Genomic DNA, 115343 nt, shown 5'->3' on the forward strand with positions numbered 1-115343 from the left:
GTGTTCACTCGTTGAGACTTGGTATTCATTTTTCGTCTTGCGACGTTAAGAATCCATGTCACTTTGAGTGCCCACACAGATTGTCTGATAAATTGTTAAAGAGCAGTTGCGACGCGCTTCAGCGCTCTGTCGCGAGGTGGCGTATATTACGCTTTCCTCTTTCAGAGTCAACCCTGATTTTCAGGATTTTTTCTCTTCAGCCGACCGGGTTGTCTGTGAAGTGATTCACATCCGCCGTGTCGATGGAGGCGCATTATAGGGAGCCGCCGAGGAATGACAAGCGGAAAAATGCATTTTTATTTCAACCGCTCACCTTTTCGCCAAAACGCCTATTTTTGGTGCTTTTTAATCTCTTTTGGCAGTTCTGCCAGACTATTTATCACCCAGTCGGCTGCATTCTCTGCTTCTGGGGTGACCGGTTTACCGGTACGCACTAATACTTTGGTACCTACACCTGCCGCCGCTGCTGCCTGCATATCTTCCAGTTTATCGCCCACCATATAAGATGCGGCCATATCAATGTGCAGGAATTCCTGTGCAGAGATAAACATGCCCGGGTGTGGCTTACGGCAGTCACAGGTCTGTCGATACGCTTCTACACTTCCCTGCGGGTGATGCGGACAATAATAGATGCCATCAAGATCGACGCCGCGATCGGCCAGAGACCAGTCCATCCATTCCGTCAGCGTCTCGAATTGCGCTTCGGTGAATTTACCCCGGGCGATACCGGACTGGTTAGTTACCACCACCAGCGCATAGCCCATCTCTTTCAACTGGCGCATGGCATCTATAACGCCCTCGATAAACTCGAACTCATCAATCTCATGGACGTAACCGTGATCCACATTAATAGTGCCGTCACGATCAAGAAAAATTGCGGGTACAGATTTTGCCACCGGTTTGCTCCTGAAAAAGTCTTGTTCAGCTAGTATCTCATGAATCGCAGCGCAATAAAGTGCTCATCGCACAGAGGTGGATTGATTTAGACGTCTGGATGCCTTAACATCCATTTTGTTTACGGTCATTCCCCGTATCTGGCAGAAGAAAATGCCACGGCTAACTTACTTACGATAAAAATAATCTAATGATTAAACTTTCCAATATCACCAAAGTGTTCCAGCAGGGGAACCGAACCATTCAGGCGCTGAACAACGTCAGCCTGCATGTGCCTGCTGGTCAGATTTATGGCGTCATTGGCGCATCGGGTGCGGGTAAAAGTACGCTGATCCGTTGTGTTAACCTGCTTGAGCGCCCAACCCAGGGCAGCGTAGAAGTTGGCGGCCAGGAGCTTACCGCTCTCTCAGAAAAAGAGCTCACCAAAGCGCGTCGCCAGATTGGCATGATTTTCCAGCACTTTAACCTGCTGGCCTCCCGCACCGTGTTCGGTAACGTTGCGTTACCCCTGGAGCTGGATAACACACCAAAAGAAGAAGTGACGCGTCGCGTCACCGAATTGCTGGATCTGGTTGGACTGGGTGATAAACATGACAGCTACCCGGCAAATCTGTCCGGCGGGCAAAAACAGCGTGTAGCAATCGCTCGCGCGCTGGCAAGCAACCCAAAAGTGCTGCTGTGCGATGAAGCCACCAGCGCATTAGATCCGGCAACTACGCGCTCTATTCTGGAACTGTTAAAAGACATTAACCGTCGTCTGGGCCTGACTATCCTCCTTATTACGCATGAAATGGATGTAGTGAAACGTATCTGCGACTGTGTGGCAGTTATCAGCAACGGTGAGCTGATTGAGCAGGACACGGTGAGTGAAGTCTTCTCGCACCCGAAAACGCCGCTGGCTCAGCAGTTTATTCAGTCCACACTGCATCTGGATATTCCGGAAGATTATCTGGAACGTTTAAAAACAGACGCAACGCCTGACAGCGTCCCGATGCTGCGCATGGAGTTCACGGGCCAGTCCGTTGACGCACCGCTGCTGTCCGAAACCGCGCGTCGCTTTAACGTGAATAACAACATTATTAGCGCGCAGATGGACTACGCCGGTGGCGTGAAGTTCGGCATTATGCTGACGGAAATGCACGGCACACAGGAAGAAACCCAGGCGGCAATTGCCTGGCTGCAAGAACATCACGTAAAAGTAGAGGTACTGGGTTATGTCTGAGCCGATGATGTGGCTACTGGTTCGCGGCGTTTGGGAAACGCTGGCAATGACCTTCGTATCGGGCTTCTTTGGTTTTGTGATTGGGCTGCCGGTCGGCGTGCTGCTGTACGTTACGCGCCCGGGTCAAATTATTGAAAACGCGAAGCTGTATCGCACGCTCTCTGCGCTGGTGAACATTTTCCGGTCTATTCCGTTCATTATTCTGCTGGTGTGGATGATTCCGTTTACACGCGTGATCGTCGGGACGTCGATTGGTTTGCAGGCAGCTATTGTCCCGCTGACCGTAGGCGCGGCACCGTTTATCGCCCGTATGGTGGAAAACGCCCTGCTGGAAATCCCAACTGGCCTGATTGAAGCTTCCCGCGCGATGGGCGCAACCCCAATGCAGATCGTTCGCAAAGTTCTGCTGCCTGAGGCGCTGCCTGGGCTGGTAAACGCAGCAACCATCACGCTTATCACCCTGGTCGGTTATTCCGCGATGGGCGGCGCCGTAGGTGCTGGCGGTTTAGGCCAGATTGGCTATCAGTACGGCTATATTGGCTATAACGCTACCGTAATGAATACCGTTCTGGTATTGCTGGTTGTGCTGGTTTACTTAATTCAATTCTCTGGCGATCGTATCGTCCGGGCTGTTACGCATAAATAACGTTACAAACAACACAAACTCGACGAGTTAAGGACATAACATGGCGTTTAAATTTAAGACCTTTGCAGCAGTAGGCGCACTGATTGGTTCGCTGGCACTGGTGGGTTGCGGTCAGGACGAAAAAGATCCAAACCACATCAAAGTAGGCGTTATCGTCGGTGCAGAACAGCAGGTTGCTGAGGCCGCGCAGAAAATCGCGAAAGAGAAATATGGCTTGGACGTTGAACTGGTGACCTTCAACGATTACGTTCTGCCGAACGAAGCGCTGAGCAAAGGCGACATTGACGCTAACGCCTTCCAGCATAAACCGTACCTGGATCAGCAGATCAAAGATCGTGGCTACAAACTGGTTGCTGTCGGTAACACCTTCGTTTACCCAATTGCCGGTTACTCCAAGAAAATTAAATCTCTGGATGAACTCCAGCCGGGTTCACAGGTTGCCGTCCCTAACGACCCAACCAACCTTGGCCGTTCCCTGCTTCTGCTACAGAAAGTGGGTCTGATTAAACTGAAAGAAGGCGTTGGCCTGTTACCGACCGTTCTGGACGTAACCGAAAACCCGAAAAATCTGAAAATTGTTGAACTGGAAGCACCACAGCTGCCACGTTCTCTGGACGATGCGCAGATCGCCCTGGCCGTGATCAACACCACTTACGCCAGCCAGATCGGCCTGACCCCAGCGAAAGATGGCATCTTCGTTGAAGACAAAGATTCCCCGTACGTCAACCTGATCGTGACTCGCGAAGACAACAAAGACGCGGAGAATGTGAAGAAATTCATACAGGCCTATCAGTCTGAAGAAGTGTACCAGGAAGCCAATAAGGTGTTTAACGGCGGCGCGGTTAAAGGCTGGTAATCTCCCGGCAGTGTAATATCATCAAGACGGGCGTTTGCCCGTCTTGTCATTTGTGCGGTCAACTGCTTCAATATCTGACGTTTTGATTATCCACTGAGGAATTATTATGCGTGCTTTACCGATCTGTCTTTTAGCACTGATGCTGAGCGGCTGTTCTATGCTAAGCAGATCTCCTGTTGAACCTGTTCAAAGCACTGCAACCCCGCCAAAAGCGGAGCCAGCAAAACCGAAAGCGCCTCGCGCTGCGCCGGTACGTATTATTACCAAAGCCGACGAGCTGGTCGGTAAGCCATTCCGTGAACTGGGCGAAGTGAGCGGCGAATCCTGCCAGGCAACGAATCAGGACTCCCCACCTAATATTCCGACAGCCCGCAAGCGTATGCAAATCAACGCGTCGAAAATGAAAGCCAACGCGGTGCTGCTGCACAGCTGCGAAGTCACCAGCGGCACACCAGGTTGCTATCGCCAGGCGGTATGTATCGGTTCTGCGCTTAACATTACGGCGAAATGAGTTCATTTCAGTTCGAGCAGATAGGCGTTATTCGCTCCCCTTATAAAGAAAAGTTCGCCGTGCCGCGTCAGCCGGGTCTGGTCATTAACGGCGGCGGCGAGCTTCATCTTGTCGCGCCGTATAATCAGGCCGATGCAGTGCGCGGGCTTGAGGCGTTCAGCCATTTATGGGTGGTCTTTGTATTTCACCAGACCATGGAAGGCGGCTGGCGTCCCACCGTGCGTCCGCCTCGTCTGGGCGGAAATGCCAGAATGGGTGTCTTTGCCACCCGCTCAACCTTTCGTCCCAACCCCATCGGGATGTCGCTGGTCGAGCTGAAAGGCATACGTTGTCAGAAAGATCAGGTGATCCTGGAGTTAGGTAGCCTTGACCTGGTTGATGGCACGCCGGTCATAGATATTAAGCCTTACCTGCCCTTCGCCGAAGCGCTGCCGGATGCCCGGGCAAGCTATGCACAGGACGCACCGCAGGCAGATATGCCGGTTCACTTCACGTCTGAAATTACAACGCAAATCAGCGAGCTGGAAAAGCGTTATCCTCGTCTGCGTGACTTTATCGTTGAAGTGCTGGCCCAGGACCCCCGTCCCGCCTACCGCAAAGAAGAGGAAGCCGGGAAAACGTACGCTGTCTGGCTGCTGGACTTTAACGTGCGCTGGCGCGTGACTGCGGCGGGTTTTGAAGTGTTTGCCCTGGAACCCAGGTAATTTTGTTCTCCTCTCTTTTGGCATCTTTGCCACACTGGTAAACTAAACCACTTTTTTTGTGTCAGGCTGGTGTTTCAGCCTGTTCCAATCGTCGAAATGGAACCGTAACAACATGCGTACTAGCCAATATCTGCTCTCCACTCTGAAGGAGACACCTGCCGACGCCGAGGTGATCAGCCACCAGCTGATGCTGCGCGCCGGGATGATCCGCAAGCTGGCCTCCGGGTTATACACCTGGCTGCCGACCGGCGTGCGCGTCCTGAAAAAAGTCGAAAACATCGTGCGTGAAGAGATGAACAACGCCGGTGCTATCGAGGTGTTAATGCCGGTCGTTCAGCCCTCTGAACTGTGGCAGGAGAGCGGTCGCTGGGAGCAGTACGGTCCTGAACTGCTGCGTATTGCCGATCGTGGCGATCGTCCATTCGTTCTCGGTCCAACGCATGAAGAAGTGATCACCGACCTGATCCGTAACGAGCTGAGCTCTTACAAACAGCTGCCGCTGAACTTCTTCCAGATCCAGACCAAGTTCCGTGACGAAGTGCGTCCACGCTTTGGCGTCATGCGTTCTCGCGAATTCCTGATGAAAGATGCTTACTCTTTCCATACTTCTCAGGAATCGCTGCAAGAGACCTACGACAAAATGTACGCGGCCTACAGCAAAATCTTCTCCCGCATGGGGCTGGATTTCCGTGCTGTACAGGCTGATACCGGTTCAATCGGCGGTAGCGCCTCTCATGAATTTCAGGTTCTGGCGCAGAGCGGCGAAGACGATGTGATCTTCTCTGACTCCTCTGATTACGCCGCGAACATCGAATTTGCAGAAGCGCTGGCACCGAAAGAACCACGCGGTGCGGCAACGCAAGAGATGACGCTGGTTGATACGCCAAACGCGAAAACTATCGCCGAGCTGGTTGAGCAGTTTACTCTGCCGATCGAAAAAACCGTGAAAACCCTGCTGGTGAAATCGGCTGAAGGTAGCGCTTATCCACTGATTGCCCTGCTGGTACGAGGCGATCACGAGCTGAACGAAGTGAAAGCCGAGAAGCTGCCGCAGGTTGCCAGCCCGCTGACCTTCGCAACGGAAGCGGAGATCCGCGCCGTGGTGAATGCAGGTCCTGGTTCTCTGGGTCCGGTGAACATGCCTGTTCCGGTGGTCATTGACCGCACCGTTGCGGCGATGAGCGACTTCGCTGCGGGCGCAAACATCGACGGTAAACACTACTTCGGCATCAACTGGGATCGGGACGTGGCGACGCCGGAAGTGGCTGACATCCGTAACGTGGTCGCAGGCGATCCAAGCCCGGACGGCAAGGGTACCCTGATGATCAAACGCGGTATCGAAGTAGGCCACATCTTCCAGCTGGGCGATAAGTACTCGCGCGCAATGAACGCTGCCGTTCAGGGCGAAGATGGTCGTAACCAGGTTCTGACCATGGGCTGCTACGGCATTGGCGTAACGCGCGTTGTTGCTGCCGCTATCGAGCAGAACTATGACGAACGCGGAATCGTCTGGCCGGATAACATCGCGCCGTTCCAGGTGGCGATCCTGCCAATGAACATGCACAAGTCTTACCGCGTGCAGGAGCTGGCTGAGAAACTCTACGCTGAGCTGAGCGCGAAAGGTATCGACGTGCTGATGGATGATCGTAAAGAGCGTCCTGGCGTGATGTTTGCTGACATGGAACTGATCGGTATTCCCCATACCATCGTCATCGGCGACCGTAACCTCGACAGCGACGAGATTGAATACAAATACCGTCGCAACGGCGAAAAACAGATGATCAAGACGGGCGATATTCTTGATTACCTGGTGAAAGCCATCAAAGGTTAAAAAACAAAAAACCCCGCCAGCGCGGGGTTTTTTAATGGCTATATCTTATTTGCTTTCGCAGTCTTTCCCCGCAGCAAACTTCGCGTCTTTATCTGCCACCAGCGTTTTCACCAGCTCGCCGCTATCCGGGTTTGGCTCCAGCGTAAAATGCCCTTCAACCGTCAGCAACACTGGCTTACTGTCGTTGCCGCGCGCGACGGCATAGTCTCGCTCCAGCTGGGCATTGTTCGCCACGCTGACTTTCTTCCCGGTTGCACAGTCAGTGAAGATCGCCGCATCCGCCATGTAGAAATACATCCCTCGCATTGCCATTGGGGTGGCTGGCAGGGTCGCTTTCACCGGGGCCAACGTGTAGTTGAACTGGGAATCAATCGGATTGCCTTCGCGATCGAGCATCTCCATCCCCTCGCCTTTGGCGCGGAAATAAGTTTTATCGCCCGTGGTATCCGTCAATACCAGCTTCTCAGCCGTACGCGCCCATGTTCCATAAGATGCAAAAGAAGACGGTTCTTTCGCCCCCTGGTAACGCTGGTTCATGACCCAGGTGCCATCTTTTTGCAGGAACAGAGAGGTTTCGATGCCCTCGCAATCTGCACATGGCAAAACGCCGCGCCAGCTCTGCTGCATCGGCTTTAATTCTTCATTTTGCGTGGGCTGTGGTACCTGGGTTTCCGAACGGTTGTTACAGCCAAAAAGCGCAAACAGGCTTGTCACGGCCAGCGCTGATAATAATGCTTTTTTCACAATTCTTTCCTTATGAAAAAGGGTGTCCCTTTCGTCACATTACGGGTGGCGGACTTTGCCACGCAGTGATTTTACGGTGGATTTCTGCGCCTTCGATGACAACCGACGTTCTTTCGATGCCCGCGTTGGACGTGTTGCCCGGCGACTTTTTTGCACAGCCGTCAGCTCTTTGATGACCGCGACCAGCCGGGCTATTGCCGCTTCCCGGTTAAGCTCCTGGCTGCGATACTCCTGCGCTTTAATCACCATCACACCCTCGCTGGTGATCAGGTGATGGCTGGCGGCAAGCAGACTTTCTTTATAATACTCTGGCAGGCTGGAGGCCCGAATGTCAAAGCGCAAATGGATAGCCGTTGAGGCCTTGTTAACGTGCTGTCCCCCTGCTCCCTGGGCCCGGATGGCGGTGATCTCAAGCTCGTTATCAGGAATGCTGACGTTTCGGGACAATACAATCATGATGCGGGCTGCCAGGCCGTGAGATGTATTTCCAGATTATTCTGAGAATCGGAAAGCCAGATGGCACCGTCCTGAATCGTCGCCTGTAGCGCCATCGTCCGGCTGGCGAACGCACTCAGCTGCGCCAGCTGTTCATCATCCAGATACCAGACAGTAAGATTTTTGAACTGCGCACATTTATTTTTATTTTGTTGCCACCAGATCTCCGCCGCGCGCTGGTTATAGGCAAACAACGCCACCTCAGCTGACTGGGTGCAGGCCTTTTTGATCCTGCGTTCATCCGGCAGGCCAAGCTCAATCCATAAATCGATACCCAGATGATCGTTGCGCAGCCAGGCTTCCGGTTCATCTTCCGCGCTTAAACCACGGGTAAATTGCAGACGCTCGTCGGCATACTTAATCCACGCCAGCAGGCGCAGCATCATGCGCTCCTGGGTTTCAGAAGGGTGACGCGCCAGCGTCAATGACGCATCCAGAAACTGGTTACGGTCAAGATCCGCCACATTGACCACAGCTTTATAAATAGTCGCTTTCAGCGCCATGAGAGAACTCCTTTCGAATCAGGCGTACATTGTAGCGAAAACCGCGGCAAAAGGCTGTTACGAGGTGGTGGCTCCCTCTTATCAAGGCGCTGATATTGCTTAAATGAGTATGGTATAGTCACCTTGCTAAACCGAGTTTAACTTCGTAGGCTTAATGATATCTCACAGTAAGTCAGTACGCTGGCAGGAGGTGATGTGAATAATTATTGTGAGTTGATTCGCAGACGGTATGCGGAGATCGCCAGCGGAGATCTGGGGTACATTCCGGATGCGTTGGGCTGTGTATTGAACGTGCTAAATGAAGTGGCCTCTGATGAGAGCCTTTCTGAATCGGTCAGGGAAAAAGCAGCGTATGCTGCGGCGAATTTACTGGTGAGCGATTATGTCGATGAATGATACCTATCAACCCATCAATTGTGATGACTATGACAACCTCGAACTCGCCTGCCAGCATCATTTAATACTGACGCTGGAGCTAAAAGATGGCGAAGTGCTAAAGGCAAAGGCCAGCGATCTGGTTTCCCGTAAAAATGTGGAATACCTGGTTGTGGAAGATACAGGTGCAACGCGTGAGCTACGCCTCGACAAAATTGCCAGTTTCAGCCATCCGGAAATCGGCACCGTCGTGGTGAGCGAATCCTGATAACCAACGGGCAGCCAGGCTGCCCGTTACGCTTTCCATTCAAAATTAACTCCGGCTTCAGCCCACCCCTCTTCAGTGATGAACACCCCTGCCGCCGCGATGAGCGTGTCGCCGTAAAACAGAAGCGGCGTGGTATCACGTCGCCAGGGCGGAACGTTCTGTTCCTGCCAGATTTTCTTCAGCTTACGCCCGCCGTTACGCCCGACGATATGCAGCATGCCGCTGGCCCTGAAGCGTATGGTGACGTTCTCGTCCGGCTCAGGTAGACGCACATTGCCTGAATGGCTTAACGCAACGACACCGGCATTCAACGGTAGCGTTAATGCATTCTTCGGCGACGGCCAGTCGAGCACAACGTCACCCAGCGACGGCACAGATTTCACCCACCAGAGTTGCCCTTTATAACGCCTGACGTCATAACCATTCAGGTGTATACACGGGGCGGCATCTTCCCTCGCCTGTGCAACTTCCTCCCAGATACGGTTGAGCATCGCCCGGGACGGCATAACCGCACGCTGGGAAGCCAGCCAGCGGCGAATCAGAGCAGACCGACGCACGGGGCTCATCACCTTCAACGGCGCAATGTTCAGGGCACCGTCAGCGGTAATCAGCGTATCCAGCTCCTCGCTCAGCAATTCATCCAGCAAGCTTTCCTGTTCAGCACACAGCATGGCGCTTCTGGCCGCCGCTTCGGAAAAATGCGCCCAGCGCTCGTTCAGAAGCGGCAGCACGCGCAGGCGCAGGAAGTTTCGGTCGTAGCTGTCGTCCTGATTGCTCTCGTCCTCAATCCAGCACAGATGATGCTGCTGCGCCCAGGCTTCCAGTGAAGCGCGCGTTTCACCCAGCAGCGGGCGGATGAGCTCTGTTTCAGCAAAATCAGCGCGTTCAGGCATGGCGGATAACCCCGCAGGCCCGCTGCCCCGCTTGAGCGCCAGTAAAAACGTCTCGCACTGGTCGTCCAGATGCTGCGCGGTGACCAACGCTTCTCCAGGTTGTAATGCGCCAGAAAACGCGGCGTAGCGGGCTTTCCGCGCCTGCGCCTCAATACCCAGCCCCTCATCCTCAAGCGTGACGCGTTCAACGATCAGCGGGATTGCCCACCCTGAGCACACCGCTTCGCAGTGCGCCACCCAGTCGTCGGCATGGGGGCTTAAGCCGTGATGGATATGCATCGCCCGCAGCTGGACGTCAGGCTCACGGTCGCGCCAGAGCTTAAGGCGGTGCAGCAAAACGGTGGAATCCAGGCCACCGCTGAACCCCACCAGCAGCTGGCGGTAGGGTGAAACGGCGTGCGCGATAGCAGGTAAGGTCATAGGAAATTACACATAAAATGCCCGAACTGAACGGGCATTATCACACATGACGGCGATTACTGCTGGTAAAGCTCCAGCGGCAGCCCGTCCGGATCGTTGAAAAAAGTGAAACGTTTATCGGTAAAGGGATCGACACGAATCGCTTCACAGGCCACGCCGTGGGCTTCCAGATGTTTTACCGCGCTGTCCAGGTCATCGACGCTGAAGGCCAGGTGGCGCAGGCCGCAGGCTTCCGGGCGCGAAGGTCGCGCTGGCGGGAAAGGAAAAGAGAACAGTTCAATCACATATTGTCCGTTTAACGCCAGATCGCCTTTCCAGGAGTCGCGCTCCTCTCGGTAGGCCTCGCTTAACAGCGTAAAGCCGAGAACGTCGCAGTAGAATGCCTTACTTTTCGCGTAATCGGTGGCAATGATCGCAATATGATGAACCGCTTTTAAACCCAGCATAGTTTCTCCTTTTTATGATGCCCTGAACGTTACAACCGACAACCCGCCCCTGGCAAGCAGACCCTTTTATTTTAGGACTCTCACCCAGTACACGCCGTTATCATCGCGTTTCGCGCCATGAATATCCGTTTCAAAGCCCGGATAGTGGCGCCCCACCGAACAGAGCATCAGCAGGAAATCGAGCACCGCCCGGCTCTCCTCGGTGATCATTTCACCCGGCATCAGCAGCGGCACGCCCGGCGGATAAGGCAGGATCATGTTGGCCGATACCCGCCCGACCAGGTTCTCCAGCTCAACGGTTTCAACCTCCCCTTTCACCTGGCGCTGCCACGCCCTGTGCGGCGTCAGCTTCATTTCAGGCAGAACATCAAATGCCTGCAACATCAGGCGCGGCAGATCGTGCTGGCGGATCAGCCTGTGGATCCCCTGAGCCAGATCCTGAATACGCATATTGCGGTAGAAGTCAGGATCTTCCGCGTAGAGATCCGGCAGCATATTCTTCACCCGCAGGTTCAGATCATATGCGCGCTTAAACTCCATCAGTCCGCGCAGCAGACCCATCGCGCGGGTTTTATCGATCCCGATGCTGAACAGGAACAGCAAATTATAGGGTCCGGTTTTCTCCACCACCACGCCGCGCTCATCAAGGAACTTCGCCACCAGCGCAGCCGGGATCCCTTCCTCACCCATCACGCCCTGCTCATCCATGCCCGGCGTCAGGATCGTCACCTTAACCGGATCGAGGAACATGTGGTCCGCATCGGCATCCCGAAAACCGTGCCAGTTCTCCCCCGGCGCGACGGGCCAGCATTCTGCCTCATCAATCTCTTCCGGCTGCCAGATATCAAAGAACCAGCCGTCCGCTTCATCTTTAAGTCGCTGAACCTCTTTTCGGAAATGCAGCGCCCGTTCCACCGAACGATTGATCAGGCGTTTACCCGGATTACCGCGCAGCATCGCCGCCGCCGTTTCGATGGACGCCACCAGCGGGTAGCTCGGCGACGTGGTCGTGTGCATCATAAAGGCTTCGTTGAAGGTGTCCTCGTCGTACTCGCCCTTGATATGAATGAGAGACGCCTGGGAAAACGCGGCCAGCATTTTGTGCGTCGACTGCGTTTCGAAGAACACCTTGCCAGGCACCCGCTCGCCACTCATCCCACTTTTACCCGAGTAAATCGGGTGGAAATTGGTGTAAGGCACCCACGCGGAGTCAAAGTGGATCGACGGCACGTCCAGCGTCTGCTTGATCCAGTTCGTATTGTAAAGCAGCCCGTCATAGGTGGAGTTGGTGATCACCGCGTGAACGGGCCAGCTTGCCTCGGGGATCGCCGCGATCTTATTTTCAATGGCTTCATGCGCGAATTCACGGCGAGGAATGCCGCCGAGAATACCCAGCGCATTACGCGTAGGCGAGAGCCAGAGCGGCACCACGTCGCTCATCATCAGCAAATGCGCCAGTGATTTATGGCAGTTGCGGTCAATCAGCAGCGTACTGCCGGCAGGCGCGGCGTACATCCCGACGATTTTGTTCGAGGTTGAGGTACCGTTGGTCACCATGTAGCTTTGCTCGGCGCCAAAGGTCCGGGCGATGTACTCTTCGGCTTCCAGATGCGGGCCGGTATGATCCAGCAGAGAGCCTAACTCGGTGACCGAAATCGACACGTCCGCCTTCAGCGTGTTACCGCCGAAGAAATCGTAGAACAGGCATCCCACCGGGCTTTTTTGATAGGCTGTTCCCGCCATGTGGCCTGGCGTACAGAAGGTGTACTTCCCTTCATTCACATAGGTGAACAGCGCGCGCGTGAACGGCGGTGTGATGTTATCGAGGTATTCACCGGTGTACTGCTGAATGCGGGTCGCAATGTCCTCGGCAACGCCGAGTGAGTATTCGAAGAACCATAGCGCCATACGCATATCGTGCGCGCTGACGTCCATGGTCGAGTGAGTGTTGATAAACGCGTACAGCGGAAGATATTCGTTGAGCTTATTGATATCGCTGCACAACTCCATGTCGTATTCGTCCCAGTCGAATATCACGCCACAGATGCGCGGATTGTGTTCGATAAATTTCAGCAGGTCGGCGCTGTTTTGCGGCCAGATCAGCTGGTATCCGCGTGCTTTAAGGGCTTGCTCCAGCTCCTTGATGGGTTCGTCTTTATAAAAGACGCCGTGTGGCCCCATGATGGCAATGATGTTCATGGTTTACCTCCTTGAAAAACATCAGATAAGCATAGTTAAGGTAAACGGCAGGTATAAAAAAAGCCGCAACAATGTGCGGCTTTTAGGATAATTGTGAGGCTTACGCGTAACCGTAGGTCATCAGACGCTGATAACGACGGTTGAGCAGATCTTCTTTGCTCAGCACGTCCAGGTCCGCCAGGTCTGCCAGCAGCTGCGCTTTCAGGGACGCAGCCATCACTTCCGGCTTACGGTGCGCGCCGCCCAGCGGTTCAGGGATAACGGTGTCGATCAGCTTCAGCTCTTTCAGACGTGGGGCAATGATGCCCATCGCTTCGGCAGCCAGCGGCGCTTTATCGGCACTTTTCCACAGAATGGAGGCACAGCCTTCCGGAGAGATAACGGAATAGGTACTGTACTGTAGCATATTCACTTTATCGCCCACGCCAATTGCCAGCGCACCGCCGGACCCACCTTCACCGATAACGGTACAGATGACCGGCACTTTCAGGCGAGACATCTCACGCAGGTTGCGTGCGATGGCTTCAGACTGGCCGCGCTCTTCAGCGCCAACACCCGGGTAAGCCCCCGGCGTGTCGATGAAGGTGATGATTGGCATATTGAAACGCTCAGCCATCTCCATCAGACGCAGGGCCTTACGGTAGCCTTCTGGTGCTGGCATACCGAAGTTACGACGGATTTTCTCTTTGGTTTCACGGCCTTTCTGATGACCAATGATCATCACCGGACGTCCATCCAGACGCGCGATACCGCCGACGATAGCTTTATCGTCAGCGTATGCGCGGTCGCCTGCCAGTTCGTCAAATTCGTCAAACGCCAGGCGGACATAATCCAGGGTGTACGGACGCTGTGGATGACGCGCCAGCTGGGCGATCTGCCATGCGCCGAGATCGGCAAAGATTTTGCGCGTCAGTTCTACGCTTTTTTCGCGCAGACGATGCACTTCTTCGTCGATGTTAATATCCAGTTTTTCATCCTGACGGCTCACGGCTGTCAGAGAATCGATTTTCGCTTCCAGCTCTGCAATCGGCTGTTCGAAATCAAGGAAATTCAGACTCATAGTATTCCTGTATTAGTCAAACTCCAGTTCCACCTGCTCCGAACCAATGAGGCCACGGAGATCGTTCAGTAAACGATCGCTCGGAGAGACACGCCACGTTGCACCAAAGCGCAACCGCGCACGTGCATCCGCCCTCTGATAGTAGAGATGTACTGGAATGGTCCCCGAGCGATGGGGTTCCAGAGACTGACGGAGTCGGTTTAAAAGCTGGTCATCAATTTGCCTGTCCGTCAGCGAGATAGCAAGCCCGCGAGCATATTTTTCCCGGGCTTCGTCAATGTCCATCACTTCGCGGGCGGTCATTTTAAGCCCCCCGCTGAAGTCATCAAAGCTGACCTGTCCGCTGACGATAAGTATGCGGTCTTTTTCCAGCAATTGCTGGTATTTATCCAGCGCGTCGGTGAACAACATCACCTCCAGACGCCCGGAACGGTCATCCAGGGTACAGATGCCGATACGATTGCCGCGCTTGGTGACCATTACCCTTGCAGCAATCACGAGCCCCGCAGCCGTGGTGATTTTACCACGTTCTGTCGGATGCATGTCTTTAAGCCTGTGGCCGCCGACATAGCGCTCAATTTCTTTCAGATACTGGTTGATCGGGTGCCCCGTCAGGTACAGGCCTAACGTCTCACGCTCCCCATCCAGCACCACCTGTTCTGGCCAGGGTTGGCAGTTGGAATAAGACTGCTCGATCTGCTCTGGCTCTTCCGCCAGCACGCCGAACATATCCGCCTGGCCAATGGCTTCCGCTTTCGCGTGCTGATCGGCCGCTTTCAGCGCATCGCCGAGCGAGTTCATCAGCGCGGCGCGGTGTGGCCCCAGTCGGTCAAACGCGCCGGACATGATCAGTTTTTCCAGCACGCGGCGGTTCAGTTTTTTGGTATCGGTTCGGGCGCACAGATCGAACAGCTCGCGGAAATAGCCGCCGTTGTTACGTGCTTCGATGATCGCCTCGATCGGCCCCTCACCCACGCCCTTGATCGCGCCGATCCCATAGACGATTTCCCCGTCATCGTTAACGTGGAAATGGTACAGGCCCGAGTTAATATCCGGCGGCAGGATCTTCAGCCCCATGCGCCAGCACTCGTCCACCAGGCCCACCACCTTCTCGGTGTTGTCCATATCGGCGGTCATTACCGCCGCCATAAACTCAGCGGGATAGTGAGCCTTCAGCCACAGCGTCTGATACGAAACCAAAGCATAGGCGGCGGAGTGGGATTTGTTAAATCCGTACCCGGCGAATTTTTCCACCAGGTCGAAGATTTTCATCGCCAGTTCGCCATCGATGCCGTTTTTCTTCGCTCCATCTTCAAAGATGGAACGCTGCTTGGCCATCTCTTCCGGCTTTTTCTTACCCATCGCACGACGCAGCATGTCTGCGCCGCCAAGGGTGTAACCCGAAAGTACCTGGGCGATCTGCATGACCTGTTCCTGATACAGGATGATGCCATAGGTCGGCTCCAGTACCGGTTTCAGGCTTTCATGCTGCCATTGCACGTCCGGATAGGAAATCTCTTCGCGCCCGTGCTTACGGTCGATAAAGTTATCCACCATCCCCGACTGCAACGGCCCCGGACGGAACAGGGCCACCAGCGCGATCATATCTTCGAAGCAGTCTGGTTGCAGACGCTTAATCAAATCTTTCATGCCGCGGGATTCAAGCTGGAAGACGGCTGTCGTCTCCGAGCGTTGCAGCATGTCGAAACTTTTCTTGTCATCAAGCGGGATAGCCGCGATATCCAGCGGCGGTTCGCCGTTCTTCTCGCGACGGGCGTTGATCATCTCCAGCGCCCAGTTGATGATGGTCAGCGTACGCAGGCCCAGGAAGTCGAACTTCACCAGCCCGGCGTATTCTACGTCGTTCTTGTCGAACTGGGTGACCGGATGCTGGCCCGCTTCGTCGCAGTACAGCGGCGCAAAGTCGGTGATTTTGGTCGGGGCGATAACCACGCCCCCCGCATGCTTACCGGCGTTACGCGTGACGCCTTCCAGCTTGCGCGCCATGTCGATCAGCGCTTTCACCTCTTCGTCGGCTTCGTAAATTTCCGGCAGCTGAGGTTCGGCTTCAAAGGCTTTCGCCAGGGTCATGCCCGGATCGGGCGGCACCAGCTTAGAGATACGATCGACAAAACCGTACGGGTGGCCCAGAACGCGGCCCACGTCGCGGATAACCGCTTTCGCCGCCATCGTACCGAAGGTAATGATCTGCGAAACCGCATCACGACCGTACATATCGGCCACGTGCTCAATCACCTGGTCGCGTTTTTCCATGCAGAAGTCGACGTCAAAGTCGGGCATGGAGACACGTTCCGGGTTGAGGAAACGTTCGAACAGCAGGTCGAATTCCAGCGGATCGAGGTCAGTGATTTTCAGGGCATACGCCACCAGCGAGCCGGCACCGGAACCACGGCCCGGGCCTACCGGCACGCCGTTATCCTTCGACCACTGGATGAACTCCATCACGATCAGGAAGTAGCCTGGGAACCCCATCTGGTTGATCACCTGGAGTTCAATATCCAGGCGCTCATCATATTCAGGACGCTTCTCTTTACGGACCGCTTCATCCGGGAAGAGGAATTCCAGACGCTCTTCCAGACCCTCTTTCGATTTCATGACCAGGAAATCTTCGGTGGTCATATCGCCCGTCGGGAACTGCGGCAGGAAGTATTCGCCGAGACGCACGGTGACGTTACAGCGCTTGGCAATCTCTACGCTGTTTTCCAGCGCTTCCGGGATGTCCGAGAAGAGCTCACACATCTCCTCTTCGCTGCGCATGTACTGCTGCGATGAGTAGTTGCGCGGACGTTTCGGATCGTCGAGGGTGAAGCCATCGTGGATAGCGACGCGAATTTCATGCGCGTCAAAATCGCCCGCCTCAAGGAAGCGCACATCGTTGGTGGCCACCACAGGCAGGCCACGCGCTTCCGCCAGGGCGACGGCCGCATGCAGGTAGCTCTCTTCATCCGCACGCCCGGTACGGATCAGCTCCAGGTAATAACGATCCGGGAAATACTCTTCGTAGAACGAGACGCACTGATCCACCAGCGCGTTGTTACCGCGCAGCAGACATTTGCCGACATCTCCCATACGGCCACCGGAGATCAGCAGCAAACCTTCGTTCAGCTCCGCCAGCCAGTCGCGGTCAATCCATGGACCCAGTGCGCCGTAGCCGCGCTGGTAGGCTTTTGAGATCAGCAGAGTGAGGTTCTGATAGCCCGTGTTATTCATGGCTAACACGGAAATTTGCGTCATCTCATCGCCGAGCAGGTCGCTCTGCACATGAAAATCCGCGCCGACGATGGGCTTTAATCCTGCGCCATGCGCCGTTCCGTAGAACTTCACCAGGCCACACAGGTTGGTAAAATCGGTGATCGCCAGCGCAGGCATGCCAAGCGAGGCCGCCTTTTTTACCAGCGGCCCGGTCTTTGCCAGCCCATCGATCATGGAGTAGTCGCTATGCACCCGCAGGTGTACGAAACGTGGTTCAGCCATCTTCAAATCCCGCGTTACTTAATTGCTTGCGTCTTGATTCAGGACACCAGTCCCAGCGCGCGTTTCACCGGGCCAAAGCTGCGCCGATGATGTTCAGTTGCGCCATGTTCAGCCAGCTTTTCCAGATGGAAAGCCGTTGGATATCCCTTGTGCTGGGCGAAACCATACGCGGGATAAGTGAGGTCCAGCGCGGCCATTTCGGCATCGCGCGTCACTTTAGCAATGATTGACGCCGCACTGATTTCTGCGACGCGGCTATCGCCTTTAACAACAGCCATGGAAGGCATCGGCAGCGCCGGGCAACGGTTACCGTCGATCAGCACATACTCAGGCACAATCTTCAGGCCAGCAACGGCACGCTGCATCGCCAGCATGGTGGCGTGCAGAATGTTCAGATCGTCGATCTCATGCGGCTCCGCGCGCCCGAGACTCCAGGCCAGCGCCTTTTCTTTAATTTCATCGAACAGCGCCAGGCGACGCTTTTCACTCAGTTTTTTCGAGTCGTTCAGGCCAACGATCGGGCGGGCTGGATCGAGGATCACCGCCGCGGTCACAACGGCACCCACTAACGGGCCACGACCGACTTCATCCACACCGGCAACGAGGTGGGTATGGGGATAAATAAATTCCATCATTGTGCTAACTCCAGCACCGCATCGGCCGCCTGCTCATCAGCATTACAGCGGATCAATTGATGCAGTTCACGGAAGATATCATGCATCTGGTGGCTGGTTTTACCGTTGGCCAGCAGCGGCAGTAATGCATCAGCCAGTGCCTGCGGCTGGCATTCATCCTGCAAGAGTTCTTTCACCAGCTCGCGACCCGCAAGCAGGTTTGGCAGGGATACGTAATCTGTTTTTACCAGACGTTTTGCCAGCCAGAAGGTAAACGGCTTCATGCGATAACCGACTACCATTGGACATTTTGCCAGCATACACTCCAGCGCAGCCGTGCCGGAAGCCAGCAGTGCGGCATCGCTCGCAAACATGGCTTGCCGCCCCTTTCCGTCCAGCAGGCGGACGTGAAGATCCGGGGCGACGTCGGCTTTGATACGCTCAAACTGCTCGCGGCGTTTGGCATTCACCAGCGGCACGACCACTTCAAGATCGGGGTAAGTCTTGCGAAGAATTTGCGCCGTTTTCAGGAAATCGGCACTGAGCATTTCAACTTCCGCACCCCGGCTTCCTGGCAGCAGCGCCAGACAGTGCACATCATGCGGGATGCCCAGTTCATCACGCGCCGCGTTTTTATCCGGATCCAGCGGCATGGCATCCGCCATGGTATGACCGATAAAACGGCACGGGACATTAAATCTGTCGTAAAACGCTTTTTCGAAAGGCAGAAAAGCCAGCACCAGATTGGTGGACCGTCCGATTTTGAAAACGCGTTTCTGTCGCCACGCCCACACGGACGGACTGACGTAATGGATCGTTTTGATCCCCTGCTTTTTCAGGTTCCCTTCAAGGGTAATATTGAAATCAGGCGCATCAATGCCGACAAATACATCGGGCTTGAGGTCGGTAAAGCGGCGGGTAAGGTCGGCGCGAATATGCAGCAGGCGACGCAAGCGGCCCAGCACCTCGACGATGCCCATCACAGCCAGCTCTTCCATTTCATACCAGGCTTCGCAGCCTTCGGCCTGCATCAGCGGCCCAGCCACGCCCACAAAGCGGGCATTGGGTACACGGGCTTTAAGCGCGCGGATCAGACCTGCACCAAGAATATCGCCGGAGGTTTCTCCGGCGACCAGGGCGATGGTAAGCGGACGACTGTCGACCATTAACGAATCAGACCACGGGTTGAACGTTCAAAGAATTCCATGAACGTTTTCACTTCAGGGTGCTTATTCGCCAGCTCGGCAATTTCCGGCTTAGCCTCTTCCAGCGTTTTACCGCTACGGTACAGCAGTTTGTACGCGTTGCGGATCGCGGTAATCGCTTCGCGGCTGAAGCCACGACGCTTGAGGCCTTCAATGTTCACGCCAAACGGCGTGGCATGGTTGCCCTGCGCAATCACAAACGGTGGGACGTCCTGCGCCACACCGGAGCATCCGCCGACCATCACGTGTGCACCAATGATGCAGAACTGATGGACTGCGGTCATGCCGCCAATAATTGCGAAATCATCGACCGATACGTGTCCCGCCAGCGTTGCGTTGTTGGCGAGAATACAGCGGTTACCCACGGTACAGTCGTGCGCAATGTGCGCATTAACCATAAACAGGTTGTCGCTGCCCACCTTCGTCAATCCACCGCCTTGCGTTGTACCACGATGAATGGTGACGCTTTCGCGAATGCGGTTACGATCGCCGATTTCCACGCGGGTCGGTTCGCCAGCATACTTAAGATCCTGGTTAACTTCGCCGATGGAGGCGAACTGATAGATCTCATTGTTGCAGCCAATGGTGGTATGACCATTCACGACAACGTGAGATTTCAGTACTGTACCCTCACCAATTTCGACATGGGGTCCAACAATACAAAACGGGCCAATGTGGACGTTTGCACCAATGATGGCACCCGTTTCCACAATGGCGGTAGGATGAATAAAGGCGGATTTATCAATCACGTATCAGGCCTCCCGGCTACGCGCACACATCATTGTCGCTTCGCAAACAACTTTGCCGTCAACCATAGCTACGCCTTTGAAGCGAGTCAGGCCGCGACGCGTTTTTTCAAAAGTGACTTCCATGATCATTTGATCACCAGGCACGACCGGACGCTTGAAGCGCGCTTCATCGATACCCGCGAAGTAATAGAGTTCACCCGGTTCCAGTTTACCTACGCTTTTAAACGCCAGAATACCGGTAGCCTGTGCCATCGCTTCCAGGATCAATACACCCGGGAAGATAGGCTTACCAGGGAAGTGCCCCTGGAAGAACGGCTCGTTAACGGAGACATTTTTCACTGCGCGCAGAAAACGACCTTCTTCAAAATCCAGCACACGGTCTACCAGTAAAAACGGATAGCGGTGCGGCAGAAGTTCTAAAATCTCTTCAATATGCAGAGTATGAGTGTCAGTAGTCAAAATACTCTTCCTGTCAAATGTACTAAGTAGCAATAATAACACGGCCTGCCGGTTTATAAACAAAGCCGACAGGCCGGGAAATTTAGCGTTAAACGGATGAACGCTTAGTCTTGTTGATCGATTTTGCGCTCAATCGCTTTGAGTCGCTTGCTCATATCATCAATATTCATCACCAGTGCAGCTGTTTTACGCCAGACCTTGTTCGGTTGCAGCGGAATACCTGAGGAATAAACGCCAGGCTCAGTGATTGGACGCATCACCATGCCCATCCCCGTTACCGTGACTTTGTCGCATATTTCCATATGGCCATTGATCACGCTGGCACCGCCAATCATGCAGTAACGGCCAATTTTCAGGCTGCCTGCCATGATAACACCACCCGCAACTGCGGTATTGTCGCCAATCACAACGTTATGTGCAATCTGGCACTGGTTGTCTATGATAACACCGTTACCAATAATGGTGTCGTCAAGCGCACCGCGGTCGATAGTTGTGCAAGCGCCGATCTCCACACGATCGCCGATAATCACGCGACCCAGTTGAGGGATCTTAACCCAGTTACCCCGATCGTTAGCGTAACCAAATCCGTCAGAACCAATCACCGTGCTGGACTGTACGAGACAATTCTCGCCAATCTCAACCTCATGGTAGACAGAGACATTGGCCCACAGACGAGTCCCTGCGCCAATTTTCGTATTTTTTCCAACAAAGCAGCCCGGGCCAATCACCACGTTATCACCCAGCACAACGCCGGATTCGATAACGGTGTTTGCGCCGACTGATACGTTGTTACCCAGCTGAGCCGTCGGATCAATCGCAGCACTGGCTGCAATGTTCTGTGCCGGCTGCGGCGTGGTATCAAGAATTTGGGCCATGCGCGCATAGGTCAGGTAGGGATTTTTCACTACCAGTGCAGCGCTAGTGGCAAACGGAAGATCGTCCTGCGTCAGAACAACGGCAGACGCCTGGCACTGGGCCAGGTGTTCACGGTACTTAGGGCTTACCATGAAGGTAATAGTGCCTGCTTTAGCAGATTGCATGGACGCAACAGCGGTGATGACGATATCGCCATCACCGTGTAATTCTGCATCCAACTGCTGAGCTAAATCAGCCAGTCGAATTGAAGGCATTACTTATTTAACCTGTTTCAGAACATCAGCGGTGATGTCTTTAACATCGCTGCTGTTGAATGCAACGGCGTTCGCATCAACAACCAGATCGATGCTCTGATCGGCTGCTACTGCTTTAACGGCAGACTGAATACGCGTCACCAGTTTGCCACGCTCTTCGTTAGAACGACGCTGACGATCCTGCTCGAAAGCCTGCGCTTTCTGAGAGAAGGTCTGGCGCTGAGACATGACGTCTTTTTCCAGTTTGCTGCGCTCGCTCGCTTTCATGGTAGAACCATCACGCTGAAGACGCTGCATCTTGGACTGAAGATCACCTTCCATACGTTGCAGTTCGCTCGCACGGCCTTTGAATTCGTTTTCCAGCGTTGCAGAAACACCGGTTTTCTGTGCAACCTGCTGGAACAAATTACCCATGTTGACGATTGCAATTTTATCCGCTGCCTGAGCAGAAGTTGCCATCGCTAAACCGAGACCTGCAGCTAATAACCACTTTTTCACAATTAACTCCTTACCATCCCATTGGCACCCGAGGGGTACCGTTCTTTGCGTGGCAAGGCGATCGTTTTACCGATCGCCGGTTGTCAGCGCTACACTGCCAACGCATTCCATTGCAGCGGATTATTACCAGGTTTTACCAATGTTAAACTGGAACTGCTCCGCTTTGTCTCCATCGTATTTCTTAAACGGCTGGGCGTAAGAGAAGACCAACGGCCCCAGCGGTGACATCCATTGTAATGCGATACCGGCGGACATGCGAATGTTGCTCGGATCGCTGTAGTCCGGAACCCCCGCCGCACGCATCTGGGCGGTGTTCTCCCAGTTGGTGTCCCACACCGTACCTGCATCCATAAAGAAGGAGGTACGCACGGAGTTCGCATACTTGTCGCTGATAAACGGCGTAGGCGTGATGAACTCGAGGCTCGCCACGGCCATAGCGTTACCACCTACTGCGTCATCAGAGCTACATACTTGCTTAGGATCACGGCTTGCGCAGTTATCTTCGTCATTACCGCCGTAATAAACCGCTTTCGGACCAATGTTATTGGACTGGAAGCCACGCACGGTGCTTGAACCACCGGCGTAGAAGTTTTCATAGAACGGCAGTTCTTTGCCACCTAAACCGTCACCATAGCCCCAACGGGTACGACCCAGAACAACCCACTTGTGATCTTCATCAATTGGGAAGTAGGACGCCGTATCCAGCGTGACCTTGTAGAACTCGTTATCCGAGCCCGGGATAGTCACTTTACCGTTCAGGTTGACGCGTGAACCTTCCGTCGGGAAGTAGCCACGGTCAAGACGGTTGTAGGTCCAACCGTAGTTGAAGGTGAAGTCATCCGCGGCGAAACCGTTGTCATCGCTGGACGTACTCGCCGACTGACCGATGGAGTCCAGATAACGCCACATCGCCACCTGCGGTTGCATGTTGGACAGGTCGTTATGCACGTACCCTAAACCTGCACGCAGGGTGTTGTATTCGTTGACCGGGAAGCCGAGCGTACCATCCAGACCGTAACTCTTGTTGGTATACGAGGAGAGGTCCGCGTCGTCCGCTTTAAAGTCGTTATAGAAGATACGACCGCCCAGGCTTACACCGTCAACGGTGAAGTATGGGTTGGTAACGGAGAACTCAGAGTAAGTCTGGTAGTCGTTTTTCGTCCCGTTGATACCGACAGAGTAGCCCGTACCCAGCCAGTTATCCTGCTGAACACCGACCTGGAAGCTCACGCCACTTTCAGTACCGTAACCAATACCGAAGTTGAAGCTACCGGTATTACGTTCTTTAACTTTATAAACAACATCAACCTGATCCGGACGACCCGGTACACGCTGCGTATCGGTATCGACCGTTTCGAAATAGCCCAGACGGTTCAGACGCTCTTTACCCTGGTCTACCAGATCGCTTCCCAGCCATGCCCCTTCCATCTGGCGCATTTCACGGCGCAGAACGGAGTCTTTAGAGGTATCGTTACCTTCGAAGCGGATCTTACGCACGTAGTAACGGTTGCCCGCATCAACGTTAACGTGCAGCTTAACGGTTTTATCCGTGTCGTTAATTTCCGGCTGCGTTTGCACACGCGGATACGCATAACCATAACGGCCGAGCAGCTTCTTAATGCTGTCTTCCATTTTGGTGACTTTAGATCCGCTGTACAGATCGCCCGGCTGAATTTTGGTCAGAGATTCAATTTCAGCAGAATGTCCTGCCAGGTTGCCGCTGACTTCAACACCCGAAAGCGTGTACTTATCGCCTTCTGTGATGTTAACGGTAATGTAGATACCTTTCTTGTCCGGAGTCAGACTCACCTGAGTTGAATCGATGTTGAAACGGGCGTAACCGCGATCCAGATAGTAGCTGCGCAGAGTTTCAAGGTCACCCGCCAGTTTCTGTTTCTGGTATTTACGATCGCCCACCACGTTCCACCACGGTACTTCGTCACGCAGCTGGAAGTTGGAGATCAGTTCGTCGGTGCTGAACGCGTGGTTACCCACGATGTTGATCTGCTGGATCTTCGCAGAAACACCTTCCTGGAAGACCAGTTTCAGGTCAACACGGTTACGTGGCAGCGGTGTAACAACCGCTTTAACGCTCGCGCTGTATTTACCGACGCTGTAGTAGAAATCTTCCAGACCTTTTTCAATGTCTGCAAGGGTTGTGCGGTCCAGAGATTCCCCCACACGAACACCCGATGCCTCAAGGTTCTGCTTGAGCATGTCGTCTTTCACCGACTTGTTGCCGGAGAAAGTGATGCTGGCAATCGTTGGACGTTCTTTTACCTGAACCACCAGCGTATCACCATCGCGCAGGACGCGGACGTCCTCAAAGTTGCCAGTGGCAAACAGAGCACGGATGGTGTTACTGATATCTTCATCATTAACCGTATCGCCGGGGCGCACAGGCATACTGAGGAGGGCCGCACCAACGGCGACACGCTGAAGGCCTTCGAAATGAATATCTTTCACTACGAACCCGTCAGCACCGTATACGGTCGCGCTGCTAAACAGCAGCGACGCTATGAGCAACTTTTTCATCGCCATCGTTATTATGCGTTCTTCCTAACTAACTCTCTTACAACCGAGAGAAATCATTGAAAAGTGCAAGCCCCATTAACAGCACCAGCAAAATCGAGCCAATGCGATAACTAAAGTCTTGAACTCGCTCGGATACCGGTCCGCCTTTTAGCTTTTCAATCGCTAAAAACAGCAGATGGCCCCCATCTAATACGGGAAGCGGGAACAGGTTGATTATCCCCAGGTTCACGCTAATCAGCGCAAGGAACATGAGATAGTAAATCACCCCGAACTCCGCTGACATCCCAGCCCCCTGAGCAATCGAAATTGGCCCACTGAGGTTGTTCAGTTTCACATCACCGGTTATCAATTTCCCCAACATGTTGACCGTAAGCTTCATCAGCTGCCATGTTTTATCCGTGGCCTCAACGATGGCGCTAAACGGCCCATACTGGCGTATTGTCTTGTACTCATCTGGCAGTGGGATCACTTTCGGCACAACGCCTGCAAACCCTTCCGCCTTACCGCCGCCCGATTTGGTATCCGGGGTGAGAGTCAGTGAGAGCGAACTCCCCTGCCTTTCCACTTCCAGCGCGAGCGGCTTGCCTGGATTATCGCGCACCAGAGTAACAAAGGTCATCCATTGTGTTAATGGCTGACCATCGACTTTAACGATCCTGTCACCCGCTTGTAAACCTGCTTTACTCGCTGCCGATTTGGCCTGTACTTCGGCTAATACCGGCTCGATCTGCGCGCTGCGCGGTCGAATCCCGAGTGCGGCGACAGGGTCCTCTTTGTCTGGCTCAAAGCGCCAGTGGCGTAAATCCAGCACTTTTTGCTGCCGCTGGTCGGAACCAAATGGCGATACGCTGACGGTTGTCTGCTCATCACCGATTTTGGCAACCAGTTGTAACCTCACGGCATCCCAATCAGGGGTTTCGATACCATCAATCGCTTTAAGTTCCATTCCCGGTGTAATTTGCGCCGTTGCCGCAATGGAACCCGTGGTGATTTCGCCCACGACCGGGCGCACGCCAGGCACGCCGATGATAAACACCAGCCAGTAGGCGAAGATAGCGAAGATGAAATTGGCTACCGGGCCGGCAGCGATGATGGCAGCACGTTGTCCAACAGTTTTATTGTTAAACGCGCGATGGCGAAGTTCCGGGGCGACAGGCTCAACGCGTTCGTCGAGCATTTTGACATAGCCGCCCAGGGGAATCAGAGCAATGACAAACTCGGTGCCATGCTTATCGGTGCGCTTCCAGAGCGATTTGCCAAAGCCAATCGAGAATCGCTCCACCCGCACACCACAGCGCCGGGCAACCCAGAAATGGCCAAATTCATGCACGGTAATCAGTACACCCAGTGCAACAATGAACGCCGCCAGATTCCAGAGAATGCTCAGCATAAAACCTTCCGTTATATCGTCCCAAACACCAGTAAAAGCAGGCAAGCAAATACGGGAACAGCCGCGGTAAGGCTGTCAATGCGATCCAGTATTCCGCCATGTCCTGGAATCAGGTGACCACTGTCCTTAATCCCTGCTTCACGCTTAAACATACTCTCGGTTAAATCACCCAGCACCGATGCCAGCGCCGCGAAAATCGAACATACCAGCAGCGTGGAGGGGGCAACCTCAAGATTCGCCCAGACGCCATAGCCCCAGGAGATAATCGCTGCCGTAAACAGGCCGCCGATGAAGCCTTGCCAGGTTTTGCCCGGAGAAACCTTTGGCGCCAGTTTATGTTTGCCGAACAGTTTACCAAACATATAGGCCCCGGAGTCAGCCCCCCAGACGAGAATCATCACATAAAGCAGCCATATCGCGCCGCTGTAGTGGTTTTCGTCATAGTGCCAGGCGCGCAGCGCAACCATCCCCCAGAAAAACGGAACAATCGTGAGCAGACCAAAAATAAGGCGCAACACTTTAGAGTTACGCCAGATCGCCGCAGAGCCCGGATAGAAAAGCACTAAAACAAGCGCAGCAATCCACCAGGCCAGCGATATCCATAAGGATCCGGCAACCAGCGGCTGGTGAACATCGTGATGATATTCAGGCAAGGTATACAGCATCAGGGCCAGTAAAAAACCACAGAGTACCGCCAGCCATACCCGCTGAGTGCGCGAGGTAAAGCCGCTAAGCTGCCCCCATTCCCACGCGGCGAGCATACACACCACCAGCGTAACAATAGCGAATCCCACCGGAGGCAGTAAAAACAGCGCTGCGATGACGACGGGTATTAATACAAAAGCGGAAATCAGGCGATACTTCAGCAAAAGCTACCCCCATCAGGCGTTATCGCCACCAGGCTCGGTGCCGCCGAAACGACGCTCTCGATTGGCAAAGGCATGCAGCGCACCTTCAAAGTCTTGTTCATCAAAATCTGGCCAAAGAACATCCGTAAAGTAAAGTTCGGCGTAGGCAATTTGCCACAGCAAAAAGTTACTTATGCGATGTTCCCCCCCTGTCCTTATAACCAAATCCACGGGTGCCAGTTCATTCATGCAGATTTGCTGACTCAGCGCCTCTTCATCAATCTGGTCGGGTCTTAACAGCCCTTCCTGAACCTGCTCAGCCAGATGCCGAACCCCCTGGATAATATCCCAGCGTCCGCCGTAATTCGCCGCGATATTGAGCGTCAGGCCGGTATTATTTTCCGTCAGCGCTTCTGCTTTGCGAATCCGTTCCTGCAAACGTGAGTTAAAACGACTGGTATCGCCAATAATACGCAAGCGGACGTTGTGGCGGTGCAGGCTTTTTACTTCGCTATCGAGCGCCCACACGAACAGTTCCATCAACGCAGTCACTTCCTGCGCAGGTCGATTCCAGTTCTCACTGCTAAAAGCATAGAGCGTTAACGCATCAATGCCGTTATTGGCGGCAAAAGAGACGGCGCGGCGAACAGATTTCGCCCCAGCTTTATGCCCAAAGGCTCGTATCTTCCCTTGTCTTTTCGCCCAGCGGCCATTGCCATCCATGATGATTGCAACATGGCGACAGCCATGTGCTGGCAAGTTTTCGCTTATTGGTTGATTCGCAGACAACATAACGCGTTTTTAGTCCCTGAAAGGATTTAACGGTACACAGGAATACTGAAGCCTATACATAAAAAAGCCGTGTCAAACCACGGCTTACCTGACCACTTAAAGCCAAATACCTGCGATCAGGTGGCGCAGACTATATCACTGAAGCCCAACGCTAACAAATAGCACGACGACTAGTGCTTGCTTTATCACCAGCTTGCGAGACGTGTCACCTGTTTACGCGCAACAATGCGTGCCTGTTCATCCACGGCCAGCACCTCTTCCACGCTCTGCGGCTCACGCAAATCCATCATCTCCAGCACGGATAAATTCAACGCGGCGATGTCAGTAAAGCGGATCTGCTGATTCAGGAATGCTTCAACGGTCACTTCATTGGCTGCATTAAGCGCCGTTGTCGCCGCCTGCCCCTGATCGAAGGCCGTCATCGCCAGTTTCAGACAGGGATAACGGTCGTAATCAGGCTCGCTAAACGTCAGTGAACTCAGCTTGCAAAAATCGAGAGGCTTAACGCCCGATTTTACGCGGTTTGGCCACGCCATTGTATGAGCAATTGGCGTACGCATATCCGGTTCGCCCAGCTGGGCCAGCACGCTGCCGTCCTGATAGCGCACCATCGAGTGAATCACCGACTGCGGGTGGATCAGCACTTCCATCTGTTTCGCCGACGCATTGAACAGCCAGCGAGCTTCAATGTATTCCAGACCTTTGTTCATCATGGTGGCCGAATCGACGGAGATCTTACGCCCCATTGACCAGTTCGGATGACGACATGCCTGATCCGGCGTCATTGCGCTCAATTCAGACAGTGGCGTTTCACGGAACGGGCCACCAGACCCGGTAAGCAGAATCGACACAACGCCATTCTGCTCCAGGTCAGCGTACCCCAGGTTTTGTTGAAAAGGTTGGGGTAAACTCTGAAAAATCGCGTTGTGCTCGCTATCGACCGGCAAAAGACGCGCCCCACGCTGTTTTACCGCCTCCATAAAGAGGCGTCCGCAGGTGACCAGCGACTCTTTGTTCGCAAGCAGGACATCTTTCCCCGCATCAATAGCGGCAAGCGTCGGCAGAAGACCCGCCGCCCCGACGATTGCCGCCATGACCTGATCAACTTCATTAAGCGCGGCCATATCGCACGCCGCCTGTTGCCCGCTGAGCACCTCGGTACGACTGCCCTTCTCCTGCAACAGCGCTTTCACCTGGCGGGCGCTCTCTTCATCATCCATCACCGCAAAACGGGGGGTAAACTCCAGGCACTGTTCGACCATTCGCTGCACGTTTTTTCCGGCCACAAGCGCGGCTACGGTGTAGCTGTCAGGATTATGACGTACAACGTCGAGAGTGCTGCAACCGATAGAGCCGGTCGAGCCGAGGAGAGTGAGATGCTTCATGAGATGCCCAAAAGTTAGACCAGATAAAAGCAAAACGCCGCCAGCAAGACCCAATGTCCTTCTGAACGGCGTTTATCAGTGTACAGCGAAAATCAGAACTGCATCAGTTCCGCTTCTTTTTCTGCCAGCGCCGCATCAATTTTCTTGATCGCCGCGTCGGTCATTTTCTGAATGTCGTCCTGAGAACGACGATCGTCATCTTCGCTGATCTCTTTTTCTTTCAGCAGAGCTTTCACTTTATCGTTCGCATCGCGACGCACGTTACGTACGGAAACGCGACCCTGCTCAGCTTCACCACGCACGACTTTGATCAGGTCCTTACGACGCTCTTCCGTCAGCGGAGGCAGTGGAACGCGAATATCCGCCCCCGCTGAGCTTGGGTTCAGACCCAGGTCAGATGCCATGATCGCTTTTTCAACGGCCGGGCTCATTGAGCGATCGAACACGTTGATTTTCAGGGTACGGGTATCTTCTACCGTCACGCTCGCCAGCTGACGCAGTGGCGTAGGCGTACCGTAGTATTCTACGATGATGCCATCCAGCAGGCTTGGGGAAGCTCGGCCAGTACGGATTTTGCTGATTTGGTTTTTGAACGCTTCTACGCATTTGTCCATGCGTACTTCAGCATCTTTTCTGATGTCGTTAATCACGTTACGAATCCTTGAAAACTTGTCTCAGGCAGACTATCCGCCAGCACAGCGCTACAGGTGTGCTAAGTATAGTCGCGTTTAATTCATGACAACGCCAAAGGCGCGCCCGGGTAAGATACCACGTCGAAATAAAGCGGAATCTTACCTGTATTTATCGCCGACGGAAATTATTCCGTGATCAAAGTGCCTTCTTTTTCGCCCATAACAACGCGACGCAGCGCGCCAGGCTTGTTCATATTGAAGACACGGATCGGCAGTTTGTGGTCACGAGCCAGCGTAAAGGCGGCAAGATCCATCACTTTCAGCTCTTTTTCCAGCACTTCGCTGTAGCTCAGCTGATCGTACATGGTCGCTGAAGGATCTTTTGCCGGGTCGGCAGTAAACACGCCATCTACTTTGGTCGCTTTCAGCACCACATCGGCTTCGATTTCGATACCGCGCAGGCAGGCTGCGGAATCGGTGGTAAAGAACGGGTTACCCGTACCGGCGGAGAGGATCACCACGCGGTTGTTGCGCAGCAGGCTGATGGCCTCTGCCCAGCTGTAGTTATCGCATACGCCATTCAAAGGAATAGCGGACATCAGGCGAGCGTTCACATAGGCGCGATGAAGCGCATCACGCATCGCCAGGCCATTCATCACGGTTGCCAGCATACCCATGTGGTCGCCCACTACGCGGTTCATCCCCGCTTTCGCCAGACCAGCACCACGGAAAAGGTTGCCACCGCCAATGACCACGCCAACCTGAATACCCAGTTCGACCAGTTCTTTGATTTCCTGTGCCATGCGATCAAGGATGCTTGCGTCAATACCGAAGCCTTCCGATCCTTGCAGCGCTTCGCCACTCAGCTTAAGCAGAATGCGTTTGTACACGGGTTTTGCATTGGTAGCCATGTTTCTTTCCTGAGACTGTCAACGATTAAGATGGGGTTAATTCTGGCGACATGATATGTCGCAAATCAGTACAGCGATACTGGAGCCTGTCTGATTTCGTGAGACGGGTGACAAAAAGAAGCCGCCCTCAGGCGGCTCCTTTTCAATCATTAAGACTGCTTGGACATTGCAGCAACTTCTGCTGCGAAGTCAGTCTCAACTTTCTCGATGCCTTCGCCCACTTCGAAGCGGATGAAGCCAGTTACATCAGCGTTGTGCTCTTTCAGCAGCTGAGCAACAGACTTGCTTGGATCCATTACGAAAGGCTGGCCAGTCAGAGAAACTTCGCCGGTGAATTTCTTCATGCGGCCTTCAACCATTTTCTCTGCGATTTCTTTTGGCTTACCAGACTGCATCGCGATGTCCAGCTGAACCTGGTACTCTTTCTCTACCACTTCAGCAGACACGTCTTCTGGCTTAACGAATTCTGGTTTGCTTGCAGCGATGTGCATTGCCAGCTGTTTAACCAGCTCTTCGTCAGCGCCTTTAGCCGCAACCAGAACACCGATACGCGCGCCGTGCTGGTAAGAGCCCAGAACGTCACCTTCCAGGGAAGCAACGCGACGGATGTTGATGTTCTCACCGATTTTAGCAACCAGCGCAACACGCTCTTCTTCGAACTGTGCTTTCAGAACTTCAACGTCAGTGATTTTGCCTGCAACCGCTGCGTCCAGAACTTTGTTAGCAAATGCCTGGAAACCAGCATCTTTAGCAACGAAGTCAGTCTGGCAGTTAACTTCCAGAATGATGCCGTAGTTGCCGTCGATTTTGGTGATGATCACGCCGTCAGCAGCAACGTTGCCTGCTTTCTTAGCTGCTTTGATCGCACCGGATTTACGCATGTTTTCGATTGCCAGCTCGATGTCGCCGTTCGCTTCGGTCAGCGCTTTTTTGCAATCCATCATGCCTGCGCCAGTACGCTCACGCAGCTCTTTTACCAGGGATGCGGTAATTTCAGCCATTCTTAAATCCTCGGGAGATGTGAACTGCCCGGCCGGGAGCCAAACAGTATAAATTGAAAAAAGGGGCCGATAATGGGCCCCTATTCATACACGGTACTAATAAGGGGTAAAACCTTATTATTCAGCTTCTACGAAGCTTTCTTCCGCCTGAGAAGCCAGATCCTGGGAACGGCCTTCACGAACGGTAGCAGCTACAGCGCTCAGGTACAGGCTAACAGCACGGATTGCGTCGTCGTTACCCGGGATAACGAAGTCAACACCGTCCGGATCGGAGTTGGTATCAACGATAGCGAATACCGGGATACCCAGGTTGTTAGCTTCTTTGATTGCGATGTGCTCGTGGTCTGCATCGATTACGAACAGCGCGTCTGGCAGGCCGCCCATATCTTTGATACCGCCCAGGCTGTTTTCCAGCTTGTCCAGTTCACGAGTGCGCATCAGCGCTTCTTTCTTAGTCAGCTTATCGAAAGTACCGTCCTGAGACTGGGTTTCCAGATCTTTCAGGCGCTTGATGGACTGACGAACAGTTTTCCAGTTGGTCAGCATGCCGCCCAACCAGCGATGGTTCACGAAGAACTGGTCGCAGCTGTTAGCAGCATCTTTCACAGCTTCGCTTGCAGCGCGCTTAGTACCAACGAACAGAATCTTACCTTTACGGGAAGAGATCTTGTTCAGCTCAGCCAGGGCTTCGTTGAACATTGGTACAGTCTTCTCAAGGTTGATGATGTGAACTTTGTTACGTGCGCCGAAGATGAAAGGCTTCATTTTCGGGTTCCAGTAACGGGTCTGGTGACCGAAGTGAACACCAGCCTTGAGCATGTCGCGCATGGAAACAGTTGCCATGTTTAAAACCTCTATATTGAAAGTTGGGGTTATGCCTCCACGTATCCCATATTACCGACCCCGAAGGGCACCCCGGAATATGTGCCGATACGTGTGTGTTGTTACACAAAGTGAGATTTGTCGCTCCCGTCCAGCCTGTGTATCTGAGATGGATCGGAAGTCCGGCGCGCTTTATATCACAAAACACGGCCAGAAACCAATAATTGTTGGCGGAGTGTGCTGTTAATGATTCTCAATTTGGCACGGGGTGCGCCTGACTGATACCATTGACAACACTTACACTAGTATTGTCGAAAAAATCGACACCGATGGACAGATTACATGGCTATCTCTATTAAGACACCTGAAGAAATTGAAAAGATGCGCGTCGCCGGTCGTCTGGCCGCGGACGTGCTGGAAATGATTGAGCCGTTTGTGAAACCGGGCGTCAGCACTGGCGAACTGGATCGCATCTGTAACGACTACATCGTCAACGAGCAGCATGCGGTCTCCGCCTGCCTTGGCTATCACGGTTTCCCGAAATCCGTCTGCATCTCTATTAATGAAGTGGTTTGCCACGGCATTCCTGATGACGAGAAGCTGCTGAAAGATGGCGACATCGTCAACATCGATGTGACCGTCATCAAAGACGACTACCACGGCGACACCTCTAAGATGTTCATCGTTGGCAAGCCAACGATTCTGGGCGAGCGTCTATGCAAAGTGACGCAAGAAAGCCTCTACCTGGCGCTGAAAATGGTGAAGCCGGGTATCCGCCTGCGCACCATCGGCGCCGCAATCCAGAAATTTGTGGAAGCGGAAGGTTTCTCCGTGGTGCGCGAATATTGCGGTCACGGTATTGGTCGTGTGTTCCATGAAGAACCGCAGGTTCTGCACTACGATGCAGACGACGGCGGCGTAGTGCTGCAAAAGGGCATGACCTTCACTATCGAACCAATGGTCAACGCGGGTGATTACCGTATCCGTACCATGAAAGATGGTTGGACGGTAAAAACCAAAGACAGAAGCTTGTCTGCCCAGTACGAGCATACTATTGTGGTTACAGACAACGGCTGCGAAATTATGACGTTGCGCAAGGATGACACCATCCCGGCGATACTGACGAACATTGAGTGATAAGAAGCCGGCGAATGCCGGCTTTTTTAATGGCGATAGCTTTTTCTTATGGGTGGCGCACGATGAGTAATCTCTTACCCGAACAGTATGCTAACACAGCACTTCCCACCCTCCCCGACCAGCCTGATAACCCGGGCGTCTGGCCACCGCATGAGCTGACCTGCGCGCATATCAAAGCCCACATGGAGGTTTTCCATCGCTGGCTGGGTAACGCATTTGACGCAGGCGTTTCGGCCGAGCAGCTCATTGAAGCGCGCACCGAATTTATCGACCAGCTCCTGCAACGTCTGTGGATCGACTACGGTTTCGGACAGGTGAGCGACGTCGCGCTGGTTGCGGTCGGCGGCTATGGCCGGGGTGAACTGCATCCGCTCTCTGATATCGACCTGCTGATCTTAAGCCGTAAAAAACTGCCGGACGATCGGGCGCAGAAAATCGGTGAACTGTTGACCCTGCTCTGGGACGTAAAGCTGGAAGTGGGCCACAGCGTACGCACGTTGGAAGAATGTCTGCTGGAAGGGTTATCTGACCTGACTGTCGCCACCAACCTGATTGAAACCCGCCTGCTGATTGGCGACGTGGCGCTGTTCCTCGAACTGCAAAAGCACATCTTTAGCGACGGCTTCTGGCCTTCGGAAAAATTCTTCGCCGCGAAAGTCGAAGAACAAAACCAGCGCCACCAGCGCTATCACGGTACCAGCTATAATCTCGAACCGGATATTAAAAGCAGCCCCGGTGGCCTGCGCGATATCCACACGCTGCAATGGGTCGCCCGTCGCCATTTTGGGGCAACATCGCTGGACGAAATGGTCGGGTTTGGTTTTCTGACCGAAGCCGAACGTAACGAACTCAATGAGTGTCTGCATCTGCTCTGGCGCATCCGTTTTGCCCTGCACCTGGAAGTCACCCGCTACGATAACCGCCTGCTGTTTGACCGACAGCTCAGCGTGGCGCAGCGCCTGAATTACCAGGGCGAGGGCAACGAGCCGGTCGAGCAAATGATGAAGGATTTCTTCCGCGTCACCCGCCGCGTCTCTGAACTGAACCAGATGCTGTTGCAGCTGTTCGATGAGGCGATCCTCGCGCTAACGGCAGACGAAAAACCGCGTCCGATTGATGACGAATTTCAGCTGCGCGGCACGCTGATCGATCTGCGCGACGAAACGCTGTTCATCCGCGAACCGGAAGCGATCCTGCGAATGTTCTACACCATGGTGCGCAACAGCACGATCACCGGGATCTACTCCACTACCCTGCGTCATCTGCGCCATGCACGGCGTCATCTGAAGCAGCCGCTGTGTTACATTCCGGAGGCGCGCTCGTTGTTCCTGAGCATGCTTCGTCATCCGGGCGCCGTCAGCCGCGGTCTGCTGCCGATGCACCGTCACAGCGTGCTGTGGGCCTATATGCCCCAGTGGTCGCATATTGTCGGGCAGATGCAGTTCGACCTGTTTCACGCCTATACGGTGGATGAGCACACGATCCGCGTCATGCTGAAGCTGGAAAGTTTCGCTAAAGAAGAGACGCGATCCCGCCATCCGCTGTGCGTTGATCTGTGGCCACGTCTGGCGCACCCGGAGCTGATCCTGATCGCCGCCCTGTTCCATGATATCGCCAAAGGTCGCGGCGGCGACCACTCCGTACTCGGTGCCCAGGACGTGCTGAAATTTGCCGAGCTGCACGGTCTGAACTCGCGTGAGACGCAGCTTATCGCCTGGCTGGTTCGCCATCATCTGCTGATGTCGGTTACCGCTCAGCGTCGTGATATTCAGGATCCGGAAGTGATCAAGCAGTTCGCCGAGGAAGTGCAAACGGAGAACCGCCTGCGCTATCTGGTCTGCCTGACGGTGGCCGATATCTGCGCCACCAACGAAACCCTGTGGAACAGCTGGAAGCAGAGCCTGCTGCGCGAGCTGTACTTCGCCACCGAAAAACAGCTGCGTCGCGGGATGCAGAACACCCCGGACATGCGTGAGCGCGTGCGCCACCATCAGTTGCAGGCGCTGGCCCTGCTGCGCATGGATAACATCAACGAAGAGGCGCTGCATCAGATTTGGGCGCGCTGTCGCGCCAACTACTTTGTACGCCACAGCCCAAACCAGCTTGCCTGGCACGCCCGGCATCTACTGAAGCACGACCTGACAAAACCGATGATTCTGCTCAGCCCGCAGGCCACGCGCGGCGGGACGGAGATCTTTATCTGGAGTCCGGACCGGCCTTATTTGTTTGCTGCGGTCTGTGCCGAGCTGGACAGGCGTAACCTGAGCGTTCACGACGCGCAGATTTTTACCACCCGCGACGGCATGGCGATGGACACCTTTATTGTGCTGGAGCCGGACGGCAGCCCGCTGTCGTCGGACAGGCATGAGGGGATACGCTTTGGCCTCGAGCAGGCCATTACCCAGCGCAGCTGGCAACCTCCGCAGCCGCGTCGTCAGGCGGCAAAACTGCGCCACTTTACCGTCGATACCGAGGTCAATTTCCTGCCGACCCATACCGACCGTAAATCGTTCCTTGAGCTCATTGCGCTCGACCAGCCAGGGCTGCTCGCCCGCGTCGGCCAGGTTTTTGCCGATCTGGGAATTTCGCTTCACGGCGCCCGAATTACAACCATTGGCGAACGAGTAGAAGATTTATTTATAATCGCGACGGCCGACCGGCGTGCCCTTAATAATGACCTGCAACTTGAAGTGCAACAACGGTTGACAGCAGCCCTCAATCCAAACGATAAAGGGTGACGTGTTTTTTAGTGAAATGGAAAGAGTAAACAATGCAGCAGTTACAGAACGTTATTGAGTCCGCTTTTGAGCGTCGCGCCGACATCACTCCGGCAAATGTGGATACCGTGACCCGTGAAGCGGTAAACCAGGTTATTTCCCTGCTGGATTCCGGCGCGCTGCGCGTGGCAGAAAAAATCGACGGTCAGTGGGTTACTCATCAATGGCTGAAGAAAGCTGTGCTGCTCTCTTTCCGCATCAACGATAACCAGGTTATCGACGGAGCAGAAAGCCGCTACTTCGATAAAGTGCCAATGAAATTTGCGGATTACGACGAAGCGCGCTTCCAGAAAGAGGGCTTCCGCGTAGTACCACCAGCGGCCGTTCGTCAGGGTGCCTTCATCGCACGCAACACCGTGCTGATGCCATCCTACGTGAACATCGGCGCCTACGTTGACGAAGGCACCATGGTGGACACCTGGGCTACCGTCGGGTCCTGCGCGCAGATCGGTAAAAACGTTCACCTGTCCGGCGGTGTGGGCATCGGTGGCGTTCTGGAGCCACTTCAGGCTAACCCAACCATCATCGAAGACAACTGCTTCATCGGCGCGCGTTCCGAAGTGGTTGAAGGCGTGATCGTCGAAGAAGGTTCTGTGATCTCCATGGGCGTTTATATTGGCCAGAGCACCCGTATTTACGATCGCGAAACCGGTGAAATTCACTACGGCCGCGTTCCAGCTGGTTCCGTTGTGGTTTCCGGCAACCTGCCGTCTAAAGATGGCAAATACAGCCTGTATTGCGCGGTCATCGTGAAAAAAGTGGACGCGAAAACGCGCGGTAAAGTGGGCATCAATGAACTGCTGCGCACCATCGATTAATCGGGTATAACAAAAAGCGGGGGCAACCCCGCTTTTTTTATATCCGAAGGTGGCGAAAATAGATTTTTTCGTTAATTATTCATAGGTTATGTTGAGATCAAGGGTACCGCTATGTACGATAATCTGAAAAGTCTGGGCATTACCAATCCTGATGAAATTGATCGTTATAGTCTTCGCCAGGAAGCCAATAACGATATTTTGAAAATCTATTTTCACAAGGACAAAGGAGAGTTCTTCGCCAAAAGCGTGAAGTTTAAATACCCTCGCCAGCGTAAGACCGTTGTCGCTGACGGGATCGGTCAGGGATATAAAGAAGTACAGGAAATCAGCCCTAACCTGCGCTACGTGATCGACGAACTCGATCAAATCTGCCAGCGCGATCGCAGCGAGGTCGATCTGAAACGTAAGATCCTTGACGACCTGCGTCACCTGGAAAGCGTAGTCACCAATAAGATCAGCGAGATTGAAGCGGATCTTGAGAAATTGACGCGGAAATAAAAGCAAAACGGCAATCCTTGATTGCCGTTTTTAATGTGTGCGCCCTCTCCCAGTGGGAGAGGGATGGGGTGAGGGCACCAGACCGCACTCAGTTATCTCTGTTCATCCAGCTGCAACGCCACATACAGCAGTAGCCGGTCGTCAAAATTCCCTAAATCCAGCCCCGTCAGTTCCGAGATCCGGTTAAGCCGATACTCCAGCGTATTACGGTGAATAAACAGCGCTTTTGACGTTGCCAGCGGCTGCACGTTATGCCGGAACCATGCCTGCAACGTGCGGCGCAGCAGCCCGTTGTTGTCCATCGCTTTCAGACGCACAAGCGGACGCGCCAGCTCGTTGGCCTGCCAGCCACCGCGCAGGCTGTCGAGCAGGACCGGCAGCATCAGATCCTGATAGAAATAACTGCGGCTCTCCGGCATGCGCTGTTTACCCACCATCATGGTGGTGCGCGCCGTTCGCCATGAACGGGCAATACTTCCCGGCCCGGTAAAATAATTTCCCAGCGCGACGCGAAAACGGAGCTGTCCGTTCTCCTTCATGCGCTCGATGAGCAGCTCAACGCGGCGACGATGATCTTCCGCGTCCCAGCGGCCAAACTGATTAAGCGCAGGCTTGAGCACCACCATTTCCGTCAAAGAGACAATCGCCACCAGGTTGTTACGCTCCGGCGTCGCCAGCATGTTTTGCAGCTGCTGTAGCTCCACCATGGCGCTGTCCACACCAAGCTGGCCGCTATCCACCTCAATAACGGCGACCACGCGCGGCTGATTCAGGTCGATACCCAGACGCTGCGCCCACTCGCTCAGGGCAGGCGTGTGCTCCTCCGCCTGAATTAAATTCATCACCAGCTCTTCGCGCAGGCGGCTGTCCTGGGCGAGCAGATGCATCAGACGCGACTGCTCCAGCATCATCTCCGCCGTCATGCAGACCAGTTCGCCATATTTACGCAGCGATTCAGGATCGCCAGTCAGACCGATAACGCCAACAATCTCTCCTTCCAGACGCAGCGGCAGGTTGATCCCCTGACGGACCCCGTGCAGATGTTTCGCCACGGCGTCATCGATGTCGACCACGCGCCCCTGAGAGAGCACCAGCAACGCCCCTTCGTGCAATTCCCCAATACGCTCACGATCGCCGCTGCCGATAATGCGCCCACGGGCATCCATTACGTTGATATTGGTATCAATGATGCGCATGGTTCGCGCCACGATATCCTGCGCCATTTTGGTATCAAGATGCCAGCCAGCCATATAACCCTCCCGTGAGCAGAGCTCAAGCATAGGGAAGTTCAGCTAAGGCTGCATTGTGCAGATGCCCAAAGGCAGAGAGAGATGTATGGAGTTGTGGGAAAGGTCACAGAAACGAGAAAGCCCCTGCGAACAGGGGCTTAAGAAGATTACTGCATCAGGAGATAAATAGAGGTATCACCACGCTGAATATTCAGTGCCAGCACGGACGGCTTGCTGTCGAGAATTTTGCGCAGTTCAGCGATGTTTTTCACCGGCTGCTGGTTAGCGCCCATGATCACATCACCTTTTTTCAGGCCGATACGGGCAGCAGGTGAGTTCGCTTTCACGTTGTTCACCACCACGCCTTTATCTGCCCCTTTGTTGCTCATCTCGGCACCTTCAATACCGCTGAAGATGGTGCTGGAATCGACCTGATTCTGACTGCTCTGTTGCAGTTCCAGGCTCACGTTAACCGGCTTACCTTCACGCAGCAGGCCGAGGGTCACTTTACTGCCGATTGGCATAGAACCCACTTCCGCACGCAGGGCGGCAAAGCTGCTGATCGGTTTACCGTTCAGCGAGGTGATGACGTCACCCGCTTTAATGCCGGCTTTCGCCGCCGAGGAGTTCGGCATGACCTGGCTTACGAATGCGCCGCGCTGAGCGTCCACTTTCATCGCTTTCGCCAGCTCAGAGTTCAGCTCGGTACCCATGATACCCAGCTCACCGCGTTTCACCTGTCCATATTGCACCATCTGCGCAGTCAGGTTTTTCACCATGTTGCTCGGGATAGCAAAGCCGATACCGATGTTGCCACCGTCCGGTGCCAGGATAGCGGTGTTGATACCGATCAGCTCACCGTTCAGGTTAACCAGCGCACCGCCGGAGTTACCACGGTTAATGGCCGCATCCGTCTGGATGAAGTTTTCATAGTTTTCCGCGTTCAGGCCGCTACGTCCCAGCGCAGAGACGATACCCGAGGTCACGGTTTCGCCCAGACCAAACGGGTTACCGATGGCGACGGTGTAGTCACCCACGCGCAACGCGTCAGAGTCGGCAAGCTTAATCGCCGTCAGGTTCTTCGGATCCTGGATTTGAATCAGCGCGATATCGGAGCGCGGGTCTTTACCCACCACTTTGGCATCGAATTTACGGCCATCGCTCATCTGCACCTTAATGGTGTTAGCATTATCTACCACGTGGTTATTGGTCACCACGTAGCCTTTCGCTGCATCAATAATCACGCCCGAGCCGAGCGCCATGAATTTCTGCTGCTGGCCGCCGCCCATGCCGTCATCCCCTGCACCGCCGCCCTGACAGAACGGAGAACTCTGGAATGGCGAACCGTCCTGGCAGAATGGCGAATTGTCGCCGAAGAACTGCTGGAAATTACGCGGCATACGCGGCGTATTGACGGTTGTGCTGCCCTCAACGTTAATACTCACCACCGATGGCATCACTTTTTCGAGCATCGGGGCCAGGCTTGGCATCTGCTGCGCAGTCGCTGCCGAGGAAGCTGTCTCGGCCGCCGTCGCCAGAGGGGACAGCGCTAAACCTAAACTCAGAGCCAGTGCACTCATTGCTAATGTGGTTTTTTTCATGTTTCTCAATCTCGATTTACCAGATAACGCAAAATTGCTGTGTAACTCAGATTCGTTTTATACCGCTTAGTTCCGGGATTAAGTTTATGGAAAAAGTAAAAATTTATTGGTCGTCTTTACAAAACTCATGGCTTATTCAACGGCCATAAGCTTGCGGTATTCATCCCAGGCATACAAATCTGTCATCCCGCTGATATAGTCCTGGATAAGACGACAGCGATAATAATATTCCATGACTGGCCATTGGGAAGAATGGCGATCTATTTTACTGACGGCCTCAATGTATGCCAGCCGGTGGCGGGTTGAAAGCTTCTGATAGAGACGAGATTCAATCGGCAGGCGACGAACACGTTCATTATCTGCCAGCTCACTGAACTCATCGACCGTCAACTGGAGCAGCGGGCCATAAATCTCCAGTAACCCGCTGATAACCCGGTATCCTTGCAGCTCCAGCTGCTCGACATCCGGGTGGCTGAAAACATGGCGAACAGCCACGTTTTTATATAATTCAAGCAGCTGACTAAAACTGCTCTCATCTTCCAGCAGGGCGTGATTAAATTCCCCGCTAAATATCATCGGCAAATTATCAATGAAACGGGCGGCCGCATACGGCACCAGTTTATTCAGCGTGTTCACCCGCAAATACATAAAGAACTGATCTTCGGTACTGCGGCTCAGCGAATTTGAACGCGATTTATCCCAGGCATTCTCGACGACCTGCGCAAACAGAGAACCTTTTTCATGCTCTCCCCAGGCATCATGAAGATGCTGATACAGCTCCTCGACGCTGAATATTCTTTTTTCCACCGCGTCTTCCAGATCGGCCACGCAATAAGAAATGTCATCAGCCGCTTCCATAATCCATGTCAATGGAAAACGGCCATTGGGGGTCAGAGACAGTTCTTTACGCAACCGCGCGATGTATGCTTCTTCCGATAGGTAATAGCCCGGTTTTTTCATCAGGTAACTATGCGTGGCGGGCGTTTCTCCGGTCCACCATGCGGGACGCGTGTATTTAAGAATACAGCCCACCTGGGCCCAGGTCAGATTCATCCGCATCAGGGAGTGCACCAGACGGATCCCCTGCGCGTTACCCTCGAAATGACACAGATCCTGGCGCACCTTACGGCGCAGATCGTTCAGGCTATCTTCGCCTTCACGCAGGCGTAAATCGCGTACCACACAGCGGTCATCGCTGAGCGGCTGGCTTATGGCGTCAGAGGGAAAAAGCCGCTGTTTAAACCAGTCATTGATGGCGGCCTCGCCGAAATGACCAAAGGGAGGATTGCCGATATCGTGCATCAGGCAGGCCATCTCAACGATACTTTCGAACGGCCCGGTCAGTTCATCCAGTCCGTAGGTTTCCAGCAGACGTTGCTCTTTAAGGCGACTGAGGATCTCTTTCGCAATGTAGCGCCCCACCTGCTGCACTTCCATGGAGTGCGTTAACCGCGTACGCACCGCAGCGTTACGCTCCAGCGGGAACACCTGGGTTTTTTGCTGTAACCGACGGATGGCGGGCGAGTTAATGATGCGTCCGCGATCGCTTTCGAAAATGCGCAGGATCTCATGTTCGCTCTTATCGCCCTGTGGCGAACGGAAACGTCGGTGCCAGTTAATTTTGGTGCGAAAATCGATTGGTGCCATGTGCTCCCCCGCGTGAGAATGCGTTTCCCCTTAACCGCATGATAGACTATGCATCTTAACAAGGCACATCGCGAGTAAATCTATGAAAATCGGCATTATTGGTGCAATGGAAGAAGAAGTTACGCTGCTGCGTGACAAAATTGAGAACCGTCAGACCCTCTCCCTCGGTGGCTGTGAGATCTACACCGGCCAGCTGAACGGTGTTGACGTGGCTCTGCTGAAATCAGGCATCGGTAAAGTTGCAGCGGCACTGGGCGCGACCCTGCTGCTTGAGCGCTGCAAGCCTGACGTTATCATTAATACGGGTTCTGCGGGCGGTCTGGCGCCGACGCTGAAAGTGGGCGATATCGTGGTTTCCGACGAAGCGCGTTACCACGATGCAGATGTCACCGCATTCGGCTACGAATATGGTCAGCTTCCAGGCTGCCCGGCCGGGTTTAAAGCGGATGATAAGCTGATTGCCGCCGCTGAAAGCTGCATTAACGAGCTGAACCTCAATGCGGTGCGTGGCCTGATCGTCAGCGGCGATGCCTTTATCAACGGCTCTGTCGGTCTGGCGAAAATCCGTCATAACTTCCCGCAGGCTGTGGCCGTTGAGATGGAAGCCACGGCCATCGCGCACGTATGCCATAACTTCAGCGTGCCGTTCGTGGTCGTTCGCGCGATCTCTGACGTGGCGGACCAGCAGTCCCACATCAGCTTCGACGAATTCCTGGCCGTTGCGGCCAAACAGTCCACCGTGATGGTGGAAACCCTGGTGCAGAAACTGGCGCGTGGGTAAGGTGTCATTCAGGGCGCTGGTCGCCCTGCTTCTGCTGCTCGCTCCGGCCTGGCTCATCGCCGCGCCGCGGGTGATCACTCTCTCCCCTGCCAATACGGAACTGGCGTTTGCCGCCGGGATCACGCCCGTTGCGGTGAGCAGCTTTTCCGATTATCCACCGCAGGCCGCCCATATCGAACAGGTTGCCACCTGGCAGGGAATGAACCTGGAACGCATCGTGGCGCTAAAGCCCGATCTGGTCCTCGCCTGGCGCGGCGGTAATGCCGAACGGCAGGTGAACCAGCTCTCTTCGCTGGGAATAACGGTGAAATGGGTGGACGCGGTGAGCATCGAACAGGTGGCGCAAACCCTCCGTGACCTCGCGCCCTTCAGCCCTACCCCACAACGCGCCGGGCAGGCTGCACAGCAGATGCTCAACGACTATGCCGCGCTAAAAGCCCGATACGGCACGCAACCGAAACAACGCGTTTTTCTGCAATTTGGCAGCCAGCCGCTGTTCACTACCGGGAGAGGTTCGATCCAGAACCAGGTGCTTGAGACCTGTGGAGGTGAAAATATCTTTGCCGAAAGCCGGGTTCCCTGGCCCCAGGTCAGTCGTGAGCAGGTTCTTGCCCGACAACCGCAGGCCATTGTGGTGGTCGGAAATGCGAGCGAGATTCCTAAAATAGAACAATTCTGGCATCGGCAGCTTAAAATTCCGGTCATCGCACTCAACAGCGACTGGTTTGAACGCGCCAGCCCGCGTATTATCCTCGCCGCAAAACAACTCTGCGCCGAACTTGCAGAGAGTCACTCAAACAGATAAATACCCCCTTCGAGGATTTAACGATGCTCGTGTATTGGCTGGATATTCTTGGCACAGCCGTTTTTGCTATCTCCGGCGTTTTGCTTGCCGGAAAACTACGCATGGACCCTTTTGGCGTACTGGTACTCGGCGTTGTTACGGCGGTGGGAGGCGGAACGATCCGCGATATGGCGCTGGCAAACGGCCCGGTATTCTGGGTAAAAGATCCCACGGACCTGGTGGTGGCGATGGTCACCTGCCTGTTAACCATCGTGCTGGTTCGTCAGCCTCGCAGACTGCCAAAATGGATATTGCCGGTGCTGGATGCCGTCGGTCTGGCGGTTTTTGTGGGGATAGGCGTGAATAAAGCCTTTATTGCCGGGACTGGCCCGCTGGTGGCGATCTGCATGGGCGTGTTAACCGGCGTGGGCGGAGGGATTATTCGCGACATACTGGCGCGAGAAGTCCCGATGATCCTGCGAACGGAAATCTACGCGACGGCCTGTATCATCGGGGGGATTGTTCACGCCACGGCGTATTACACCTTTGCTGTCCCGCTGGAGAATGCGGCGATGCTGGGGATGGTGGTCACGCTGGTGATCCGTTTAGCGGCGATACGCTGGCACCTGAAGCTGCCGACCTTTGCGCTGGATGAAAATTCAAGATAGATATCGTTTATAAGCCCGGTAGCGCTTCGCTTACCGGGCCTACAATCTGCATTCAGGCTTAAATACTGAACGACGAACCACACCCGCAGGTGCTGGTTGCATTCGGGTTAGTCACCACAAAGCGCGAACCTTCCAGACCTTCAGTGTAGTCCACTGAACCGCCCACCAGATATTGCAGGCTCATCGGGTCAACCACCAGCGCGACGCCCTGTTTCTCGATAGTCATATCACCATCGTTAACCTGATCGTCAAAGGTAAAACCATACTGGAAGCCACTACAGCCGCCGCCGGTAATATAAACACGCAGTTTCAGATCCGGATTGTCCTCGTCGGCAATCAGGGTTTTCACTTTTTTCGCTGCTGCTTCGGTAAATTCCAGCGGCAACGCTACGTCATCACTCATCTTATGCTCCCATGAATACTGCGACTGCTATTGGGCAAAAATCACCCAATTCTTTTTGTCATTATCTAATACCCTGGTAATTCATTCAAGTATTCTGCTTCAGGGCCTGTTCAGCTTCCTGTTTCGCCAGGGTACGGGCAAGAATGGTGGAGTATAGCGGTTTTCCACCCAGGAATTGGGCTAATAGTGTCGCGCCGAGACAGGTAATGATCATTGGCAAAATGAGCTGGTAATTGTCGGTCATTTCCAGCACCAGTACGATCCCGGTCAGCGGCGCGCGCAGGGAGGCCGCCAGCAGCGCCCCCATTCCCGCAACCGCAAACGTCCCCGCATCCAGATGGTAGGCCGGGAACCCTGCCGCCGCCGCCATCCCGAACGCCGTACCCAGCAGCGTCCCAAGTGCCAGCATCGGAGCGAAAATGCCGCCCGGTGCGCCGGAGGAGAAGCACAATACCGTGGTGATGACGCGTGAAATAAACATAAACAGCAGCAGGCCTACGCTGAAATTCCCCGCCGCGGCAATGGGAATCAGGCCGAAACCGCCGCCCGCCGCATTCGGTTCGATAAAGCCGAGGATCCCGCACACGCCGCCAAGCAGGCCTCCCACCAGCACCCATTTCGTGGTATTTCCGCCATGGATGCGCTGAAACATATCCTGCGCCCGTAAAATCAGGGTGTTAAAAAGCGGGCCGACGACGCCAAAAATCATCCCAAGAACCAGATACAGCCATAAAGTATTGACCGGCGCATTGGTCAGCTTGCCAACTTCAATCACCGCACCTTCGCCGTTAAAGACGCGAAAGACAATGCTCGACATAATCACGCCGGTAAACACCGCTTTAATGGAGATCAGGTTGTAGCGGAACTGGGCGCGCATCTCTTCAATAATAAACAGGATACCCGCCAGCGGCGCGTTAAACGCCGCAGACAGCCCCGCGGCGGCCCCCGTCGCCAGCAGCGTATGCCGTGCTTCGGCGCTGCGCATACGGAACAGATCGCCGACCATGCGCCCGACGTTACCGCCCAGCTGTACCGTTGGCCCTTCCCGACCGAGCACCATGCCCGCCCCGAGGGTTCCCATCCCGCCGATAAATTTCACAGGAAGCACCCGCCACCAGCGAACCGGGCGTAGCTCCTCCAGCGCCCCCTCAATTTCAGGGATCCCCGAGCCACCTGCTTCAGGTGCGAATTTACGCACCAGAAAATAGCCCACCATGGCAAACAGTGCTGAAAGGCCAAAGGCCCACACCCAGACCAGCCATTCCCGATCGGCAAAGCTGGCGACGGTACCTATGCGCCAGTTGAGCACCGCGTTGACCGCTTTCTCGAATGCGACCCCCACCAGACCGGCCAGCGTACCAACCACGGCGGCTGCCAGCAGAATGGCTAACGGGGTTTTGTCACGGTTGAGCAGCCGCCGGATACTGACCCGGTGCTTCGCGCGCGTAAACTGTTGTTGTTCAAAAGAAGGCGTGTTCTCGTTCATTACCTGTTCTGTTTCGTCATACAAAAGGCCGCAGGGATTCTACCAGAGACAATCCCATCGTCCCCTGAAAAATACTTAACAATTGTTAAGCCTTCTGAGGGGCAAAAATTTTATAACCTCTTCCGAATCACTTAGAATAGTTGCCTTAACTTATTTCTACGAACCAGGAACGACGCCATGAGCAAGTCTGAAAACCTCTACAGCGCAGCCCGCGAGCTTATCCCAGGCGGCGTGAATTCACCCGTGCGCGCCTTTACCGGCGTGGGTGGCACCCCGCTGTTTATCGAACGTGCGGATGGCGCATATCTGTATGATGTGGATGGTAAAGCCTATGTCGATTACGTCGGCTCCTGGGGCCCGATGGTACTGGGGCACAACCACCCGGCGATCCGCAACGCGGTGATTGAAGCCGCTCAGCGCGGCCTGAGTTTCGGCGCGCCAACCGAGATGGAAGTCAAAATGGCGGAGCTGGTCACCGAGCTGGTGCCAACGATGGACATGGTGCGTATGGTGAACTCCGGTACCGAAGCGACCATGAGCGCTATCCGTCTGGCGCGCGGTTTTACCGGTCGTGACAAGATCATCAAGTTCGAAGGTTGTTATCACGGCCATGCCGACTGCCTGCTGGTAAAAGCCGGTTCCGGCGCGCTGACCCTCGGCCAGCCAAACTCTCCGGGGGTGCCGGCTGATTTCGCGAAACACACGCTGACCTGCACCTATAACGATCTGAACACCGTTCGCGCCGCGTTCGAGCAGTATCCGCAGGAGATCGCCTGCATCATCGTTGAACCGGTGGCGGGCAACATGAACTGTATTCCACCGCAGCCGGATTTCCTGCCGGGCCTGCGCGCGCTGTGCGATGAGTTCGGCGCGCTGCTGATCATCGACGAAGTGATGACTGGTTTCCGCGTCGCGCTGGCGGGAGCGCAGTCATACTACGGCGTTGAGCCGGATCTGACCTGCCTCGGCAAAATCATTGGCGGCGGCATGCCCGTCGGCGCGTTTGGCGGCCGTAAGGACGTAATGGACGCGCTGGCGCCAACCGGTCCGGTTTACCAGGCGGGTACGCTCTCCGGTAACCCGATTGCGATGGCGGCGGGCTTTGCCTGTCTGACCGAAGTGGCGCAGCCGGGTATCCACGAAACCCTGACGGACCGGACGACGCAGCTGGCAAACGGCCTGCTGGAAGCCGCAGAAGACGCGGGTATCCCGCTGGTGGTAAACCACGTCGGCGGGATGTTCGGGATTTTCTTCACCGATGCGAAAACCGTGACCTGCTATCAGGACGTGGTGAAATGCGACGTGGAACGCTTCAAACGCTTCTTCCACCTGATGCTGGAAGAAGGCGTGTATCTTGCGCCGTCAGCGTTTGAAGCGGGCTTTATGTCCGTGGCGCACAGCGAAGAAGATATCAATAACACCATCGACGCAGCGCGTAAGGTGTTTGCGAAGCTGTAAAATGTGCGGCTTGATGCCCTCACCCCAACCCTCTCCCACAGGGAGAGGGAGCAAACACGAAAACGGCAATCTAAGGATTGCCGTTTACTTTTATTACCGACTCTGCTTTCTCAACAGATATATAAAGTACGGCGCGCCGATAAAGGTCGACAGCAGGCCCGCCGGGATCTGATACGGGAACAGCACCATCCTTCCGCACCAGTCAGCAAAGACCAGGATCGCCCCTCCCGTCAGCGCAGAGATCACGATATGCGGCAAAGTCCGGCGGAAGCCCATCATACGGGCGATATGCGGCGCCATTAATCCGACAAAACTGAGCGGGCCGATAGTCATGGTGGCCGTCGCCGTCAGGCACGCGGCCAGCAGCAACAGGGCGATACGCGTTGGCGTCAGCGCCACCCCGACCGCGCGGGCGGTATCCCCACCCAGCGGCAGAATGGTCATCCAGCGACGGCACAGCGGCACAATCGCCAGCAGCACAATCATCACAATCCCGGTATGCACCACCTGACTGCCGGTGGCGTTGTACGTTGAACCGGAAATCCAGGTCAGGATCTGCGCCATGCGCGGATCGCCGCTCGCCTGCAACATCATCAGCAGCATAGTAAACGCGGTGCTGAGCGCCATCCCGGCCAGCAGCATGCGGTGAGGTGAGAACCCCCCTCGCCCGGAGGCGATCAGGATAATCATCAGCGTGACTGCCGCGCCGATACTCCCGGCAGGCATCAGCCAGCCGAACGCATTTCCCGGCACGAGGAACAACATCAACACTACGCCAAACGCGGCCCCGGAGCTGATCCCTAATACTTCCGGGCTTGCCATCGGGTTGCCGGTGAGACGCTGGATAATACAGCCCGCCACCGCCAGCATGACGCCCGCAATCAGCGCGGAGAAGATCCGCGGCCAGCGCCACTGCATAAGTTCATGCAGCAAATCACCCGTCGCCCAGTGCCAGCCCGTGGCGTCGCGTCCCAGCGAGAGTGCGGCAAACGAGGCGATAACCAGCACCGCCAGCCCGGCAAGGCTGAACCACACCACCGACTGACGTTCGGCATGTACTTTATCGCCGGCATCCATTGCCGGGGCGCTAATGCTGCGCAGGCGCGGCAACAGCCACAGCAGCAGCGGCGCGCCGATCAGGGCCGTCACCGAGCCCGTGGAAACTTCCATCCAGACGCGCGCCAGCCAGAGAATGAGTTGATCGGAAAGCCAGAGGATCAGCGCGCCAATCAGCGGAGCCAGCATCAGCCGCGCCAGCAGACGGCGCGCGCCGAGCATTTTTGCCAGCAATGGCGCAAACAGGCCGATAAACCCGATGATGCCGACAGCGTTAACCAGTAACGCGCTCAGCACAATCGCCAGGGTCAGGGCCGCCAGACGCGCCAGCGACAGCGCCAGCCCCAGATTGCGCGCCACGCCGTCATCGAGGCCCATCAACGTCAGCGGACGCAGCAGCAGCAGCGTCAGCACCACGCCGCCGAACAGCTGCGGCCACAGGCGCTGGACGATACTCCAGTCGGTCTGGGTGAGCGTGCCGGTACTCCACATAAACATGCTTTGCAGCTGGTCGTGGTGAAACAGCACCAGCAGCTGGTTGATTGCCCCACAGTAGAGGCTGACGACCAGCCCCGCGAGGATCAGCGTGACCGGCGAGAGACGTTTTCCCCAGGCCACGCCAAAGACCAGCGCACCGACCACACATGCGCCTGCCAGCGCGGCAAACTGCGAGGTTAACGCTCCCGGCAGGGTCCAGAGAGTAGTGATGGTGATCCCCAGCTGAGCCCCCGTCGCCACGCCCAGCGTGGTCGGCTCTGCCAGCGGGTTACGCAGCACCTGCTGAAACAGTACGCCCACCAGTCCCAGTCCCGCCCCGACCAGCAGGGAGATAGCCAGACGCGGCAGCAGGCTGTAGTGGAACAGCATTTGCTGAATATTATCGATATCCGGTGCGGCAAACGCGGCTGCCCACTGATCGCGCGGTAACGCCGTGGTCAGGTTAAAGCCGGTTAACGCCAGGGCAGCCAGAAAAATGAGCGCTAACAGCAACATCGGGAAACGGGCCATCCGCGTGCTCATGCCTTGCCTCCCAGTGCATTGTCCAGCACGCGGGCAAAATGCATTGCCGACAGCGTCGCGCCGTAGAACCATACCGCTGGCGCGCGCAGGAAGCGCTGCTCGCGGACGAACGGCATTGCCTGCCAGAGCGGGGTCGCCATCAGGGTTTGCATTTCGCGCTCGTTCCCGTGATCGAAGCACAGCACGTCCACATCACGAAACGCCGCCAGACGGTCAATCCCCACGGCGGTACTGCCCCAGAATGTCATCTCGCCTTCCCAGGCATTGCGAATGCCAAAGCTGTCGAGCACTTCCTGGAACAGACAGTTATTTCCAAAGACCAGCATATGGCGGGCATCCAGCAGGGTTACCATCAGCAAAGGCCGATCGCCACGGTGGGCAAAGCGCGGCTTGAGGGAATCAATCAGCGCATCAAATTCATCGAGATGTTTTTTCGCCTGAGCCTCACGGTTGAGGAACTGCGCCATCTCGTGGATGGAATTTTTTGCCATGGTCAGCGGCTTTTTGCCGTCGCTGAAGGAAAAGCCCCGTCCGGGCGCAATCTTCGCCATGGTCTCTTCCGACGGGCCATACCCCGCAGACCAGAATAAATAAGACGGTTTCATCTGGGTGAGAAGCTCAAGGTTCGGCTCCGTACGCAGACCGATGTCGATGACGGAGTCCGGCAGTTTTGGCTCATTCACCCACAGGGTGTAGTTGGGAATATCGGCCACGCCGTAGGGCGTCACGCCCAGCGCCATCATCAGTTCGACGGGCAACCACTCCAGCGCCACGATGCGGTGCGGATCGATAGCGGCAGCGCGGGCCGGGCCCATCTTTAACAGCAGCGGTGAGAGCGCCATGGCTGTCAGCAGGCGACGGCGGCTAATGAATGTTGGATCCAGCATCAGTAGACAAAGCTCACGGGTGCAGCACCGGCCGGGTGAGGCAGGATGCCCATAGGAATACCGTAGATATGTTCCAGCGTTTCGCTGCGCATCAGTTCGGCAGGCGTACCCTGAGCGATCATTTCACCGCCGCGCAGCGCTACCAGGTAGTCGCAATAGCGTGCCGCCATGTTGATATCATGCAGAACGGCAATCACCGTCAGGCCGCGCTGCTGACTTAAGCGATGCACCAGCGCCAGGACGTCAACCTGATGAGCAATGTCCAGCGCCGACGTGGGTTCGTCGAGCAGCAGGCAGCGGCTGTCCTGCGCCACCAGCATCGCGATCCATGCGCGCTGACGCTCGCCACCGGACAGGCTATCCACCAGACGGTGCGCCAGCGGTTTTAACCCAACCAGCGCGATCGCCTCTTCCACTTTCTCTCTGTCAGCGACGCCAAAACGCCCGAGCGCACCGTGCCACGGATAACGTCCAATCGCCACCAGCTCGCGCACCGTCATCCCCTCCGCCTGCGGCAACTGCTGCGGCAGATAGGCCACCTTGCGGGCAAAGGCCTTACTGTTCCAGCTCGCCAGCGGCTGATCATCCAGCAATATGTCGCCCTCGGACGGCGGCTGATGACGACCCAGCATCTTCAGCAGCGTCGATTTACCGGAACCATTGTGCCCGATTAAACCGGTCACTTTACCTGCGGGAAACGTCAAAGAAAGCGGATGCAGCAAGGTGCGCCCGGGTACGCGAAAGGAGAGATTGTTGAGCGTGAAGGTGGAGTCGGATTGCGTTTTATTATCCTGCATGTCAGCCAACTTAAATAAAAAGGGCACGGCGAACCGTGCCCAGAAAGAGGTTAGAAGCGGAAGGTCGCGGTGGCAACAACCTGGCGTCCTGCTCCCCAGTAGCATGCATACTCGCTGTAGCAGCTGGAGACGTATTCACGGTCAAAGATGTTGTTCACGTTGACGCCGACGGAAGAGCCCGGCAGACCGAAGCGCGCCAGATCGTATTTCACGGTCGCATCCGCCAGGGCATAACCCGCGACGTTAAAGGACTCATAGGCTTTAGGCGACGCTGAGGAGTAGTACGTCACCGTGTTACCGATGTAACGCGCGCCCGCACCGACAGTCAGGCCACTCAGCGCCGTCTCGTGGAAGGTGTAATCCGCCCACAGGGATGCCATGTTGCGCGGTACTTCTGCCGGACGACGACCTTCATACCAGGTATCGTGGGTATATTCCGCATCGGTGTAGCTGTAGGCCGCCGTTACGTTCACGTTAGCCGACACCGCCGCTTTCGCTTCCAGCTCAAAGCCACGGGAGCGAATTTCACCGCCCTGCACGCTAAAGCCGCTGGTCGGGTTCGCCGGATCGGCGGTCAGGTTATTGTTCTTGGTCAGCTGGTAGACCGCGGCCGTCACCACAACAGGCAGATCTTTCGGAACATACTTCACGCCCGCTTCATACTGCTTGCCGCGCGCCGGATCGAACGGTTTGCCACCTTGGGTGGTACCAGAGAGCGGCTCAAAGGATTCACTGTAGCTGAAGTATGGGGTGATCCCGTTGTCGAACAGGTAGTTAATCCCCCCGCGCCAGGTAAATGCCTGATCGTTAATTTCCGCGGTGGTCCCGTTATTACGGTTAAAGGCAGACGTTTTCGCAAAGTCATAGCGCCCACCCAGGGTGAGTACCCACTTATCCCATTCCGCCTGATCCTGCGCATAGAGCCCGGTCTGCTCCTGGCGATTGAGCATGGCATACGGGAAGTTCACATTGACGTTCGCATTGCCGTGCTGCGGATTGTTCATGCTGATCGGATCGGCGGTACCGTAGTCAGCATCAATGTCATTGCGCATACGAAGGTAATCCACACCCGTCAGCAGCGTATGGTCAACGGCGCCGGTCGCGAATTTCGACTGGAGCTGTGTATCAACCGTGAACGAGTTGAGGTCTTCATCTGAGCGCACGTACGCGCGGCTGATCTGGGCCGGGGCGATATAGCCGTTACCGTAAACTGAACGGTAAAGCGTGTTGATTTTGGTATAACGCAGGTTCTGACGCACGGTGAAGGTGTCGTTGAATTCATGCGCGAAGCTGTAACCCACCATTTTCTGACGACGGGAGATCTTATTGTCTTCATCGCCTTCGTTGAAATCGGTCGGCAGTTTGTGCGCTTTTCCGTTAGCATCATAGTAAGGCACAACGGTACCTTCACGCGGCAGCCAGCCGTAGTAACCCGCATCCGGATCGCTCTGGAAGTTGCTCAGGAAAGTGAAATCGGTTTTATCATCAGGACGCCAGCTGAAAGACGGCGCAATCGCGTAACGAGTAGACTTCACCATTTCCTGCTGCGCGTTTTCACTGCGCCCCAGACCGGTCAGACGGTAGGACCACACGCCGTCATCGTCAATCGCGTCGCTGAAATCAAACCCGGTCTGCCAGAGATTATCCGTCCCCATTTTGAACTGAATTTCTTTCAACGGTTCCGTGGTTGGACGCTTGCTGACCATACTCACCACCCCACCCGGGTGGCTTTTGCCATACAGTACGGACGTCGGGCCACGCAGCAGCTCTACGCGCTCAAGGAAGTACGGGTCCATGGACGCTTCAGAGTAGTTGTCTCCCTGCAACTTCATACCATCCAGATACTGGTTGGTATTCACGGTGCTGGAGGTCGTGAAACCACGAATCGAAACCACATCGTAAGTTGTTGATGCGCCGCGCGTTGCGAAAACGCTTGGGGTATAGGCCAGCGCCTGTTTAACCGTTCCCGGCTGTTTCATGTCCATCTCTTCACGTGTCACCACGGAAATGGACTGCGGGGTTTTCTCGATCGGTGTATCGGTTTTCGTCGCCGTTGCAGTGCGCTTCGCTGCAATCGTCGGTGCAGGACCCCAGGCACTTTCCTGCGCTGCCGGTGCGGCAGTCACGGTGATGGTTTCTTCTTTCTTGGGGGTTTCAGCGGCCTGTGCGTAAGCAGACATGCCGGCAACCGCTGTGGCTACGACGACTGCGAGTTTACGCAGCGACGTGTTAATTGGCTGAGCAGTATTGGAAAGCGCCATGATGGATCTCTGATGGAAAAGTGAATGATAACGTAAACGAGAATTATTATTATGACCGCAGAATAATATGCGAAACGCTGACGGCATAGCAAGCGATATGCGGCCCTACAAGAATTGAGGGTTTAAGAAATAATCAACGGAAAACGGGTCGTTAATAAGGATTGAAAACAGGGTTAAGGAAATGAGTTACTGAGGTGAAAAAAATACCCCCTTCCTGAGAAGGGGGTATCAGTAGGGTTAGTTCCCGCCGAACATATCCTTGATCCAGCCGGCGACGCCATCGCTGTCTTTCTTCTCTTCCTGCTGCTGCGGCTGTTGCTGCTGCGGCTGCTGAGGTTGAGAAGACTGATCGAACGGGTTACCTGTCGGTTCTTCTGGCTGGCTTTGCTGGCACAGCGCATCCGGGTTGGTCGTCCAGACCGGCAGCGTACGCACGCCACCGCCGCAAATGAAGTTACCCGAGCTGTCCACGCCCATATCGACGATATCTTCCGGGGCAACGAGGTTCAGCGGCACCGGAGACTGATTCGCGAGGTAGCGCTGGTAAATCGACATCGCCCCGCTCGCCCCGTAAAGTTTGGTCGGCTGGTTATTATCGCGACCCACCCAGGTGATCACCACTTCACGGCCATCAATACCGGCGAACCAGGTATCCACGTTGTTGTTGGTGGTCCCGGTTTTACCTGCCAGATGCAGGCCCGGATACTTCGCCCCCAGCTGACGGCCCGTACCACGCTGAACAACCTGCTGCATGGTCCACAGCGTCATATAGGCCGCCTGCGCCGGAACAGCGCGCTCAGCCTGCGGGAAGCTCTGATACAGCACGGAACCATCTTCGGCAATCACCGAACGCAGAGCGGAGAGCGGCGCTCGGTTACCGCCGCTGGCGATGGTCTGGAACGCCTGCGCCACTTCGATTGGCGTCAGGTTAAGCGCCCCCAGGATCATGGCCGGAACAGGGTGCAGCTGATCTTTCGGTACGCCCAGCTTCTGCCAGGTGTCGGTGATGGCTGGCAGGCCCAGCGCCATCCCGAGGTTAACCGTTGGCACGTTCATCGAGCGGGTTAACGCATCCACCAGCATCACCTGACCGCTGAACTGTCTGTCATCGTTCTGCGGTGACCATACCTGGCCGTTAGGCTGGCGCAGGGAAATTGGCGCATCGGCAATCCAGGTATTCAGGCGATAAAGATTCGGCTGGCTCAGCGCGGTCAGATAGGTCGCCGGTTTTGCCAGTGAACCAATCGAACGACGCGCCTGCATGGCACGGTTATAGCCCGCAAACTGCGGCTCAGCACCGCCCACCATGGCACGAACTTCGCCGGTGTTACGGTCAACCACTACCATCGCAGTTTCCAGATCGCTCAGCTTACGCTGCTTTTTCAGCGCCGGAATACCTTCTACCGCCGCTTTTTCTGCGGCATCCTGCGCCACGGAGTCGAAGGTGGTAAAGATTTTCACGCCGGAGAGATCTTTCACTTTATCTCCGAGCTTAGACTGCAACTCCTGACGTACCATCTGCATAAACGCAGGCTGCGGAGAGATCACCCCACCGCGCGGCTGAACGCCCAGCGGACGCGCGCTCAGCATGTCGTACAGCTCCTGGTCAATCACCTGCTGTTGTTGCAGCAGACGCAGCACCAGGTTACGACGCTCCAGCGCCAGTTTCGGGTTACGCCACGGGTTGTAGATCGACGCGCCTTTCACCATGCCCACCAGCAGCGCCTGCTGGTCAAGGCTCAGCTCTTCTACCGGACGACCAAAGTAGTACAGGCTCGCCAGCGGGAAGCCGCGGATCTCGTTATCGCCGCTCTGACCGAGGTACACCTCGTTCATGTACAGTTCAAGGATACGATCCTTGCTGTAGCGCGCATCCATCAGCACGGCCATGTACGCTTCGTTGGCTTTACGCCAGTAAGAGCGCTCGCTGGAGAGGAACAGGTTTTTCACCAGCTGCTGGGTCAGGGTACTTGCCCCCTGCACCGTACGCCCGGCGGTCAGGTTCGCCAGTACCGCACGCCCAATGGAATAAAGGCTTATACCGTCGTGCTCGTAGAAGTGGCGGTCTTCAGTTGCCAGCAGGGTATCCACCAGCAGATCCGGGAAGCCGTTACGCGCCACGAACAGGCGCTGTTCGCCGTTTGCGGACGACAGCATGGTGATGAGACGCGGATCGAGACGGAAGAAACCGAACTGGCGATCGTTATCCATGTTCTCAATGGTTTCCAGACGATCGCCGTCAAAGGTCAGACGCGCGCGCACCTGCCCTTCTTTACTGTCCGGGAAGTCGAACGGACGGCGGATCATCTCAATGCTTTTCGCCTGGACGGTAAACTCACCCGGACGGGTCATTTTCGTGACCTGACGATACTGCGTGGCTTGCAGCAGCTTCACCATCTCGTTCTTGCTGATGGACATGTCCGGCTCAAGGTTCACCATGCGGCCGTACACTGCCGCAGGCAATTGCCAGACTTTCCCGTCGATACGGCTGCGGATCTTCTGATCCAGATAAACGCCGTAAATCGCGATCAGGACAACAAAAACAATGAACAGCTTCAGCAGCAGCCAGAACCAGCCGCGCTTCCCACGAGGCTTACGCCCTTTGCCTTTCCCTTTACGCGGCATCGGTTCTTCATCCTCATAATCGTCTTCATAGTCATCGTCATACTCCTCATCTCTGAGGCGACGACGGCTTACCTTTTCTTTCGCCGGACGCGTCGGCTTTCCCTTACGTCCTATTGGCTCGCGGTCATTCCCCGCCATGCTTTTTCTCCGCAACATTCAGGCGCAAAGGCCAGATTTTCTTATCTTGCACAGGTCAGTGAAAGAAGAAATCTCTCAAAATAAACAGCAAGACTTTCCTGTCAGGAAAGTCTTTAGTGTTTTCTCCCTCTCCCCGTGGGAGAGGGCCGGGGTGAGGGCATCAGGCCGCACAATCCAGGCCGCACTCCCCTCTTTCACCTTACTCACGAATACTTCTTCGTGCGCCGTGTCGGCGCGGTATTCGCCGGATCGTCCGGCCAGACATGTTTGGGATACCGCCCCTTCATCTCTTTTTGCACTTCACGGTAGCTCCCCGCCCAGAACGCCCCCAGGTCGCGGGTGATCTGCAACGGTCGGTGCGCCGGGGACAGCAGTTCAAGCACCAGAGAAACGCGCCCTTCTGCAATGGACGGCGTGGTAGCCTCACCAAACATCTCCTGCATCCGAACCGCCAGAGCCGGCGGATTATCCTCATGATAACGAATGGCAATCCGGCTCCCGGTTGGCACAGTGTAATGCCCTGGCAGTTCACTATCCAGACGTTGACGTAACGACCAGTCCAGTAAATTCTGTAACGCTGCCTTAACATCAAGCGCCTTCAGGGCGCGCAGCGAGTGTACACCGCTCATCTGCGGCAACAGCCACTGTTCAAGCGTCGCGAGCAGCGTCTCATCATCCACCGCTGGCCACCCCTGTTCCGGCAGCCACTTCGCGGCGCAGTGCAGACGTATACGATATTGTTCGGCCTCAGGCGTCCAGTTCAGTACGCTCAGCCCTTTTTCCCGAATGCCGTTCAGCATCGCCTGGTGTAACTCTTCTTCCGACGGCTTCGCCAGCGGTTTCGTCCCGAGCGTCAGTTTACCAATCTGGCTACGACGGAACGCCTTCAGCGTGCCCTGGGCATCATCCCATTCCACGATGTCAGATTGCTGAAGCAGCTGAGGGCAGGCACGCGTCAGAGCGTCAATATCCACGGCAACCGCCTGTAAAATGCGCGCGTCCGGGGAGTGACTACCCTGGAGTAAGAGCGGCGCAATCAGCCATTCATGGCGCGTCAGGGCGTCATCGCTGTCCAGCATCGCGCCCATCCCATTTGCCAGCTGATAGCGACCATCCAGCCCGCGACGGCGCGCAATTCTGTCCGGGAAGGCCTGGGCCAGCAGAGGGATAACTTTATCGCTGTCAGGCGATCCTCCCCGGCTCTTCAGGCGGTGACACAGCTGCTGCGCGCGCTGTTGCCAGTTTCCCTGATGGCGTGAAAAGGCCTGTCCCAGATCGCTGCTGCCACCGCGCGGCGGCTCCTCAAGAATAGCCGCCAGTTTTGCCGCCGTGGCAATTTCATCGTCGCCCTGTGCTGCCACCAGCATTGCCGCCAGACGCGGATCGTTGCCCAGCGCCGCCATTTTCTGACCGTGCGCCGTCAGTCGCTCGCCTTCCAGCGCGCCAAGCTGGGTCAGCAGGCTGCGCGCGGCGGAAAGGTTGACGACAGGCGGAGGATTAAGCCAGGTGAGCTGGTCAGGGTCCGGGCAGCCCCACTGCATCAGATCCATCACCAGCCCGGAGAGATCGCTTTGTAAAATCTCAGGCGTGCTCTGCAATGCCGCACGCTCCGCCTGCTCGGCGCTGGTTAAATGCAGGCAAATACCCGGCTCAAGACGCCCTGCTCGCCCTGCGCGCTGCACCATCGAGGCCTGGCTGATGCGCTGCGTCAGTAGCCTAGTCAGCCCGGTACGCGGATCAAAACTGGCCACCCTCTCCTGCGTACTGTCCACTACCAGGCGAATGCCTTCGATGGTCAAACTGGTTTCCGCGATATTGGTCGCCAGCACCACTTTGCGCTGCCCCGCCGGTGCGGGAAGGATCGCCTTGCGCTGGTCAGCCAATGGCAGCGCGCCGTAGAGCGGGCACAGCATAACGTCACTGTTCACCCGGGATGCCAGTTGCTCCTGTACGCGCTGGATTTCGCCTGCGCCGGGTAAAAACAGCAGCAGCGAGCCGGGCTCCTGACGGAGCAATTCGGCGGTGGCGATGGCAACCGCTTCGTCAAAACGCTGATGGGCAGGCAGCGGCTGATACCGGCGCTCGACCGGGAACGCACGCCCTTCAGAGGCGATCATCGGCGCATCAGGGAGCGTCTGCCGGAGCCGCTCGTTATCCAGCGTCGCCGACATAATCAGCAGCCGAAGGTCGTCGCGCAGCCCCTGCTGAACGTCGAGCAGCAGCGCAAGGGCCAGATCGGCCTGGAGGCTGCGCTCGTGAAATTCATCAAGGATCACCAGCCCGACGCCGGTCAGCTCCGGATCGTTTTGCAGCATACGGGTGAGAATGCCTTCGGTGACCACCTCCAGCCGCGTGGATGGTCCAACGCAGGTTTCGGCGCGCATCCGGTACCCTACCGTCTCGCCCGGTTTTTCATCCAGCAGTTCCGCCAGGCGCTGCGCCACATTGCGCGCCGCCAGCCTGCGCGGCTCCAGCAGGATAATTTTCCCGCTGATGCTCCCCTCACGCAGAATTTGCAGGGGCAGCCAGGTGGATTTACCCGCCCCGGTGGGCGCGCTGAGCAAAACCTGTGGCGCATGTTCTAAGGCTGCGAGTAGCTCAGGAAGGACGACGGCGACGGGCAAAGAGGACACTTACGGCTCCAGAGGGTTAACATTAATCGGCGTACATTGTAGCATCGGCGCATATCATTACCGAGTCTTGCGCATGTCTGAGTCAAAACGGCTATTCTTCGCCATTGAATTACCCACCACGCTTCAACGGCAGATTGTTCGCTGGCGCGCCAGCCACTTCCCCACGGAAGCGGGCCGCCCCGTCGCCGCCGCCAATATGCACCTGACGTTAGCCTTTCTTGGTGAAGTAAGCGCTGAAAAACAGCGCGCGTTGAGCGCAATGGCCGGACGCATTTCTCAGCCGGGGTTTACGCTGCATCTTGACGATGCCGGGCAATGGCTGCGCTCTCGGGTGGTCTGGCTGGGGACGCGGCAGCCCCCTCGCGGACTGCTACAGCTCGCCAACATGCTGCGGGCGCAGGCCGCGCGCAGCGGCTGTTATCAGAGCCCGCAGCCGTTTCATCCCCACATTACCCTGCTGCGCGATGCGGGTCAGGCCGTTGCCATCCCGCCACCGGGTTTTCACTGGTCCTTTCAGGTGAATGAATTTGCACTGTACGAATCTGCCTTTGTACAAGGACGCACCCGCTATACTCCGCTCCAGCGCTGGACGCTGGGCGACACGTTAAGGAATCCTGATGAAGTTTAGCCCTGCACTCCAGCCCGCCACGCTGATCCAGCGTTACAAACGCTTTCTCGCTGACGTGAGCACCCCTGAGGGCAAAACGCTCACGCTGCACTGCCCTAACACCGGCGCCATGACCGGTTGCGCCACGCCGGGTGACACGGTCTGGTATTCCACATCAGAAAATACTAAACGCAAATATCCCCATACCTGGGAAATGACCGAGACGCAAAACGGGGCATTTATTTGCGTGAATACCCTGCGCGCAAATCAGCTGGTTAAGGAAGCCCTGACAAATGGGATCCTTCCTGAACTGGTGGGTTACGGCACGCAAAAAAGCGAAGTGAAATATGGCGATGAAGGCAGCAGAATTGATTTCATGTTACAGGCGGAAGACCGCCCTGAGTGCTATATTGAAGTGAAATCAGTGACGTTAGCGGAACAGGAAAACGGCTTCTTTCCGGATGCGGTAACGCTACGTGGCCAGAAGCATCTGCGAGAGCTAATGAGTGTAGCGGCGGCGGGCAAGCGCGCCGTGTTGCTGTTTGCGGTTCTGCATTCAGCCATTGAACGGTTTTCCCCGGCCCGTCATATTGATCCTAAATACGCGCAATTGTTGAATGAGGCACAAAAGCAGGGGGTAGAGATTTTCGCTTATAAAGCGGAACTTTCTGCCGATAATATGACTCTGAGATCCTCTCTTCCCATTGTCTTATAAGGGATTAGACGATTGACTAATAAGTGTTCTGGCCGCGTGCGCAAATACGCTTTTCCTCACAGGGTTGTCAAGTGTTACGTTTAGATAATTGCCATACGGAAAAGCATCTGCTATTTATAGCGACCTGATTTTTCCCCCAACACGGGGATCGATAGTGCGTGTTAAGGAGAAGCAACATGCAAGAAGGGCAAAACCGTAAAACATCGTCCCTGAGTATTCTCGCCATCGCTGGGGTGGAGCCGTATCAAGAGAAGCCGGGCGAAGAGTATATGAACGAAGCCCAGCTGTCGCACTTCAAGCGTATTCTTGAAGCATGGCGTAATCAACTCAGGGATGAAGTCGATCGCACCGTTACACATATGCAGGATGAAGCTGCTAACTTCCCGGACCCGGTTGACCGTGCCGCTCAGGAAGAAGAGTTCAGCCTCGAACTGCGTAACCGTGACCGCGAGCGCAAACTGATCAAAAAGATCGAAAAAACGCTGAAGAAGGTCGAGGACGAAGATTTTGGCTACTGCGAATCCTGCGGTGTTGAAATCGGTATTCGTCGCCTGGAAGCGCGTCCAACAGCCGATCTGTGCATCGACTGTAAAACGCTGGCAGAAATCCGCGAAAAACAGATGGCTGGCTAACGCCTGCCCTCTCACTACTCTGCTAAGGCGGGAGTCTCTCCCGCCTTGTTACCGTTGATATGTCTGAATCTCACTATATCGGGCGCTTTGCGCCATCTCCCTCCGGTGAATTACACTTCGGCTCATTAATTGCCGCGCTTGGCAGCTACCTACAGGCTCGCGCCCGTCAGGGTCAATGGCTGGTCCGCATTGAAGATATCGATCCTCCGCGTGAAGTTCCCGGTGCAGCAGAAACTATTCTGCGTCAGCTGGAACATTACGGTCTTCACTGGGACGACGACGTACTCTGGCAGTCTCAACGCCATGATGCCTACCGTGAACGTCTGGCGTGGCTTGCTGAACAGGGGCTTTCCTATAACTGCACCTGCACGCGGGCGCGTATTCAGAGCGTAGGTGGCGTTTACGACGGCCACTGCCGTACGCGGCACAACGGTCCTGAGAATGCCGCTGTACGGCTAATACAGCGTTCTCCGGTGACGCAGTTTACCGACGTTCTCTCAGGAATAATTCAGGCGGATGAGCGCCTGGCGCGTGAAGATTTTATTATTCACCGTCGTGATGGTTTGTTTGCCTATAACCTGGCGGTGGTTGTCGATGACCATTTCCAGGGCGTCACGGAAATCGTGCGCGGGGCGGATCTGGTTGAGCCTACCGTGCGGCAAATATCGCTTTACCAGCAGTTTGGCTGGGCGGTGCCGGATTACATCCATCTGCCGCTGGCGGTCAATGAACAGGGAAATAAGCTGTCAAAACAGAATCATGCCCCGGCGCTGCCTGACGGCGATCCGCGCCCGGTTTTGATCGACGCGCTGCGATTTCTCAACCAGAATGTAACGCAGGAATGGCAGGATCTGAGTCTGGATGAATTGCTGAAAACAGCCATTGCTGACTGGACGCTTATGGCCGTGCCAAAAATCCAGCATTCTCAAATGCGTTGCGCTGAGCTATGATTAGCCGCTTTTTTGATAACAAAACACACTACGAGGTGTACTATTTTTACCCGAGTCGCTAATTTTTGCCGTAAAGTGCTGAGCCGCGAAGAGAGCATGGCGAACGACGCTATTGCACAGCCACACATGTCGGTCATTCCGCGTGAGCAGCACAATATTTCCCGCAAAGATATCAGTGAAAATGCCCTCAAGGTGCTCTATCGTCTGAATAAAGCAGGCTACGAGGCCTATCTCGTCGGCGGCGGGGTGCGCGATTTACTGCTGGGAAAAAAACCAAAAGATTTCGACGTGACGACCAGCGCCACGCCTGAGCAGGTGCGTAAATTATTCCGCAACTGCCGTCTGGTTGGCCGCCGTTTCCGTCTGGCGCACGTGATGTTTGGACCGGAGATTATTGAAGTGGCGACCTTCCGCGGTCACCACGAAGCGGGCGTTAACGATCGCACGACTTCCCAGCGCGGCCAAAACGGTATGCTGCTGCGCGACAACATCTTCGGCTCTATTGAAGAAGATGCTCAGCGTCGCGATTTCACCATCAACAGCCTTTACTACAGCGTGGCGGATTTTACCGTGCGCGATTACGTCGGCGGTATGCAGGATCTGAAAGACGGTCTGATTCGCCTGATCGGTACGCCGGAAACGCGCTATCGCGAAGATCCGGTCCGAATGCTGCGCGCCGTGCGTTTCGCCGCCAAGCTGAACATGCGTATCAGCCCGGAAACCGCAGAGCCGATCCCGCGTCTGGCGACGCTGATTAACGACGTGCCCCCTGCCCGTCTGTTTGAGGAGTCGTTAAAGCTGCTCCAGGCAGGCTACGGGTTTGAAACCTACAACCTGCTGCGTGAATACAACCTGTTCCAGCCGCTGTTCCCGACCATTACCCGCTACTTCACCGAAAACGGTGACAGCGCAATGGAGCGGATAATTGCGCAGGTGCTGAAGAACACCGATACCCGTATTCATAACGATATGCGCGTGAATCCGGCGTTCCTGTTCGCGGCCATGTTCTGGTATCCGCTGCTGGAAACGGCGCAGCGCATTACCCAGGAGAGCGGTCTCGCCTATTATGATGCGTTCGCGCTGGCGGCAAACGACGTGCTGGACGAAGGCTGTCGCACGCTGGCGATCCCGAAACGTATTACCACGCTGGTGCGTGATATCTGGCAGCTTCAGCTGCGTATGTCCCGCCGTCAGGGTAAACGCGCCTGGAAGCTGATGGAGCATCCTAAGTTCCGCGCCGCGTTCGATCTGCTCTCTCTGCGTGCTGAAGTTGAACGGAACCCGGAGCTACAGCGCCTGACGCAGTGGTGGGGCGAGTTTCAGGTTTCTGCGCCACCGGAGCAGAAAGATATGCTTACGGATCTCGATGATGAGCCAGCACCGCGCCGCCGTCACCGTCGCCCGCGCAAGCGCGCACCGCGTCGTGAAGGCACGGCATGACCCTTGCGTATATCGCCATCGGCAGCAATCAGGCCTCTCCGCTGGAGCAGGTTAACGCTGCCGTGCAGGCCCTGGGAGAGATCCCCCAAAGCCGCATTGTCGCGCTGTCCTCATTTTACCGTACGCCGCCGCTCGGCCCACAGGATCAGCCTGATTATCTGAACGCCGCCGTGGTGCTGGAAACGACCCTTGACGCTGAAACGCTGCTGGATAATACCCAGCGTATTGAGCTACAGCAGGGTCGCGTCCGCAAAGCCGAACGCTGGGGACCGCGCACGCTCGATCTCGATATTATGCTTTTCGGTCACGAGGTGATTAACACCGAACGCCTCACCGTTCCGCATTACGACATGAAAAACCGCGGGTTTATGCTCTGGCCGCTGTTTGAAGTCGCGCCCGATCTCACCTTCCCTGACGGCGCCTCGCTGCACGCCGTTCTGCACAATCTCAACGCGGTTAAACCGGCCCGCTGGTAATCCCGCCTCCGCATCGATTAACCATTCATTATTTGCGGTTAATCGATTACCTAAAATCATTGTTCCCTCGAATGTTACTGTTAGAATGCGCAAAGATTCGCTTTTGGGCCATCAGGAAACAGTATGAAACCAACCACCATCTCCTTATTGCAGAAATGCAAACAGGAAAAAAAACGCTTCGCCACTATCACCGCGTATGACTACAGCTTCGCAAAACTGTTTGCCGAAGAAGGGATCAACGTCATGCTGGTCGGGGACTCGTTAGGGATGACGGTACAAGGACATGATTCCACTCTGCCGGTCACGGTCGAGGATATTGCTTACCATACCCGCGCCGTGCGCCGGGGTGCCCCCGCCTGCCTGCTGCTTTCCGATCTGCCGTTTATGGCGTATGCCACCCCGGAACGAGCCTTCGAAAATGCGGCGACAGTGATGCGCGCCGGCGCCAATATGGTCAAAATCGAAGGCGGCGCCTGGCTGGTCGATACGGTGAAAATGCTCACCGACCGCGCGGTGCCGGTTTGTGGTCATTTGGGGCTGACGCCGCAGTCTGTCAACATCTTTGGCGGATATAAGGTGCAGGGCCGAGGCGATGCGGCGCAGACGTTGTTTGATGATGCCGTGGCGCTGGAAGCCGCAGGCGCGCAGCTGCTGGTGCTGGAGTGTGTGCCGGTTGAGCTGGCTAAGCGTATCACTGAGGCGCTGTCGATTCCGGTGATCGGCATCGGCGCGGGCAACGTCACCGACGGCCAGATACTGGTCATGCACGACGCCTTCGGGATCACCGGCGGCCACATTCCAAAATTTGCAAAAAATTTCCTGACAGAAGCAGGCGACATGCGAGCTGCTGTGCGGCAGTATATTGCCGAAGTTGAGTCCGGCGTTTATCCGGGCGAAGAACACAGTTTCCATTAAGGAGTCCAGGTGTGCTAATCATAGAAACTCTGCCGCTGCTGCGTCAGCATATTCGTCGGGCGCGTCAGGAAGGTAAACGTATCGCCCTTGTTCCAACCATGGGCAACCTGCACGACGGCCATATGAAGCTGGTCGATGAAGCGAGAGCCCGGGCAGATATCGTGGTGGTCAGTATCTTCGTTAACCCGATGCAGTTCGATCGCGAAGACGATCTGGCGCGCTATCCACGTACCTTGCAGGAAGATTGCGAGAAGCTCAAAAAACGTCATGCGGATATCGTTTTCGCACCGGCACCCGCAGATGTGTATCCCCAGGGCACCACTGAATCGACCTACGTCGACGTGCCAGGTATTTCGACCATGCTGGAGGGCGCCAGCCGCCCGGGCCATTTCCGTGGCGTCTCCACCATCGTCAGTAAGCTGTTTAACCTGGTGCAGCCGGACATCGCCTGCTTTGGCGAGAAAGATTTCCAGCAGCTGGCGCTGATCCGCAAGATGGTCGCGGATATGGGTTACGACATCGAGATCGTCGGCGTACCGATTGTGCGTGCGAAAGATGGCCTGGCGCTCAGTTCCCGTAACGGCTATCTGACCGCCGAACAACGTAAAATTGCGCCGGGCTTAAGCAAAGTCATGAATACCATGGCAGAGCAACTGCTGGCAAAAGAGTTAACAGCAGAAGAGATCATCGCCCTGGCTGAACAGGCGCTGAACGAGAAAGGTCTTCGTGCTGACGACGTTCAAATTCGGGATGCCGATACGCTTCTGGCACTTACAGAGACCAGCAAACGTGCGGTAATTCTGGTGGCGGCATGGCTCGGCCAGGCCCGCCTTATCGATAACAAAGTGGTTGAGCTGGCGTAGTTTTTCTACCCGGAAGATGAAAGGTAAACGTAATGATTCGCAAAATGCTGCAAGGTAAGCTTCACCGTGTGAAAGTCACTCAGGCCGACCTGCATTATGAAGGCTCCTGCGCCATCGACCAGGATTTTCTCGACGCGGCAGGTATTCTCGAAAACGAAGCCATTGATATCTGGAACGTTAATAACGGCAAACGCTTCTCTACCTACGCGATTGCCGCTGAGCGCGGGTCCAAAATCATCTCCGTCAACGGGGCGGCGGCGCACTGCGCTGACGTGGGCGATATCGTGATTATCGCCAGCTTTGTCATGATGTCTGACGAAGAAGCGCGCCGCTGGCAGCCTAAAGTGGCCTACTTTGAAGGCGACAACGAGATGAAACGTACTGCGAAAGCCATTCCGGTACAGGTGGCCTGATAATATTTATCCCATGACCCATTCCTGCGTATTTATTAAATGAATGGGTCATTAAAATGCATTTATTTAATTAATATCCAAACTCTCCCCGATTCACCAGACAAACCCATCACATTGATAAAAAATAATTTTAAATTTACTAAAGCATTCATTTAGTTTAAATCACGCACAACATCTATATTTCATTGAAATTAACAATATAATTCGCCACGAAATTTAATTTCAAATAAAAGCTTTACGGGCATTTATTATTTACTCAACGAATATGGATATTGAAATGATTTCTAAAAAATATGGTTTGGCAATTGCAATGGCAAGCGTTCTGGCTGCGGGTTCAGCAGTAGCAGCAGATGACACGGGCACCATCACTTTCCACGGCATGGTTTCTAACAATACTTGCCAGGTCTCCCTTGACCAGAAAATCGATCAAAACGGTAACGATTTTGACGTAACCCTGGACACCGTATTTGTACGTGATTTTGCAACCGCACTGGGTACCACCAGCACCCTGGGTGAAAAGAAATTCACCCTTTCTCTGACCGGTTGTGATACCGCAACTGCGAAAAGAGCGTCTGCCCAGTTCTCTTCATGGGCGGGTTCTTCTTCTACAGAAGGCGGTCTGCTGGTGCCACCAAGCAATGCACAGGGTTCTGCTAAGAACGTTAACCTGGTGCTGTCAAACGACGGTAACTCAGCTACCGATCAGATTAAAATTGACCAGACCAACAACACTCAGAAAGCAACTATTGATGCAACTTCTGGCGCAGGAAACCTGTACTACCGCGTAGCCTACACCCAAGGTCAGGGCTGGGATGCAACAAACAACCCAGTAGCTGCTGGTACCGTGCAGGCACAGGTTGCCTTCACCATGATTTACGAATAAGAGATTCGTAAACTTTAAATTAAGCAATCCTTCATGATAAATGAGGGATTGCTTGTGTAATTCCAAAAGGAAGTGGAAAAATGTCTCATTCAATCTTCATTAAAAGTTTTAAAGCCGCATTGCTCGCAACTGCTTTTTTGGCCGCATCGAATGCTAGTGCGGACATTGTTATTTCCGGCACCCGTATTATCTACCCACAGTCATCGAAGGATGTCGTCGTTAATCTCGATAACCATGGAACCAAACCGCTTTTGGTTCAAACCTGGCTTGATGATGGGCGTGATGGCGTAAACCCGGAAGAGTTGAAGCTTCCTTTTATCATTACCCCTCCGGTATCCCGTATTGACCCGAAAAAAGGCCAATCCGTACGTATTACCTACACAGGTACACCTTTACCACAGGATCGTGAATCGCTTTTCTGGTTCAATGTCCTGGAGATTCCGCCAAAATCAAAAGCTGCAAATAAAGAGAATCTTAACCAGCTTCAGCTGGCATTCAGAACGCGTATTAAATTCTTTTACCGACCAGACGGGTTAAAAGGCTCGGCAGGTGAAGCCGCTGAGCATTTGACATGGACGCAGAAAAAAGAGGGGAACGCAGTTAAGCTTGTTGCCCATAATAACTCACCCTATAACGTCTCCGTTTCGGCGGTAACCATTAAAGCCAGTCAAAAAACATACGACGTTGATCATAAGGCCGTTCCACCGTTTAGTGATACCACAATGACGGTGAAAGGTTTAGCTTCTGCCGTAAATGGTAAAGTCGAGTTTGATACCATTAATGACTATGGCGGCACAGACCATCACGAAGCTGGACTTAAATAGAGCACCCTTTAATACACATAATAATTGATAGCATTAACTCTGTAGAGAGCACCCTCTCTACACTGATTAAGTGGATGTGCCATGTTATTTAAACGTTCTCTTTTATGTCTTGCGATAAGCGCAGCATTACCTTTTTATGCTTGCGCAGAAAATATCACGCCAGCACAAGATCTGCCTGATAATGAAGAAGAGGTCGAGTTTAACGATCAATTTCTTTTAAATGGCAGCGCTAATATTGATATTAATCGTTTTTCACATGGCAACCCGGTTTTACCGGGGACCTATCGCACTAAGATCAACCTGAACGGTAAACTGAAGTCTACCGTGGAGGTCACGTTTAAAGATAACGGAACACCTCGTGCGACACCGTGCATAACAAAACTGCTGCTGTCACAATCGGGTGTCGACACCAGCACATTGCCTGACGGACCGGAAGACGATGAAACCTGCGTCGATATTAAAAAAACCTTCCCTGGCGCTACGGTTAGCTATGACAGTGGCAAGCAGGCAATGGATTTTAATTTTCCGCAGATTTATGTGCTGAAACGCCCGGCAGGCTATGTCGATCCATCGTTGTGGGATAACGGGATCCCTGCCGCTCTGCTCTCTTATGACATGAACGGCTGGCGTAGCGAGAGCAACGGCAGTACATCAGAAAGTGCATATGTAGGGTTACGCTATGGTCTGAATATGGGGCCATGGCGCCTGCGCTCGCGTGGCAATTTTAACTGGGACAAAGATAGCGGCACAAAATACTCCAGTCAGGATGTCTATTTGCAGCGCGATTTTACACCATTGAGCGCCCAGTTTGTCATCGGCGACTCTTACACGCGTGGCGAGGCATTTAACTCTATGAGCCTGCGCGGCGCACGCATGTACAGTGACGATCGCATGCTGCCAATGGGGTCCACCGGCTACGCTCCTGTCATCCGGGGTGTCGCGAACAGTAACGCGAAGGTCAGCGTCACGCAGAGCGGCAATAAGATTTATGAAACCTCGGTGCCACCAGGCGCGTTTGAAATAAACGACCTGAGTACCACAGGTTACGGAAATGATTTACTGGTAACGATTGAAGAAGCGGACGGCAGCAAACGCTCCTTTACCGTACCCTTTTCATCCGTTACCCAGATGCTCCGTCCGGGAGCCTCTCGCTGGGACGTCGGTTTAGGTGAATTAAATGACGATTCACTGATTGATGCGCCTAAAGTGGGTTACGGTACCCTTTACTATGGCCTGAATAATACGTTCACGGGTTATATTGGCGCACAATATACCGATATGGGTTTTTATGCCGGTATCCTCGGCGTGGCAATGAATACCCCTGTTGGTGCGTTTGCATTCGACGTTACGCAATCATATGCAGATATTGAGGGGCTGGATAAATTAAGCGGTCAAAGTTATCGTTTAACGTACAGTAAAATGATTGAGTCGACGAATACTTCCTTTAACGTTGCGGCTTATCGTTTCTCGACGGAAGACTACCTGACGCTTAACGATGCGGCGCAACTTCAGGACAGTATTAAGCACCAGAAATACTCAAACCGTAGCTATGACTCAAACGAAGCGTTATATGCAGACTATCAGCGCACCAAAAATCAGGTGCAAATTAGTCTTAACCAACCGCTAACATCCGGAGAGGACAATTATGGCTCCCTGTATGTAAGCGGCACCTGGCAGGATTACTGGAACGCTACGGGCTCAACTTCCAATTATAATATTGGGTATAACAATAGCTTCACCTACGGCAGCTACAGCCTGTCATTACAGCGAACCTATGATCAGAACGGCAAGAAAGACGACAGCGTTTATTTAAGCCTGAGCATTCCATTAAGTGTATTCTCAAAAGATAGAGGGAATTCTGGTGGATTCTCGAACATCAACATGGGATTACGTTCCGACCTTAAAGGCGGCACAAGCTTTAACACGTCCGCGGGTGGAAATACGCAAGATAATAAGGTGAGTTATTCCGTTAGCGCCTCGTCAAACAGCGGTAATTATGGTGACCTGAATCAGATAAGCGGCTACAGGTCCTATAACAGTGAATATGGCCCGCTGGGTTTATCTGCCTCTTTTGGCGATGACAACAGTAAGCAATATTCTGCCTCCTATAGCGGTGGCATGGTATTGCATTCAGGAGGCATCGCATTTGCGCCAGGGAGTATTGGTGACAACGATGCGCTGGCACTGGTCAAAGCGAGTGGCGCGAAAGGCGCCGGTATTGGCTTTGGTAACAGCGAAATAGGCAGTTCCGGCTATGGCATTCTGCCTTATATGTCCGCCTACCGTGAAAACCGCGTATACCTTGATATCAGCACGCTGGAAAACGATGTTGAAATTAAAAACACCAGTGAAATTACGGTTCCCCGCAGTGGTTCCGTCGTGCTGGTTGATTTTGCAACCGATGAAGGTCGTTCATTAATTTTAGAACTTAAGCGCACCGATAACGGATTTATTCCTTTAGGCGCTGATGTTTTAAATGAAAAAAAAGAATCAATTGGCACCGTGGGGCAGGCGGGGCAAGCCTATGTCCGCGGCGTTGAAGATGAAGGCACGCTTCATGTTGTCTGGGGAAGCGATAAAGACAGTAAGTGTGACGTGCATTATAACGTCTCATCACATGCTCAAAAAGTAGGACTTACAACGGTACTCAGCAATCAAGTGTGCCAGATGTAATTATTCGGGAAAATAACGAGAGTTTGTATGAAAAAAAATCTTTATAGCCTGCCAGTCGTTGCCATGATGATGCTGGCGTTATCAGGTTCGGCGCTCGCCGAGGGCACGAATCTCGATGTTAATTTCACGGCTAATATCCGTGAAACCACTTGTGATATGAAACTGGTTGGTGGTGAGGGTTCCGATACTCAGCAAACGCTGAAAATCGGTGGCGGTCAGGTGCGCCTTGACGAGGTAAAAGCCGGAACCGCAAAAGCCAATTTCAAAATCGCGATGGTTGAATGTCCATCATCCCTGACTGGATTGAAAACGACGGTTAAGGGAACCAAATCAGGTGATCTGGCCTCGGGGCTTGCTAACAGTATAGCAAAAGCCAGCGGAGGCGCAGATTACTCCGCTGTTGAAATTGCCAGAGCCGATACACCAAATTCCCCGTTTATTATTAACTCAACCGTGGATACGGAGCGCTTAATCTGGACTACAACAGAAATCCAGAATAAAGAAGTGGCCTTAGTCGCAACATTACGTGAAACCAAAGCAAATAACATGACCATTGGTGATTTTCAAACCACGGCGACTTTTGAGTTTACCTACGAGTAATTGGTGCAGGAAAACGGAGCAACATCATGAAATTTAAAACAACTTTTATCGCCCTGTCCGTTTCTGCCACTCTGTTCTCTGGAATGGCAGGTGCAGCCATTACGGGTACCAGTAGTGTCCAGATGGACTTTCAAACAAAGGTCATACCGGGTACCTGTACCGCAAAAGTGGTTAACGGAGCAGGTGCAGAATCTAGTGAAATTGCGTTTGGCGACGTATACAAATCTGACCTGGTAAACAAAACCCGCGTCGAGCCCCTCAAAATTACCCTCACCAACTGCTCTGGGGTAGAAAAGGCAACGGTATCTGCTGCATCCGGCGCTGGCGGAGGATGTTCTGGAGGTGACGAAACTGGTGATTCCTATGCAGCTGGTTTAGCAACAGGCTTCGAAATCTGGTCCGGTACTGTCGATACAGGTGTGCTGATGAGTTGCTATACACCCCCGTCGCCTCAGGAAGTCAGGATTACTAACGGCACAGGCGAGTTCCCCATGAACTCACGCATCGTTATCGCCAAAGGTAGAGACATTAGCAAGGTGGGTACAGGTGCGGTTAGTGCGCCAGTGACGTTTACTGTCGCCTATCAATAATTCCAGGAACCATCATGCAACAATCACCGTTTAATTTACACCAGCCGGGTCTTGCGTTGCTTATCGGTCTGGCTGGTAGCACTCTGCCTGACATATGCCAGGCAGGTTCAGGTGTGGATGTAAACCTGACAGCAAATATTGTTAATAATACCTGTCGGCTAAGCGTCGAAAACGGCGGCGAGATCTATTTGCCGACCGTGGCTCGAGACTGGTTTTATAACAGCGACAAGAGCGATCGTCTAACGCCAACCGATGATGAAGCTGGAACGCCTTTTACCATCCACGTAGATGACTGCTACGCGAGCAGTACAGAAGGCGCAACGATTAACAAACTGAAATTTAGTTTTGCTCCGCAAAATGGTTTCTGGAGTAATCACAACCAGGTCTTTAAAAACGATGCCACAGCCGGTGCGGCTGAAAATGTGGGTATCGTTATTTTTTCAGATGCGTTCAAAACTAATGTCCTGAACAGCAACGGGACATCAAACATTATTTACGATGTCAGTGGAAGTAGTGAGAACTATATAAAGGATTATGGATTTCACGCACGTTACCAGAACATTGGCGCTGTCACCAGCGGCACGGTGGTGAGTAGCGTTCTGGTGAATGTGAGCTACGAATAAAAGGATTTATGATGAAGAAACTACTGAATATATTAGTATTCGTGATGCTCGGAATTTCTGGCGCAACGCATGCGGAGTGTAAATTTTACGCGGGCAATGACAGTGTATTAATTATGTCTCCGGGTACTCAGCCGGTGATTACTCCTCTGCCTGTTGGCACGGTAACCACCCCAACGCAGATCAGTACCACGATCACGATGGAAACTACCCCGACATTAAAATCGCATTGTGCAGGCGGTAATGATGGTTCAGATGTTTATCAGTTAACCGATAGCACGATGCTGGCAGGGGCGATCGATGGCAAAGCGATGTTTCGCACAAACATTCCAGGGATCTATTACACACTTGCTTTCTTCCCGGATGGTAATGCCGTAACAGCGTGGTTCCCTGAAAATCAGGGCTTTTTTTACAAAACTGCTGACGGTAAGCCATTGGCTTTTAGTGAGAAAAACTGGCATGTTCGTATGGAATTTTGGCAGACAAATGGCTTCACCGGTGTGCCCCTTGATGAGAACTTCCTGACTGCAAGCAGCGGTCCAATCGGACAAATTATCATCGGAGATCCGCATGAGGAGAGCACATATGACCATCCACGTCCCTATGTGAATATGTCTCAGATGTCATTTAATTTTCCCTTAAACCGTCCAACGTGTGCATTACGTGCGCCCACAACGGTAAACCTTGGTGACTGGTATCCCGCAGAAGTCGAAAACGGGAATACCAGCAAAGTCGAGTTCCATGTTACGGGTACATGTGTAAATACAACCGCTGTTTACTATACGTTATCCTCCACACATACCACCGCAGATAAAAAATATTTTACCAATACCGTCGAGAATGCAGGTGGTGTTACTGCGGCAGGAGGCGTCGGCGTCATGATTATGGATTCTGAAAATGATCATTACCCCGTGCCGGCAGACAGTTACCAACGTGTCATTGCTATAGGAGAGATTGTTGGGGATCCTGTTAGTATTATTGACAGATCACTTTGGGCCAGGCTGATCAAAACCGGTAGCGATCCGGTAACCGTCGGTGTTTTCGGCACCACCGTGACCATTCAGACCACGTACGAATAACCTACCCCTGCGGCTGATTACTGATCAGCCGCGACATGGTCTCCAGCGAATCCGTCCTTAAGATATACAGACGTTTCAGTAAGAACGGATTATCCCCCGGCTTCACCTTCCCTTTCACCGTGGTCACCGCCAGATGAAACCCCGCATCGTTCGCCGCCTTAATCGCTTTATTGTCGTACCCGCCAAACGGGTATGAAACATACAGCACGCGCGGGTTGAACTGCGCCAGTGCACGCCGTGAGCGTTCAAAATCGAACAGGATCACGTGATAGCTGCGGCTCAATAAAATGGGGTGTTTATATCCATCCACGCGATGCAGGAAGTGCGTGTGAGACTGAATGTCGAACACATCCTGAATGGCCTTAATTTCCTGAACGCTCATAAACTGTAGCGATCGGGGATCCCACTTCTGAGGGTGGCCTTTGATGCGGGATGAGATAATAAACGCCGTCGCGTTGAAGCCATACTGTTTCAGCACCGGATACGCGTAGCGGCTCACCGATTTCAGGCCATCATCAAAGGTGATTACCACCGCTTTCGCGGGCAAGTTCATCTTGTTACGCACGTACCCTTCAAGCTGGTACATCGTCAGCGTGGTATAGCCTTGATCGCGTAACCAGGCCATCTGATTATTAAACGCACGTACGCTGGTCGTCGTGGAGGTATGTCGAAAACGGGTGTTCTCTTCATCACGCAGGATATGGTGGTAGGTCAGAACCGGCAGTCCGTTATCTTCCTGTGCATCCAGGCTACTGATCCACGCCAGACGATTGCCGATGCGGATCTGAAACCAGGTCTGGTTCAGGCGGTCTTTCAGCTTATTCAGAATCGGATAGCGAAGATTGGCGCTTAAGGTGCCAAAGGGCGCGCTTCCGCTGCTGGGGGCGTTATACACCGGCGTGTCTTTCCAGGTGATGAGGTTTTGATTGCTGAGCGGCTTGTTCAGATCGCCCAGGCTATCCTCGACGCGTTGCTTACCCTGCACTTTTTCCAGGTGCTCTTTATCAATAAACCCCGTACCGAATCCGAAACGAAATTCATAGTAATCCGCCGCGGCCGGAAAGACGGCGAGGATCTGCCCGGCGCGAACATTGCCCACGTTCACGACGGCATTTCCCACCTGCGCCCAGATGGCCGCATCTTCAGTGGTTTGCATATATTGAGCAGGAAGGCCTTGCTCACTGGTCAGGCTGGCAGACGCACCACCGGAAACCAGCAGCAGAAGGATAAAGATAACGCGCATGAGCATGGGATATAAATCGATACGGAAAATCAGCCGCCATTGTAGCAAAAGCGACATCAATACCAATGTTTAATGCTTATACAGATCGTGAAGCAGAACGAAAGGCGGATTCTTCTGCTGCTGGTGCCACAGACTGCTCACGCCCGGCGAGCCCTGCGCCACAATGGCGTGACGAAACTCAGCGCTGCTCAACGTTGCGCGCAGCGGATACATCGCTTCGAGTAAAGGCAGGCTGATACCGGAGATCACTTCACAGTTATCATGCTTATGGCTCATTAACGCCGCTGAACGGTAAGGCGCCGCGCCCGATCTGTCGGTGAGAAAAATCACGCCATCACCGGTGTCGGTTTCATGCAGCGCGTCGCACATCATCCGGCTGAGCATATTGGTACTTAGCCCTCGCCAGTAATTTACCGCACGACATTGCGCCAGAGGGCCAAATCGGGCCTCCAGCTTCAGGAGCATTTCCTGTGCCTCTTCATCGTGGCAGGTGATAACCCATCCCAGCATAACGTCTCTCCTTAGCAGGCGAGTAGTTTATCCAGGTGAAGGTTAGTTTACGGTGATAACTGTCAAAGAAAGTGCCCGGCAAACAGAACGTCGCCGGGCAGAAGGTTAGCTACGCAGCCCACGTCCACGCTGGATCAGATACCAGCACAGCAGATAGAACGCCACGATAAATACCACCAGCACCACAACGGTGGTGAACAGCGGGACATCGGTAATGCCGAGGAAACCAAAGCGGAAGCCGCTGATCATATAGACAATCGGGTTCAGGTGCGACAGCGCCTGCCAGAACGGCGGCAGCAGCGTCAGGGAGTAAAACACCCCGCCCAGATAGGTTAGCGGCGTCAGCACGAAGGTCGGGATCAGGCTGATGTCATCAAACGTTTTGGCGAACACGGCGTTCAGCAAACCGGCCAGTGAGAACAGGATCGCCGTCAGCAATAACGTGAGCGCCACGAACAGCCACGAGTGCACCTGGAACGGTACGAAGAACAACGAAATTGCCGTCACCAGAATACCCACGCACAGCCCGCGCGCCACGCCGCCGCCCACGTAACCGGCGATAATGACATGCGTCGGCACTGGCGCCACCAGCAGCTCTTCAATGTTGCGCTGGAACTTGGCGCTGAAGAATGAGGACGCCACGTTCGCGTAAGCGTTGGTGATCACCGCCATCATGATCAGGCCCGGCACGATAAACTGCATATAGGTAAAACCGTGCATCTCACCAATGCGGGAGCCAATCAGGTTGCCGAAAATGATGAAGTAGAGCGTCATGGTGATCACCGGCGGCACCAGGGTTTGCACCCAGATACGCATAAAGCGGTTAATCTCTTTCGCCCAGATGCTTTTCAGCGCGACCCAGTAAAGATGCGTCATGCCTTGTCTCCTTGTTTATCGTGCACCAGAGAGACAAACAGCTCTTCCAGTCGGTTCGCTTTGTTACGCATACTTAACACCTGAATGCCCTGCGCGCTCAGCTGGGAGAACACGCTGTTGATCCCCTGCTCGCGCAGCACTTCTACCTCCAGCGTCGAGGTATCGACCAGGCGATAGTTATACCCCTCCAGCTTCGGCAGGGCGCTTTTCGCCGCCAGATCGAGGATAAAGGTCTCTGATTTCAGCTTGGAGAGCAGATTCTTCATCGAGGTGTTTTCCACCAGCTCGCCGTGCTGAATGATGCCGATATTGCGGCACAGCATCTCCGCCTCTTCCAGGTAGTGTGTGGTCAGGATGATGGTGGTGCCTTTGTCGTTCAGATCCTTCAGGAAGCCCCACATGGAACGACGCAGTTCAATATCTACCCCAGCGGTCGGTTCATCGAGGATGAGCAGCTTTGGCTCGTGCATCAGCGCGCGAGCAATCATCAGACGGCGCTTCATCCCTCCGGACAACATCCGCGCGCGCTCGTTACGCTTCTCCCACAGGTCAAGCTGTTTGAGATACTTTTCGCTGCGCTCAAGCGCCTCTTTGCGCTCAACGCCATAGTAACCCGCCTGGTTAACAACAATCTGCTGCACCGTCTCAAACGGGTTGAAGTTGAACTCCTGCGGCACCAGCCCCAGCTGGCGCTTGGCGTTGACCACGTCTTTTTGCAGATCGTAGCCAAACACGCTGACGCGGCCAGAGGTTTTGTTGACCAGCGAGCTGATGATCCCGATGGTGGTGGATTTCCCCGCCCCGTTCGGCCCCAGAAGCGCGTAGAAATCTCCCGCTTCGACTTTAAGATCTATCCCGCGCAGCGCCTGAACGCCCCCCGGGTAGGTTTTTTTGAGCTGTTCAAGCTCCAGTGCAATCGCCATGAATTCAACTTACCTTAAGTTCTGACACACGTTGTGTGGTTTCATTAAAAGTCGGGTTACCCTATAGTAGCGCAACGCAATCACTTGGTTACAGGTCGATAACCTCCATGAACGACATAGATACACTCATCAGCAACAATGCACTATGGTCAAAAATGCTGGTGGAGGAAGACCCCGGATTTTTTGGAAAACTCGCGCAAGCGCAGAACCCGCGCTTTCTCTGGATTGGATGTTCCGACAGCCGCGTCCCCGCCGAACGTCTGACCGGTCTTGAACCGGGCGAACTGTTTGTTCACCGCAATGTGGCTAACCTCGTTATTCATACCGATCTCAACTGCCTTTCGGTTGTTCAGTATGCCGTTGACGTTCTGGAGGTTGAGCACATCATTATTTGTGGCCATTACGGCTGCGGCGGCGTACAGGCGGCGGTCGAAAATACAGAGCTGGGGTTAATCGATAACTGGCTGCTGCACATCCGTGATATCTGGTTCAAACATAGCTCACTGCTGGGCGAAATGCCGCAGGAGCGCCGTCTCGACACGCTGTGTGAGCTGAACGTGATGGAGCAGGTCTATAACCTGGGCCACTCGACGATTATGCAGTCTGCCTGGAAACGCGGACAGAAGGTCTCCATCCACGGCTGGGCGTACGGTATTCACGACGGCCTGCTGCGCAATCTGGAAGTGACCGCCACCAACCGCGAAACGCTGGAACAGCGTTACCGCTCGGGAATTGCCAACCTCAAGCTTAAGCATGTGAACCATAAATAAACAAAGCCGGGGGTTTTCACCCTCTCCCTGTGGGAGAGGGCTGGGGTGAGGGCATCAGCCCGCAATTATTCGTCCAGAATCACTACTTTCCCAACATACGGCAGATGGCGATAACGCTGCGCGTAATCAATGCCGTAACCCACCACGAATTCGTCCGGGATGGAGAAACCAACGAACTCCACCGGCACCTGCACTTCACGGCGCTCAGGCTTATCCAGCAGAGTACAAATCGCCAGTGATTTTGGTTCACGCAGGCTCAGGATCTCACGCACTTTAGAGAGCGTGTTGCCGGAGTCGATGATGTCCTCAACAATCAACACATCTTTGCCACGAATATCTTCATCCAGATCTTTCAGGATTTTCACATCACGGGTTGTGGACATGCCGCTGCCGTAGCTGGAGGCGGTCATAAAATCGACCTCGTGCGGCACCTGCACTTCACGGCACAGGTCTGCCATGAACATGAAAGAGCCACGCAACAGACCGACCAGCACCATTTCGCTGCCGCTGTCCTTGTAATGTTCGGTGATTTGACGACCCAGTTCGGCGATACGCGCTTTGATCTCGGCTTCCGGGATCATCACTTCAACAGTATGTTTCATATTACTAACCAAATGATTTTAGTGAAAATCTCTCAATGCGGATGACTCTCGCTCCGGCATCGATACGCAAGCCAGCCATTATACCAGTAAATGGATAAGCCTGGCGTATGAGTTATAAAAAGCAATATTTGTGATTCCGATCACAGTTGTTAATACCTATAATTAATTGCTAGCAAATAATTAACAAAACTGACGAGTACTTTTCTATGGCTGAAACAAAAACTAAACAGCCGCGTCTACTGGTGACATTAACAGCCGCGTTTGCCGCATTCTGCGCGCTGTATTTGTTAATCGGTGGCGTATGGCTGGTCGCGATTGGCGGCTCCTGGTACTACCCGATTGCGGGTCTGGTTATGGTTGGCGTAACCGTCCTGCTTTTACGCAGAAAACAATCTGCTCTGTGGCTGTACGCAGCGTTACTGCTCGCAACCATGATCTGGGGCGTCTGGGAAGTCGGGTTCGACTTCTGGGCATTGACGCCGCGCAGCGACATTCTGGTCTTCTTCGGTATCTGGCTGATCCTGCCGTTTGTCTGGCGTCGTCTGATCGTCCCGTCCAGCGGTGCCGTGGCCGGTCTGGTCGTTGCCCTGCTGATTAGTGGCGGCATCCTGACCTGGGCCGGTTTTAACGACCCGCAGGAGATCAACGGTACGCTGAACGCGGAATCCACGCCGGCTGCGGCTATTTCGCAGGTGGCGGACGGTGACTGGCCTGCTTATGGTCGTAACCAGGAAGGTCAACGCTACTCCCCGCTGAAGCAGATCAACGCGGACAACGTGAAAAACCTGAAGGAAGCCTGGGTATTCCGTACCGGCGACCTGAAGATGCCAAACGATCCGGGTGAGCTGACCAACGAAGTGACCCCGATTAAAGTGGGCAACATGCTCTACCTGTGTACGGCGCACCAGCGTCTGTTCGCGCTCGACGCGGCCACCGGTAAAGAGAAATGGCACTTTGATCCACAGCTGAACTCCAACCCGTCGTTCCAGCACATTACCTGCCGCGGCGTCTCTTACCACGAAGCGCGCGCCGATAATGCCAGCCCGGAAGTCATTGCCGACTGTCCTCGCCGCATTATGCTGCCGGTGAACGATGGCCGCCTGTTTGCCATTAATGCTGAGACCGGCAAGCTGTGCGAAACCTTCGCCAATAAAGGCATTCTGAATCTTCAGACCAACATGCCGGACACCACGCCGGGTCTGTATGAACCGACCTCGCCGCCAATCATCACCGATAAAACTATCGTGATTGCCGGTTCGGTAACGGATAACTTCTCTACCCGTGAAACCTCCGGCGTTATCCGTGGTTTCGACGTGAACACCGGTAAACTGCTGTGGGCCTTCGACCCGGGCGCGAAAGATCCTAACGCGATCCCATCGGATGAACACACCTTTACCTTTAACTCACCGAACTCCTGGGCACCGGCAGCGTATGACGCGAAGCTGGACCTGGTTTACCTGCCGATGGGCGTAACCACGCCGGATATCTGGGGCGGTAACCGTACGCCGGAGCAGGAACGTTACGCCAGCTCCATCGTGGCGCTGAACGCAACGACCGGTAAACTGGCATGGAGCTACCAGACCGTTCATCACGATCTGTGGGATATGGATATGCCGTCCCAGCCGACGCTGGCGGACATTACCGTTAATGGTAAAACCGTTCCGGTGATTTACGCCCCGGCGAAAACCGGCAACATCTTCGTGCTGGATCGCAGCAACGGTAAGCTGGTTGTTCCTGCACCGGAAAAACCGGTTCCGCAGGGCGCGGCCAAAGGCGACTACGTCACCAAAACGCAGCCGTTCTCTGACCTGAGCTTCCGTCCGAAGAAAGACCTCAGCGGTGCAGACATGTGGGGTGCCACCATGTTTGACCAGCTGGTGTGCCGCGTGATGTTCCACCAGCTGCGCTACGAAGGGATTTTCACCCCGCCGTCAGAGCAGGGTACGCTGGTCTTCCCGGGTAACCTGGGGATGTTCGAATGGGGTGGGATTTCCGTTGACCCTAACCGTCAGGTCGCCATCGCTAACCCAATGGCGCTGCCGTTCGTTTCCCGTCTGATCCCTCGCGGTCCGGGTAACCCAATGGAGCAGCCGAAAGATGCGAAAGGCAGCGGTACCGAAGCCGGTATCCAGCCGCAGTATGGCGTTCCTTATGGTGTGACCCTGAATCCGTTCCTGTCTCCGTTTGGTCTGCCGTGTAAACAGCCTGCCTGGGGTTACATCTCTGGTCTGGATCTGAAGACCAACAAGATCGTCTGGAAGAAACGTATTGGTACGCCACAGGACAGCATGCCGTTCCCGATGCCTGTTCCAGTGCCGTTCAATATGGGTATGCCAATGCTGGGTGGCCCAATCTCCACCGCCGGTAACGTGCTGTTCATCGCGGCAACCGCAGATAACTACCTGCGCGCGTACAACATGACCAACGGTGAAAAACTGTGGCAAGGCCGTCTGCCAGCCGGTGGACAGGCAACGCCGATGACCTATGAAGTGAATGGCAAGCAGTACGTTGTCATCTCTGCGGGTGGTCACGGTTCGTTTGGCACGAAGATGGGCGACTATATTGTCGCGTATGCACTGCCTGACGACGCTAAGTAACGAAAAAGCCCGGTGGCGCTAACGCTTACCGGGCCTACGATTTCCATATGTAGGCCGGGTAAGGCGAAGCCACCACCCGGCTTTTTTTATACGGTAAAACCGAGCATCATCCCCGTATCTTCATGTTCCAGCAGATGGCAGTGGGCCATATAGGCAAACTCTTTCGGCGCGTCGTGGTCGAACTTCACCAGCACCTCGCTGACGCCGCCTTCCACCCTCACCGTATCTTTCCAGCCCGCACGATGCGCCTCCGGCGCTTTACCGTTCTCAGTGAGAATACGGAACTGCGTGCCGTGGATATGGAACGGGTGCAGCATCATGTCGCCTTCGCCTGAAATCACCCAGCGTTCAAACTGCCCTTTCGTGGCGGCGAACATGGGCGTGTTCATATCGAACGCTTTGCCGTTGATGCGGTTGGCGTTGTGGAAATCGAAACCATGGCCGCCGTGATCCATGCCGCCCATATTGCCGTGGTCCATATTCATATGGCCCATCATCTGGCCGTGATGCATTCCCGCCATGGCCTGATTGCCGTACTTCTTCATCAGCGCCTGCATGCCCATCATGTCGAGCATCGGGTCCATGGAAAGCTGAAGTTTACGCTGCGTAAGCCCGTCCAGCGACGGGAGTGATGGCAGCGTGGTGAGGGTCTCCGGCAGCGTACCGGAGGCGGTGATCTGTAGCGGCTGAATGCGCAGGACCGGATGCGGCTTATCAAACGGCGCAACGGCCATCCCCATCTGGCTGACCGGCAGGGTCACGAGGTCAAACGCTTTGCCATCGCTGATATCCACCAGCACCTCGAAGCGCTCCCCCATCAGCATCGGCAGCTCGCTCACCTTCACCGGCTCCGGCAGCAGGCCGCCGTCGCTTGCCATTACGTAAAGCGGGCGTTTATCGCTGGTGGCGAAGTTCAGGGAGCGGGCGTTACAGCCGTTAAGCAGACGTAAGCGCAGCCAGCCTTTTGGCGCGGCATGCTGCGGGTAGATCGCGCCGTTGGTCAGCAGCGTATCGCCAAACCAGCCTACCGCCGCGCTCATGACGTCCAGCTGATAGTCAATTTGACCGTCAGCGTTGAATTTTTTGTCCTGCACAATCACCGGGACATCGTCAATTCCCCACTGTTTCGGCAGGCGCAGCAGGCGGCTTTCATCGTCTTCAATCAGCACCAGGCCGGCCAGCCCCATCGCCACCTGATGGCCCGTTTTGCCATGCTGATGCGGGTGGAACCAGCAGGTCGCCGCGCGTTGTTCCGGGGTAAAGGTTACGCTGCGTTTACCACCAGGCCTGATAATGCCCTGAGGCCCTCCATCCACTTCGCCCGGGACTTCCAGCCCGTGCCAGTGCAGCGTGGTCTCTTCCGCAAGCGTGTTATGAATGTCTACCGTCACCGCCTTCCCTTTGCGTAACTGCAACGCCGGGCCGAGCAGATTGCCGTTATAGCCCCACGTCGTGGCGGCGTGCTGACCGAACGTGGTTTTACCGGCCTGCACCACAAGCTGAATGCGGCTGCGGGCATCTGCGGTGAGTAATTCAGGAATGGGTAAAGCCGGTCTGTCGGCGGCAAAAACGGCGCGGCTCCAGAGAGGTAACGCGCTGGCAACCCCCAGTGCGGCAGAAAATTTTAAAAAATCACGACGTTGCATGTGCATTTCCTTATTTCCAGCAGGCGATCTTTTGAGCATAAACCCTCCCCTTACCGGAAGGTCAAGCACGGCGGCAATAATAAAGATCGTCGGCCTGGCATCAAGTATGCTAACGTTAATTTTCCGTGATGCAGTGGTAAAGGCAATGAAGACGTTTTTCAGAACAATTTTGTTCGCCAGCCTGATGGCGATGTGTGCGAACAGTTACGCGCTAAGTGAAAACGAAGCGGAAGATATGGCCGATCTGACGGCAGTTTTTGTTTTTCTGAAAAACGATTGTGGTTACCAGAATTTACCCAATGGGCAAATTCGTCGCGCACTGGTCTTTTTTGCCCAGCAGAACCAATGGGACCTCAGCAACTACGACAGCTTCGACATGAAGGCGCTCGGTGAAGACAGCTACCGTGATTTAAGCGGTATTGGCATTCCCACTGCTAAAAAATGCAAAGCGCTGGCTCGCGATTCACTCAGCCTGCTCGCCTACGTGAAGTAACCTTCCCGACGCCCCTTGTTGACCCGTTAACCGCCTCACGGCGGTGTTGTGTTGCGCCCATCTGCCGGATGTAATGGATGTTAACGAAGGAGGTGCTCCCCATGACCGAAAAAACGGTATGGCAAGAAACGCTGCATGACCAGTTTGGTCAGTATTTTGCCGTGGATAACGTGCTCTATCATGAGAAAACCGATCATCAGGATTTGATAATCTTCGAAAACGCCGCCTTTGGCCGCGTGATGGCGCTGGACGGCGTGGTGCAAACCACCGAGCGCGACGAGTTTATCTATCACGAAATGATGACCCACGTCCCGCTGCTGGCCCACGGCCACGCGAAGGACGTGCTGATTATCGGCGGCGGCGACGGCGCGATGCTGCGTGAAGTCTCTCGCCATCAGAATGTCGAAACCATCACCATGGTGGAAATCGACGCCGGTGTGGTGTCGTTCTGCCGCCAGTATCTGCCCAACCACAATGCCGGCAGCTATGACGATCCGCGGTTTAATCTGATTATCGACGATGGCGTCAATTTTGTTAACCAGACCACGCAAACGTTTGATGTCATTATCTCTGACTGTACCGACCCTATCGGTCCGGGCGCGTCGCTGTTTACCTCGTCGTTTTACGAAGGCTGCAAGCGCTGCCTGAAGCCTGGCGGTATTTTTGTGGCGCAAAACGGCGTTTGCTTCCTGCAACAGGATGAAGCGCTTGATAGCCACCGTAAGCTGAGCACCTATTTTGCTGACGTCAGCTTCTACCAGGCGGCGATCCCCACTTACTACGGCGGGATCATGACCTTTGCCTGGGCGACGGATAACGACGTCCTGCGCCATCTCTCTACCGAAATTATCCAGGCCCGCTTCCATCAGGCCGGGCTCCAGTGCCGCTACTACAACCCGGCGATCCACACCGCAGCCTTTGCGTTGCCTCAATATCTGCAAGACGCGCTGTCCTCAAAGGAGGTGAACTAATTGAAAAAGCTTAAACTGCATGGCTTTAACAATCTGACCAAAAGCCTGAGTTTTTGTATTTACGATATCTGCTACGCCAAAACAGCAGAAGAGAGCGATGGTTACATCGCCTATATCGATGAACTCTACAACGCCAACCGTCTGACCGAGATCCTGACAGAGACCTGCTCGATTATCGGCGCGAACATCCTGAATATCGCGCGCCAGGATTATGAGCCTCAGGGTGCGAGCGTCACCATTCTGGTGAGTGAAGAGCCGGTTGACCCAAAGCTTATCGACAAAACCGAGCACCCCGGCCCGCTGCCGGAAGTGGTTGTCGCCCACCTGGATAAAAGCCATATCTGCGTGCACACCTACCCGGAAAGCCACCCGGAAGGCGGGCTGTGTACCTTCCGCGCGGATATTGAAGTGTCGACCTGCGGCGTGATTTCACCGCTGAATGCGTTGAATTATTTAATCCACCAGCTGGAATCCGATATCGTCACTATTGATTATCGCGTGCGCGGTTTTACCCGTGATATCAACGGCATGAAGCACTTCATTGATCATGAGATCAACTCCATTCAGAATTTCATGTCCGAGGACATGAAATCGCTGTACGACATGATGGATGTGAACGTCTATCAGGAGAATATCTTCCACACCAAAATGTTACTTAAGGAATTCGACCTTAAGCACTACATGTTCCACACCAGGCCGGAAGATTTAAGTGAAGAAGAGCGCAAGGTCATTACCGACCTGCTCTGGAAAGAGATGCGCGAAATTTACTACGGCCGTAACATTCCGACCGTGTAAACGTAACCCGGAGCAGGGACGCTTCGGGGAGTTACTTCTGTTTCATAAAATCGCGGTAGGCGTTCACCACGCTCAGGAAGTCTTCCACGCCGCACAGCGACAGGCTCTCTTCGTCGTAGTAGCTCATCCCCTCTTCCATCTCATCACCCGAGAACTCAAGCTGGTTGGCGCGCACCATCACCTCTTCGCCATCCATCCACAGCGTGTATTCGTGCCCGGCGCGTTGCCAGGAGCGTTCACTGCCTTTCACCGTTTCCGCCGCCTGTTCGACTTCATCCAGCAGCGCAAGGTTCTCTTTCACCTCTTCGTTAAACCAGTGTCCAACGGCTTCGTGCCCCATCGACATTCGCACTTTCACCACGCCGGTGATGTCGCGCAAAAATTCGTAATCCATAGCGTTTTCCTCTGCAAAGCCATTAGGGTAATTATCGCAGCAGCGAGGAAGAAAAAAAGCGGGAGAGGCGGGAGGAATGAAAATAAAAAGGTGAGAGCAAGACCCTGCGGCCTGATGCCCTCACCCCGTCCCTCTCCCACGGGAGAGGGTGCAAACACTAAAAACCGTCTCGTAGAGACGGTTTTGCTGTTTATACCGCCGTCTGGAAGATCACCCCGTCAGCCTTCTCGGTGTACTGAGAGAGCTGGTCGAAGTTCAGATAGCGATAGGTATCCACCGCCGTCTTATCTACCTGAGCCACAAAGGTCTGGTACTCTTCCGGCGTTGGCAGTTTGCCAATCAGCGCCGCAACCGCCGCCAGCTCCGCAGAGGCCAGGTAAACGTTCGCCCCGGTACCTAAACGGTTCGGGAAGTTACGGGTTGAGGTGGACACCACCGTCGCACCGTCGGCCACGCGCGCCTGGTTGCCCATGCACAGGGAGCAGCCAGGGATTTCGATACGCGCCCCGCTCTTACCAAACACGCTGTAGTAGCCCTCTTCGGTCAGCTGCGCCGCATCCATACGGGTTGGCGGCGCCACCCACAGACGGGTTGGCAGCTGGCCTTTGTGGGTATCCAGCAGCTTACCGGCAGCACGGAAGTGGCCGATGTTGGTCATACAGGAGCCGATGAACACTTCGTCGATCTTATCGCCCTGCACGTCAGAGAGCAGACGCGCATCGTCCGGATCGTTCGGCGCACACAGGATTGGCTCTTTGATATCCGCCAGATCGATCTCAATCACCGCCGCGTACTCTGCGTCTGCATCGGCTTCCAGCAGCTGCGGATCCGCCAGCCATTTTTCCATGCCCTGAATACGACGCTCCAGCGTACGACGGTCGCCGTAGCCTTCCGCAATCATCCACTTCAGCAGCACGATGTTGGAGGTCAGATACTCAATGATCGGCTCTTTGTTCAGCTTGATGGTACAGCCCGCCGCAGAACGCTCGGCGGAGGCATCGGTCAGCTCGAACGCCTGTTCCACTTTCAGATCCGGCAGACCTTCAATTTCCAGAATGCGGCCAGAGAAGATGTTTTTCTTGCCTTTCTTCTCAACGGTCAGCAGACCCTGTTTGATGGCATACAGCGGGATCGCGTGCACCAGATCGCGCAGGGTAATGCCCGGCTGCATTTTGCCTTTGAAGCGCACCAGCACCGATTCCGGCATATCCAGCGGCATCACGCCGGTCGCTGCGGCAAACGCCACCAGACCGGAACCCGCCGGGAAGGAGATCCCGATTGGGAAACGGGTATGGGAGTCACCGCCGGTACCGACGGTATCCGGCAGCAGCATGCGGTTCAGCCAGGAGTGGATAACGCCGTCCCCCGGACGCAGGGAGACACCGCCACGGTTCATAATGAAATCAGGCAGCGTGTGGTGCGTGGTTACGTCAACCGGCTTAGGATACGCCGCGGTGTGGCAGAAGGACTGCATCACCAGATCGGAAGAGAAGCCCAGGCACGCCAGGTCTTTCAGTTCATCACGGGTCATTGGGCCAGTGGTGTCCTGAGACCCCACGGAGGTCATTTTCGGTTCGCAGTACGCGCCAGGACGGATACCGGCGACGCCGCAGGCGCGACCCACCATTTTCTGCGCCAGAGAGTAACCGCGGTTGCTCTCGGCCACGTCTTTCGCCTGACGGAATACGTCACTGTGCGGCAGACCCAGCGCTTCAAGCGCTTTGGTGGTCAGGCCACGGCCGATGATCAGCGGAATACGGCCACCGGCACGCACTTCGTCGATCAGCACGTCGGTTTTCAGCTCAAAGCTGGCCAGAAGTTCGTTGGTTTCGTGGTTGCGCACTTCGCCTTTATACGGGTAAACGTCAATCACGTCGCCCATATTCAGGTTGCTCACGTCCACTTCAATTGGCAGCGCGCCCGCATCTTCCATGGTGTTGAAGAAGATTGGCGCAATTTTGCCGCCGAGGCACAGGCCGCCGCCGCGCTTGTTCGGCACGTGCGGAATGTCGTCGCCCATGAACCACAGCACGGAGTTGGTGGCGGATTTACGGGAAGAACCGGTACCGACCACGTCACCGACGTAAGCCAGCGGGAAACCTTTTTGTTGCAGGGCTTCGATCTGTTTGATCGGACCAACCACGCCAGGCTGATCCGGCTCAATGCCTTCACGGGCGTTTTTCAGCATCGCCAGGGCGTGCAGGGGGATATCCGGGCGAGACCATGCATCCGGCGCCGGAGAAAGGTCATCGGTGTTGGTTTCACCGGTCACTTTAAAGACGGTAACGGTAATTTTTTCAGCAAGCTGAGGGCGGTTCAGGAACCATTCGGCATCGGCCCAGGACTGCATCACCTGCTTCGCGTAAACGTTGCTTGCTTTGGCTTTTTCTTCCACATCGTAGAAGTTATCGAACATCAGTAGCGTTGAAGAGAGCGCTTTGGCAGCAATTGGCGCCAGCTTGTCGTTATCCAGCGCGTCAATCAGCGGATGAATGTTATAGCCGCCCTGCATGGTGCCGAGCAGTTCAATCGCTTTTTCAGGAGTAACCAGTGGGGAGGTGGCTTCGCCTTTGGCAACGGCGGCAAGGAATCCGGCTTTTACGTAGGCAGCTTCATCTACGCCAGGCGGTACACGGTTGATCAGCAGATCTAACAGGAATTCTTCTTCGCCCTCAGGCGGGTTCTTAAGCAGCTCGACGAGCGCGGCCATTTGGGTTGCATCTAACGGTTTGGGTACAATTCCCTCGGCGGCACGTTCTGCTACGTGCTTACGGTATTCTTCTAGCACGACGGTTCTCCTCGCTCTCATTGTCATATGCGGCGGGCGTTCTCTTCACGCTCCTGTGAGACAGCAGTTTGTAGGGTAAATGCCCGATACCGCGTCGGGCAGCATAGCAGGATTTCTGCACAGTGTTAATCTGTTTACAAAAAAGCAACATTAAAAAATTTGCTGAATCGTTAAGCATGGTGTAACGGGGAGACGAGACGAATTTTGGGCACAAAAAAACCGCCTGATAGCGGTTTATTTGTTGCCTTGCGGTGGTAGCACACCGTGCTGGCAGATTTGCGGCAACCCCAACGCAATGAATTTTGCATCACGCCCCACTGGCTTGCAAGCCATTATGTCAATTTTGCGTGGCGCCTTCCTGTTTCGAATGAAAAAACGGTTAACTTCATTTATCGCCTTCTGAATTCCCACTGAGTCGATTACTCTTCTTCTCGGCCTGCTTCGCTGGTGTAGCAACCAGTCACCGGGCCCGGGAGCAGTTCCGTAACCTACGCGGCAACGCCAACTTGCCTGGTTCTGCCTTTCCCGGTGAAGAATGAACCCGCGTAGCCTGTACAGGAACGCACGCAATGGAGATGCGAATCACTGCGCTGATCGTTGTGACCGGTTTACTGCTAACCGCACTGCACGGTGGCTGGAATATATCCGACATCACGGTGCTGTTTGTCGTCAACCTCGGCAACTAGCTGCTGGCCGCTCGCAAGAGCGGCCTTCTGAATTTCCGTCGCCTGTTCAGCCATCCGATATAATTGTGTAATAAATACTCACACTCTTTATCCGGACGCTTCGGAAGGTTTCCCAATAAAAGTCAAAACTGTAAAACACGGGTGAATGATACTCGCGGCAACAGCAACGCCTCACGGCACTGCACTCGTCTCGTTGGAGTCAATCTATGAAGTTGCCTTTTAAACCACATCTTCTTGTTCTGCTTTGCAGTGCGGGGCTGTTTGCCGCCTCGGGCGTCATGTTCGTTAAAAGCCTCGCAACGGAACCCGCTCCCGCGCCGGTAGCCCCGCAGCTCCCCGTACCAACAGCACAACCTGCCCCGGTGGCGACTCCGGCCTATACCGCCGCGCAGATCGATCAGTGGACCGCGCCCATTGCGCTCTACCCCGACGCGCTGCTGTCGCAAATTCTGATGGCCTCAACCTATCCGGCGAGCGTGATTCAGGCCGCCCAGTGGTCAAAGAACAACCCAAAAATGCAGGGCGATGCCGCCATTCAGGCGGTCAGCGGGCAGCCATGGGATGCCAGCGTAAAATCGCTGGTCGCCTTTCCGCAGTTAATGTCGCTGATGGGGGAAAACCCGTCGTGGGTACAGAGCCTCGGCGACGCCTTTCTGGCCCAGCCAAAGGATGTGATGGATTCCGTGCAGCGTCTGCGCCTGCTGGCGCAGCAGACAGGCACGTTGCAATCCACCCCGCAGCAGACCGTCACCACCGTGAAAAAATCTGCGCCAGCCTCCACCAGTACAGCCGCGACGTCAACATCGGCTAGTCCGACGGTGATTAAAATTGAGCCAGCCGATCCACAGGTGGTTTATGTCCCTACCTACAACCCTTCCACCGTTTACGGTACGTGGCCAAACGCCAGCTATCCGCCGGTGTATCTGCCCCCGTCTCCCGGCCAGCAGTTTACCAATAGTTTTGTCAGAGGCTTTGGCTATAGCCTCGGCGTAGCCACCACCTATGCGCTGTTCAGTAACATCGACTGGGACGATGACGACGATCACCATCACGATCATGATGACGATCACCACGGCGGTTATTCGCATAACGGCGATAACATTAATATTAATGTTAATAACTTCAATAAGATCACCGGCGAGCACCTTACCGATAATCATCAGGTCTGGCAGCATAATCCGGCCTACCGCAACGGCGTGCCCTACGCCAATAGCCAGCTTGCCAGCCGCTATCATCAGACTTCAGTGCCGGGCGGGTTGAGCGCTACCCGGCAGCAGCCGGTCAACCGCGATAGCCAGCGGCAGGCTGCGATGGCGCAGGTACAGCAGTCGACGGGCAAAACCCTCACACAGCTACAGCATGGCGACGCGCATTTCCCGCAACATGCAGCGTCCGCGCAGCAGCTGAAGCAGCTCTCTCAGCGCAGCAACTATCGCGGCTACGACAGCGCGCGGCCACACGCACAACAGATGAATAATACTCTTGCGCAAACCAGACGCCCGACGCAGGTTCAGCATCAGCCGCTGCGGGCAAACGCCCTGAGCGGCAACGACAGCCGTTCGGCCAGCTGGCAGGCCCAGCACCAGCGCGGGCTGCAAAGCCGCCAGCACGCGTCGCTGAACAGTGAGCAGCGTGCCAGCTTCCGCCAGCAGCTGTCCGAACACCATACCGAACACCGTGAATTCCACCGTCGTTAAGGGAGCCGCTATGAACATGAAACCGATCGGTGGAATGCTGTTGTTGATGGTATCCACCTTCGCCTGCGCCCAGCAATCCTTCTCCACGCCTGAGCAGGCAGCCAATGCCCTGACGAAGGCCATAAGCGAGCAGAATGAGCGCGCGATGGCCGACCTGCTGGGGGATAACTGGCGCGACTATCTGCCACCTGAAGGAGTTGATCCGGAGGCGGTGGCTCGATTCCTGCGTGACTGGAAGATAAACCATCGTACCGAAATCAGCGGCGATATTGCCCATCTGTCAGTTGGCGATAACGGCTGGCAACTCCCCATACCGGTAGTGAAGAAAAAAGAGGGCTGGCAATTTGATATGCAGAAAGCAGCGGATGAGATCCTGACCCGCGAAATCGGCCGCAACGAACTCGCGGCTATCGAAGCGCTGCACGCCTACGTCGACGCACAGCACAGCTACTACGCCATGAACCACCGCTATGCGCAGAAGATTGTCAGCACGCCAGGGCTAAAAGACGGCCTGTACTGGCCCATCTCGCCGGGCGAAGCGCCAAGCCCGCTGGGTCCCGCCTTCAGCCCGCCGGAGCCAGGTATGGGCTATCACGGTTATCGGTTCCGCATTCTGCCGGATAAAAATGGCTTTGCGATGGTTGCCTGGCCCGTGAGCTATGGTCAGACGGGGGTAATGAGCTTTGTCGTTAATCAGGATGACAAAGTTTATCAGGCAAATCTCGGCAACGATTCGGCGCAGAAAGCGCAGGCGCTCGCTGCATACCACCCGGATAAAACCTGGCAGCCTGTCACCCCCTGAACGCGGCGCATAAAAAAAGCGGCCTCAGGCCGCTTTTTTCATCTGAAGAAACTTATTTCTTCTTCGCTTTCGCGTTTGGCAGGTCGGTGATGCTACCTTCAAACACTTCTGCCGCCAGGCCCACGGACTCGTGCAGAGTCGGGTGAGCGTGGATGGTCAGCGCGATGTCTTCCGCGTCACAGCCCATTTCGATAGCCAGACCGATTTCACCCAGCAGCTCGCCGCCGTTGGTACCGACAATCGCACCACCGATTACACGGTGAGTTTCTTTGTCGAAGATCAGTTTGGTCATACCGTCTGCGCAGTCGGACGCGATAGCACGGCCAGAAGCAGCCCACGGGAAGGTGGCGGTTTCATAGCTGATGCCTTTCTCTTTCGCTTCTTTCTCAGTCAGACCGACCCATGCCACTTCTGGCTCGGTGTAGGCGATAGATGGGATCACTTTCGGATCGAAGTAGTGCTTCATGCCGGCGATAACTTCAGCGGCAACGTGACCTTCGTGAACACCTTTGTGCGCCAGCATTGGCTGACCGACGATATCGCCGATAGCAAAGATGTGCGGCACGTTGGTGCGCAGCTGTTTGTCAACGCGGATGAAGCCACGGTCGTCCACTTCCACGCCAGCTTTGCCCGCGTCGAGGTTTTTACCGTTCGGCACACGGCCGATAGCCACCAGCACGGCGTCGTAACGCTGTGGTTCGGATGGGGCTTTTTTGCCTTCCATGGAAACGTAAATACCGTCTTCTTTCGCTTCAACGGCAGTCACTTTGGTTTCCAGCATCAGGTTGAATTTCTTGCTGATGCGTTTGGTGAAGACTTTAACGATGTCTTTGTCGGCAGCCGGGATAACCTGGTCGAACATTTCAACCACGTCGATCTCTGAACCCAGCGCATGGTACACGGTACCCATTTCCAGACCGATGATACCGCCGCCCATAACCAGCAGGCGCTTAGGAACGGTTTTCAGCTCCAGCGCATCGGTGGAATCCCACACGCGTGGATCTTCATGTGGAATGAATGGCAGTTCGATTGGGCGAGAGCCTGCCGCGATGATCGCGTTGTCGAAGTTGATCACGGTTTTGCCGTTTTCGCCTTCCACTTCCAGGGTGTTCGCACCGGTGAATTTACCCAGACCGTTTACCACTTTCACTTTACGGCCTTTGGCCATACCCGCCAGACCGCCGGTCAGCTGAGTGATAACTTTCTCTTTCCAGGTACGAATTTTGTCGATATCGGTTTTCGGCTCGCCGAAGACGATACCGTGTTCAGCCAGCGCTTTGGCTTCTTCGATAACTTTCGCTACGTGCAGCAGCGCTTTAGAAGGGATACAGCCGACGTTCAGACAAACACCGCCGAGGGTGCTGTAACGTTCTACGATGACGGTTTCCAGACCTAAATCCGCGGCGCGAAATGCTGCGGAGTAACCTGCCGGGCCTGCCCCAAGTACTACGACCTGAGTTTTGATTTCTGTGCTCATCATGACCTCTTAATGTATACCCGTCGTCCACCGGGTCGTTCTATCCGCCCGTATTTTACAAAATTGTTAACAATTTTGAAACAACAAACGGCTCACGAATTATCGCTTTCACCAATAACCTCAAAAACCCCATGAGATTATCAGAAAAAAGCCGGCCGACTGGCCGGCTTTTCAATTACATCACCAGGCGGCGAATGTCGCTCAGCATGTTGTTGATGATGGTGATGAAACGCGCACCATCAGCCCCGTCGATCACGCGGTGGTCGAAGGACAGAGAGATTGGCATCATCAGACGCGGCACGAACTCTTTGCCATTCCACACCGGCTCCATCGCGGACTTGGACACACCGAGGATAGCCACTTCCGGCGCGTTCACAATCGGCGCGAAGTGGGTGGTACCCAGGCCGCCGATGCTGGAGATAGTGAAGCAGCCGCCCTGCATTTCGCCGGCAGTCAGCTTACCATCACGCGCTTTTTTGGAGATGGTGGTCAGTTCACGGGACAGCTCAGTGACGCTCTTCTTGTTCACGTCTTTGAAGACCGGAACAACCAGACCATTTGGCGTATCAACCGCAACACCGATGTTGATGTATTTCTTCAGCGTCAGCTTCTGACCGTCTTCGGACAGGGAGCTGTTGAAGCGTGGCATCTGTTCCAGCGCCGCCGCAACCGCTTTCATGATGAAGACCACTGGGGTGAATTTCACGTCCAGCTTACGCTTCTCAGCTTCGGCGTTCTGCTGTTTACGGAACGCTTCCAGATCGGTGATATCAGTCTTATCGAAGTGGGTAACGTGCGGGATCATCACCCAGTTACGGCTCAGGTTCGCACCGGAGATTTTCTGGATACGGCCCAGTTCCACTTCTTCGATTTCGCCGAACTTGCTGAAGTCCACTTTCGGCCATGGCAGCATGCCCGGGATACCGCCGCCAGCGGCTGCCGCAGGTGCAGCTTCGGCGCGTTTCACCGCGTCTTTCACGTAAGCCTGAACGTCTTCGCGCAGGATACGCCCTTTACGGCCGGTGCCCTTCACTTTCGCCAGGTTCACACCGAATTCGCGCGCCAGGCGACGAATCAGCGGAGTCGCGTGGACGTAAGCGTCGTTTTCAGCGAACTCAGATTTTTCTGTTTTAGCAGCAGGGGCAGCAGCCGGTTTAGCAGCCTGAGCCGGTGCAGCAGACGGTGCCGGAGCAGCCGCGGCAGCTGGAGCGGCGGCAGGTGCTGCGCCTTCCACTTCGAAGACCATGATCAGAGAGCCGGTAGATACTTTGTCGCCGGTGTTGATTTTGATCTCTTTAACGGTACCGGCGAACGGCGCAGGCACTTCCATAGAAGCTTTGTCGCCTTCAACGGTGATCAGTGACTGTTCAGCGGCAACTTTGTCGCCCACTTTTACCATCACTTCGGTCACTTCAACTTCGTCACCGCCGATGTCCGGTACGTTAACGTCTTTCACGCCGCCAGCAGCCGCTGGTGCAGCAGCCGGAGCCGGAGCAGCGTCCGCTTTCGCTGGAGCCGCAGCGCCTTCAGCGCCCGCCACTTCGAAGATCATGATAAGCGACCCGGTAGACACTTTGTCACCGGTGTTGATCTTGATCTCTTTAACGGTACCCGCGAACGGTGCAGGCACTTCCATAGAGGCTTTGTCGCCTTCTACGGTGATCAGTGACTGCTCAGCCGCAACGGTATCGCCCACTTTCACCAGGATTTCAGTGACTTCAACTTCGTCACCGCCGATGTCAGGCACGTTCACTTCTTTCGCTGCCGCGGCCGCTGCTGGAGCAGCAGCAGGAGCGGCTTCTTTCTTCTCTTCCTGCGCAGGTGCAGCAGCTGCTGCACCGTCGGCGGAATCGAAAATCATGATCAGTTTACCGGTCTCGGTTTTATCGCCAACAGAGACTTTGATCTCTTTAACGATGCCAGCCTGAGGAGACGGGACTTCCATAGAAGCTTTGTCGCCTTCTACGGTGATCAGCGACTGTTCAGCTTCAACTTTGTCGCCCACTTTGACCAGGATCTCGGTGATTTCAACTTCATCAGCCCCGATGTCCGGTACATTGATTTCGATAGCCATTATTCTTTTACCTCTTACGCCAGACGCGGGTTAACTTTATCTGCATCGATGTTGAATTTGGTAATTGCGTCTGCAACCACTTTCTTATCGATTTCGCCACGTTTAGCCAGTTCGCCCAGTGCTGCTACTACCACGTAGGAAGCATCAACTTCGAAGTGGTGACGCAGGTTTTCGCGGCTGTCAGAACGACCGAAGCCGTCAGTACCCAGTACGCGATAATCATCAGCTGGAACGTAAGTACGAACCTGCTCAGCGAACAGTTTCATATAGTCAGTAGACGCCACCGCTGGCGCGTCGTTCATCACCTGAGCGATGTACGGAACGCGTGGGGTTTCCATTGGGTGCAGCATGTTCCAGCGCTCACAATCCTGGCCATCACGCGCCAGTTCAGTGAAGGAGGTAACAGAGTACACATCGGAACCCACACCGTAGTCTTTCGCCAGGATCTGCGCTGCTTCACGAACGTGACGCAGGATAGAACCAGAGCCCAGCAGCTGAACTTTACCTTTGCTACCTTCGATGGTTTCGAGTTTGTAGATACCTTTACGGATACCTTCCTCGGCACCTGCTGGCATTGCCGGCATGTGGTAGTTTTCGTTCAGGGTGGTGATGTAGTAGTAAATGTTCTCTTGCGCTTCACCGTACATGCGCTGCAAGCCGTCATGCATGATGACTGCCACTTCGTACGCGTAAGACGGGTCGTAAGAGATACAGTTAGGGATAGTCAGAGACTGAATGTGGCTGTGACCATCTTCGTGCTGTAAGCCTTCACCGTTCAGGGTCGTACGACCAGAAGTACCCCCGATCAGGAAGCCGCGAGCCTGCTGGTCGCCTGCCTGCCAGCACAGGTCACCGATACGCTGGAACCCGAACATGGAGTAGTAGATGTAGAACGGGATCATCGGCAGGTTGTTGGTGCTGTAAGAGGTCGCAGCAGCCAGCCAGGATGCGCCTGCACCCAGTTCGTTGATACCTTCCTGAAGGATCTGACCTTTCTCGTCTTCTTTGTAGTATGCAACCTGCTCACGGTCCTGCGGGGTGTACTGCTGGCCGTTCGGGCTGTAGATACCGATCTGACGGAACAGACCTTCCATACCGAAAGTACGCGCTTCGTCGGCGATGATTGGAACCAGACGATCTTTGATCGACTTGTTCTTCAGCATCACGTTCAGGGCACGAACGAAAGCGATGGTGGTTGAGATCTCTTTGTTCTGCTCTTCCAGCAGCTGAGAGAAATCTTCCAGCGCTGGCAGTTCCAGCTTCTCGGTGAAGTTAGGCTGACGAGCAGGCAGGTAGCCTTTCAGCGCCTGACGACGTTCGTGCAGGTACTTGTGCTCTTCAGACCCTTCCGGGAAAGTGATGTAAGACAGGTTTTCTACCTGCTCATCGGTCACTGGAACGTTGAAACGGTCGCGGATATAACGCACGCCGTCCATGTTCATTTTCTTAACCTGGTGAGCGATGTTTTTACCTTCTGCGGTATCACCCATGCCGTAACCTTTGATGGTGTGGGCCAGGATCACAGTCGCTTTACCTTTGGTTTCACGCGCTTTTTTCAGTGCAGCGTAAACTTTCTTCGGATCGTGACCACCGCGGTTCAACGCCCAAATCTGCTCGTCAGTCCAGTCTGCAACCAGGGCTGCGGTTTCAGGATATTTGCCGAAGAAGTGCTCACGTACGTAGGCACCGTCTTTAGATTTGAAGGTCTGGTAGTCGCCGTCAACGGTTTCGTTCATCAGCTGGATCAGTTTACCGCTGGTGTCTTTACGCAGCAGCTCATCCCAACGACCGCCCCACATCACTTTGATCACGTTCCAGCCTGCACCCGCGAAGATGCCTTCCAGTTCGTTGATGATCTTGCCGTTACCGGTTACCGGACCATCCAGACGTTGCAGGTTACAGTTGATGATGAAGCACAGGTTGTCCAGCTTCTCACGGGTCGCGATGGTGATCGCGCCTTTAGATTCTGGCTCATCCATTTCACCGTCGCCCAGGAAGGCGTAAACGGTCTGCTCAGAGGTGTCTTTCAGACCACGGTGTTCCAGGTACTTCAGGAATTTAGCCTGATAGATCGCACCGATTGGACCCAGGCCCATAGATACGGTCGGGAACTGCCAGAACTCAGGCATCAGTTTAGGGTGCGGGTAAGAAGACAGACCTTTACCGTGAACTTCCTGACGGAAGTTGTTCATCTGCTCTTCAGTCAGACGACCTTCCAGGAAGGCACGTGCATAGATGCCCGGAGAGATGTGGCCCTGGAAGTACACCAGATCGCCGCCATCTTTCTCGTTCGCTGCACGGAAGAAGTGGTTGAAGCACACTTCGTAAATGGTCGCAGAAGACTGGAAGGACGCCATGTGGCCCCCCAGTTCCAGGTCTTTCTTGGATGCGCGCAGAACGGTCATGATGGCGTTCCAGCGGATAGCAGAACGGATACGGCGTTCCAGATCCAGATTGCCCGGGTATTCCGGTTCGTCTTCGACGGCAATCGTGTTTACGTAGTTGCTAGCCCCTGCACCTGAAGCCACTTTCACGCCGCCTTTGCGTGCTTCTGAAAGCAGCTGATCAATCAGATACTGAGCGCGCTCAACACCTTCTTCACGGATGACCGATTCGATCGCCTGTAGCCAGTCGCGAGTTTCGATCGGATCCACGTCATTTTGGAGACGTTCTGACATGGGGGTATTCCTTATCTATCTAATACGTTGATTTGTCTGGAACCTGTCCCATTGTATTTTCGCCAGAAAACACAATAAGACAGGTTCTGCGTTTAGTTGCCGCGCTCTAAAAGTACCTGGCGCTTAATCCTTTCGTTGCTGTATGCGGCGTAATGAACGTTCGCGACGCGATTGTTCACGGCTGCGGTCCAGCAAGATTTCCTCAATGAAAGCCAGATGGCGGTGCGACGCTTCGCGCGCCTGCTCCGGTTCCCCGGCCATTATCGCCTCGAATACTCGGGTGCGATGGTTGCTTACCAGCGGGAGCATCTCCCGACGGGCATACAACAATTCAAAATTCTGACGAACGTTCTGGGCCAGCATCGGCTCCATGCAGCGTAGCAGATGGAGGAGCACCACGTTGTGCGCCGCTTCGGTGACGGCAATTTGATACTGGACGACGGCATTGGACTCGGCGTCTAAATCGCCGGACTGCTGTGCCCGTTCAATGGCCTGATGCAGCTCGCGAATACGTACGCGGTCTTCATCAGTGCTGCGAAGGGCGGCGTAATAGGCCGCGATACCTTCCAGCGCGTGACGGGTCTCAAGCAGATCAAACTGGGATTCTGGGTGGTCAGAGAGAAGTTCTACCAGCGGGTCGCTGAAGCTCTGCCACAGGCTGTTTTGCACAAAGGTTCCGCCACCCTGGCGACGGAGCAACAGGCCCTTTGCTTCGAGACGTTGAATCGCCTCACGCAGAGAGGGGCGTGAAACGTCGAACTGTTTTGCCAGCTCGCGTTCTGGCGGGAGTTTCTCGCCCGGGCGCAGTGTCCCTTCGAGAATCAAAAACTCCAGCTGCTGCTCAATCACATCGGAAAGTTTTGGTTGGCGAATTTTGCTGTAGGCCATATTCCCTGTCTTACGCCTTTTTGCCCGGAGTCAATTGGTCTTACCAATTTCATGTTCGTATCGCTAAAGTAACAAAGTATTCACCTTCTGTCCATATTGGTTTTGATTGAAATCAGTAAACCCGGCACATTTTAACAACCTTACAGAACTAACGTTTCAGGAATGTAACTTTGCACAAATGAAATGGTTACTACCAAAGAGGCAGTTTTAACCATAATGAAACGAGGGTTTTTGCAATCTGAAGCGATTCAACAAGGCAAAAAATGAAAATTCGCCCTCTTCTGACGCATTTCTATTCTATAGGTTGGGGTAGGAGGGGTTAACGTACCGATTTACAATTGGTTTCTTTTTATTCAAGTCGTCTTCATCCCTTCATAAAGCAGGTGCATTCGCTGGCGCTTACCACTATTCTTGCGCTAACGGAAGCCATCTCCGCTTTTTTCGGTATCGTTAACCGTAAAGAAATAAATACAGAATATGGACTTTCATAATTACACACGCACAGCGTGAACATAACAACCACACACGAGGTTTCAAATGGAAGCTCAACAGCATGGCGATCAGCTAAAGCGCGGCCTTAAAAACCGCCATATTCAGCTCATCGCCCTGGGCGGTGCTATTGGTACTGGCCTGTTTCTGGGCAGTGCATCGGTTATCCAGTCGGCCGGTCCGGGCATTATTCTGGGGTACGCGATTGCGGGTTTTATTGCGTTTCTGATTATGCGTCAGTTAGGGGAAATGGTTGTTGAGGAGCCGGTCGCAGGCTCATTCAGCCACTTCGCCTATAAATACTGGGGCAGCTTCGCAGGCTTCGCCTCCGGCTGGAACTACTGGGTTCTGTACGTTCTGGTTGCCATGGCCGAGCTGACCGCCGTCGGGAAATACATTCAGTTCTGGTACCCGGAGATCCCCACCTGGGCATCTGCTGCGGCCTTCTTCGTCCTGATTAACGCCATTAACCTCACCAACGTAAAAGTGTTCGGTGAAATGGAGTTCTGGTTTGCCATCATCAAAGTGATTGCCGTTGTAGCGATGATCATCTTCGGCGGCTGGCTGCTGTTCAGCGGCAACGGCGGCCCGCAGGCCACCGTGCGCAACCTTTGGGAGCAAGGCGGGTTCCTGCCTCACGGCATGACCGGCCTGGTGATGATGATGGCGATCATTATGTTCTCCTTCGGCGGTCTGGAGCTGGTGGGTATCACCGCCGCGGAAGCCGACAACCCGGAGCAGAGCATCCCGAAAGCCACTAACCAGGTTATCTACCGTATTCTGATCTTCTATGTGGGCTCCCTGGCGGTCCTGCTCTCCCTGCTGCCATGGACGCGCGTGACGGCGGATACCAGCCCGTTTGTGCTTATCTTCCACGAGCTGGGCGACACCTTCGTGGCGAACGCGCTCAACGTCGTGGTGCTGACCGCCGCGCTCTCCGTTTATAACAGCTGCGTTTACTGCAACAGCCGTATGCTGTTCGGCCTGGCGCAACAGGGCAACGCACCGAAAGCGCTGCTTACCGTTGATAAGCGTGGCGTACCGGTTAATACCATCATCGTGTCGGCGGTCGTGACGGCGCTGTGCGTTCTGATTAACTACCTGGCACCGGAATCTGCCTTCGGCCTGCTGATGGCGCTGGTGGTTTCCGCTCTGGTGATTAACTGGGCGATGATTAGCCTCGCGCATATCAAGTTCCGCCGTGCCAAGCAGCAGCAGGGCGTAACCACGCGCTTCCCTGCCCTGCTCTATCCGCTGGGGAACTGGGTTTGCCTGCTGTTCATGGCGGCTGTGCTGGTCATCATGCTCATCACCCCAGGCATGGCGATTTCCGTCTACCTGATCCCGGTCTGGATTGCGATCCTCGGCGTGGGTTATATGGTGAAACAGAAAAATGCCAAAACGGTGAAAGCGCACTAAGTGTTTTCTCGCTGTACTCGCGGTTGCGGGTACAGCGTCTTGTTACCTTCCTCACAAATTCGCGCCAACAGCAAAATCCTCCATATCACCGCCTTTATATTGCAACGCATATATTCGTTTGCCAGCGAATAATTCTCTCCATACCGAAACCCGGAGAGCTGTCGATGAATAACAACAAACTGTCAGTAAAAGAAAAGATCGGCTATGGCATGGGTGACGCCGGATGCAACATTATCTTTGGCGCCATCATGTTATTTGTTAACTATTTTTATACGGATATTTTTGGTCTGGCTCCTGCACTGGTTGGCGTTTTACTCCTGTCCGTACGCGTCATTGATGCCGTAACGGACCCGATCATGGGCGCGATTGCCGACCGTACCCGCAGCAAATATGGCCGGTTTCGTCCATGGCTACTGTGGATTGCCTTCCCCTATGCGCTGTTCAGCATTCTGATGTTCACCACGCCGGAGTGGAGCTATAACAGCAAAGTTATCTATGCCTTTGTCACCTACTTCCTGCTGTCGCTGACCTATACCGCCATCAACATTCCGTACTGCTCGCTCGGCGGCGTGATCACCAACGACCCGAAAGAGCGCGTTGCCTGCCAGTCCTACCGTTTTGTTATGGTTGGTATCGCCACGCTGCTGCTGTCGCTAACGCTCCTGCCGATGGCCGACTGGTTCGGTGGGGATAACAAAGCCAAAGGCTACCAGATGGCGATGACCGTGCTGGCGCTGATTGGTACCTGCATGTTCCTGTTCTGCTTCGCCACGGTGCGCGAGCGCGTACGTCCGGCGGTGCAAACCCATGACGAACTGAAAAACGACCTGAAAGACGTGTGGAAGAACGACCAGTGGGTGCGGATCCTGCTGTTAACCCTGTGCAACGTCTGTCCTGGCTTTATCCGCATGGCGGCCACCATGTATTACGTTACCTGGGTCATGGGGCAAAGCACCCATTTCGCCACGCTGTTTATCAGCCTGGGCGTGGTCGGCATGATGTTCGGCAGTATGCTGGCGAAAGTGCTGACCGACCGCTGGTGTAAGCTGAAGGTCTTCTTCTGGACCAACATCGTGCTGGCGATTTTCTCCTGCGTCTTCTACTTCTTCGACCCGAAAGCGACGACAACCATTGTCGTGCTCTACGTCCTGCTGAACATCCTGCACCAGATCCCATCCCCGCTGCACTGGTCCCTGATGGCCGACGTGGACGACTACGGTGAATGGAAAACCGGGAAACGCATCACCGGGATCAGCTTCTCCGGCAACATCTTCTTCCTGAAACTGGGTCTGGCGATTGCCGGGGCAATGGTCGGCTTCCTGCTCTCCTGGTACGGCTACGACGCGGGCGCAAAAGCGCAGAGCGCGGACGCCATTAACGGCATCGTGCTGCTGTTTACCGTCATTCCCGGCATTGGATACTTAATTACCGCGGGCGTAGTACGTCTGCTGAAAGTGGACCGTGAGACCATGAAGCAGATCCAGTCCGATCTGGAAAAGCGTCGCACCAACTATCGCGAGCTAAACGATTATCAGGAACTCAAAGCCGCTGAGACTAAATAAGGAAAGCCGAATGCAAACCTGGCCAAACCCGTTTATTGAACAACGCGCCGACCCGTATATCCTGCGTCACGATGGGCAATATTACTTTATCGCCTCCGTGCCGGAATACGATCGGCTGGCGATCCGCCGCGCGCACTCGCTGGAAGGTTTACGCGATGCCGAAGAGGTGGTTGTCTGGCGCAAGCCCGACACCGGCCCAATGAGCCAGCTGATCTGGGCACCGGAACTGCATCATATCGACGGCAGGTGGTACATCTATTTTGCCGCCACGCATACCCAGGCGCTCGATCAGCTCGGGATGTTCCAGCATCGCATGTTTGCCATTGAATGCGCTGACGGCGATCCGCTCACCGGTACGTGGGTGGAAAAAGGGCAAATCAAAACCCCGTTTGACACCTTCGCACTGGATGCCACCACCTTTGTTCATCAGGGTAAACGCTGGTATCTGTGGGCGCAAAAAGCCCCGGATATTTCCGGTAACTCCAATCTTTACCTGTGTGAAATGGAAAATCCGTGGACGCTGAAAGGCGAGCCGGTGATGCTCAGTAAACCGGAATATGACTGGGAGTGTCGTGGGTTCTGGGTCAACGAAGGCCCGGCGGTGCTGTTCCATGGCGATAAGCTGTTTATCAGCTATTCCGCCAGCGCCACCGACGAGAACTACTGCATGGGATTACTGTGGGCAGACCTGAATGCCGATCCGCAAAACCCGGCTAACTGGCATAAATCCCCGCGCCCGGTGTTCGTCACCAGCTACGAAAACCGTCAGTATGGGCCAGGCCATAACAGCTTTACGCAGACGCCGGAAGGCGAAGATGTGCTGGTCTACCACGCGCGAAACTACACTGAAATTGAAGGCGATCCGCTTTACGATCCCAATCGCCATACTCGCCTGAAACTCATCCGCTGGAACGAAAACGGGATGCCTGATTTCGGCATCCCGCCCGCAGATACGCTATAACGGCTTCGGCGCGCTGGCTTAAACCAGCGTGCCGTAAATCGTCAGCAGCGCCACAATCACCACCACCACAAACGACGTTTTCTTTGCCATCGAGACGGCAGCTTTTGGCGTTGCGACTTTATCCGTGTGCGGCTCACGCGCCAGCGAGAACTGTGCAAGTCGGGTTAAAACCTGATACTGCGAGGTATGGCGGTCTGCAAGGGAGACAAACCACGCGGGCAACGCCTTTTCACCGTGACCGATGAGGGCATAGACCACGCCTACCAGACGCACCGGAAGCCAGTCGAGCACGTGCAGGATGGCATCAATGCCGGACTGTAGACGTTCATGCGGCGTAAGATAGCGGGCAAGCCAAGTCTGCCAGGCGCGCAGGAACGCGTACCCCATCAGCAGTACTGGCCCCCACGGACCGCCCACCACAAACCAGAACAGCGGCGCCAGGTAGTAACGGAAGTTGATCCACAGCAGCGCGTTTTGCAGCTCCCGCAGAAACTCGCGTTCATCGCAGTCCGGCGGTACGCCATGGATCATCGTCAGCTCGCTCGCCATCGCGCCACGCGCGTGGGCATCATCCCGGGAAGCGGCTTTCAGATACGCGTGATAGTGCAAACGCACCTTGCCCGCGCCAATACACAGCACGCCGAGCAGGATCCACACCACCAGCAGCGGCACGTTGAAAAAGAGGCCGTAAAGCGAGCGCAGCAACAGGAACGTAATCGCCATCACGCCTGCCGCCATCAGCAGCGTGCGCAGCATGGAAAAATGCCTGATGCGGCGGAATAACACCTCCAGCCGATGATCCAGATGCCAGTGCTCGCCGAGCTTAAACAGGCGTTCAGCGATCATAACCAGCAGCATGGTAAACAACGTCATGTTATCTCCTTATCTGACGATGTGGTAAGCATGGCGTGAAACCGGGACCAGTCAAACGCCGGGCCGGGGTCGGGTTTTCTTTCAGGGGCGATGTCGCTGTGCCCTGTAATATTGTCTGCAATGGCGGGATAGCGCCCGATTAACGTTTGCGTTACAGCAACCAGTTTCTCATATTGCGCATCGGTGTAAGGCGTGGTGTCCGTTCCTTCCAGTTCAATTCCAATGGAGAAATCATTGCACCGCTCGCGCCCCTGATACATCGACACGCCGGCATGCCAGGCACGCTTATCAAAAGGAACATACTGAACCACTTCGCCATCACGACGGATCAGACAGTGCGCCGATACGCGCAGATTCGCAATCTCAGCAAAGAAGGGGTGGGCATCGGGATCTATCGTTCCAGTGAATAACGCATCGATCCACGGACCGCCAAACTCACCCGGCGGGAGACTAATATTATGAACCACCAGCAGTGTGGGCTTTTCATCCTCCGGGCGGCAGTCGTGGTGCGGCGACGGTACATGCCGCGCGTCCACCAGCCATCCGTTTTCTAACAACATGCTGGAACTCCTTATCTATGGTGCTGTTACTCGGTTCAGAGTAGCATGTTTCAATATTATGATTCGTTACCAATTTGGAGTTTTATCATGCCGCCTCGCCGCTATAACCCCGACCACCGACGTGACGCGCTTCTGGAACGTATTAATAGTGATATCCCGGCAAGCGTTGCCCATGCCCTGAGAGAAGATCTCGGTGGCGACGTCAGCGCCGATAACGATATTACCGCCCAATTGTTGCCAAAAGAGACACGCTCGCATGCGGTGATCATCACCCGCGAAGCGGGGGTTTTCTGCGGCAAACGCTGGGTTGAGGAGGTCTTTACCCAGCTGGCAGGCGACGAGGTGCAGGTAACATGGCACGTTGAAGACGGTGATGCGGTCACGGCGAATCAGCCACTGTTCGAGCTGGACGGCCCGTCCCGCGTCTTGCTGACCGGCGAACGTACCGCGCTCAATTTTGTGCAAACGCTCTCTGGCGTTGCCAGTGAAGTACGCCGCTACGTTGACCTGCTGGCAGGCACCCGCACGCAGCTGCTGGATACCCGTAAAACCCTGCCGGGCCTGCGCACCGCGCTGAAATACGCGGTACTCTGCGGTGGCGGCGCCAACCATCGTCTGGGGCTCTCCGATGCCTTCCTGATCAAAGAGAACCACATTATTGCCTCTGGCTCGGTGCGTCAGGCCGTGGAAAAAGCCTTCTGGCTGCATCCGGATGTGCCGGTCGAAGTGGAAGTGGAAACGCTGGAGGAGCTGGACGAGGCCATTAAAGCGGGGGCTGACATCATCATGCTCGATAACTTCGACACGGAGCAGATGCGTGAAGCGGTCAAACGCACAAACGGCCAGGCGCAGCTTGAGGTGTCCGGCAACGTGACGTTCGACACCATCCGCGAATTTGCTGAAACCGGCGTCGATTACATCTCCGTTGGCGCCCTGACCAAGCACGTCCGCGCCCTCGACCTCTCGATGCGCTTCAAATAAATTATCTTCCCCTCTTCGCCCGGAGAGGGGAAATACGAAACCGCTCGCAGTTACGCTGTCCTTCTCTGCAACACTGAATCATTTCCCTGAAAGCCCCTTCACGTTCACGCTTTTGCCCCTCGTTTCTGCATGCTGGGACTGCCACAGTAGCGCCACTTAACGTAAGGAGCAGACATGAACAGACAACAAGGATTTACCCTGATTGAGCTAATGGTGGTCATTGGCATTATTGCCATCCTGAGCGCGATTGGCGTCCCGGCCTATCAGAACTACCTACGAAAAGCCGCGCTCACCGATATGCTGCAAGCGTTCATCCCCTACCGCACCGCCATTGAGCTTTGCGCCCTGGATCGTGGTGGTGTGGATAGCTGCGACGCAGGCACTAATGGCATCCCCTCCCCGACAACCACACGTTACGTTTCAGCGATGAGCGTGGCGAAGGGGGTCGTATCGTTAACAGGGCAGGAAAGCCTTAACGGACTTGAAGTGCTCATGACACCGATATGGAGCGACGGTAACGGTATGACGGGCTGGACGCGTGACTGCAAAATTGCGTCCGACACGGCGCTCAGACAAGCCTGTGAAGATGTTTTCCGCTTCGATAACAACTGACAGGAGTGGACAATGAATACCGAACAGCTTATGACGCTCTGTCAGCGCCATCACGCACTGCTACTCGCAAGCGACACCGACATGATCAGCATTGCGGTAGTGGGTAATCCTGCCTCTGAGCTGATGGAAGCGTTACGCTTCGCCACGCAGAAACGTATTGATATTGAGTGCTGGACGGCCGAACGGATGGAAAAACGGCTTCAGTCCCTCTCATCATCACACCTGCCGGGCATAGCGCCAAACTCAGCCGCTGACGTGCTCAGTACAACGTTGCAGCAGGCAGTGAACCAGCGGGCTTCTGACATCCATATTGAACCGACGGAGCACGGCTACCAAATCCGTTTGCGAATCGACGGTGTTCTCTACCCGCAACCGCCGATTTCCACCGCCCTCGGAACGACGCTTGCCGCACGCCTGAAGGTGCTGGGCCAGCTGGATATTGCGGAGCGCCGCCTGCCGCAGGACGGTCAGTTTACGGTGGAGCTGACAAGCGTCCCCGTCTCTTTTCGTATCGCAACCCTTCCCTGTAGCGGTGGAGAAAAAATCGTACTTCGTCTGCTTCACCAGGTACAGCAGGCGCTGGAGCTTGAACAGCTAGGGATGAGCGCAGACCAGCAGGCCCGTTTTGCCGCGGCGCTTAACAGCCCGCAGGGGTTGATTCTGGTCACCGGCCCGACCGGTAGCGGGAAAACGGTGACGCTGTACAGCGCGTTACAGGCGCGAAATACCCCTGACGTTAATATTTGCAGCGTGGAAGATCCCGTTGAAATCCCGCTTGCAGGCTTAAACCAGACGCAGATTAATCCGCGCGCGGGGCTGACCTTCCAGAGCGTGCTGCGCGCCCTGCTCAGGCAGGATCCTGACATCATTATGGTGGGTGAAATTCGTGACGGCGAAACGGCAGAAATTGCCATTAAGGCGGCGCAAACCGGACATCTGGTGCTGTCCACCCTGCATACTAACTCGACGACTGAAACGCTGGTACGGTTGCAACAGATGGGCGTCGCGCGCTGGATGATCTCTTCGGCACTCTCAATGGTCATTGCCCAGCGGCTGGTGCGCCGTTTATGCCCGCACTGCCGACAGGAAGCCAGCCGCCACACCGAATTACCCCGCACGCTGTGGCCCCGGCCGCTTCCTCGCTGGCAACCCACCGGCTGCGATCGCTGCTACCACGGTTTTTATGGTCGCGTAGCCATTTTTGAAGTGCTCGTCATCGACGACACGCTGCGGCAGGCCATCGCCAGCGGAGCAAGCACGGAGGTGATTGGGTCCAGCGCTCGTCAGGCGGGAATGACCTCTTTGTTTGAGCATGGCTGCATGGCCGTAGAGCAAGGGCTGACCACGCTCGAAGAGCTGTTGCGCGTCCTGGGAATGCCCGATGGCTGCTAATTCACTCTGGCGCTGGCGTGCCCTGACCACCGAGGGGGAGGTGCAAACCGGCACCCTCTGGGCCATCGACCGTAACGCAGCTTACACGGCTCTGGTGCTTAAACAGCTGCACCCGCTGGCGCTGAAACGCTGCCAGCAGCGCCACCGATGGCAGGTGCAGCACTGCTACGATATTTTTCGCCAGCTCGCCACGCTGCTACAGGCCGGACTCACGCTGTCCCAAAGCCTGCACATGCTGGCGGAACAGCATCCTTTGCAGCACTGGCAGGCGCTGCTGCATAGTCTTGCGGATGACCTGAGCGAAGGTTGCGCCCTGTCAGAGGCCATGAAGAAATGGCCAGAGGTGTTTAGCCCTCTTTATGTCTCAATGGTGAAGACGGGTGAGCTGACGGGTAAGCTCGAAGCCTGCTGCCGTCAGCTTGCGCAGCAACAAAAATCCCAGCAGCAGCTCAGTGCGAAGGTGAAGAAAGCGCTGCGCTATCCGCTGATCATCCTGACGCTGGCCGTTTTCGTGGTGCTGGCGATGGTCACGCTGGTGTTGCCTGAGTTTGCTGCAATCTACAAAACGTTCAACACCCCGCTCCCTTTGCTCACGCAGGCAGTCATGGGGCTGGCGGCCCTGGTTCAGGCGCATATCCTCACCCTTTTGACCCTGCTCGTGGCAATGGTTGTCATCGCCTGTAAGCTGCGGCGGCATCCACGCTGGCAGTATGTCTTGTTACACGTACCGGTGATGGGCACGCTGACGCGCGGGCAAAAACTGGGGCAGATTTTTACCGTGCTGTCATTAACCCAGCAGGCCGGAATTGCCTTTTTACAAGGACTGGAGAGTGTGGAAGAGACCGTTGAGAGGGGCTACTGGCAGGAGAAAATCCGTGAGATACGCAGCGATATCGAACAGGGGACGCCCGTGTGGTCCTGCTTCCAGAAGGCCTCTGTTTTTACGCCACTGTGTATTCAGCTCATTCGCACCGGAGAAGTGTCGGGTTCACTGGATGTCATGCTGATGAATCTGGCCCGCCACCATACGGAACAGACATTTCAGCAGGCAGACAATCTGGCGGCGCTTCTTGAGCCTTTGCTACTGGTCGTGACGGGTCTGATTATCGGTACGCTGGTGGTGGCAATGTATCTGCCGATTTTCCATCTGGGGGATGCAATGAGCGCGGGGTAACGCTGGCGCACGGACGCGCGCCAGCCGTAGCCGTCAGAGGCTATTGAATACGCGGTTTTCCTGCTCCTGAACGCGGATAAACGTCGTGCGTTTCGTCAGCTCTTTCAGGCGGGAAGCACCAACGTAGGTGCAGGCAGAACGCAGACCGCCGAGGATATCGCGCGCCGTGTTTTCGACCGGACCACGCAGTGGCAGCTTAACGGTTTTGCCTTCCGCCGCACGGTATTTCGCGACACCGCCCACGTGACGGGTCATCGCGGATTCAGAGCTCATTCCGTAGAACAGCATGAATTTCTCGCCGTTCTCTTCCACCACGGTACCGCCGCTCTCTTCGTGGCCTGCCAGCATGCCGCCGAGCATCACGAAGTCCGCGCCGCCGCCGAAGGCTTTCGCGACATCGCCTGGCATGGTGCAGCCACCGTCGCTGATGATCTGGCCGCCCAGACCGTGCGCAGCGTCAGCGCATTCAATGACCGCAGACAGCTGCGGATAACCCACACCGGTTTTCACGCGCGTGGTGCAAACGGACCCCGGACCAATGCCCACTTTCACAATGTCGGCCCCGGAGAGGATCAGCTCTTCACACATTTCACCGGTCACCACGTTGCCCGCGATGATGGTTTTGGTTGGCCAGGCTTCACGCGCCTTGCTGACGAACTGGACGAAATGCTCGGAATAACCATTTGCCACGTCAATGCAGACAAAATTCAGCGCCGGATTGGCGTTCAGGATCTGTTTGGTTTTCTCGAAATCTGCATCAGAAGTACCGGTCGAGACCATCACATGCTTCACCACGTCAGCCGAGGCGGAGGCGACAAACGCATCCCACTCTTCAGCGCTGTAATGTTTGTGTACCGCAGTAAGGATGTCGAATTGCGCCAGTGCGGTCGCCATCTCAAAGGTCCCGACGGTGTCCATGTTGGCCGCGATAATCGGCACGCCAGACCATGTCTGACCGGAATGCTTAAAGGTGAATTGACGTTCGAGTTCAACGTCTGAGCGACTTTTCAGTGTAGAGCGTTTAGGGCGGATAAGAACGTCTTTGAAACCTAACTTCAGATCTTCTTCGATACGCATGTGCGGATTCCTGGGGTTAGAGGCAAATATATTAAAAGCACAACTCCAGTGACGCTATCATACGCACTAATACCTGCTCCGCAAGACTGCGAAATTCTCTTTTTTTACGCTACAATCCTATAAATTTACCTGGTAAAAAGCGGGTAAAGAGAGCTAAACATTGGCTGTTGTAAGTTTGAATTTTAAGCAACTGATTTTAAAACTGAATAATTCCCAGGATCTGATTTAATGGGGTATATCGTCGCATTAACCGGCGGCATCGGTAGTGGTAAAAGCACCGTTGCGCACGCGTTTGCTCGTCTCGGCATCACGATTATCGACGCCGATATCATTGCCCGTCAGGTGGTAGAACCCAATACACCCGCCTTAAACGCCATCGAAGCGCATTTTGGTCGCCGTGTGATACAGGCTGACGGCACCCTGAATCGTCGGCAGCTGCGTGAGTGCATATTTTCTGATTCTTCGGAAAAAGCCTGGCTTAATGCCCTGCTCCACCCCATTATCCACCAGGAAACACAGCGTCAGATTGCCGCAGCCCGTTCGCCCTATGTGTTGTGGGTAGTCCCGTTACTGGTGGAAAATCAGCTTCAGCATAAAGCAGACAGAACGCTGGTGATTGACGTTTCCCGCGAAACGCAAATCCAGAGAACCATGGCGCGTGACCATGTTTCACGCGAGCATGCTGAACAAATTCTTGCCGCACAGGCCACGCGCGAAGCGCGCCTCGCCGTTGCGGATGATGTTATTGATAATAACGGCGCACAAGATGCCATTGCATCGGATGTTGCTCGTCTGCACGCGCAGTATCTGACCTTCGCCGCGCAGGCCGTTGCACAGGAAAAACCATAATGTCGACTCATATCCTTTTTGAGCACCCGCTTAACGAAAAAATGCGTACCTGGCTACGCATAGAATTTCTTATTCAACAGCTTTCACAACATCTGCCTGTCAACGATCACGCCACCGCGCTGCATTTTTTCCGCAACGTGGGCGATCTGCTTGATGTGATTGAACGCGGCGACGTCCGCACTGAGCTGTTGAAAGAGCTGGAGCGCCAGCAGCGAAAATTACAGGCCTGGGCCGAAGTACCGGGCGTGGATCAAAGTCGAATTGACGCTTTACGCCAGCAGCTGAAAAACAGCAGCACGACGCTGATGGCCGCGCCGCGCGTTGGCCAGTTTTTACGAGAGGATCGTCTGATTGCGCTGGTGCGCCAGCGCCTGAGCATACCGGGCGGGTGCTGTAGTTTTGACCTGCCGACGCTGCATATGTGGCTGCACATGCCGCAGGAACAGCGCGATCGCCAGGTGAACAGCTGGCTGGGCAGCCTGGAGCCGATGAATCAGACGTTATCGCTGATCCTCGATCTTGTGCGTAACTCGGCCCCGTTCCGCAAACAAACCAGTCTCAACGGTTTCTATCAGGATAACGGCGACGATGCCGATCTTCTGCGCCTGAATCTGTCTCTTGGCGAGCAGCTTTACCCGCAAATTTCCGGACATAAAAGCCGTTTCGCGATCCGCTTTATGCCGCTGGACAGTGAACATGGCACCGTGCCGGAACGCCTCGATTTTGAACTGGCCTGTTGTTAAGGAGTGCCAATGTCTGACGTAACCACCGTAAACTGCCCAACCTGTGGGAAAACTGTCGTCTGGGGAGAAGTGAGTCCATTTCGCCCATTCTGCTGTAAGCGCTGTCAGCTTATAGACCTGGGTGAATGGGCGGCGGAAGAGAAGCGCATTCCGAGCGAAGGCGATCTCTCGGATAGCGATGACTGGAGCGAAAACCAGCAGTAACCTTTGAAGCCTGCTGGCGCTTCGCTTAGCAGGCCTACAGGTTGCCCGTTAGCCGGGATATGACGGGCGCATTTGCCGGAGGAAATTTTTCGGCATCACTCGCGTGAAGCGTAACCCAGCCCCCCGGTTGCCCCTCTTTACCCCACGGTTCACCTTCCCAGCTTTCCACCAGCCAGAACCACAGCGTTATATGACGATCCGGAAACTGGTACTCCAGCTTATCGAACAGCGTTGCGCCAATCGGGGTGATCCCCACCTCTTCCTGAAGCTCACGCACCAGCGCCTGTTCCGGCGTTTCACCTGATTCGATTTTCCCGCCGGGGAATTCCCATTTGTTGGCCATATGCGCATCGGCGGCGCGTTGGGTTATAAAGATCTGATTTTGCGGGTTGCGAATGATCCCGACAGCAATTTGCAGTGTTTTCATCATGTCACTTCCATAAAAAAGGCGCAGATATCTGCGCCTTTTCAGTTTGTTATGTTCTTAGCTCAGACGGCCGTGGCACGCCTTGTATTTTTTGCCGGAACCGCATGGGCACGGATCGTTACGACCGACTTTACGATCGCCCGTCTGCGCTGCGATTGCCGCTGCGGCTTCGCTTTCATCGGTCTGATGGCTCAGCTGCTGCATCTGTGCCAGACGCTCAGCTTCTTCACGACGCTGCTGCTCCATCGCTTCCACTTCTTCCGGCATACGCACCTGAACTTTGCTCAGGGTGCTGATGACTTCATACTTCAGCGACTCCAGCATGGCGGCAAACATGGAGAAGGATTCACGCTTGTACTCCTGCTTAGGATCTTTCTGCGCATAACCACGCAGGTGGATACCCTGACGCAGGTAGTCCATTGCCGCCAGGTGCTCTTTCCACAGGGAGTCCAGGGTCTGCAACATTACGCCTTTCTCGAAGTGACGCATCATCTCTGCGCCAACCACTTCTTCCTTACGCTTGTAGACCTCCAGCGCGGTTTCGTAGATACGCTCGCGCAGGGTCTCTTCGTGCAGCTCAGGCTCTTTGTCCAGCCACTCTTTGATTGGCAGTTCGAGATCGAAGTCGTTTTTCAGACGTTCCTGCAAACCTTCGATATCCCACATCTCTTCCAGAGACTGCGGCGGAATGTGCGCGTCGATAGTGGCCTTGAACACATCTTCGCGAATGCTGTTGATGGTTTCGCTCACGTCGGACACGTCCAGCAGTTCGTTACGTTGGGTGTAGATCGCACGACGCTGGTCGTTGGCAACGTCATCATATTCCAGCAGCTGCTTACGAATATCGAAGTTGCGGCTTTCCACTTTACGCTGGGCGTTGGCAATCGCTTTGGTAACCCACGGGTGCTCGATCGCTTCGCCAGGTTTCATGCCCAGTTTACGCATCATGCCGGACACACGGTCAGAGGCGAAAATACGCATCAGCGCATCTTCCATAGACAGATAGAAGCGGGAAGAACCGGCATCACCCTGACGGCCCGCACGACCGCGCAGCTGGTTATCGATACGACGAGATTCATGACGCTCGGTACCAATGATGTGCAGACCACCGGATGCCAGCACCGCGTCGTGACGCACCTGCCAGTCGGCTTTGATCTGCGCGATTTGCTCTGGGGTTGGGTTTTCCAGCTCCGCCACTTCGGCCTGCCAGCTACCGCCGAGCATAATATCGGTACCACGACCCGCCATGTTGGTGGCGATGGTTACGGCAGCCGGGTAACCTGCCTGCGCAACGATATCGGCTTCTTTGGCGTGGAACTTGGCGTTCAGAACGTTGTGTTTGATGCCTGCTTTGGTCAGCTCGTTAGAAACCACTTCGGATTTCTCGATGGAGATAGTCCCCACCAGTACCGGCTGGCCCTTCGCGGTACGTTCGCGAATATCTTCGATGATCGCCTGAATTTTTTCCGCTTCGGTCATGTATACCAGGTCCGGCATATCCTTACGGATCATCGGACGGTTGGTAGGTACTACCACGGTATCAAGCTTATAGATGGAGCTGAACTCAAACGCTTCGGTATCGGCGGTACCGGTCATCCCCGCCAGCTTCTCGTACAGACGGAAGTAGTTCTGGAAGGTGATGGATGCCAGCGTCTGGTTTTCATTTTGAATATCCACGCCTTCTTTCGCTTCCACGGCCTGGTGCAGGCCATCGGACCAGCGACGTCCCTGCATGGTACGGCCGGTGTGTTCATCGACGATGATGACTTCGCCGTCTTTAACGATGTAGTCGACGTCGCGGGTGAACAGGGCGTGCGCGCGCAGTGCAGCCGTTACGTGGTGCATCAGCATGATGTTGCTCGGGGAGTACAGAGACTCGCCCTCTTCCATAATGCCTTCAGCCACCAGCAGCTCTTCGATTTTCACCAGGCCGCGTTCGGTCAGGTTGACCTGACGCGCTTTTTCATCCACGGAGAAGTGACCTTCACCCTGGAAGGTATCGGAGTCTTCTTTCTCCTGACGCAGCAGGTGAGGAATGATTTTGTCAACTTTACGGTACATCTCGGAGCTGTCTTCAGCCGGGCCGGAGATGATCAGCGGGGTACGCGCTTCATCGATCAGAATGGAGTCAACCTCATCCACCAGCGCATAGTGCAGCTTACGCTGGACACGCTCTTCCGGGCTGAACGCCATGTTGTCACGCAGGTAGTCGAAGCCGTATTCGTTGTTGGTGCCGTAGGTGATATCCGCGTTATACGCTTCACGCTTGGCAGGTGCCGGCAGGCCGGACATGTTAATGCCCACGGTCATGCCGAGGAATTCGAACAGCGGACGGTTGTTTTCGGCGTCGCGCTGCGCCAGATAGTCGTTGACGGTAACAACGTGAACGCCCTTACCCGTCAGCGCATTCAGGTAAGCCGGCAGCGTTGCAGTCAGGGTTTTACCTTCACCGGTACGCATTTCCGCGATGCAGCGCTCGTTGAGCACCATCCCGCCCAGCAGCTGCACGTCGAAGTGACGCATGCCGAACACGCGTTTACTGGCCTCACGTACAACGGCGAAGGCTTCCGGGATCAGGCTTTCTAAGGTTTCACCTTTCTCCAGACGCGCACGGAACTCCGCGGTTTTCGCTTTCAGCTCATCATCAGTGAGCTTTTCCATCGCCGGTTCCATACCGTTGATGACGTTCACAGCTTTGCGCATGCGGCGCAGGGTACGATCGTTACGACTACCAAAAACTTTGGTTAACAATTTGATTAGCATAATAAATTCTCAAACGCCCCAGTCGGGCAGATAAATTAAGGTATTGAAAAAGGTTAATTTAGCTGAGGCGTTGAGGCCCGGCACGGATGCCGTGAACCTGGCTAATCCATGTCGAAACAGAGAAGGATGCAGGGGAAACAAAATCCGTTTGCGCCGTCTGATTTACGGTCACTGGCGGCTGGTTGTCCTGCGTCAGAAGCGCATTAAGCGTATCGAGCAGGGCAAGATGCTGAGCCTGAACCGGCAGCGTTTCCTCCGCAACAGGCATCGTCTGCGGCGCCATCGCGAACGACAGATGGCGGATAACCGTGCGAATCGCGTGCTGCTGCCAGTAATCAACGTAGAAATTGGGACGACGGCTGGCTTCAAGCCATGCGAGATTAGTGAAGTTAACCCGTGTGGTGAGATCGTGTTTGGTCGTCGTGGAACGTGCTGGCGTCGCCGCGTCTGCGCTGTTGCTGAGCGCAGGCAAGCCGAGACTCGCCGCGACCATCCCTAATAAGAGATGCGGCCAGAAGTAACGTCTGCCAAATTGTCGCCAGCGCGTCAGTATTCCGCTCACTTGCTCCACCACGTTCGCCCGCCAGTGCAGGCTGAGTTCAGTTATTCTTTTTTAGCGCCCAGATATTACCACTAAAGCCAATACACGGCAGCAGGAATGACACCTTGCAGCAGGTAAAAACGGTCAATAATGCAGCGAACACACCGTTATTCGGCACCCGACACAGGCCAGGGGTGAGAGGGACAAATTAAAGAAGGGCAGAAATAAAAACGACTGGCTTCCCTGGTCGGAGAGAGTACCAGGTGAACCAGTCGCTTTTCTTACGAAA

Annotated in this window: 102 protein-coding genes; 49 read left to right on the forward strand and 53 right to left on the reverse strand. The window is 54.8% G+C overall.

Features of this window, described 5'->3' with window-relative positions:
- Positions 1-329: 329 nt before the first annotated feature.
- Positions 330-896, reverse strand: coding sequence for a D-glycero-beta-D-manno-heptose 1,7-bisphosphate 7-phosphatase (gmhB, locus tag ACOTW6_RS12980; protein WP_045356790.1), 567 nt, complete (start codon positions 894-896; stop codon positions 330-332).
- Between the two features lie 188 nt (positions 897-1084).
- On the opposite strand from gmhB, the gene metN reads away from it, so the two are divergent.
- The 6 genes from metN (at position 1085) to proS (ending at position 6664) form a co-directional block, all read left to right on the forward strand.
- Complete coding sequence (metN, locus tag ACOTW6_RS12985) at positions 1085-2116, forward strand: methionine ABC transporter ATP-binding protein MetN (protein ID WP_006810022.1); 1032 nt, start codon at positions 1085-1087, stop codon at positions 2114-2116.
- Positions 2109-2762, forward strand: coding sequence for a methionine ABC transporter permease MetI (locus tag ACOTW6_RS12990; RefSeq protein WP_003856130.1), 654 nt, complete (start codon positions 2109-2111; stop codon positions 2760-2762). The genes metN and ACOTW6_RS12990 overlap by 8 nt, the downstream gene beginning before the upstream one ends.
- A 40-nt stretch (positions 2763-2802) precedes the next feature.
- Positions 2803-3618, forward strand: coding sequence for a methionine ABC transporter substrate-binding lipoprotein MetQ (gene metQ, locus ACOTW6_RS12995; RefSeq protein WP_003856132.1), 816 nt, complete (start codon positions 2803-2805; stop codon positions 3616-3618).
- 106 nt (positions 3619-3724) lie between these two features.
- The gene (gene rcsF, locus ACOTW6_RS13000) at positions 3725-4129 is read left to right on the forward strand and encodes an Rcs stress response system protein RcsF (RefSeq protein WP_003856133.1); all 405 of its coding nucleotides are present in this window, start codon (positions 3725-3727) and stop codon (positions 4127-4129) included.
- Entirely contained in the window at positions 4126-4833 is a 708-nt protein-coding gene (tsaA, locus tag ACOTW6_RS13005) for a tRNA (N6-threonylcarbamoyladenosine(37)-N6)-methyltransferase TrmO (RefSeq protein WP_062932315.1), read from the forward strand. Before rcsF ends, tsaA begins: the two co-directional genes overlap by 4 nt.
- A gap of 112 nt (positions 4834-4945) precedes the next feature.
- On the forward strand, positions 4946-6664 hold the full coding sequence (gene proS / locus ACOTW6_RS13010; protein ID WP_062932316.1) for a proline--tRNA ligase: 1719 nt from the start codon (positions 4946-4948) through the stop codon (positions 6662-6664).
- A 45-nt stretch (positions 6665-6709) separates the two neighbouring features.
- Here the strand turns inward: proS and nlpE are convergent, their stop codons facing one another.
- Genes nlpE through ACOTW6_RS13025 form a run of 3 tightly spaced genes read right to left on the reverse strand, consistent with a single transcriptional unit; the run spans position 6710 to position 8406 of the window.
- Complete coding sequence (gene nlpE / locus ACOTW6_RS13015) at positions 6710-7408, reverse strand: envelope stress response activation lipoprotein NlpE (RefSeq protein ID WP_213789033.1); 699 nt, start codon at positions 7406-7408, stop codon at positions 6710-6712.
- Between the two features lie 39 nt (positions 7409-7447).
- On the reverse strand, positions 7448-7864 hold the full coding sequence (arfB, locus tag ACOTW6_RS13020; RefSeq protein WP_006810027.1) for an alternative ribosome rescue aminoacyl-tRNA hydrolase ArfB: 417 nt from the start codon (positions 7862-7864) through the stop codon (positions 7448-7450).
- Positions 7861-8406, reverse strand: a complete 546-nt coding sequence (locus ACOTW6_RS13025; RefSeq protein ID WP_003856144.1) for a YaeQ family protein — start codon at positions 8404-8406, stop codon at positions 7861-7863. Before ACOTW6_RS13025 ends, arfB begins: the two co-directional genes overlap by 4 nt.
- A 195-nt stretch (positions 8407-8601) precedes the next feature.
- Here ACOTW6_RS13025 and ACOTW6_RS13030 point away from each other — a divergent pair, with 195 nt between their 5' ends.
- Both ACOTW6_RS13030 and rof read left to right on the forward strand, forming a co-directional pair.
- A complete protein-coding gene (locus tag ACOTW6_RS13030; protein WP_003856146.1) occupies positions 8602-8802 on the forward strand; it encodes a YaeP family protein in 201 nt (66 codons plus the stop codon).
- Positions 8789-9049, forward strand: coding sequence for a Rho-binding antiterminator (rof, locus tag ACOTW6_RS13035; protein ID WP_063159681.1), 261 nt, complete (start codon positions 8789-8791; stop codon positions 9047-9049). The genes ACOTW6_RS13030 and rof overlap by 14 nt, the downstream gene beginning before the upstream one ends.
- Positions 9050-9075: 26 nt before the next feature.
- Here the strand turns inward: rof and tilS are convergent, their stop codons facing one another.
- From tilS to rpsB, 20 genes are all read right to left on the reverse strand, one after another.
- The gene (gene tilS / locus ACOTW6_RS13040; protein ID WP_121479271.1) at positions 9076-10362 is read right to left on the reverse strand and encodes a tRNA lysidine(34) synthetase TilS; all 1287 of its coding nucleotides are present in this window, start codon (positions 10360-10362) and stop codon (positions 9076-9078) included.
- 56 nt (positions 10363-10418) lie between these two features.
- Positions 10419-10808 carry a VOC family protein gene (locus tag ACOTW6_RS13045; RefSeq protein WP_003856151.1) on the reverse strand — a complete coding sequence of 130 codons (390 nt, stop codon included), beginning with the start codon at positions 10806-10808 and terminating at the stop codon, positions 10419-10421.
- Between the two features lie 66 nt (positions 10809-10874).
- Positions 10875-13007 carry a lysine decarboxylase LdcC gene (locus ACOTW6_RS13050; protein WP_213789034.1) on the reverse strand — a complete coding sequence of 711 codons (2133 nt, stop codon included), beginning with the start codon at positions 13005-13007 and terminating at the stop codon, positions 10875-10877.
- 100 nt (positions 13008-13107) lie between these two features.
- On the reverse strand, positions 13108-14067 hold the full coding sequence (gene accA, locus ACOTW6_RS13055; RefSeq protein ID WP_013095666.1) for an acetyl-CoA carboxylase carboxyl transferase subunit alpha: 960 nt from the start codon (positions 14065-14067) through the stop codon (positions 13108-13110).
- 12 nt (positions 14068-14079) lie between these two features.
- Positions 14080-17562, reverse strand: a complete 3483-nt coding sequence (gene dnaE / locus ACOTW6_RS13060) for a DNA polymerase III subunit alpha (protein ID WP_003856156.1) — start codon at positions 17560-17562, stop codon at positions 14080-14082.
- A gap of 38 nt (positions 17563-17600) precedes the next feature.
- Positions 17601-18197, reverse strand: coding sequence for a ribonuclease HII (gene rnhB, locus ACOTW6_RS13065; protein WP_003856158.1), 597 nt, complete (start codon positions 18195-18197; stop codon positions 17601-17603).
- On the reverse strand, positions 18194-19342 hold the full coding sequence (lpxB, locus tag ACOTW6_RS13070; protein WP_213789035.1) for a lipid-A-disaccharide synthase: 1149 nt from the start codon (positions 19340-19342) through the stop codon (positions 18194-18196). The genes rnhB and lpxB overlap by 4 nt, the downstream gene beginning before the upstream one ends.
- Positions 19342-20130: an acyl-ACP--UDP-N-acetylglucosamine O-acyltransferase gene (lpxA, locus tag ACOTW6_RS13075; RefSeq protein ID WP_213789036.1), complete on the reverse strand. Its 789-nt coding sequence runs from the start codon at positions 20128-20130 to the stop codon at positions 19342-19344. Before lpxA ends, lpxB begins: the two co-directional genes overlap by 1 nt.
- A gap of 3 nt (positions 20131-20133) precedes the next feature.
- Complete coding sequence (gene fabZ, locus ACOTW6_RS13080; RefSeq protein ID WP_003856165.1) at positions 20134-20589, reverse strand: 3-hydroxyacyl-ACP dehydratase FabZ; 456 nt, start codon at positions 20587-20589, stop codon at positions 20134-20136.
- Between the two features lie 104 nt (positions 20590-20693).
- Positions 20694-21719 carry a UDP-3-O-(3-hydroxymyristoyl)glucosamine N-acyltransferase gene (lpxD, locus tag ACOTW6_RS13085; RefSeq protein ID WP_213789037.1) on the reverse strand — a complete coding sequence of 342 codons (1026 nt, stop codon included), beginning with the start codon at positions 21717-21719 and terminating at the stop codon, positions 20694-20696.
- 3 nt (positions 21720-21722) lie between these two features.
- The gene (skp, locus tag ACOTW6_RS13090; RefSeq protein ID WP_006810039.1) at positions 21723-22217 is read right to left on the reverse strand and encodes a molecular chaperone Skp; all 495 of its coding nucleotides are present in this window, start codon (positions 22215-22217) and stop codon (positions 21723-21725) included.
- A gap of 123 nt (positions 22218-22340) precedes the next feature.
- Positions 22341-24758: an outer membrane protein assembly factor BamA gene (gene bamA / locus ACOTW6_RS13095; RefSeq protein WP_213789038.1), complete on the reverse strand. Its 2418-nt coding sequence runs from the start codon at positions 24756-24758 to the stop codon at positions 22341-22343.
- A gap of 31 nt (positions 24759-24789) precedes the next feature.
- A complete protein-coding gene (gene rseP / locus ACOTW6_RS13100; RefSeq protein WP_213789039.1) occupies positions 24790-26142 on the reverse strand; it encodes a sigma E protease regulator RseP in 1353 nt (450 codons plus the stop codon).
- An 11-nt stretch (positions 26143-26153) separates the two neighbouring features.
- Complete coding sequence (gene cdsA, locus ACOTW6_RS13105; RefSeq protein WP_003856175.1) at positions 26154-27011, reverse strand: phosphatidate cytidylyltransferase; 858 nt, start codon at positions 27009-27011, stop codon at positions 26154-26156.
- A gap of 12 nt (positions 27012-27023) precedes the next feature.
- Positions 27024-27782 (reverse strand): (2E,6E)-farnesyl-diphosphate-specific ditrans,polycis-undecaprenyl-diphosphate synthase, encoded by a 759-nt coding sequence (ispU, locus tag ACOTW6_RS13110; RefSeq protein WP_047051280.1) that lies wholly within the window; start codon positions 27780-27782, stop codon positions 27024-27026.
- Positions 27783-27967: 185 nt separating this feature from the next.
- The gene (gene ispC / locus ACOTW6_RS13115) at positions 27968-29167 is read right to left on the reverse strand and encodes a 1-deoxy-D-xylulose-5-phosphate reductoisomerase (RefSeq protein WP_213789040.1); all 1200 of its coding nucleotides are present in this window, start codon (positions 29165-29167) and stop codon (positions 27968-27970) included.
- A 92-nt stretch (positions 29168-29259) separates the two neighbouring features.
- Positions 29260-29817 carry a ribosome recycling factor gene (gene frr, locus ACOTW6_RS13120; RefSeq protein ID WP_003856180.1) on the reverse strand — a complete coding sequence of 186 codons (558 nt, stop codon included), beginning with the start codon at positions 29815-29817 and terminating at the stop codon, positions 29260-29262.
- Between the two features lie 167 nt (positions 29818-29984).
- The gene (gene pyrH, locus ACOTW6_RS13125; RefSeq protein WP_003856194.1) at positions 29985-30710 is read right to left on the reverse strand and encodes a UMP kinase; all 726 of its coding nucleotides are present in this window, start codon (positions 30708-30710) and stop codon (positions 29985-29987) included.
- A gap of 149 nt (positions 30711-30859) precedes the next feature.
- On the reverse strand, positions 30860-31711 hold the full coding sequence (gene tsf / locus ACOTW6_RS13130) for a translation elongation factor Ts (RefSeq protein WP_003856196.1): 852 nt from the start codon (positions 31709-31711) through the stop codon (positions 30860-30862).
- A 117-nt stretch (positions 31712-31828) separates the two neighbouring features.
- On the reverse strand, positions 31829-32554 hold the full coding sequence (gene rpsB, locus ACOTW6_RS13135) for a 30S ribosomal protein S2 (RefSeq protein ID WP_003856207.1): 726 nt from the start codon (positions 32552-32554) through the stop codon (positions 31829-31831).
- Positions 32555-32875: 321 nt separating this feature from the next.
- On the opposite strand from rpsB, the gene map reads away from it, so the two are divergent.
- The 4 genes from map (at position 32876) to ACOTW6_RS13155 (ending at position 37763) form a co-directional block, all read left to right on the forward strand.
- On the forward strand, positions 32876-33670 hold the full coding sequence (gene map / locus ACOTW6_RS13140; protein ID WP_003856208.1) for a type I methionyl aminopeptidase: 795 nt from the start codon (positions 32876-32878) through the stop codon (positions 33668-33670).
- A gap of 62 nt (positions 33671-33732) precedes the next feature.
- Entirely contained in the window at positions 33733-36408 is a 2676-nt protein-coding gene (glnD, locus tag ACOTW6_RS13145) for a bifunctional uridylyltransferase/uridylyl-removing protein GlnD (protein WP_032666890.1), read from the forward strand.
- A 32-nt stretch (positions 36409-36440) separates the two neighbouring features.
- Positions 36441-37265 carry a 2,3,4,5-tetrahydropyridine-2,6-dicarboxylate N-succinyltransferase gene (gene dapD / locus ACOTW6_RS13150; protein WP_003856214.1) on the forward strand — a complete coding sequence of 275 codons (825 nt, stop codon included), beginning with the start codon at positions 36441-36443 and terminating at the stop codon, positions 37263-37265.
- Positions 37266-37376: 111 nt separating this feature from the next.
- Entirely contained in the window at positions 37377-37763 is a 387-nt protein-coding gene (locus ACOTW6_RS13155; RefSeq protein ID WP_003856216.1) for a DUF3461 family protein, read from the forward strand.
- Positions 37764-37855: 92 nt separating this feature from the next.
- Here the strand turns inward: ACOTW6_RS13155 and ACOTW6_RS13160 are convergent, their stop codons facing one another.
- The 3 genes from ACOTW6_RS13160 to dgt all read right to left on the reverse strand — a co-directional run bounded on the left by ACOTW6_RS13160 (position 37856) and on the right by dgt (position 42240).
- On the reverse strand, positions 37856-39013 hold the full coding sequence (locus ACOTW6_RS13160; RefSeq protein WP_003856217.1) for a CdaR family transcriptional regulator: 1158 nt from the start codon (positions 39011-39013) through the stop codon (positions 37856-37858).
- 146 nt (positions 39014-39159) lie between these two features.
- Positions 39160-40593, reverse strand: coding sequence for a serine endoprotease DegP (gene degP / locus ACOTW6_RS13165; RefSeq protein WP_003856219.1), 1434 nt, complete (start codon positions 40591-40593; stop codon positions 39160-39162).
- A 132-nt stretch (positions 40594-40725) separates the two neighbouring features.
- Entirely contained in the window at positions 40726-42240 is a 1515-nt protein-coding gene (gene dgt, locus ACOTW6_RS13170; protein ID WP_048210796.1) for a dGTPase, read from the reverse strand.
- Between the two features lie 82 nt (positions 42241-42322).
- Here dgt and mtnN point away from each other — a divergent pair, with 82 nt between their 5' ends.
- Genes mtnN through ACOTW6_RS13185 form a run of 3 tightly spaced genes read left to right on the forward strand, consistent with a single transcriptional unit; the run spans position 42323 to position 44473 of the window.
- Complete coding sequence (mtnN, locus tag ACOTW6_RS13175; protein ID WP_003856223.1) at positions 42323-43021, forward strand: 5'-methylthioadenosine/S-adenosylhomocysteine nucleosidase; 699 nt, start codon at positions 42323-42325, stop codon at positions 43019-43021.
- Positions 43014-43826: a vitamin B12 ABC transporter substrate-binding protein BtuF gene (btuF, locus tag ACOTW6_RS13180; RefSeq protein WP_062932322.1), complete on the forward strand. Its 813-nt coding sequence runs from the start codon at positions 43014-43016 to the stop codon at positions 43824-43826. The genes mtnN and btuF overlap by 8 nt, the downstream gene beginning before the upstream one ends.
- Positions 43827-43849: 23 nt before the next feature.
- Entirely contained in the window at positions 43850-44473 is a 624-nt protein-coding gene (locus tag ACOTW6_RS13185) for a TRIC cation channel family protein (protein WP_003856227.1), read from the forward strand.
- Positions 44474-44531: 58 nt separating this feature from the next.
- Here the strand turns inward: ACOTW6_RS13185 and erpA are convergent, their stop codons facing one another.
- Together erpA and clcA are read right to left on the reverse strand one after the other, a co-directional pair.
- Positions 44532-44876, reverse strand: a complete 345-nt coding sequence (erpA, locus tag ACOTW6_RS13190) for an iron-sulfur cluster insertion protein ErpA (RefSeq protein WP_003856230.1) — start codon at positions 44874-44876, stop codon at positions 44532-44534.
- Positions 44877-44961: 85 nt separating this feature from the next.
- Entirely contained in the window at positions 44962-46362 is a 1401-nt protein-coding gene (clcA, locus tag ACOTW6_RS13195) for a H(+)/Cl(-) exchange transporter ClcA (RefSeq protein WP_017383743.1), read from the reverse strand.
- A gap of 177 nt (positions 46363-46539) precedes the next feature.
- Between clcA and hemL the strand changes: the two genes are divergently transcribed.
- The gene (hemL, locus tag ACOTW6_RS13200) at positions 46540-47820 is read left to right on the forward strand and encodes a glutamate-1-semialdehyde 2,1-aminomutase (protein ID WP_015572714.1); all 1281 of its coding nucleotides are present in this window, start codon (positions 46540-46542) and stop codon (positions 47818-47820) included.
- A gap of 93 nt (positions 47821-47913) precedes the next feature.
- Here the strand turns inward: hemL and fhuB are convergent, their stop codons facing one another.
- The 6 genes from fhuB to hrpB all read right to left on the reverse strand — a co-directional run bounded on the left by fhuB (position 47914) and on the right by hrpB (position 59237).
- Positions 47914-49896, reverse strand: coding sequence for a Fe(3+)-hydroxamate ABC transporter permease FhuB (gene fhuB / locus ACOTW6_RS13205; RefSeq protein WP_032625558.1), 1983 nt, complete (start codon positions 49894-49896; stop codon positions 47914-47916).
- A complete protein-coding gene (gene fhuD / locus ACOTW6_RS13210) occupies positions 49893-50783 on the reverse strand; it encodes a Fe(3+)-hydroxamate ABC transporter substrate-binding protein FhuD (RefSeq protein WP_047051285.1) in 891 nt (296 codons plus the stop codon). The genes fhuB and fhuD overlap by 4 nt, the downstream gene beginning before the upstream one ends.
- On the reverse strand, positions 50783-51580 hold the full coding sequence (gene fhuC / locus ACOTW6_RS13215; protein ID WP_032673639.1) for a Fe3+-hydroxamate ABC transporter ATP-binding protein FhuC: 798 nt from the start codon (positions 51578-51580) through the stop codon (positions 50783-50785). Before fhuC ends, fhuD begins: the two co-directional genes overlap by 1 nt.
- A 50-nt stretch (positions 51581-51630) precedes the next feature.
- Positions 51631-53841, reverse strand: coding sequence for a ferrichrome porin FhuA (gene fhuA, locus ACOTW6_RS13220; protein WP_003856244.1), 2211 nt, complete (start codon positions 53839-53841; stop codon positions 51631-51633).
- A gap of 237 nt (positions 53842-54078) precedes the next feature.
- On the reverse strand, positions 54079-56604 hold the full coding sequence (mrcB, locus tag ACOTW6_RS13225) for a bifunctional glycosyl transferase/transpeptidase (protein WP_090279721.1): 2526 nt from the start codon (positions 56602-56604) through the stop codon (positions 54079-54081).
- A 203-nt stretch (positions 56605-56807) separates the two neighbouring features.
- Positions 56808-59237 (reverse strand): ATP-dependent helicase HrpB, encoded by a 2430-nt coding sequence (hrpB, locus tag ACOTW6_RS13230; protein WP_213789041.1) that lies wholly within the window; start codon positions 59235-59237, stop codon positions 56808-56810.
- Between the two features lie 73 nt (positions 59238-59310).
- Between hrpB and thpR the strand changes: the two genes are divergently transcribed.
- From thpR to ACOTW6_RS13310, 16 genes are all read left to right on the forward strand, one after another.
- Entirely contained in the window at positions 59311-59865 is a 555-nt protein-coding gene (gene thpR / locus ACOTW6_RS13235) for an RNA 2',3'-cyclic phosphodiesterase (RefSeq protein WP_213789042.1), read from the forward strand.
- Complete coding sequence (sfsA, locus tag ACOTW6_RS13240) at positions 59855-60559, forward strand: DNA/RNA nuclease SfsA (RefSeq protein ID WP_213789043.1); 705 nt, start codon at positions 59855-59857, stop codon at positions 60557-60559. Before thpR ends, sfsA begins: the two co-directional genes overlap by 11 nt.
- Before the next feature lie 176 nt (positions 60560-60735).
- Complete coding sequence (dksA, locus tag ACOTW6_RS13245; protein WP_001155232.1) at positions 60736-61191, forward strand: RNA polymerase-binding protein DksA; 456 nt, start codon at positions 60736-60738, stop codon at positions 61189-61191.
- A 59-nt stretch (positions 61192-61250) separates the two neighbouring features.
- The gene (gene gluQRS, locus ACOTW6_RS13250; RefSeq protein ID WP_213789044.1) at positions 61251-62141 is read left to right on the forward strand and encodes a tRNA glutamyl-Q(34) synthetase GluQRS; all 891 of its coding nucleotides are present in this window, start codon (positions 61251-61253) and stop codon (positions 62139-62141) included.
- 42 nt (positions 62142-62183) lie between these two features.
- Positions 62184-63581: a polynucleotide adenylyltransferase PcnB gene (gene pcnB / locus ACOTW6_RS13255; protein WP_074135678.1), complete on the forward strand. Its 1398-nt coding sequence runs from the start codon at positions 62184-62186 to the stop codon at positions 63579-63581.
- Positions 63578-64057 carry a 2-amino-4-hydroxy-6-hydroxymethyldihydropteridine diphosphokinase gene (gene folK / locus ACOTW6_RS13260; protein WP_062932331.1) on the forward strand — a complete coding sequence of 160 codons (480 nt, stop codon included), beginning with the start codon at positions 63578-63580 and terminating at the stop codon, positions 64055-64057. Before pcnB ends, folK begins: the two co-directional genes overlap by 4 nt.
- Positions 64058-64180: 123 nt before the next feature.
- Complete coding sequence (gene panB, locus ACOTW6_RS13265; RefSeq protein WP_062932332.1) at positions 64181-64972, forward strand: 3-methyl-2-oxobutanoate hydroxymethyltransferase; 792 nt, start codon at positions 64181-64183, stop codon at positions 64970-64972.
- 11 nt (positions 64973-64983) lie between these two features.
- The gene (panC, locus tag ACOTW6_RS13270) at positions 64984-65835 is read left to right on the forward strand and encodes a pantoate--beta-alanine ligase (protein ID WP_003856282.1); all 852 of its coding nucleotides are present in this window, start codon (positions 64984-64986) and stop codon (positions 65833-65835) included.
- 32 nt (positions 65836-65867) lie between these two features.
- Positions 65868-66248 carry an aspartate 1-decarboxylase gene (gene panD, locus ACOTW6_RS13275; RefSeq protein ID WP_003856284.1) on the forward strand — a complete coding sequence of 127 codons (381 nt, stop codon included), beginning with the start codon at positions 65868-65870 and terminating at the stop codon, positions 66246-66248.
- 277 nt (positions 66249-66525) lie between these two features.
- The gene (locus ACOTW6_RS13280) at positions 66526-67131 is read left to right on the forward strand and encodes a fimbrial protein (protein WP_062932333.1); all 606 of its coding nucleotides are present in this window, start codon (positions 66526-66528) and stop codon (positions 67129-67131) included.
- Between the two features lie 80 nt (positions 67132-67211).
- A complete protein-coding gene (locus ACOTW6_RS13285) occupies positions 67212-67955 on the forward strand; it encodes a fimbrial chaperone (RefSeq protein WP_062932334.1) in 744 nt (247 codons plus the stop codon).
- Between the two features lie 81 nt (positions 67956-68036).
- Entirely contained in the window at positions 68037-70628 is a 2592-nt protein-coding gene (locus tag ACOTW6_RS13290; RefSeq protein ID WP_121479282.1) for an outer membrane usher protein, read from the forward strand.
- A gap of 27 nt (positions 70629-70655) precedes the next feature.
- Entirely contained in the window at positions 70656-71228 is a 573-nt protein-coding gene (locus ACOTW6_RS13295) for a fimbrial protein (RefSeq protein ID WP_116329835.1), read from the forward strand.
- Positions 71229-71254: 26 nt separating this feature from the next.
- Positions 71255-71818 (forward strand): fimbrial protein, encoded by a 564-nt coding sequence (locus ACOTW6_RS13300; protein WP_062932337.1) that lies wholly within the window; start codon positions 71255-71257, stop codon positions 71816-71818.
- Between the two features lie 14 nt (positions 71819-71832).
- Complete coding sequence (locus ACOTW6_RS13305) at positions 71833-72441, forward strand: fimbrial-like protein (RefSeq protein WP_062932338.1); 609 nt, start codon at positions 71833-71835, stop codon at positions 72439-72441.
- A gap of 8 nt (positions 72442-72449) precedes the next feature.
- Positions 72450-73517, forward strand: coding sequence for a fimbrial protein StkG (locus tag ACOTW6_RS13310; protein WP_235143917.1), 1068 nt, complete (start codon positions 72450-72452; stop codon positions 73515-73517).
- Between the two features lies 1 nt (position 73518).
- Here the strand turns inward: ACOTW6_RS13310 and ACOTW6_RS13315 are convergent, their stop codons facing one another.
- The 4 genes from ACOTW6_RS13315 to ACOTW6_RS13330 all read right to left on the reverse strand — a co-directional run bounded on the left by ACOTW6_RS13315 (position 73519) and on the right by ACOTW6_RS13330 (position 77069).
- A complete protein-coding gene (locus ACOTW6_RS13315; RefSeq protein WP_213789092.1) occupies positions 73519-74766 on the reverse strand; it encodes a polysaccharide deacetylase family protein in 1248 nt (415 codons plus the stop codon).
- Between the two features lie 63 nt (positions 74767-74829).
- The gene (locus ACOTW6_RS13320) at positions 74830-75270 is read right to left on the reverse strand and encodes a PTS sugar transporter subunit IIA (protein WP_015572698.1); all 441 of its coding nucleotides are present in this window, start codon (positions 75268-75270) and stop codon (positions 74830-74832) included.
- A 105-nt stretch (positions 75271-75375) separates the two neighbouring features.
- On the reverse strand, positions 75376-76146 hold the full coding sequence (locus tag ACOTW6_RS13325) for an ABC transporter permease (RefSeq protein ID WP_003856297.1): 771 nt from the start codon (positions 76144-76146) through the stop codon (positions 75376-75378).
- On the reverse strand, positions 76143-77069 hold the full coding sequence (locus ACOTW6_RS13330; RefSeq protein ID WP_003856300.1) for an ABC transporter ATP-binding protein: 927 nt from the start codon (positions 77067-77069) through the stop codon (positions 76143-76145). Before ACOTW6_RS13330 ends, ACOTW6_RS13325 begins: the two co-directional genes overlap by 4 nt.
- 107 nt (positions 77070-77176) lie before the next feature.
- Here ACOTW6_RS13330 and can point away from each other — a divergent pair, with 107 nt between their 5' ends.
- On the forward strand, positions 77177-77839 hold the full coding sequence (gene can / locus ACOTW6_RS13335; protein WP_003856301.1) for a carbonate dehydratase: 663 nt from the start codon (positions 77177-77179) through the stop codon (positions 77837-77839).
- A 65-nt stretch (positions 77840-77904) separates the two neighbouring features.
- Here the strand turns inward: can and hpt are convergent, their stop codons facing one another.
- Positions 77905-78441 carry a hypoxanthine phosphoribosyltransferase gene (hpt, locus tag ACOTW6_RS13340; RefSeq protein ID WP_003856303.1) on the reverse strand — a complete coding sequence of 179 codons (537 nt, stop codon included), beginning with the start codon at positions 78439-78441 and terminating at the stop codon, positions 77905-77907.
- 206 nt (positions 78442-78647) lie between these two features.
- Between hpt and ACOTW6_RS13345 the strand changes: the two genes are divergently transcribed.
- Positions 78648-81038: a glucose/quinate/shikimate family membrane-bound PQQ-dependent dehydrogenase gene (locus ACOTW6_RS13345; RefSeq protein ID WP_003856304.1), complete on the forward strand. Its 2391-nt coding sequence runs from the start codon at positions 78648-78650 to the stop codon at positions 81036-81038.
- Positions 81039-81124: 86 nt separating this feature from the next.
- On the opposite strand, the gene cueO is transcribed toward ACOTW6_RS13345, so the two are convergent.
- Entirely contained in the window at positions 81125-82684 is a 1560-nt protein-coding gene (cueO, locus tag ACOTW6_RS13350; RefSeq protein ID WP_213789045.1) for a multicopper oxidase CueO, read from the reverse strand.
- 145 nt (positions 82685-82829) lie between these two features.
- Here cueO and ACOTW6_RS13355 point away from each other — a divergent pair, with 145 nt between their 5' ends.
- The 3 genes from ACOTW6_RS13355 (at position 82830) to speD (ending at position 84943) form a co-directional block, all read left to right on the forward strand.
- Positions 82830-83177, forward strand: a complete 348-nt coding sequence (locus tag ACOTW6_RS13355; protein WP_003856306.1) for a YacC family pilotin-like protein — start codon at positions 82830-82832, stop codon at positions 83175-83177.
- Between the two features lie 101 nt (positions 83178-83278).
- Positions 83279-84148, forward strand: coding sequence for a polyamine aminopropyltransferase (speE, locus tag ACOTW6_RS13360; RefSeq protein ID WP_213789046.1), 870 nt, complete (start codon positions 83279-83281; stop codon positions 84146-84148).
- Positions 84149-84943, forward strand: a complete 795-nt coding sequence (gene speD, locus ACOTW6_RS13365; protein ID WP_421766258.1) for an adenosylmethionine decarboxylase — start codon at positions 84149-84151, stop codon at positions 84941-84943.
- 31 nt (positions 84944-84974) lie between these two features.
- Here speD and yacL read toward each other — a convergent pair whose 3' ends face one another.
- The gene (gene yacL / locus ACOTW6_RS13370; protein ID WP_003856309.1) at positions 84975-85337 is read right to left on the reverse strand and encodes a protein YacL; all 363 of its coding nucleotides are present in this window, start codon (positions 85335-85337) and stop codon (positions 84975-84977) included.
- A gap of 190 nt (positions 85338-85527) precedes the next feature.
- Complete coding sequence (gene acnB / locus ACOTW6_RS13375; RefSeq protein ID WP_421766259.1) at positions 85528-88125, reverse strand: bifunctional aconitate hydratase 2/2-methylisocitrate dehydratase; 2598 nt, start codon at positions 88123-88125, stop codon at positions 85528-85530.
- Positions 88126-89017: 892 nt separating this feature from the next.
- Between acnB and ACOTW6_RS13380 the strand changes: the two genes are divergently transcribed.
- Both ACOTW6_RS13380 and ACOTW6_RS13385 read left to right on the forward strand, forming a co-directional pair.
- Positions 89018-90508, forward strand: coding sequence for a DUF3300 domain-containing protein (locus tag ACOTW6_RS13380; protein WP_121479285.1), 1491 nt, complete (start codon positions 89018-89020; stop codon positions 90506-90508).
- A gap of 10 nt (positions 90509-90518) precedes the next feature.
- Entirely contained in the window at positions 90519-91310 is a 792-nt protein-coding gene (locus ACOTW6_RS13385) for a DUF2950 family protein (protein ID WP_121479286.1), read from the forward strand.
- A gap of 52 nt (positions 91311-91362) precedes the next feature.
- Here the strand turns inward: ACOTW6_RS13385 and lpdA are convergent, their stop codons facing one another.
- The 4 genes from lpdA to pdhR all read right to left on the reverse strand — a co-directional run bounded on the left by lpdA (position 91363) and on the right by pdhR (position 98427).
- A complete protein-coding gene (lpdA, locus tag ACOTW6_RS13390; protein WP_003856313.1) occupies positions 91363-92787 on the reverse strand; it encodes a dihydrolipoyl dehydrogenase in 1425 nt (474 codons plus the stop codon).
- A gap of 175 nt (positions 92788-92962) precedes the next feature.
- Positions 92963-94861 carry a pyruvate dehydrogenase complex dihydrolipoyllysine-residue acetyltransferase gene (gene aceF / locus ACOTW6_RS13395; RefSeq protein WP_213789048.1) on the reverse strand — a complete coding sequence of 633 codons (1899 nt, stop codon included), beginning with the start codon at positions 94859-94861 and terminating at the stop codon, positions 92963-92965.
- Positions 94862-94875: 14 nt separating this feature from the next.
- Positions 94876-97539, reverse strand: coding sequence for a pyruvate dehydrogenase (acetyl-transferring), homodimeric type (gene aceE, locus ACOTW6_RS13400; protein WP_047051304.1), 2664 nt, complete (start codon positions 97537-97539; stop codon positions 94876-94878).
- A 123-nt stretch (positions 97540-97662) separates the two neighbouring features.
- A complete protein-coding gene (pdhR, locus tag ACOTW6_RS13405) occupies positions 97663-98427 on the reverse strand; it encodes a pyruvate dehydrogenase complex transcriptional repressor PdhR (protein ID WP_015572686.1) in 765 nt (254 codons plus the stop codon).
- Between the two features lie 537 nt (positions 98428-98964).
- On the opposite strand from pdhR, the gene aroP reads away from it, so the two are divergent.
- From aroP to ACOTW6_RS13420, 3 genes are all read left to right on the forward strand, one after another.
- The gene (aroP, locus tag ACOTW6_RS13410) at positions 98965-100335 is read left to right on the forward strand and encodes an aromatic amino acid transporter AroP (RefSeq protein WP_003856317.1); all 1371 of its coding nucleotides are present in this window, start codon (positions 98965-98967) and stop codon (positions 100333-100335) included.
- A 164-nt stretch (positions 100336-100499) separates the two neighbouring features.
- Complete coding sequence (locus ACOTW6_RS13415) at positions 100500-101897, forward strand: glycoside-pentoside-hexuronide (GPH):cation symporter (RefSeq protein WP_213789049.1); 1398 nt, start codon at positions 100500-100502, stop codon at positions 101895-101897.
- Between the two features lie 10 nt (positions 101898-101907).
- Positions 101908-102858, forward strand: a complete 951-nt coding sequence (locus ACOTW6_RS13420; RefSeq protein ID WP_121479290.1) for a family 43 glycosylhydrolase — start codon at positions 101908-101910, stop codon at positions 102856-102858.
- Between the two features lie 18 nt (positions 102859-102876).
- Here ACOTW6_RS13420 and ampE read toward each other — a convergent pair whose 3' ends face one another.
- Both ampE and ampD read right to left on the reverse strand, forming a co-directional pair.
- A complete protein-coding gene (gene ampE, locus ACOTW6_RS13425) occupies positions 102877-103731 on the reverse strand; it encodes a beta-lactamase regulator AmpE (RefSeq protein ID WP_003856320.1) in 855 nt (284 codons plus the stop codon).
- Positions 103728-104291 (reverse strand): 1,6-anhydro-N-acetylmuramyl-L-alanine amidase AmpD, encoded by a 564-nt coding sequence (gene ampD / locus ACOTW6_RS13430; RefSeq protein ID WP_421766260.1) that lies wholly within the window; start codon positions 104289-104291, stop codon positions 103728-103730. Before ampD ends, ampE begins: the two co-directional genes overlap by 4 nt.
- Before the next feature lie 87 nt (positions 104292-104378).
- On the opposite strand from ampD, the gene nadC reads away from it, so the two are divergent.
- From nadC to hofC, 4 genes are all read left to right on the forward strand, one after another.
- Positions 104379-105272, forward strand: a complete 894-nt coding sequence (gene nadC / locus ACOTW6_RS13435; protein WP_048243506.1) for a carboxylating nicotinate-nucleotide diphosphorylase — start codon at positions 104379-104381, stop codon at positions 105270-105272.
- A 174-nt stretch (positions 105273-105446) separates the two neighbouring features.
- Positions 105447-105884 (forward strand): prepilin peptidase-dependent pilin, encoded by a 438-nt coding sequence (gene ppdD, locus ACOTW6_RS13440; protein ID WP_121479292.1) that lies wholly within the window; start codon positions 105447-105449, stop codon positions 105882-105884.
- Between the two features lie 12 nt (positions 105885-105896).
- Positions 105897-107276, forward strand: coding sequence for a type II secretion system protein GspE (gene gspE, locus ACOTW6_RS13445; protein ID WP_121479293.1), 1380 nt, complete (start codon positions 105897-105899; stop codon positions 107274-107276).
- On the forward strand, positions 107266-108450 hold the full coding sequence (gene hofC, locus ACOTW6_RS13450) for a protein transport protein HofC (protein ID WP_121479294.1): 1185 nt from the start codon (positions 107266-107268) through the stop codon (positions 108448-108450). Before gspE ends, hofC begins: the two co-directional genes overlap by 11 nt.
- 33 nt (positions 108451-108483) lie before the next feature.
- Here the strand turns inward: hofC and ACOTW6_RS13455 are convergent, their stop codons facing one another.
- Complete coding sequence (locus tag ACOTW6_RS13455) at positions 108484-109527, reverse strand: GMP reductase (RefSeq protein ID WP_017383777.1); 1044 nt, start codon at positions 109525-109527, stop codon at positions 108484-108486.
- A 228-nt stretch (positions 109528-109755) separates the two neighbouring features.
- Here ACOTW6_RS13455 and coaE point away from each other — a divergent pair, with 228 nt between their 5' ends.
- From coaE to yacG, 3 genes are read left to right on the forward strand one after another with little or no spacing between them, the layout of a single operon-like run.
- Positions 109756-110376, forward strand: a complete 621-nt coding sequence (coaE, locus tag ACOTW6_RS13460; protein ID WP_121479295.1) for a dephospho-CoA kinase — start codon at positions 109756-109758, stop codon at positions 110374-110376.
- Complete coding sequence (zapD, locus tag ACOTW6_RS13465; RefSeq protein WP_015572676.1) at positions 110376-111119, forward strand: cell division protein ZapD; 744 nt, start codon at positions 110376-110378, stop codon at positions 111117-111119. Before coaE ends, zapD begins: the two co-directional genes overlap by 1 nt.
- Positions 111120-111128: 9 nt before the next feature.
- A complete protein-coding gene (gene yacG / locus ACOTW6_RS13470) occupies positions 111129-111323 on the forward strand; it encodes a DNA gyrase inhibitor YacG (RefSeq protein WP_003856332.1) in 195 nt (64 codons plus the stop codon).
- Positions 111324-111357: 34 nt separating this feature from the next.
- Here yacG and mutT read toward each other — a convergent pair whose 3' ends face one another.
- The 3 genes from mutT to secM are packed head-to-tail and all read right to left on the reverse strand — an operon-like array spanning position 111358 to position 115075.
- Positions 111358-111750: an 8-oxo-dGTP diphosphatase MutT gene (mutT, locus tag ACOTW6_RS13475; RefSeq protein WP_026094401.1), complete on the reverse strand. Its 393-nt coding sequence runs from the start codon at positions 111748-111750 to the stop codon at positions 111358-111360.
- A gap of 57 nt (positions 111751-111807) precedes the next feature.
- Positions 111808-114513, reverse strand: coding sequence for a preprotein translocase subunit SecA (gene secA, locus ACOTW6_RS13480; protein ID WP_090279759.1), 2706 nt, complete (start codon positions 114511-114513; stop codon positions 111808-111810).
- Between the two features lie 58 nt (positions 114514-114571).
- Positions 114572-115075 carry a secA translation cis-regulator SecM gene (gene secM / locus ACOTW6_RS13485; RefSeq protein ID WP_213789050.1) on the reverse strand — a complete coding sequence of 168 codons (504 nt, stop codon included), beginning with the start codon at positions 115073-115075 and terminating at the stop codon, positions 114572-114574.
- Positions 115076-115343 lie beyond the last annotated feature (268 nt).

It is taken from the genome of Enterobacter cloacae complex sp. IR5403 (assembly GCF_049238705.1).
Taxonomy (GTDB): Bacteria; Pseudomonadota; Gammaproteobacteria; order Enterobacterales; family Enterobacteriaceae; genus Enterobacter; species Enterobacter hormaechei_C.

What these genes read in the sequence shown, in the direction of transcription:
- metN (WP_006810022.1), top strand. Translation starts at nt 1,085, where the DNA reads ATGATTAAACTTTCCAATATCACCAAAGTGTTCCAGCAGGGGAACCGA.
- ACOTW6_RS12990 (WP_003856130.1), top strand. Translation starts at nt 2,109, where the DNA reads ATGTCTGAGCCGATGATGTGGCTACTGGTTCGCGGCGTTTGGGAAACG.
- metQ (WP_003856132.1), top strand. Translation starts at nt 2,803, where the DNA reads ATGGCGTTTAAATTTAAGACCTTTGCAGCAGTAGGCGCACTGATTGGT.
- rcsF (WP_003856133.1), top strand. Translation starts at nt 3,725, where the DNA reads ATGCGTGCTTTACCGATCTGTCTTTTAGCACTGATGCTGAGCGGCTGT.
- tsaA (WP_062932315.1), top strand. Translation starts at nt 4,126, where the DNA reads ATGAGTTCATTTCAGTTCGAGCAGATAGGCGTTATTCGCTCCCCTTAT.
- proS (WP_062932316.1), top strand. Translation starts at nt 4,946, where the DNA reads ATGCGTACTAGCCAATATCTGCTCTCCACTCTGAAGGAGACACCTGCC.
- arfB (WP_006810027.1), bottom strand. Translation starts at nt 7,864, where the DNA reads ATGATTGTATTGTCCCGAAACGTCAGCATTCCTGATAACGAGCTTGAG.
- ACOTW6_RS13025 (WP_003856144.1), bottom strand. Translation starts at nt 8,406, where the DNA reads ATGGCGCTGAAAGCGACTATTTATAAAGCTGTGGTCAATGTGGCGGAT.
- rof (WP_063159681.1), top strand. Translation starts at nt 8,789, where the DNA reads ATGTCGATGAATGATACCTATCAACCCATCAATTGTGATGACTATGAC.
- tilS (WP_121479271.1), bottom strand. Translation starts at nt 10,362, where the DNA reads ATGACCTTACCTGCTATCGCGCACGCCGTTTCACCCTACCGCCAGCTG.
- ACOTW6_RS13045 (WP_003856151.1), bottom strand. Translation starts at nt 10,808, where the DNA reads ATGCTGGGTTTAAAAGCGGTTCATCATATTGCGATCATTGCCACCGAT.
- ACOTW6_RS13050 (WP_213789034.1), bottom strand. Translation starts at nt 13,007, where the DNA reads ATGAACATCATTGCCATCATGGGGCCACACGGCGTCTTTTATAAAGAC.
- accA (WP_013095666.1), bottom strand. Translation starts at nt 14,067, where the DNA reads ATGAGTCTGAATTTCCTTGATTTCGAACAGCCGATTGCAGAGCTGGAA.
- dnaE (WP_003856156.1), bottom strand. Translation starts at nt 17,562, where the DNA reads ATGGCTGAACCACGTTTCGTACACCTGCGGGTGCATAGCGACTACTCC.
- rnhB (WP_003856158.1), bottom strand. Translation starts at nt 18,197, where the DNA reads ATGATGGAATTTATTTATCCCCATACCCACCTCGTTGCCGGTGTGGAT.
- lpxB (WP_213789035.1), bottom strand. Translation starts at nt 19,342, where the DNA reads ATGGTCGACAGTCGTCCGCTTACCATCGCCCTGGTCGCCGGAGAAACC.
- lpxD (WP_213789037.1), bottom strand. Translation starts at nt 21,719, where the DNA reads ATGCCTTCAATTCGACTGGCTGATTTAGCTCAGCAGTTGGATGCAGAA.
- bamA (WP_213789038.1), bottom strand. Translation starts at nt 24,758, where the DNA reads ATGGCGATGAAAAAGTTGCTCATAGCGTCGCTGCTGTTTAGCAGCGCG.
- rseP (WP_213789039.1), bottom strand. Translation starts at nt 26,142, where the DNA reads ATGCTGAGCATTCTCTGGAATCTGGCGGCGTTCATTGTTGCACTGGGT.
- ispU (WP_047051280.1), bottom strand. Translation starts at nt 27,782, where the DNA reads ATGTTGTCTGCGAATCAACCAATAAGCGAAAACTTGCCAGCACATGGC.
- ispC (WP_213789040.1), bottom strand. Translation starts at nt 29,167, where the DNA reads ATGAAGCATCTCACTCTCCTCGGCTCGACCGGCTCTATCGGTTGCAGC.
- pyrH (WP_003856194.1), bottom strand. Translation starts at nt 30,710, where the DNA reads ATGGCTACCAATGCAAAACCCGTGTACAAACGCATTCTGCTTAAGCTG.
- tsf (WP_003856196.1), bottom strand. Translation starts at nt 31,711, where the DNA reads ATGGCTGAAATTACCGCATCCCTGGTAAAAGAGCTGCGTGAGCGTACT.
- rpsB (WP_003856207.1), bottom strand. Translation starts at nt 32,554, where the DNA reads ATGGCAACTGTTTCCATGCGCGACATGCTCAAGGCTGGTGTTCACTTC.
- map (WP_003856208.1), top strand. Translation starts at nt 32,876, where the DNA reads ATGGCTATCTCTATTAAGACACCTGAAGAAATTGAAAAGATGCGCGTC.
- glnD (WP_032666890.1), top strand. Translation starts at nt 33,733, where the DNA reads ATGAGTAATCTCTTACCCGAACAGTATGCTAACACAGCACTTCCCACC.
- dapD (WP_003856214.1), top strand. Translation starts at nt 36,441, where the DNA reads ATGCAGCAGTTACAGAACGTTATTGAGTCCGCTTTTGAGCGTCGCGCC.
- ACOTW6_RS13155 (WP_003856216.1), top strand. Translation starts at nt 37,377, where the DNA reads ATGTACGATAATCTGAAAAGTCTGGGCATTACCAATCCTGATGAAATT.
- ACOTW6_RS13160 (WP_003856217.1), bottom strand. Translation starts at nt 39,013, where the DNA reads ATGGCTGGCTGGCATCTTGATACCAAAATGGCGCAGGATATCGTGGCG.
- degP (WP_003856219.1), bottom strand. Translation starts at nt 40,593, where the DNA reads ATGAAAAAAACCACATTAGCAATGAGTGCACTGGCTCTGAGTTTAGGT.
- dgt (WP_048210796.1), bottom strand. Translation starts at nt 42,240, where the DNA reads ATGGCACCAATCGATTTTCGCACCAAAATTAACTGGCACCGACGTTTC.
- mtnN (WP_003856223.1), top strand. Translation starts at nt 42,323, where the DNA reads ATGAAAATCGGCATTATTGGTGCAATGGAAGAAGAAGTTACGCTGCTG.
- ACOTW6_RS13185 (WP_003856227.1), top strand. Translation starts at nt 43,850, where the DNA reads ATGCTCGTGTATTGGCTGGATATTCTTGGCACAGCCGTTTTTGCTATC.
- erpA (WP_003856230.1), bottom strand. Translation starts at nt 44,876, where the DNA reads ATGAGTGATGACGTAGCGTTGCCGCTGGAATTTACCGAAGCAGCAGCG.
- clcA (WP_017383743.1), bottom strand. Translation starts at nt 46,362, where the DNA reads ATGAACGAGAACACGCCTTCTTTTGAACAACAACAGTTTACGCGCGCG.
- hemL (WP_015572714.1), top strand. Translation starts at nt 46,540, where the DNA reads ATGAGCAAGTCTGAAAACCTCTACAGCGCAGCCCGCGAGCTTATCCCA.
- fhuB (WP_032625558.1), bottom strand. Translation starts at nt 49,896, where the DNA reads ATGAGCACGCGGATGGCCCGTTTCCCGATGTTGCTGTTAGCGCTCATT.
- fhuD (WP_047051285.1), bottom strand. Translation starts at nt 50,783, where the DNA reads ATGCTGGATCCAACATTCATTAGCCGCCGTCGCCTGCTGACAGCCATG.
- fhuC (WP_032673639.1), bottom strand. Translation starts at nt 51,580, where the DNA reads ATGCAGGATAATAAAACGCAATCCGACTCCACCTTCACGCTCAACAAT.
- fhuA (WP_003856244.1), bottom strand. Translation starts at nt 53,841, where the DNA reads ATGGCGCTTTCCAATACTGCTCAGCCAATTAACACGTCGCTGCGTAAA.
- mrcB (WP_090279721.1), bottom strand. Translation starts at nt 56,604, where the DNA reads ATGGCGGGGAATGACCGCGAGCCAATAGGACGTAAGGGAAAGCCGACG.
- thpR (WP_213789042.1), top strand. Translation starts at nt 59,311, where the DNA reads ATGTCTGAGTCAAAACGGCTATTCTTCGCCATTGAATTACCCACCACG.
- sfsA (WP_213789043.1), top strand. Translation starts at nt 59,855, where the DNA reads ATGAAGTTTAGCCCTGCACTCCAGCCCGCCACGCTGATCCAGCGTTAC.
- dksA (WP_001155232.1), top strand. Translation starts at nt 60,736, where the DNA reads ATGCAAGAAGGGCAAAACCGTAAAACATCGTCCCTGAGTATTCTCGCC.
- gluQRS (WP_213789044.1), top strand. Translation starts at nt 61,251, where the DNA reads ATGTCTGAATCTCACTATATCGGGCGCTTTGCGCCATCTCCCTCCGGT.
- folK (WP_062932331.1), top strand. Translation starts at nt 63,578, where the DNA reads ATGACCCTTGCGTATATCGCCATCGGCAGCAATCAGGCCTCTCCGCTG.
- panB (WP_062932332.1), top strand. Translation starts at nt 64,181, where the DNA reads ATGAAACCAACCACCATCTCCTTATTGCAGAAATGCAAACAGGAAAAA.
- panD (WP_003856284.1), top strand. Translation starts at nt 65,868, where the DNA reads ATGATTCGCAAAATGCTGCAAGGTAAGCTTCACCGTGTGAAAGTCACT.
- ACOTW6_RS13280 (WP_062932333.1), top strand. Translation starts at nt 66,526, where the DNA reads ATGATTTCTAAAAAATATGGTTTGGCAATTGCAATGGCAAGCGTTCTG.
- ACOTW6_RS13285 (WP_062932334.1), top strand. Translation starts at nt 67,212, where the DNA reads ATGTCTCATTCAATCTTCATTAAAAGTTTTAAAGCCGCATTGCTCGCA.
- ACOTW6_RS13290 (WP_121479282.1), top strand. Translation starts at nt 68,037, where the DNA reads ATGTTATTTAAACGTTCTCTTTTATGTCTTGCGATAAGCGCAGCATTA.
- ACOTW6_RS13295 (WP_116329835.1), top strand. Translation starts at nt 70,656, where the DNA reads ATGAAAAAAAATCTTTATAGCCTGCCAGTCGTTGCCATGATGATGCTG.
- ACOTW6_RS13300 (WP_062932337.1), top strand. Translation starts at nt 71,255, where the DNA reads ATGAAATTTAAAACAACTTTTATCGCCCTGTCCGTTTCTGCCACTCTG.
- ACOTW6_RS13305 (WP_062932338.1), top strand. Translation starts at nt 71,833, where the DNA reads ATGCAACAATCACCGTTTAATTTACACCAGCCGGGTCTTGCGTTGCTT.
- ACOTW6_RS13310 (WP_235143917.1), top strand. Translation starts at nt 72,450, where the DNA reads ATGATGAAGAAACTACTGAATATATTAGTATTCGTGATGCTCGGAATT.
- ACOTW6_RS13315 (WP_213789092.1), bottom strand. Translation starts at nt 74,766, where the DNA reads ATGCTCATGCGCGTTATCTTTATCCTTCTGCTGCTGGTTTCCGGTGGT.
- ACOTW6_RS13320 (WP_015572698.1), bottom strand. Translation starts at nt 75,270, where the DNA reads ATGCTGGGATGGGTTATCACCTGCCACGATGAAGAGGCACAGGAAATG.
- ACOTW6_RS13325 (WP_003856297.1), bottom strand. Translation starts at nt 76,146, where the DNA reads ATGACGCATCTTTACTGGGTCGCGCTGAAAAGCATCTGGGCGAAAGAG.
- ACOTW6_RS13330 (WP_003856300.1), bottom strand. Translation starts at nt 77,069, where the DNA reads ATGGCGATTGCACTGGAGCTTGAACAGCTCAAAAAAACCTACCCGGGG.
- can (WP_003856301.1), top strand. Translation starts at nt 77,177, where the DNA reads ATGAACGACATAGATACACTCATCAGCAACAATGCACTATGGTCAAAA.
- hpt (WP_003856303.1), bottom strand. Translation starts at nt 78,441, where the DNA reads ATGAAACATACTGTTGAAGTGATGATCCCGGAAGCCGAGATCAAAGCG.
- ACOTW6_RS13345 (WP_003856304.1), top strand. Translation starts at nt 78,648, where the DNA reads ATGGCTGAAACAAAAACTAAACAGCCGCGTCTACTGGTGACATTAACA.
- cueO (WP_213789045.1), bottom strand. Translation starts at nt 82,684, where the DNA reads ATGCAACGTCGTGATTTTTTAAAATTTTCTGCCGCACTGGGGGTTGCC.
- ACOTW6_RS13355 (WP_003856306.1), top strand. Translation starts at nt 82,830, where the DNA reads ATGAAGACGTTTTTCAGAACAATTTTGTTCGCCAGCCTGATGGCGATG.
- speE (WP_213789046.1), top strand. Translation starts at nt 83,279, where the DNA reads ATGACCGAAAAAACGGTATGGCAAGAAACGCTGCATGACCAGTTTGGT.
- yacL (WP_003856309.1), bottom strand. Translation starts at nt 85,337, where the DNA reads ATGGATTACGAATTTTTGCGCGACATCACCGGCGTGGTGAAAGTGCGA.
- ACOTW6_RS13380 (WP_121479285.1), top strand. Translation starts at nt 89,018, where the DNA reads ATGAAGTTGCCTTTTAAACCACATCTTCTTGTTCTGCTTTGCAGTGCG.
- ACOTW6_RS13385 (WP_121479286.1), top strand. Translation starts at nt 90,519, where the DNA reads ATGAACATGAAACCGATCGGTGGAATGCTGTTGTTGATGGTATCCACC.
- lpdA (WP_003856313.1), bottom strand. Translation starts at nt 92,787, where the DNA reads ATGAGCACAGAAATCAAAACTCAGGTCGTAGTACTTGGGGCAGGCCCG.
- aceF (WP_213789048.1), bottom strand. Translation starts at nt 94,861, where the DNA reads ATGGCTATCGAAATCAATGTACCGGACATCGGGGCTGATGAAGTTGAA.
- aceE (WP_047051304.1), bottom strand. Translation starts at nt 97,539, where the DNA reads ATGTCAGAACGTCTCCAAAATGACGTGGATCCGATCGAAACTCGCGAC.
- pdhR (WP_015572686.1), bottom strand. Translation starts at nt 98,427, where the DNA reads ATGGCCTACAGCAAAATTCGCCAACCAAAACTTTCCGATGTGATTGAG.
- aroP (WP_003856317.1), top strand. Translation starts at nt 98,965, where the DNA reads ATGGAAGCTCAACAGCATGGCGATCAGCTAAAGCGCGGCCTTAAAAAC.
- ACOTW6_RS13415 (WP_213789049.1), top strand. Translation starts at nt 100,500, where the DNA reads ATGAATAACAACAAACTGTCAGTAAAAGAAAAGATCGGCTATGGCATG.
- ACOTW6_RS13420 (WP_121479290.1), top strand. Translation starts at nt 101,908, where the DNA reads ATGCAAACCTGGCCAAACCCGTTTATTGAACAACGCGCCGACCCGTAT.
- ampE (WP_003856320.1), bottom strand. Translation starts at nt 103,731, where the DNA reads ATGACGTTGTTTACCATGCTGCTGGTTATGATCGCTGAACGCCTGTTT.
- ampD (WP_421766260.1), bottom strand. Translation starts at nt 104,291, where the DNA reads ATGTTGTTAGAAAACGGATGGCTGGTGGACGCGCGGCATGTACCGTCG.
- nadC (WP_048243506.1), top strand. Translation starts at nt 104,379, where the DNA reads ATGCCGCCTCGCCGCTATAACCCCGACCACCGACGTGACGCGCTTCTG.
- ppdD (WP_121479292.1), top strand. Translation starts at nt 105,447, where the DNA reads ATGAACAGACAACAAGGATTTACCCTGATTGAGCTAATGGTGGTCATT.
- gspE (WP_121479293.1), top strand. Translation starts at nt 105,897, where the DNA reads ATGAATACCGAACAGCTTATGACGCTCTGTCAGCGCCATCACGCACTG.
- hofC (WP_121479294.1), top strand. Translation starts at nt 107,266, where the DNA reads ATGGCTGCTAATTCACTCTGGCGCTGGCGTGCCCTGACCACCGAGGGG.
- ACOTW6_RS13455 (WP_017383777.1), bottom strand. Translation starts at nt 109,527, where the DNA reads ATGCGTATCGAAGAAGATCTGAAGTTAGGTTTCAAAGACGTTCTTATC.
- coaE (WP_121479295.1), top strand. Translation starts at nt 109,756, where the DNA reads ATGGGGTATATCGTCGCATTAACCGGCGGCATCGGTAGTGGTAAAAGC.
- zapD (WP_015572676.1), top strand. Translation starts at nt 110,376, where the DNA reads ATGTCGACTCATATCCTTTTTGAGCACCCGCTTAACGAAAAAATGCGT.
- yacG (WP_003856332.1), top strand. Translation starts at nt 111,129, where the DNA reads ATGTCTGACGTAACCACCGTAAACTGCCCAACCTGTGGGAAAACTGTC.
- mutT (WP_026094401.1), bottom strand. Translation starts at nt 111,750, where the DNA reads ATGAAAACACTGCAAATTGCTGTCGGGATCATTCGCAACCCGCAAAAT.
- secA (WP_090279759.1), bottom strand. Translation starts at nt 114,513, where the DNA reads ATGCTAATCAAATTGTTAACCAAAGTTTTTGGTAGTCGTAACGATCGT.